General features: G+C 71.1%; 97 protein-coding genes, 1 tRNA gene and 1 pseudogene (2 of these 99 cut by a window edge). 34 read left to right on the top strand and 65 right to left on the bottom strand.

Features of this window, described 5'->3' with window-relative positions:
• The 3 genes from ACLJOK_RS31440 to xylA form a co-directional block, all read right to left on the bottom strand.
• On the bottom strand, positions 1-230 hold the beginning of the coding sequence (locus ACLJOK_RS31440) for an MFS transporter (protein ID WP_410822106.1). Its footprint begins 1,204 nt before the window's first position; 230 of the gene's 1,434 nt are visible here — the first part of the coding sequence; its start codon is at positions 228-230; its stop codon lies beyond the left edge, outside the window.
• Positions 231-323: 93 nt separating this feature from the next.
• Positions 324-1,751, bottom strand: a complete 1,428-nt coding sequence (gene xylB, locus ACLJOK_RS31435; RefSeq protein WP_410822105.1) for a xylulokinase — start codon at positions 1,749-1,751, stop codon at positions 324-326.
• 9 nt (positions 1,752-1,760) lie between these two features.
• On the bottom strand, positions 1,761-2,948 hold the full coding sequence (gene xylA, locus ACLJOK_RS31430) for a xylose isomerase (protein ID WP_410822104.1): 1,188 nt from the start codon (positions 2,946-2,948) through the stop codon (positions 1,761-1,763).
• 78 nt (positions 2,949-3,026) lie between these two features.
• Here xylA and ACLJOK_RS31425 point away from each other — a divergent pair, with 78 nt between their 5' ends.
• Positions 3,027-4,265 (top strand): ROK family protein, encoded by a 1,239-nt coding sequence (locus tag ACLJOK_RS31425; protein ID WP_410822103.1) that lies wholly within the window; start codon positions 3,027-3,029, stop codon positions 4,263-4,265.
• A gap of 128 nt (positions 4,266-4,393) precedes the next feature.
• Positions 4,394-6,004, top strand: coding sequence for a SpoIIE family protein phosphatase (locus tag ACLJOK_RS31420; RefSeq protein ID WP_410822102.1), 1,611 nt, complete (start codon positions 4,394-4,396; stop codon positions 6,002-6,004).
• Between the two features lie 27 nt (positions 6,005-6,031).
• On the opposite strand, the gene ACLJOK_RS31415 is transcribed toward ACLJOK_RS31420, so the two are convergent.
• Positions 6,032-6,658 carry a MarR family winged helix-turn-helix transcriptional regulator gene (locus ACLJOK_RS31415; RefSeq protein WP_410822101.1) on the bottom strand — a complete coding sequence of 209 codons (627 nt, stop codon included), beginning with the start codon at positions 6,656-6,658 and terminating at the stop codon, positions 6,032-6,034.
• A 97-nt stretch (positions 6,659-6,755) separates the two neighbouring features.
• Here ACLJOK_RS31415 and ACLJOK_RS31410 point away from each other — a divergent pair, with 97 nt between their 5' ends.
• On the top strand, positions 6,756-7,886 hold the full coding sequence (locus ACLJOK_RS31410; RefSeq protein WP_410822100.1) for a PP2C family protein-serine/threonine phosphatase: 1,131 nt from the start codon (positions 6,756-6,758) through the stop codon (positions 7,884-7,886).
• A gap of 7 nt (positions 7,887-7,893) precedes the next feature.
• Here ACLJOK_RS31410 and ACLJOK_RS31405 read toward each other — a convergent pair whose 3' ends face one another.
• From ACLJOK_RS31405 to ACLJOK_RS31375, 7 genes are all read right to left on the bottom strand, one after another.
• The gene (locus ACLJOK_RS31405) at positions 7,894-9,375 is read right to left on the bottom strand and encodes a sugar transferase (protein ID WP_410822099.1); all 1,482 of its coding nucleotides are present in this window, start codon (positions 9,373-9,375) and stop codon (positions 7,894-7,896) included.
• Between the two features lie 217 nt (positions 9,376-9,592).
• Positions 9,593-11,350 carry a substrate-binding domain-containing protein gene (locus ACLJOK_RS31400; RefSeq protein ID WP_410822098.1) on the bottom strand — a complete coding sequence of 586 codons (1,758 nt, stop codon included), beginning with the start codon at positions 11,348-11,350 and terminating at the stop codon, positions 9,593-9,595.
• A 158-nt stretch (positions 11,351-11,508) separates the two neighbouring features.
• Positions 11,509-12,546, bottom strand: a complete 1,038-nt coding sequence (locus ACLJOK_RS31395; protein WP_410822097.1) for a lactonase family protein — start codon at positions 12,544-12,546, stop codon at positions 11,509-11,511.
• Positions 12,547-12,633: 87 nt separating this feature from the next.
• Positions 12,634-13,236 carry a GTP-binding protein gene (locus tag ACLJOK_RS31390; protein ID WP_238678193.1) on the bottom strand — a complete coding sequence of 201 codons (603 nt, stop codon included), beginning with the start codon at positions 13,234-13,236 and terminating at the stop codon, positions 12,634-12,636.
• Complete coding sequence (locus ACLJOK_RS31385) at positions 13,217-13,606, bottom strand: DUF742 domain-containing protein (RefSeq protein WP_410822096.1); 390 nt, start codon at positions 13,604-13,606, stop codon at positions 13,217-13,219. Before ACLJOK_RS31385 ends, ACLJOK_RS31390 begins: the two co-directional genes overlap by 20 nt.
• Positions 13,596-14,018: a roadblock/LC7 domain-containing protein gene (locus ACLJOK_RS31380; protein WP_410822095.1), complete on the bottom strand. Its 423-nt coding sequence runs from the start codon at positions 14,016-14,018 to the stop codon at positions 13,596-13,598. Before ACLJOK_RS31380 ends, ACLJOK_RS31385 begins: the two co-directional genes overlap by 11 nt.
• The gene (locus ACLJOK_RS31375) at positions 14,018-16,375 is read right to left on the bottom strand and encodes a nitrate- and nitrite sensing domain-containing protein (protein ID WP_410822094.1); all 2,358 of its coding nucleotides are present in this window, start codon (positions 16,373-16,375) and stop codon (positions 14,018-14,020) included. The genes ACLJOK_RS31380 and ACLJOK_RS31375 overlap by 1 nt, the downstream gene beginning before the upstream one ends.
• A gap of 288 nt (positions 16,376-16,663) precedes the next feature.
• On the opposite strand from ACLJOK_RS31375, the gene ACLJOK_RS31370 reads away from it, so the two are divergent.
• From ACLJOK_RS31370 to ACLJOK_RS31350, 5 genes are all read left to right on the top strand, one after another.
• On the top strand, positions 16,664-17,257 hold the full coding sequence (locus tag ACLJOK_RS31370) for a hypothetical protein (protein WP_410822230.1): 594 nt from the start codon (positions 16,664-16,666) through the stop codon (positions 17,255-17,257).
• A gap of 11 nt (positions 17,258-17,268) precedes the next feature.
• Positions 17,269-18,303 carry a hypothetical protein gene (locus tag ACLJOK_RS31365; protein WP_410822093.1) on the top strand — a complete coding sequence of 345 codons (1,035 nt, stop codon included), beginning with the start codon at positions 17,269-17,271 and terminating at the stop codon, positions 18,301-18,303.
• 198 nt (positions 18,304-18,501) lie between these two features.
• A complete protein-coding gene (locus ACLJOK_RS31360; protein ID WP_410822092.1) occupies positions 18,502-20,160 on the top strand; it encodes a sodium:solute symporter family protein in 1,659 nt (552 codons plus the stop codon).
• Positions 20,161-20,176: 16 nt separating this feature from the next.
• A complete protein-coding gene (locus ACLJOK_RS31355; RefSeq protein WP_410822091.1) occupies positions 20,177-20,485 on the top strand; it encodes a hypothetical protein in 309 nt (102 codons plus the stop codon).
• 121 nt (positions 20,486-20,606) lie between these two features.
• Entirely contained in the window at positions 20,607-20,993 is a 387-nt protein-coding gene (locus ACLJOK_RS31350) for a hypothetical protein (RefSeq protein ID WP_410822090.1), read from the top strand.
• A 126-nt stretch (positions 20,994-21,119) separates the two neighbouring features.
• On the opposite strand, the gene ACLJOK_RS31345 is transcribed toward ACLJOK_RS31350, so the two are convergent.
• Positions 21,120-22,892: a glycoside hydrolase family 6 protein gene (locus tag ACLJOK_RS31345; RefSeq protein WP_410822089.1), complete on the bottom strand. Its 1,773-nt coding sequence runs from the start codon at positions 22,890-22,892 to the stop codon at positions 21,120-21,122.
• Between the two features lie 603 nt (positions 22,893-23,495).
• Between ACLJOK_RS31345 and ACLJOK_RS31340 the strand changes: the two genes are divergently transcribed.
• Entirely contained in the window at positions 23,496-24,701 is a 1,206-nt protein-coding gene (locus tag ACLJOK_RS31340) for a hypothetical protein (protein WP_410822088.1), read from the top strand.
• A 1-nt stretch (position 24,702) separates the two neighbouring features.
• A complete protein-coding gene (locus tag ACLJOK_RS31335; RefSeq protein WP_410822087.1) occupies positions 24,703-25,401 on the top strand; it encodes a class F sortase in 699 nt (232 codons plus the stop codon).
• A 74-nt stretch (positions 25,402-25,475) separates the two neighbouring features.
• On the opposite strand, the gene ACLJOK_RS31330 is transcribed toward ACLJOK_RS31335, so the two are convergent.
• Positions 25,476-30,557, bottom strand: a complete 5,082-nt coding sequence (locus ACLJOK_RS31330) for an NAD-glutamate dehydrogenase (protein ID WP_410822086.1) — start codon at positions 30,555-30,557, stop codon at positions 25,476-25,478.
• A gap of 289 nt (positions 30,558-30,846) precedes the next feature.
• On the opposite strand from ACLJOK_RS31330, the gene ACLJOK_RS31325 reads away from it, so the two are divergent.
• Positions 30,847-32,811, top strand: a complete 1,965-nt coding sequence (locus ACLJOK_RS31325) for a penicillin-binding transpeptidase domain-containing protein (protein WP_410822085.1) — start codon at positions 30,847-30,849, stop codon at positions 32,809-32,811.
• A gap of 585 nt (positions 32,812-33,396) precedes the next feature.
• Here ACLJOK_RS31325 and ACLJOK_RS31320 read toward each other — a convergent pair.
• The 6 genes and pseudogenes from ACLJOK_RS31320 to ACLJOK_RS31295 form a co-directional block, all read right to left on the bottom strand.
• Positions 33,397-34,392 (bottom strand): annotated as a pseudogene (locus ACLJOK_RS31320) (arginase family protein); the annotation flags it as partial.
• Between the two features lie 69 nt (positions 34,393-34,461).
• Positions 34,462-35,385 (bottom strand): tetratricopeptide repeat protein, encoded by a 924-nt coding sequence (locus tag ACLJOK_RS31315; RefSeq protein WP_410822084.1) that lies wholly within the window; start codon positions 35,383-35,385, stop codon positions 34,462-34,464.
• Positions 35,386-35,562: 177 nt separating this feature from the next.
• On the bottom strand, positions 35,563-37,251 hold the full coding sequence (locus ACLJOK_RS31310; protein WP_410822083.1) for a methylmalonyl-CoA mutase: 1,689 nt from the start codon (positions 37,249-37,251) through the stop codon (positions 35,563-35,565).
• A gap of 114 nt (positions 37,252-37,365) precedes the next feature.
• The gene (locus ACLJOK_RS31305) at positions 37,366-37,782 is read right to left on the bottom strand and encodes an Asp23/Gls24 family envelope stress response protein (RefSeq protein ID WP_410822082.1); all 417 of its coding nucleotides are present in this window, start codon (positions 37,780-37,782) and stop codon (positions 37,366-37,368) included.
• A gap of 228 nt (positions 37,783-38,010) precedes the next feature.
• Entirely contained in the window at positions 38,011-39,012 is a 1,002-nt protein-coding gene (meaB, locus tag ACLJOK_RS31300; protein ID WP_410822081.1) for a methylmalonyl Co-A mutase-associated GTPase MeaB, read from the bottom strand.
• Positions 39,009-40,208 (bottom strand): acetyl-CoA C-acetyltransferase, encoded by a 1,200-nt coding sequence (locus ACLJOK_RS31295; RefSeq protein WP_238677290.1) that lies wholly within the window; start codon positions 40,206-40,208, stop codon positions 39,009-39,011. Before ACLJOK_RS31295 ends, meaB begins: the two co-directional genes overlap by 4 nt.
• Before the next feature lie 61 nt (positions 40,209-40,269).
• Between ACLJOK_RS31295 and mce the strand changes: the two genes are divergently transcribed.
• The 4 genes from mce (at position 40,270) to ACLJOK_RS31275 (ending at position 46,268) form a co-directional block, all read left to right on the top strand.
• On the top strand, positions 40,270-40,746 hold the full coding sequence (mce, locus tag ACLJOK_RS31290; RefSeq protein WP_410822080.1) for a methylmalonyl-CoA epimerase: 477 nt from the start codon (positions 40,270-40,272) through the stop codon (positions 40,744-40,746).
• A 347-nt stretch (positions 40,747-41,093) separates the two neighbouring features.
• Positions 41,094-42,449: a crotonyl-CoA carboxylase/reductase gene (gene ccrA / locus ACLJOK_RS31285; protein WP_410822229.1), complete on the top strand. Its 1,356-nt coding sequence runs from the start codon at positions 41,094-41,096 to the stop codon at positions 42,447-42,449.
• A 300-nt stretch (positions 42,450-42,749) separates the two neighbouring features.
• Positions 42,750-44,012: a DivIVA domain-containing protein gene (locus ACLJOK_RS31280; protein WP_410822079.1), complete on the top strand. Its 1,263-nt coding sequence runs from the start codon at positions 42,750-42,752 to the stop codon at positions 44,010-44,012.
• A gap of 177 nt (positions 44,013-44,189) precedes the next feature.
• Positions 44,190-46,268, top strand: a complete 2,079-nt coding sequence (locus tag ACLJOK_RS31275) for a hypothetical protein (RefSeq protein ID WP_410822078.1) — start codon at positions 44,190-44,192, stop codon at positions 46,266-46,268.
• A 71-nt stretch (positions 46,269-46,339) separates the two neighbouring features.
• On the opposite strand, the gene ACLJOK_RS31270 is transcribed toward ACLJOK_RS31275, so the two are convergent.
• Complete coding sequence (locus ACLJOK_RS31270; protein ID WP_410822077.1) at positions 46,340-47,185, bottom strand: hypothetical protein; 846 nt, start codon at positions 47,183-47,185, stop codon at positions 46,340-46,342.
• Positions 47,186-47,281: 96 nt separating this feature from the next.
• Positions 47,282-47,581 (bottom strand): hypothetical protein, encoded by a 300-nt coding sequence (locus ACLJOK_RS31265; RefSeq protein ID WP_410822076.1) that lies wholly within the window; start codon positions 47,579-47,581, stop codon positions 47,282-47,284.
• 421 nt (positions 47,582-48,002) lie between these two features.
• Between ACLJOK_RS31265 and ACLJOK_RS31260 the strand changes: the two genes are divergently transcribed.
• From ACLJOK_RS31260 to ACLJOK_RS31250, 3 genes are read left to right on the top strand one after another with little or no spacing between them, the layout of a single operon-like run.
• A complete protein-coding gene (locus ACLJOK_RS31260) occupies positions 48,003-48,782 on the top strand; it encodes a helix-turn-helix domain-containing protein (protein WP_410822228.1) in 780 nt (259 codons plus the stop codon).
• Positions 48,773-48,961 carry a DUF397 domain-containing protein gene (locus ACLJOK_RS31255; protein ID WP_238677294.1) on the top strand — a complete coding sequence of 63 codons (189 nt, stop codon included), beginning with the start codon at positions 48,773-48,775 and terminating at the stop codon, positions 48,959-48,961. Before ACLJOK_RS31260 ends, ACLJOK_RS31255 begins: the two co-directional genes overlap by 10 nt.
• Before the next feature lie 15 nt (positions 48,962-48,976).
• Positions 48,977-50,188 carry an AI-2E family transporter gene (locus tag ACLJOK_RS31250; protein WP_410822075.1) on the top strand — a complete coding sequence of 404 codons (1,212 nt, stop codon included), beginning with the start codon at positions 48,977-48,979 and terminating at the stop codon, positions 50,186-50,188.
• Positions 50,189-50,221: 33 nt separating this feature from the next.
• Here the strand turns inward: ACLJOK_RS31250 and ACLJOK_RS31245 are convergent, their stop codons facing one another.
• The 7 genes from ACLJOK_RS31245 to ACLJOK_RS31215 form a co-directional block, all read right to left on the bottom strand.
• Positions 50,222-51,031 (bottom strand): alpha/beta hydrolase, encoded by an 810-nt coding sequence (locus tag ACLJOK_RS31245; protein WP_238677295.1) that lies wholly within the window; start codon positions 51,029-51,031, stop codon positions 50,222-50,224.
• A 101-nt stretch (positions 51,032-51,132) separates the two neighbouring features.
• Complete coding sequence (locus tag ACLJOK_RS31240) at positions 51,133-51,456, bottom strand: hypothetical protein (protein WP_355501185.1); 324 nt, start codon at positions 51,454-51,456, stop codon at positions 51,133-51,135.
• Between the two features lie 43 nt (positions 51,457-51,499).
• Complete coding sequence (locus ACLJOK_RS31235) at positions 51,500-52,564, bottom strand: hypothetical protein (protein WP_410822074.1); 1,065 nt, start codon at positions 52,562-52,564, stop codon at positions 51,500-51,502.
• A complete protein-coding gene (locus ACLJOK_RS31230) occupies positions 52,561-53,055 on the bottom strand; it encodes a SigE family RNA polymerase sigma factor (RefSeq protein ID WP_410822073.1) in 495 nt (164 codons plus the stop codon). Before ACLJOK_RS31230 ends, ACLJOK_RS31235 begins: the two co-directional genes overlap by 4 nt.
• A gap of 39 nt (positions 53,056-53,094) precedes the next feature.
• Positions 53,095-54,885 carry a 3-hydroxyacyl-CoA dehydrogenase family protein gene (locus ACLJOK_RS31225; protein ID WP_410822072.1) on the bottom strand — a complete coding sequence of 597 codons (1,791 nt, stop codon included), beginning with the start codon at positions 54,883-54,885 and terminating at the stop codon, positions 53,095-53,097.
• Between the two features lie 126 nt (positions 54,886-55,011).
• Entirely contained in the window at positions 55,012-56,082 is a 1,071-nt protein-coding gene (locus ACLJOK_RS31220) for an alpha/beta fold hydrolase (RefSeq protein ID WP_410822071.1), read from the bottom strand.
• A gap of 80 nt (positions 56,083-56,162) precedes the next feature.
• Positions 56,163-56,528 (bottom strand): FHA domain-containing protein, encoded by a 366-nt coding sequence (locus tag ACLJOK_RS31215; RefSeq protein ID WP_410822070.1) that lies wholly within the window; start codon positions 56,526-56,528, stop codon positions 56,163-56,165.
• A gap of 308 nt (positions 56,529-56,836) precedes the next feature.
• Here ACLJOK_RS31215 and ACLJOK_RS31210 point away from each other — a divergent pair, with 308 nt between their 5' ends.
• Both ACLJOK_RS31210 and ACLJOK_RS31205 read left to right on the top strand, forming a co-directional pair.
• The gene (locus ACLJOK_RS31210; protein WP_410822069.1) at positions 56,837-58,333 is read left to right on the top strand and encodes an aldehyde dehydrogenase family protein; all 1,497 of its coding nucleotides are present in this window, start codon (positions 56,837-56,839) and stop codon (positions 58,331-58,333) included.
• 80 nt (positions 58,334-58,413) lie between these two features.
• Entirely contained in the window at positions 58,414-59,070 is a 657-nt protein-coding gene (locus ACLJOK_RS31205) for a methyltransferase domain-containing protein (RefSeq protein WP_410822068.1), read from the top strand.
• 8 nt (positions 59,071-59,078) lie between these two features.
• On the opposite strand, the gene nucS is transcribed toward ACLJOK_RS31205, so the two are convergent.
• Entirely contained in the window at positions 59,079-59,738 is a 660-nt protein-coding gene (gene nucS / locus ACLJOK_RS31200; protein WP_112584054.1) for an endonuclease NucS, read from the bottom strand.
• Between the two features lie 71 nt (positions 59,739-59,809).
• Between nucS and ACLJOK_RS31195 the strand changes: the two genes are divergently transcribed.
• Positions 59,810-60,427 (top strand): DUF4126 domain-containing protein, encoded by a 618-nt coding sequence (locus ACLJOK_RS31195; protein ID WP_410822067.1) that lies wholly within the window; start codon positions 59,810-59,812, stop codon positions 60,425-60,427.
• Between the two features lie 82 nt (positions 60,428-60,509).
• Complete coding sequence (locus tag ACLJOK_RS31190; RefSeq protein WP_410822066.1) at positions 60,510-60,806, top strand: DUF1540 domain-containing protein; 297 nt, start codon at positions 60,510-60,512, stop codon at positions 60,804-60,806.
• Between the two features lie 36 nt (positions 60,807-60,842).
• On the opposite strand, the gene ACLJOK_RS31185 is transcribed toward ACLJOK_RS31190, so the two are convergent.
• Complete coding sequence (locus tag ACLJOK_RS31185) at positions 60,843-62,849, bottom strand: protein meaA (RefSeq protein WP_410822065.1); 2,007 nt, start codon at positions 62,847-62,849, stop codon at positions 60,843-60,845.
• Positions 62,850-63,000: 151 nt separating this feature from the next.
• Here ACLJOK_RS31185 and ACLJOK_RS31180 point away from each other — a divergent pair, with 151 nt between their 5' ends.
• The 3 genes from ACLJOK_RS31180 to ACLJOK_RS31170 are packed head-to-tail and all read left to right on the top strand — an operon-like array spanning position 63,001 to position 65,556.
• Positions 63,001-63,852 (top strand): ABC transporter ATP-binding protein, encoded by an 852-nt coding sequence (locus tag ACLJOK_RS31180; RefSeq protein ID WP_410822064.1) that lies wholly within the window; start codon positions 63,001-63,003, stop codon positions 63,850-63,852.
• Complete coding sequence (locus tag ACLJOK_RS31175; RefSeq protein WP_410822063.1) at positions 63,849-64,694, top strand: ABC transporter permease; 846 nt, start codon at positions 63,849-63,851, stop codon at positions 64,692-64,694. Before ACLJOK_RS31180 ends, ACLJOK_RS31175 begins: the two co-directional genes overlap by 4 nt.
• Positions 64,695-64,743: 49 nt before the next feature.
• The gene (locus ACLJOK_RS31170) at positions 64,744-65,556 is read left to right on the top strand and encodes an alpha/beta hydrolase (RefSeq protein ID WP_410822062.1); all 813 of its coding nucleotides are present in this window, start codon (positions 64,744-64,746) and stop codon (positions 65,554-65,556) included.
• Between the two features lie 43 nt (positions 65,557-65,599).
• Here the strand turns inward: ACLJOK_RS31170 and ACLJOK_RS31165 are convergent, their stop codons facing one another.
• Both ACLJOK_RS31165 and murA read right to left on the bottom strand, forming a co-directional pair.
• Positions 65,600-66,448, bottom strand: coding sequence for a 3-hydroxyacyl-CoA dehydrogenase family protein (locus ACLJOK_RS31165; RefSeq protein WP_410822061.1), 849 nt, complete (start codon positions 66,446-66,448; stop codon positions 65,600-65,602).
• Positions 66,449-66,544: 96 nt separating this feature from the next.
• Complete coding sequence (gene murA, locus ACLJOK_RS31160; RefSeq protein WP_410822060.1) at positions 66,545-67,987, bottom strand: UDP-N-acetylglucosamine 1-carboxyvinyltransferase; 1,443 nt, start codon at positions 67,985-67,987, stop codon at positions 66,545-66,547.
• On the opposite strand from murA, the gene ACLJOK_RS31155 reads away from it, so the two are divergent.
• Entirely contained in the window at positions 67,986-68,558 is a 573-nt protein-coding gene (locus tag ACLJOK_RS31155) for a cob(I)yrinic acid a,c-diamide adenosyltransferase (RefSeq protein ID WP_091405871.1), read from the top strand. The genes murA and ACLJOK_RS31155 overlap by 2 nt on opposite strands.
• A gap of 296 nt (positions 68,559-68,854) precedes the next feature.
• Here ACLJOK_RS31155 and ACLJOK_RS31150 read toward each other — a convergent pair whose 3' ends face one another.
• The 13 genes from ACLJOK_RS31150 to glyA all read right to left on the bottom strand — a co-directional run bounded on the left by ACLJOK_RS31150 (position 68,855) and on the right by glyA (position 79,854).
• Entirely contained in the window at positions 68,855-69,310 is a 456-nt protein-coding gene (locus tag ACLJOK_RS31150; protein ID WP_124857610.1) for a DUF2550 domain-containing protein, read from the bottom strand.
• Positions 69,311-69,322: 12 nt separating this feature from the next.
• Entirely contained in the window at positions 69,323-69,604 is a 282-nt protein-coding gene (locus ACLJOK_RS31145) for a F0F1 ATP synthase subunit epsilon (RefSeq protein ID WP_030333186.1), read from the bottom strand.
• Positions 69,605-69,692: 88 nt separating this feature from the next.
• A complete protein-coding gene (locus ACLJOK_RS31140) occupies positions 69,693-70,835 on the bottom strand; it encodes an LCP family protein (RefSeq protein WP_410822059.1) in 1,143 nt (380 codons plus the stop codon).
• 224 nt (positions 70,836-71,059) lie between these two features.
• Positions 71,060-72,496: a F0F1 ATP synthase subunit beta gene (gene atpD, locus ACLJOK_RS31135; RefSeq protein WP_410822058.1), complete on the bottom strand. Its 1,437-nt coding sequence runs from the start codon at positions 72,494-72,496 to the stop codon at positions 71,060-71,062.
• Complete coding sequence (locus ACLJOK_RS31130) at positions 72,496-73,425, bottom strand: F0F1 ATP synthase subunit gamma (protein ID WP_410822057.1); 930 nt, start codon at positions 73,423-73,425, stop codon at positions 72,496-72,498. The genes atpD and ACLJOK_RS31130 overlap by 1 nt, the downstream gene beginning before the upstream one ends.
• Before the next feature lie 4 nt (positions 73,426-73,429).
• Positions 73,430-75,082, bottom strand: coding sequence for a F0F1 ATP synthase subunit alpha (gene atpA / locus ACLJOK_RS31125; protein ID WP_410822056.1), 1,653 nt, complete (start codon positions 75,080-75,082; stop codon positions 73,430-73,432).
• 144 nt (positions 75,083-75,226) lie between these two features.
• Positions 75,227-76,048 carry a F0F1 ATP synthase subunit delta gene (locus tag ACLJOK_RS31120; RefSeq protein WP_410822055.1) on the bottom strand — a complete coding sequence of 274 codons (822 nt, stop codon included), beginning with the start codon at positions 76,046-76,048 and terminating at the stop codon, positions 75,227-75,229.
• A complete protein-coding gene (locus ACLJOK_RS31115; RefSeq protein ID WP_410822227.1) occupies positions 76,048-76,587 on the bottom strand; it encodes a F0F1 ATP synthase subunit B in 540 nt (179 codons plus the stop codon). The genes ACLJOK_RS31120 and ACLJOK_RS31115 overlap by 1 nt, the downstream gene beginning before the upstream one ends.
• A 33-nt stretch (positions 76,588-76,620) precedes the next feature.
• Positions 76,621-76,854 carry an ATP synthase F0 subunit C gene (locus ACLJOK_RS31110; protein WP_238677315.1) on the bottom strand — a complete coding sequence of 78 codons (234 nt, stop codon included), beginning with the start codon at positions 76,852-76,854 and terminating at the stop codon, positions 76,621-76,623.
• A 65-nt stretch (positions 76,855-76,919) separates the two neighbouring features.
• Positions 76,920-77,717: a F0F1 ATP synthase subunit A gene (gene atpB, locus ACLJOK_RS31105; protein ID WP_124821195.1), complete on the bottom strand. Its 798-nt coding sequence runs from the start codon at positions 77,715-77,717 to the stop codon at positions 76,920-76,922.
• Positions 77,718-77,728: 11 nt separating this feature from the next.
• Positions 77,729-77,965 carry a hypothetical protein gene (locus ACLJOK_RS31100; RefSeq protein WP_410822054.1) on the bottom strand — a complete coding sequence of 79 codons (237 nt, stop codon included), beginning with the start codon at positions 77,963-77,965 and terminating at the stop codon, positions 77,729-77,731.
• 181 nt (positions 77,966-78,146) lie between these two features.
• Complete coding sequence (locus ACLJOK_RS31095) at positions 78,147-78,572, bottom strand: hypothetical protein (RefSeq protein ID WP_410822053.1); 426 nt, start codon at positions 78,570-78,572, stop codon at positions 78,147-78,149.
• A complete protein-coding gene (glyA, locus tag ACLJOK_RS31090) occupies positions 78,565-79,854 on the bottom strand; it encodes a serine hydroxymethyltransferase (RefSeq protein WP_410822052.1) in 1,290 nt (429 codons plus the stop codon). The genes ACLJOK_RS31095 and glyA overlap by 8 nt, the downstream gene beginning before the upstream one ends.
• A 35-nt stretch (positions 79,855-79,889) precedes the next feature.
• Between glyA and ACLJOK_RS31085 the strand changes: the two genes are divergently transcribed.
• Positions 79,890-81,350 carry an SDR family oxidoreductase gene (locus ACLJOK_RS31085; protein ID WP_410822051.1) on the top strand — a complete coding sequence of 487 codons (1,461 nt, stop codon included), beginning with the start codon at positions 79,890-79,892 and terminating at the stop codon, positions 81,348-81,350.
• A gap of 167 nt (positions 81,351-81,517) precedes the next feature.
• Here ACLJOK_RS31085 and ACLJOK_RS31080 read toward each other — a convergent pair whose 3' ends face one another.
• The 4 genes from ACLJOK_RS31080 to prmC form a co-directional block, all read right to left on the bottom strand.
• Positions 81,518-83,629, bottom strand: a complete 2,112-nt coding sequence (locus ACLJOK_RS31080; RefSeq protein ID WP_410822050.1) for a transglycosylase domain-containing protein — start codon at positions 83,627-83,629, stop codon at positions 81,518-81,520.
• Positions 83,630-83,735: 106 nt separating this feature from the next.
• Positions 83,736-84,347: a phosphotyrosine protein phosphatase gene (locus ACLJOK_RS31075; protein ID WP_410822049.1), complete on the bottom strand. Its 612-nt coding sequence runs from the start codon at positions 84,345-84,347 to the stop codon at positions 83,736-83,738.
• Positions 84,348-84,995, bottom strand: coding sequence for an L-threonylcarbamoyladenylate synthase (locus tag ACLJOK_RS31070; protein ID WP_091406475.1), 648 nt, complete (start codon positions 84,993-84,995; stop codon positions 84,348-84,350).
• Entirely contained in the window at positions 84,995-85,942 is a 948-nt protein-coding gene (prmC, locus tag ACLJOK_RS31065) for a peptide chain release factor N(5)-glutamine methyltransferase (protein ID WP_410822048.1), read from the bottom strand. Before prmC ends, ACLJOK_RS31070 begins: the two co-directional genes overlap by 1 nt.
• A 73-nt stretch (positions 85,943-86,015) precedes the next feature.
• On the opposite strand from prmC, the gene ACLJOK_RS31060 reads away from it, so the two are divergent.
• A complete protein-coding gene (locus tag ACLJOK_RS31060) occupies positions 86,016-87,560 on the top strand; it encodes a diguanylate cyclase domain-containing protein (protein ID WP_410822047.1) in 1,545 nt (514 codons plus the stop codon).
• A 115-nt stretch (positions 87,561-87,675) separates the two neighbouring features.
• On the opposite strand, the gene prfA is transcribed toward ACLJOK_RS31060, so the two are convergent.
• Positions 87,676-88,764 carry a peptide chain release factor 1 gene (gene prfA, locus ACLJOK_RS31055; RefSeq protein ID WP_410822046.1) on the bottom strand — a complete coding sequence of 363 codons (1,089 nt, stop codon included), beginning with the start codon at positions 88,762-88,764 and terminating at the stop codon, positions 87,676-87,678.
• Between the two features lie 133 nt (positions 88,765-88,897).
• Positions 88,898-89,122 (bottom strand): 50S ribosomal protein L31, encoded by a 225-nt coding sequence (rpmE, locus tag ACLJOK_RS31050; RefSeq protein ID WP_030333150.1) that lies wholly within the window; start codon positions 89,120-89,122, stop codon positions 88,898-88,900.
• Between the two features lie 273 nt (positions 89,123-89,395).
• Between rpmE and ACLJOK_RS31045 the strand changes: the two genes are divergently transcribed.
• Positions 89,396-90,292 carry an AAA family ATPase gene (locus ACLJOK_RS31045; protein ID WP_410822045.1) on the top strand — a complete coding sequence of 299 codons (897 nt, stop codon included), beginning with the start codon at positions 89,396-89,398 and terminating at the stop codon, positions 90,290-90,292.
• A 43-nt stretch (positions 90,293-90,335) separates the two neighbouring features.
• Here the strand turns inward: ACLJOK_RS31045 and ACLJOK_RS31040 are convergent, their stop codons facing one another.
• The 10 genes from ACLJOK_RS31040 to argS form a co-directional block, all read right to left on the bottom strand.
• Positions 90,336-93,830: a phosphodiester glycosidase family protein gene (locus ACLJOK_RS31040; protein WP_410822044.1), complete on the bottom strand. Its 3,495-nt coding sequence runs from the start codon at positions 93,828-93,830 to the stop codon at positions 90,336-90,338.
• Positions 93,831-93,988: 158 nt separating this feature from the next.
• The gene (rho, locus tag ACLJOK_RS31035) at positions 93,989-96,172 is read right to left on the bottom strand and encodes a transcription termination factor Rho (protein ID WP_410822043.1); all 2,184 of its coding nucleotides are present in this window, start codon (positions 96,170-96,172) and stop codon (positions 93,989-93,991) included.
• 297 nt (positions 96,173-96,469) lie between these two features.
• Positions 96,470-97,414: a homoserine kinase gene (thrB, locus tag ACLJOK_RS31030; RefSeq protein ID WP_410822042.1), complete on the bottom strand. Its 945-nt coding sequence runs from the start codon at positions 97,412-97,414 to the stop codon at positions 96,470-96,472.
• Positions 97,415-97,478: 64 nt separating this feature from the next.
• Positions 97,479-98,723, bottom strand: a complete 1,245-nt coding sequence (locus ACLJOK_RS31025; protein WP_410822041.1) for an MFS transporter — start codon at positions 98,721-98,723, stop codon at positions 97,479-97,481.
• A gap of 11 nt (positions 98,724-98,734) precedes the next feature.
• Positions 98,735-99,583 carry a polysaccharide deacetylase family protein gene (locus ACLJOK_RS31020; protein ID WP_410822040.1) on the bottom strand — a complete coding sequence of 283 codons (849 nt, stop codon included), beginning with the start codon at positions 99,581-99,583 and terminating at the stop codon, positions 98,735-98,737.
• A 129-nt stretch (positions 99,584-99,712) separates the two neighbouring features.
• Positions 99,713-102,991 (bottom strand): efflux RND transporter permease subunit, encoded by a 3,279-nt coding sequence (locus ACLJOK_RS31015; protein WP_410822039.1) that lies wholly within the window; start codon positions 102,989-102,991, stop codon positions 99,713-99,715.
• A gap of 141 nt (positions 102,992-103,132) precedes the next feature.
• Positions 103,133-104,182 (bottom strand): threonine synthase, encoded by a 1,050-nt coding sequence (gene thrC, locus ACLJOK_RS31010; protein WP_410822038.1) that lies wholly within the window; start codon positions 104,180-104,182, stop codon positions 103,133-103,135.
• Between the two features lie 139 nt (positions 104,183-104,321).
• On the bottom strand, positions 104,322-105,632 hold the full coding sequence (locus tag ACLJOK_RS31005; protein WP_410822226.1) for a homoserine dehydrogenase: 1,311 nt from the start codon (positions 105,630-105,632) through the stop codon (positions 104,322-104,324).
• An 8-nt stretch (positions 105,633-105,640) separates the two neighbouring features.
• Positions 105,641-107,026, bottom strand: coding sequence for a diaminopimelate decarboxylase (gene lysA, locus ACLJOK_RS31000; RefSeq protein WP_410822037.1), 1,386 nt, complete (start codon positions 107,024-107,026; stop codon positions 105,641-105,643).
• A gap of 1 nt (position 107,027) precedes the next feature.
• Positions 107,028-108,692 (bottom strand): arginine--tRNA ligase, encoded by a 1,665-nt coding sequence (gene argS / locus ACLJOK_RS30995; protein ID WP_410822036.1) that lies wholly within the window; start codon positions 108,690-108,692, stop codon positions 107,028-107,030.
• A 97-nt stretch (positions 108,693-108,789) separates the two neighbouring features.
• On the opposite strand from argS, the gene ACLJOK_RS30990 reads away from it, so the two are divergent.
• The 5 genes from ACLJOK_RS30990 to ACLJOK_RS30970 all read left to right on the top strand — a co-directional run bounded on the left by ACLJOK_RS30990 (position 108,790) and on the right by ACLJOK_RS30970 (position 111,964).
• Positions 108,790-109,593: a DUF3105 domain-containing protein gene (locus tag ACLJOK_RS30990; protein WP_410822035.1), complete on the top strand. Its 804-nt coding sequence runs from the start codon at positions 108,790-108,792 to the stop codon at positions 109,591-109,593.
• 8 nt (positions 109,594-109,601) lie between these two features.
• On the top strand, positions 109,602-110,270 hold the full coding sequence (locus tag ACLJOK_RS30985) for a DUF305 domain-containing protein (RefSeq protein WP_410822034.1): 669 nt from the start codon (positions 109,602-109,604) through the stop codon (positions 110,268-110,270).
• A 291-nt stretch (positions 110,271-110,561) separates the two neighbouring features.
• Positions 110,562-111,254 (top strand): winged helix-turn-helix domain-containing protein, encoded by a 693-nt coding sequence (locus ACLJOK_RS30980; protein ID WP_410822033.1) that lies wholly within the window; start codon positions 110,562-110,564, stop codon positions 111,252-111,254.
• Positions 111,255-111,344: 90 nt separating this feature from the next.
• Positions 111,345-111,419: transfer RNA gene (locus tag ACLJOK_RS30975), tRNA-Arg, on the top strand.
• 86 nt (positions 111,420-111,505) lie between these two features.
• Positions 111,506-111,964, top strand: coding sequence for a hypothetical protein (locus ACLJOK_RS30970; protein WP_410822032.1), 459 nt, complete (start codon positions 111,506-111,508; stop codon positions 111,962-111,964).
• A 23-nt stretch (positions 111,965-111,987) separates the two neighbouring features.
• Here ACLJOK_RS30970 and ACLJOK_RS30965 read toward each other — a convergent pair whose 3' ends face one another.
• From ACLJOK_RS30965 to ACLJOK_RS30950, 4 genes are all read right to left on the bottom strand, one after another.
• Positions 111,988-114,369, bottom strand: a complete 2,382-nt coding sequence (locus tag ACLJOK_RS30965) for an ATP-binding cassette domain-containing protein (RefSeq protein WP_410822031.1) — start codon at positions 114,367-114,369, stop codon at positions 111,988-111,990.
• Between the two features lie 29 nt (positions 114,370-114,398).
• Positions 114,399-114,809, bottom strand: coding sequence for a VOC family protein (locus tag ACLJOK_RS30960; RefSeq protein ID WP_410822030.1), 411 nt, complete (start codon positions 114,807-114,809; stop codon positions 114,399-114,401).
• A 5-nt stretch (positions 114,810-114,814) separates the two neighbouring features.
• Positions 114,815-115,264, bottom strand: a complete 450-nt coding sequence (locus ACLJOK_RS30955) for a helix-turn-helix transcriptional regulator (protein WP_410822029.1) — start codon at positions 115,262-115,264, stop codon at positions 114,815-114,817.
• A gap of 72 nt (positions 115,265-115,336) precedes the next feature.
• A protein-coding gene (locus ACLJOK_RS30950) for a DNA polymerase domain-containing protein (RefSeq protein ID WP_410822028.1) crosses the window boundary here: on the bottom strand, positions 115,337-115,343 show its final stretch. The gene runs 953 nt beyond the window's last position; 7 of the gene's 960 nt are visible here — the last part of the coding sequence; its start codon lies beyond the right edge, outside the window; the stop codon is at positions 115,337-115,339.

The raw sequence follows: 115,343 nt of genomic DNA, 5'->3' as shown, positions 1-115,343 counted from the left end.
ACCGCCGCGACCGCGCTGACCAGGAAGCTGACCGCGGTGACCACGCCGAGCATCCGCCCGGACACGTCGAACGCGTCGGAGATCGGGCCGTACAGCGGGGGGACCAGCCCGATCGCCACGTTGTCCAGGGAGGCGAGCAGCACGAACACCACGACGCTGTACAACCGGTGCGCCGGCCCACCGCCCCGACCGTGCGGGCGTAGGCCGGGCCCGCCACTGGTCACCGTCATGACCGGCAGCCAACCAGACTGCGTGGAGGCGGTCGTCACGCGGGTGGGTGCCGGTCACCGTCGACCGGCACCCACCCGCGTCGATCCCGACGCTCAGCGCCGGTCGAGCACCAACCCGCGAGCCGCGGCGTACTGGTCGCGGACGGCGGGGACGGCCGCCGCCGCGTACTCCTCGGTGCCCTCGACAGTCCAGACCGGCGGCGCGGCCCCACCCAGGGCGACCCAGGCGGCCTGCCGGGCGGCGCCGTCGGCGACGTACTCCCCGGCCGGCGGGACGACGACCGGGCAGCCGAAGACCTGCGGGGCGATCTGACGCACCGCGGCCGACCGGGCCCCGCCGCCGACCAGGATGACCCGGCGGGCGGTGGCGCCCTGCGCGGTCAACGCGTCCAGCCCGTCGGCGAGCGCGCAGAGCATGCCCTCCACGGCGGCCCGCGCCAGGTGCGCGGGGGTCGACGTGCGCAGGGTCAGGCCGTGCACAGCGCCGGTGGCGAGCGGCCGGTTCGGCGTCCGCTCACCCTCCAGGTAGGGCACCATGACCAGCCCGTCCGCCCCGGCTGGCGCGGAGAGCGCCAGCTCGGCCAGCTCGTCCAGGTTGACACCGAGCATCGCGGCGGCGGCGTCCAGCACCCGGGCCGCGTTGAGCGTGCAGACCAGGGGCAGGAAACGGCCGGACGCGTCGGCGAAGCCCGCGACGGCGCCGCTCTCGTCGGCGGCCGGCACGTCGGCGACGCTGAACACGGTGCCGGAGGTGCCGATCGAGACGACCACGTCACCCGGACCGGCACCGACACCCAGCGCGGCGGCGGCGTTGTCCCCGGTGCCCGCGCCGAGCAGCGCACCGCCCGGCCCGCCCAGCTCGTCGGCGAGCTTCCCCGCCGACTCGGCCGGGCCGAGCACCTCGGGCACCACCAACCGCCGACCGAAGCCCCGCTCCAGCAGGTCCAGTCGGTAGTCACCGGTCGCCGGCGACCAGTAGCCGGTGCCGCTGGCGTCACCCCGGTCGGTGCGCAGCGCGCCCAACCCCGGTGCGCCGGCCAACCGCCAGGTCAGCCAGTCGTGGGGCAGGCAGACGGCGGCCACCCGGGCCGCCAGCTCCGGTTCGTGCCTGGCCAGCCACCGCAGCTTGGTGATGGTGAAGCTGGCCACCGGGACGCTGCCGGTGGCCTCGGCCCAGAACCGGCTCCCGGCCGAGCCGCCGCCGGCCTCCTCGATGAGGTCGGCGGCGGCGTCGGCGGATCGGGTGTCGTTCCACAGCAGCGCCGGGCGGACCACCCGGCCGTCCTCGTCGAGACACACCATGCCGTGCTGCTGGCCGGCGACGGAGATCGCCGCCACGTCGGCCAACCCGCCGGCCTGGTCGGCTGCGCTACGTAGCGCCTGCCACCAGGCTTCCGGGTCGACCTCCGTGCCGTCCGGGTGCGGTGCCCGGCCCTGCCGGAGCAGGGCGCCGGTCTCCGCGTCCCGGATCACCACCTTGCAGGACTGGGTGGACGAGTCAACGCCTGCGACCAACGGCATGGCGGGGCCTCAGCGGGCGCCGAGCAGGTGCTCGACGGCGAGCTGGTTGAGCCGGACGAAGGCGAAGCCCCGGGCGGCCACCGCGTCGACGTCGACCTCCTCGAACGCGGACCGGTCAGCCAGGAACTCCTCGTAGCCCTCGCCGTCGTTGAGCGTCGGCGTGCTCAGCTCGCCGACCTTGCTGGCGGCGAGCGCCTCGATCACCTCGGGGTCGGCGCGGAACGCCGCAGCGCGCTCCTTGAGCAGCAGGTAGGTGGTCATGTTGGCCGCCGCGGAGGCCCACACGCCGTCCATGTCCTCGGTGCGGGAGGGCTTGTAGTCGAAGTGCCGCGGCCCGTCGTAGGCGGGCCCGCCGTTGGGGCCGCCGTTCTCCAGGAGGTCCACCAGGGCGAACGCGTTCATCAGGTCACCGTGACCGAAGACCAGGTCCTGGTCGTACTTGATGCCGCGCTGGCCGTTGAGGTCCAGGTGGAACAGCTTGCCCTGCCAGAGCGCCTGGGCGATGCCGTGGGCGTAGTTGAGCCCGGCCATCTGCTCGTGGCCGACCTCCGGGTTGAGGCCGACCAGCTCCGGGTGGGCCAGCTGGGAAATGAAGCCGAGCGCGTGCCCGATGGTGGGCAGCAGGATGTCGCCACGCGGCTCGTTGGGCTTGGGCTCCAGGGCGAACCGCAGGTTGTAGCCCTTGTCGATGGAGTACTGGGTGAGCAGGTCCACCGCCTCGCGGTAGCGGTCCAGGGCGGCGCGGACGTCCTTGGCGAGGTCGTACTCGGAGCCCTCGCGGCCACCCCACATGACGAAGGTGCTGGCGCCCAACTCGGCGGCAAGGTCGACCTGGCGCAGCACCTTGCGCAGCGCGTAGCGACGGACCTCGCGGTCGTTGCTGGTGAAGCCGCCGTCCTTGAAGATCGGGTGGGTGAAGAGGTTGGTGGTCACCATGGGCACCACCAGGCCGGTCTCGTCGAGGGCCTTGCGGAACCGGGCGATGTGCTGGTCACGGGTGGCCGCGTCGACGCCGAACGGGATCAGGTCGTCGTCGTGGAAGGTGATGCCGTACGCGCCCAGCTCGGCGAGCCGGTGCACCGCCTCGACAGCGTCGAGCTCGGGACGGGTGGCGTCACCGAACGGGTCGCGGGCCTGCCAGCCCACGGTCCAGAGCCCGAAGGAGAACTTGTCGGCGGGGGTGGGACGGGGTGCCATGAGCAACCTCCGGGGTGGTGTTGTCCGCTATTTGTTCAGCGATTGAATTATTTGCCCACCCTATGGCACTGTCAAGGGGTGAGCCTCACCCACGCCCCGGCCGGCGCAGTCCGTCAGGGCAGCCTGCGCGAGCTCAACCTCGCCCTGGTCCTCGGCCGGATCGCCACGGCCGACCGACCTCCCTCGCGGGCCGACCTGGCGACCGCTACCGGCCTGACCAGAGCCACAGTGTCAGCGGTGGTCGAGGACCTGCTCGCCGGCCGGCTGGTCAGTGAGTCCGACCCCGCGCCCCGCTCGGGCGCCGGCCGCCCGGCACGCGGACTGGTCCTGGCCAATCAGGGGCCGGCCGGGCTCGGCCTGGAGGTCAACGTCGACTACCTGGCGGTCTGCGTGGTGGACCTCGCCGGCCAGGTCCGGCACCGCACTGTGCACCGGGCCGACCTGCGCCCGGTGGCCCCCGCCGACGCCCTGGCCCTCCTGGTCGAGATGGCCGGGGCAGCCCGCGAGGACGCTGCCCGGCACGGCCTCACCCTGGTCGGGGCCGCGCTCGCGGTGCCCGGCCTGGTGGACGACGCCGGGCTGGTCCGGCTCGCGCCGAACCTCGGCTGGCGGGACGTGCCGGTGCCCGCGCTGCTCGCCGAGCACCCTCCGCTGATCGAGCAGGTGCCCGGCGTCCCCGCACTGGTGGTGGACAACGAGGCCAACCTCGCCGCGCTCGGCGAGCTGCACTCTCAGCCACCCGGCCCGTCCAGCTTCCTGCACATCTCCGGCGAGGTGGGCATCGGCGCCGGCATCGTGCTGGACGGCGCGCTGTTTCGCGGCGTACGCGGTTGGAGCGGCGAGATCGGGCACCTTCCGGTGCATCCCGAGGGCCGTCCGTGCCGCTGCGGCGGCCAGGGTTGCCTGGAGCAGTACGCCGGCCAGGAGGCGATCGTGGCCGCCGCCGGGCTGGCCCGGGCGGAGCTTCCCGCGGACACCGCGACGGCCCGGTTGGCCGAGCTGGCCGAGGCCGGCGACGCCGACGCGCTGCGGGCGCTGCACGACGCCGGAACGGCGCTCGGTGTCGCGGTGGCCAGCGTCGTCAACCTGCTCGACCTGGACACCGTGGTGCTCGGTGGCGGTTACGCGGCGCTCGCACCCTGGCTGTGCCCCCCGGTCCTCGCCGAGATCGGCGCCCGGGTGCTCACCGCTGCCTGGTCGCCGGTCACGGTCCGGCCGTCGACGCTCGGCGCGGAGGCCGCCGCGGTAGGCGCTGCCGGCTCGGTGGCCCGTCGGATCGTCGCTCAGCCCGCCGGTTGGCTGGCCCGCTCCGGCTGATCGCCACCCCGCACCGTGCGCCGCTGTCGGGGGGGGAATCGGTACCCTTGCCCCCAGGCAACGATCCCCGGTGAGGAGTCGAGAAGCAGCATGCGCACACGTCGTCAGACGCGCGCCGGCGTCCGGCGGTGACCACGACGCAGCAACCCGGCGGCACCCCGTTGCCGGCCGACGAACGGTTGGCCCGCGAGCTGCTCGACGGGCTCGCCGAGGCCGTGCTGACAACGGACGGGACCGGTCGGGTCACCCTGGTCAACGCCATGGCGGCCGAGCTGATCCCGGAGATCGACGCCGGCACCGACCTGGCCGGTTGCTCGGTGGCAGCCCTGGCCCGGGCGGTCGCCGGCGGCGCTGACCAGTTCGACGCCGACCACCACGGCCGGCGACTGCGCGGCGTCCGGCGGCAACTCGCCGGCTCCCGGTGGGCGTGGTATGTCCGCGACATGACCGAGGAGCACGCTCGCGCCGACGCCCTGCTCGCCGAACGCTCCCGCACCGCGTTCCTCGCCCAGGCCGGCAGTCGGCTGGCGCTGGCCCTGCACCGCGACCAGGTCCTCCTGGCCACCACCACGCTCGCCGTTCCCTACCTGGCCGACGTCGCCGTGGCACTGCCCCGACCGACCGCGCCGGCCGAGCCGCAACCCCGCTGGATCCGGTACGCCGACGGCGAGCCCGCCCCGGTCGCCGGGCTGGCCAGTCCCACGCTGACCAACTCCGTGCCCGGGCTGGCCGAAGCACTGGCCGGCGACCGGGCCGAGCCGGGCCCCTGGCCGGACGCCCCGCTCACCGACCTGGCCGACCTGCTGCCGTCCGAGTTCGGCCCTCCGGGCATGGTGCTGGTCAGCCCACTGCTCAGCGCCAGCGGGTCAGCCGGTGCGCTGCTGCTCATCCGTCGGCCCGGGCGGGCCGGCTTCGACCCGCGCGACGTGGAGCTGGCCCGGGAGTTCGCCGCCCGCGCGGGTGCCGCACTGGCCACCGCCGACCTGCACGGTGAGCAGGCGCACCTGGCCCGGGTGCTGCAAACCAGCCTGCTCCCGCCCGAGCTGCCCGTCGTGCCCGGCGTGACCATGGCGGGCGGCTATCGGGCAGCCGGTGACACCCTGCGCATCGGCGGCGACTTCTACGAGGTGTTCCCGCACCCGCGCGGCGCCCTGTTCGCGCTCGGCGACGTGTGCGGCAAGGGCGTGGGCGCGGCGGTGCTGACCGGCCGGGTCCGCCAGTCGTTGCAGACCCTGCGGCTCGTCGAGCAACGCCCGCTGGAGCTGATCCACCTGCTCAACCAGGCACTGTTCGACGCGCCGGACGCGGCACGGCGCAACCAGTTCACCACTCTGCTGCTCGGTTCCCTGGATCGGGGGCCAGCCGGGCTGGACGTCCGGATCGCCGGCGGGGGGCACCCGGCGCCACTGCTGGTCACCGCCGACGGCACTGTCACCCCGGTCCCGGTCGGTGGCATGCCGGTGGGGGCGCTGACGGCCGCACGGTTCGCCGAGACCCGGGTCCACATCGATCCGGGCGATCTGCTGCTCGCGTACACCGATGGGGTGACCGAGGCGCGCGGTCCGCGCGACGCGGCCATGTTCGGCGAGGTCCGGCTGCGGGCCGCGCTCGCGTCGGCGGCCGGGCAACCGCCGGCGGTGTTGATCGACCGGGTGCTTCGCGCGGTCGACGACTGGCTGGGCGGGCAGTCCCACGACGACATCGCGATGCTGGCCGTGAGCGCCTCGGCGTCGGCATGACGACGGGTGCCGGCCCGACCGGCTTGATCAGGCGGTACGCGCGACCGGCGGGTCGCCGGCCGGCCGCTCCCGGGTGGTGCCGACCGATCGTTCCGGGCCGCCCGACGAACCCGCCCACCCCGCTCGGGTCTGCCGACCCGAATCGACCGACCAGTCCCCCGACCGACCACCGGGCCCGTCCGGGTCGTCCGGCCAGTTCTCCTGGCCCGTCGACTCACCCGACGTCGGCGCGTTCTGCGCCTGCTGGCGGCGGGCGGTCTCGTCGAACTCCCGCATCCCGCGCAGCAACGCGTCGCGGCCCTCCCGGCTCATCCCGGCCAACACGGCGGCGAGTTGGGCCCGGCGATCGGCCCGCAGCTCGGCGACGAGCCGACGGGCCTCCGGGGTGAGGTGGAGCGAGATCTCCCGCCGGTCGAAGCGGCCGGGCTCGCGCTCCAACATGCCGGCGGCGACAAGCCGGTCGCACAGGCGGCTGGCGGAGCTGAGCAGCATGTCGAGTCGGGTGGCGAGCCGACGCAGGTTGATGCCGTCGAACTGCTCCACCACCATCACCGCCCGTAACTGGGCACCAGACAGACGGCTCGCGGTCCCCTCCCGGGCGGACTCCCAGATGCCCAACAGGGCAGCGGCCGCCGCGTCCAGTGCGGCGGCCATACTCGTCTCAGGGTCCGTCGGACGGTTCAGTTCGGCCATGGTGGCCCGAGAATACTCCGAACCCACTGGTAGTCGAGCTTTCAGCGAGGGAGTGACGATGAGCGAACCGGTCAATCAGGCACGACGTGCCCTGAACGAGACACCAGCTGACCGGCTCGTCGGTGGTATCGAAGACGTACTCGCCCAGTCGTACGGGATCACCGACGTCGAGCTCTACCAGGTCGACTACCGACTCGCGGAGCTACTGCCACTCACCGACAGTGACTCGATCACGAGCCCCGGGCACCCGGCCTGGCGCGCCTTCGACCACCAGTCGCCGATACTGACCGACGGCACCGCCTGGTTCCCGGTCACCATGCGTGGCGAGCGTCGAGGGGTGCTGCACCTGTCACCCGTTCCGGACGACCAGGACGTCGTCGCCGCGCTGGCCGAGATCGCCACCGCGCTCGCCCACGAGGTGGCGGCGGTCTCCGCCGGCACCGACGTCTATCTGGCGGCCCGGCGCACCCAACGCCTCACCCTGGCCGCCGAGATGCAGTGGGACCTGCTCCCCGGCCGCAGCCGGATCCGTCCCTCGTTCAGCCTGGCCGGGCAGTTGGAGCCGGCGTACGCGGTGCGCGGCGACAGCTTCGACTGGTCCGACGACGGGGAACGGGTCTGGTTGTCCACGATCAACGGCACCGGTGAGGGGGTAGCCGCCTCCCTGCTCACCTCCCTGGCCACCCACGCGCTGCGCAACGCGCGTCGGGCCGGGCTGGGCCTGGCCGACCAGGCCGCCCTCGCCGATCAGGCCATCTACGACCTGTACCGGGGCGAGCAGCACCTCTCCGCGTTGCTGATGGAGTTGGATCTGCGCTCCGGGATGATGACAGTGGTGGACGCCGGGTCGCCCCGACTGGTCCTGCTCCGCGACGGGGACGTCGCCGAGCAGCCGCTGGAGGCGCAGTTCCCGCTGGGCATGTTCGAGGCGACCGACTACCACGAGCAGAAGTTCCCGCTGCAACGCGGCGACCGGGTCTTCGTGGTCAGCGACGGGGTGGTGGAGGCCACCGGTCAACACGTGCGCTACGGCGAGACGGCACTGGACCGGTTCCTGCGGCGGACCGGGCCGATGGCACCCCTGGACGCCGTCCGGTCGCTGATCGGTGACCTGCGCGCGTTCGTGGCCGGTGACCTGGTCGACGACGCGGTGGTCGTCTGCCTGGACTGGACCGGCCCGCAGGCGTGAGCGGTGGTCAGTAAGCGCCGCGGCCGTTGAGCACCGCGCCGAAGGTCTTCCAGAGAATGGTGAGGTCGGCGGCCAGGGACCAGTTCTCCACGTAGTAGAGGTCGAGCCGGATGCCGTCCTCCCAGCTCAGGTCGGAGCGGCCACTGACCTGCCACAGGCCGGTCATGCCGGGCTTGACGAGCAGCCGTCGGGCCACGTCGCCGTCGTAGCGGGCCACCTCCGAGGGCAGCGGCGGGCGGGGCCCGACCAGGCTCATCTGGCCCAGCAGCACGTTGACCAGCTGCGGCAGCTCGTCCAGTGACCATTTGCGCAGCAGCCGGCCGACGCGGGTCACCCGGGGGTCGTGGCGCATCTTGAACATGAGGCCGTCGGTCTCGTTGCGGGCGGTCAGCTCGGCGAGGAGCGCGTCAGCGTTCACCACCATGGTGCGGAACTTGAACACCCCGAACTCCTGCCCACCCCGCCCGACCCGGACCTGTCGGAACAGCACCGGGCCCCGGCTGTCCAGTTTGATGGCCAGCGCGATGAACGCGATCAGCGGCAGCAGCACCGCCAGCGCCAGCGACGAGGCGGACCTGTCGACGAGACCCTTCACCAGCTTGCGGACCCCGCGGAACTCGGGCGCCTCGACGTGGATCAGCGGCAGGCCGGCGACCGGGCGGGTGTGGATGCGCGGGCCGGCGACGTCGGTCAGCGCGGGCGCCACGACCAGGTCGATGCCGGTCCCCTCCAGCTGCCAGCCGAGGCGGCGCAGCCGGGTCGCGGTCAGCTCACCGGAGGCGGTCACCGCGACGGTGTCCGCGCCGATCGCGGTGGCGGCCTCCGGGATGCCCCGGAACGACCCCACCACCGGCACGTCACCCAGCCGCTGCGCCACCGGCGCGAGCAGCGCGTCCGGGATGCAGGCGCCCACCACCTGGTAGCCGGCGTACGGCTCGCGGCGCAGCGTGTGGACCAACTCCAACACGTGGGCGGTGTCACCGACCACCAGCACCTTGCGGGACCAGCCGGCGCCCAACGAGCGGGCCCGGTGCAGCCGCTTGCGGGCGGCGAACCGCGCCACCTCCAGCCCGACGGTGCCCACCGCGAAGGAGATTCCCAGGAAGCCCCGGGAGACGCCGACGTCGGCGATGTATCCGATGATCGCGATCGCCCCGGCCAGGCGCAGGCTGGCGGAACTGACCCGCCGGTACTCGTCCGCCCCGTAGCCGATCACCCGGTCGTCGTAGCAGCCGAGCGCCTTGAGCGAGATCAGCCAGGCCAGCACCAACCCGGGGGCGACCAGCACGTACGGGATCTCCGAGCCGGTCGGCTCGTCGTCACCGAAACGGGCGACGTACCCGATCAACAGCGCGATGATGAGGATGGTGGTGTCCAGCACCACCAGAACCCGGACGTAGGACCGTTCGTCGGCGCGCGCCACCAACCCGGCGCGTCGACCGCCCGGCTCCGCCGACGTGGCGGGGGTCAACAGTGTCGCCACGCTCACCGGCCCTCCCACTCTGTACAGGATGGCCCCGGCCGACGGGTCGGACCGGAGGCGGACCGACTATGCCGGAACAGTCGACATCCTGCCTTGACAACTATGACTGCCGATTGCTTCCGACGTATTGCCGTCACTTTTCTTCAACAACCTGGTGGCCGAAAAGGGGCCTGCCACACCGAATCGAACGGTACGGCAGGCCCCTGGACGTCTGAGCGTCGGATCAGCGTGGTGCTGGCGGACGCCGCGCGATGGCGCTGAGGAAGATGCTGCCGATCTCGCTCGGGTCCTTGGTGACGAAGACGTCGCCACCGGTCACCTTGGTGATCGATTCCAGCTCTGCCTTGCTGACGCCCTCGCCGATACCGATCATGATGACCTGGACCGGCCGCTCCGGGTCGGCGATCTGCTTGAGCTTGGCGAGCAACTGCTGCTGGTTGAGACCGTTGTCGTCCTCGTTCTTGCCGTCGGTGAACAGCACGATCGAGTTGACCCGGCCGGGCTGCCAGTTCTCCTGCACGGCCTGGTACGCGGCCAGCATGGTGTCGTAGAGGCCGGTGTCCCCGCTGGAAGGCTTGACGGTGGCGAGCGCGCCCTCCAACTGGGCCCGCTGGCCGGAGAGCGGCCCGATGGGGACCAGCTCCCGGTAGTCCCGGTTGCCGACGAGCCTGGTGGAGAAGGTCCACAGACCGATCGACCAGGAATCGTCGAAGAGGCCGAGGCCGCGACGGGCCGCGTCCACTGTGACCTCTTCTCGGCTGCGGTTGTTGGCGCTGGGCACCGGGTCCTTCATCGAGCCGGAGACGTCGATGACGGCCAGCATCCGACCGGACTGGGTGGCGATCGACCAGCTGGAGACGACCCGCTGGATGGCGGCCGGGTCGAGACCGCCCGCCGCGGTGCCGCCGTTAGCGGGTGCGGTGGGCGCGCCGCCGGACGGACTCGGAGCACCCTGCGGCGCCTTGAAGCCCTCGCCCCAGTTGCCGTCCGGGGCGCGCAGCGACTGCGCGGCGAGCCGGTTACGGAAGGTCGGGCTGGTGAGCAGCTCGAACAGCACCTTGGCGGCCGACGCCTTGCTCGGCTCGATGCCGGGCAGCACCGCGTACGGGTAGTCCAGCGGCATCGGCGCCGGCTCCATGTAGAGCGCGGCCAGCGGCACCGGCGGCTTCTTGCTGTTGTACGCGATCACGTCCTCTTCGGACAGGGCCGCCGCGCCGAGACCACTGGCGATGGACGTCGAGTCGTTGGCCGTGGGGAAACGGGCCAGCAGGTCGTTGCGGAGCGAGGAGCGCCCGGTGGCCAGTGCGCGGAGCGCGCCGACGGTGTTGCGCTGGGCGTCACCGCCGGCGCCGTTGGCGGCCGCGGTCAGCGAGAGCAGACCGGACAGGCCCGCCGCGTCGCGGGTCGGCTCGACGATCCCGGTCCGCAGCGGCGCGCTGGTGTTGTTGACCTGCTTGAGCAGGTCGGTCCAGTTGAACTTCTTGTCCGGCCAGCCCAGCCGCGTGGCGATCGGCTCGGGCATCGCGACGACGATCGGGCTGCGCGCGATGGACTGGCCGTTGGTCGGCGCGAACGCTGTCGCGTCCTTCTTCAACCGCAGCAGCCAGGTCGAGGAGTCGGGCACCCAGACGTCGGGGCTGACGGCGGTGCCACTGGCCTGCCCCACGCCGGCCAGCACAGCGCCATGCTTGGCCGCCACCACGGCCGCCACGTCGACCGGGTCGGACGCGGACACGTCGACGCGGATGCAGGTCGGGCCTACCGCGGCGCCATCCTTGACCCACTGGGACGCGGCGGCGTCCACCGCCGGCGCGAGTTCGGAAGCGACCGCCACGGCGAGTCGGATCTCCCCCGAGCAGCTGGGCTGGACCAACTCCTGGTAGCCGAACCACGCGCCCGTCGTCACGACGAGCACCCCCGCCGTTGCGGCGGCGGCGGCTAGGTGGAGTTTCGAACGCATGCGATGGCGGCCTGCTGACACGGTGACCATCTTGCGTACTAGGTGCCGTCTCTGCCACATCCGTTCGGACTAAAGTTACGGAGGAGAAACAGTTGACCACCATTTCGCAACACAGAGTGACGCAGCAGCCCCGTGGCGTTGCCGAATCAGTGCAGCACTCACGTCTCTTAAATCATCGTTCAGGCCAGCACGCACGTCGGGCTCGGCACCGGCACCGGCTCGCCGACCGCCTCCGGGACACCGGTGTCGGCGTCGCGCCGGAACACCCGCACCATGTCCGCCCGCTCGTCGGCGACATAGAGGTGCTCACCGATGAGGGCGAAGTGGCGAGGCCACCCGCCGCCGGTGTCCACTTCGGCCACCAGCTCGGGCAACTCCCCGGCCAGTGTGAAGACCGCCACGGTCCCCACCCCACGGTTGGCGACGTAGAGGAACCGGCCGTCCGGGGTGACAGTGACCTCCGACGGCTGAACGTGACCGGCCCGCCCGCTGGCCTCGACCCGCCCGCGCTGGTGCAACGCGCCGTCGTCGGTCAGCTCGTAGGCGGTGACCGAGGCGTCCAGCTCACCGACGAGGTAGCAGCGCCGTCCGTCCGGGTGCCGGGCGAGATGCCGGGGTCCGGTGCCGGGCTTGGTACGCATCCGGGGCGCACGCGGCACCAGTCGTCCGGTCGCCTCGTCCAGGTCGTACCGGTAGACCGAGTCGGTGCCGAGATCCACGCCGAAGATCGGCCCCCGGCCCGCCCCCGGCGAGACCATGTGGGCGTGGGCGTGGTCCTGGCGCTCCGGGTCGGGGCCGTGCCCCTCGTGCACCACCAGGTCGGTGCGCTCGCCGGGCACGCCCTGCGGGTCGAGCGGAAAGACCGCGATGCTGCCACTGCCGTAGTTGGCCGCCAGCAGGTGCCCGCCGCCGGGCAGCACCGCCAGGTGGCAGGGCTCGGCGCCGCCGGTCGACCGACTGCCGAGCGGGTCCAGCGCGCCGTCCGCCCCGACCTGCCAGGCGCTGATTTCGCCGTCGGTCAGCTCGTTGACCGCGTAGAGCACCGGCTGGGTGGGGTGCCGCGCCAGGAACGAGGGGGACGGGGTGACCGCCACAGTGCCGAGCGGGGTCAGCGCCCCGGTCGTCGGGTCGCGACGCGCGGCGACGATGCCGCTGCCCCGCCCGCCACTCTGCGCGGTGTAACCCCCGATGTGGACGACCTCACCCTGACCGCTCACGCCCAACTCCTCCGCCGGCATCCTTCGTTGATCCAACCAGAGGCTGCCCGCGTTGCCCGCCCGTTAACCGGCTTTCCGGCCGGGTTCTCAGGCCGCCGGCACCGGCTCGCCGCGCTGTCGGGCGACGTGCTCCACCAGAGAGATCAACACCATCTTCCCGGACTGCCGGTCCCGGGCGTCGCAGAGCACCATCGGCACGTCCGGGTCCAGGTCGAGGGCTCGGCGTACGGTCTCCAGGTTGAACCGGCGGGAGTCGTCGAAACAGTTCACGCCCACCACGAACGGGATGCCACGCTGCTCGAAGTAGTCGATGGAGGGGAAGCAGTCGGCCAACCGCCGGGTGTCGGCGAGCACCACGGCGCCGAGCGCGCCGAAGGCCAGCTCGTCCCAGAGGAACCAGAACCGGTCCTGGCCCGGCGTGCCGAACAGGTAGACCTGAAGGTCGTCGTTGATGGTGATCCGGCCGAAGTCCATCGCCACAGTGGTGGTGGACTTGCCCTCCACGCCGGAGAGGTCGTCGGTGCCGATCCCGGCGCCGGTGAGCACCTCCTCGGTCTGCAACGGACGGACCTCGCTCAGGGCGCTCACCAAGGTCGTCTTGCCAGCCCCGAAGCCTCCCGCGATGAGGATCTTCAGTGCCAGCGGGATGGTGGTGCTGGTGCCCACCTGGTCATAGCGCACGGAGTCCACTGACCACCGCCTTGAGGATGTCGTCGTCGGGAAGGATGCCGGCGGCCGGCGGCTCGTGCACCGCTACCAGGCCCTCGGCGAGGAGATCACCGAGCAGTACCCGGACCACGCCGACCGCGAGGTCCAGCTCGGCTGCCAGTTCGGCCACCGACACCGGCCGGTGGGCAAACGCGACCAGCCGTCGATGCTCCGGCAGCAGATGCGAGTGGCTTGTCGCATCGACATCCGAACCGGCCAACACGAACGCGACCAGGTTGAAATTGTCGACGGCGGAGCGTACCCGGCCTCCGGTGAGCGTGTACGGGCGCATCACCGGGCCGGCTTCACCATCCAGCCACTCGTGCTGCGGCCCGGGCGGCTCAGTCCGCATCTCCGGCACCCGCTGCCGATCGGGCCGGCGCGGCCAGGCTCTCCCCCACCCGGATCACCAGCATCGCCATCTCGTACGCGACCAGCCCGATGTCCGCGTCGGCGTCGCTCACCACGGCCAGGCAGGCGCCCTGCCCGGCGGTGGTGACGAAGAGGTACGCCGCCTCCATCTCCACAACTGTCTGTCGGACCGGGCCGCCGTCCACGTGTCGGCTGGTGCCTCGGGCCAGGCTGGAGAAGCCGGCGGCGAGAGCACAGAGGTGCTCGGCGTCGGAGCGCTCCAGTTCGGCCGAACAGCCGAGCAGCAGGCCGTCGGCGGAGAGCACCACAGCCTCGCGGGCGGCTGGTACCCGTTGCACCAGCTCGTCGAGCAACCAGTCGAGGCCGGCGCTCTGCTTCGTCGAATGCCGCACTAGGCGTCCCTCTCAGTCGCGGTCGGGGGTTCGGGGGTCGTCGGCGGGTCGGTGGGGGCCGTCGGGCCGGTTGGCGCCGTCGGGGTGATGGCTGTGGCGCGTCCGCGCGCCGTGCCGGCCTGGAGCGCCGCCATCACCTGGCGGACCTCCTCCGGCGAGCGGGGCGACGGCGTGTCGGTGACTGTCGACCGGGGCTGGGCGGCGGGGGTACGACGACGCACCCGGCGGGGCAGGCCATCCAGCTCGTCGTCCGGCTCGTCGGGGGTTGCCGCCCCCTCGTCGCGCCCGTTGTCGGACGGGATGGCCGAGTTCGGCGCTCCGGTGGGTGGGGCGGGTGGGGCTGTGCTGGCGGACGGCGCCGTCGGCGGGCGGGTACGAGGGCGGGTCACCGTGCCCCGGCGCGCCGTCCGAGCCGGCCGACGGCTCGGGTCGGCCGACGCGGTACCGATCGTGGCGGGGTCGGGGCCGGCCGGCGGCTCGGTGGTGACCAGGTCGCCGGGGACCAGCACCACGGCGGTCACGCCACCCTCCCCGGAGGGGCGCAACCGCACCCGTACGCCGTGCCGGGCCGCCAGCCGGGCCACCACGAACAGGCCGAGTCGGGCACTCTGCGCCGGGTCGAACTCGGGCGAGCTGGCCAGCCGGGTGTTGGCGGTCTCCAGCGCCGCGTCGGACATGCCCAGCCCCTGATCGGTGATCTCCAGGGCGTACCCGTTGGCCACCTGCGTCCCGGTGACGGTGACCCGGGTGTCCGGCGGGGAGAAGGCTGTGGCGTTCTCGACCAGCTCGGCGAGCAGGTGGATGACGTCGCCGACCGCCCGCCCCAGCACGCCGGCCGGCTGCATGGCCTTGACGTCCACCCGTTCGTACGCCTCGACCTCGGAGATCGCGCCGCGGATGAGGTCGACCATCGCGACCGGGTTCCGCCAACCCCGGCCGGGCGCGGAGCCGGCGAGGATGACCAGATCCTCGGCGTGCCGACGCAGCCGGGTGGCCAGGTGGTCGACCTGGAACAGTTCGGCCAGCTCGTCCGGGTCCTCGCTACGCCGCTCCATCCGATCCAGCAGGTGCAGCTGACGGTGCACCAGGCTCTGGCTCCGCCGAGCGATGTTGAGGAAGACCTCGTTGAGCCCGCGACGCAGGGTGACCTCGTCCACAGCGGCTTGGACGGCGGTGCGCTGCACCTCGGTGAAGGCGCGCCCGACCTCGCCGATCTCGTCGTGGCCGTACTCCAGCGGCGGTGCCTCCCGGGCGACGTCGACCTGCTCGCCACGGCGCAGCCGGGCGACCACGTCGGGCAGCCGGTGCTCGGCCAGCTCCAGCGCGGCGGTGCGGACGCCGCTGAGCCGCCGGACCAGGGTGCGGCCGACCCGCAGCGCCACCAGCACCGAGACCACCACTGCGACGAGCCCGAGCACGCCGGCGGCCGCCAGCCGCACCAGGATGCGGACCGCCATCGGCACCGAACGGTCGGTGAGCGCGTCGGCCTCGGACAGTTCGAAGTCCCGCAACTGCTGCTGCACCGCGTCCTGGCTGGCCTGCCAGGACGCCGCGTCGACAGTCGGCCGGCCGGACCGGTTGGGTACGACCAGCGCGTCCTGCATGCTGCGCAGCCGGGTGAACGCCTCGCCCTCGGTCAACCGTTGGTACGCGACCCTGCTGCTCTCGGGCAGGTCGGCCACGGCGCTCTCGGTGAGCCACCGTTGGTTGCCGATGGCCTGTACGAGCTGGGTGTGCTCCCCCTCGGCGAACCGTCCGGCGGTCAGCGCGCCGGCCAGCAGCGCGTCGCTCTGGCCGAGCAGTTCCCGGGAGCGACCCAGCGCGGTGAGCGCCAGTGCCTGCCGGTTGATGTCCGGGTCGGTCAGGGTCGCCATGCCGGCGAACGCCTGAAAGGCCGCGGCGACCATTCCGCTGTACAGGCCGATCGCGCCGGCCCGGTCCACCTTGCGGTCGTCGATGAACTTCCGCCCGCTGGGTAGCGCCGCCAGGGCGTTGACCAGCTGGTCGACCCGGGTTTCCAGCAGGTCGTCAGCGGCGTCGCGCAGCGGCTCCCCGTCCACCCGGCGGCGCAGCTCGGCGACCGCCCGGTCGGTGCGCCCGCGCTGCTCGGCGAGGGCGGGCAGCTCGGTGTTGCCGGCGAGCTGCACCACCGAGAGTCGGCGTTCCCGTTGCAGCTCGGTGACCACTGTCTCGCCGGGGCGACCCAGGTCGTACAACAGGGTGCGGGCGGAGAGCAGGTTCAGGGCGGGACCGAAGGTCAGCGTGGTCGCGAAGATCCACAGCGCCAGCAGCGCGGTCACCGGCGCCACGACCAACGCGGTCAGCTTCGAGCGGATCGGCCAGTCGCGGGTTTTCATCAGACCTCGCCCGTGCAGGGTGGCAGGAGTGGTGCCGGCACCGCCGGGCACCGCGCCTGCCGGCTGCGCGCCCGGCCGCGTCGCCAGGCACCGGCGCGGGCGCCTTGGGCAGGATACGTAATCGGAGGCTGTTTCACTACCGCCCGTGTCGCCACCCACCCAAGCGGCTCTTCTGGGATGAATCAGGTCTTGGCCGGTGAGTAGTTGCGGCCCTCGTCAGGAAAGTGTCTCGGATCGGGATTGGCGATCACTGCGCGGAGGGAATAGCAGATGACGAAGGAGGAGCCCATGTCGCCCACGCAGATAGTCGTCATCGTGCTCGTCGTGCTGGTGATCGTCGCGGTGCTGGCCGTGGCCGCCCGCTCGCTCAACAACCGCCGGGCCCTGCGCAACCGGTTCGGGCCGGAGTACGACCGGGTGGTGGCGGAACAGGACAGCCGGTCCGCCGCCGAGCGCGAACTGCGCGACCGGGAACGCCGGCATGCCGAGCTCACGCTCACCCCACTCAGCCCGGAGTCCCGGGCCCGGTACGCCGCCGCCTGGGAGGAACTCCAGGTCCGATTCATCGACTCCCCCGGCGAGACCGTGGGCGACGCGGACGAACTGGTCACCCGGCTCATCGAGGAGCAGGGCTACCCGACCGGTGACTTCTCCGACCAGATCGCCCAGCTCTCCGTCGAGCACGCCCGCACGCTGACCAACTACCGGGACGCGCACGAGATCCACCTGCGCAACTCCCGGGGCGAGGCCAACACCGAGGAGCTGCGCCAGGCGGTCGTGCACTACCGCGCACTCTTCGCCGACCTACTGGGCGAGGAGCCGGTCGGCCACCACACGCCCGAACAGCGCCACCACCCGGACCACGACGCCACGAGCCGCTGAGGAGGCCACCGATGCGCCAGGAAGAGCAGCAGGTGAGCAACGACCACCCCGAGGCCGTCCGGTCCGCGCCAGTGCCGGTACCCCCGGCCGGCGACCGGGCCGGCCGTTCCGACGTCCCGGAGGACGCCCTCGACGACCGGGGCACCTTCGACGACCAGACCGCCGCCCACGAGCGGGCCGACGACACCGACCGGGACGCCGCGTACGACCCGGCCGACGACGACCTGACCGACGACTCCGACCCGCGCCACCGACGCGACGACCGGTCCACCGACGAGGGCGGTTTCCACGAGCCGGGGCCGCTGCCGACGACGTTCGGCGCCACCACTGTGGCCGACGCGGTGGCCGCCTCCGCGCTGGCCAGCCCGCACCCGCAGGATCAGCCGGACCCCCGGGCCGAGCGGACCGCCCAGCCGGGCGACGGCGCCGAGGACGGCGAGCGGGAAGGTCTGCGCGCCGACCCCACCGCCGAGCTGCACCGCCGTGACACGGACGTCGACGACAGCGCCGACCTCGACGACAGCGCCGACCGGGACGACGCGGACACGTCCGCGCGCACCGTCGTCCCGCCAGGGAGTACGGACGGCGACCCCGAGCGGCGCGGCGATTTGACCGGCGACCGGGATGCCGCCGCGGCGGGCGCGGCCGGCTACGGCAGCGCGACACCGGAGATGGTCGACCCCGACGCGGACGGCGAACCGGTCCCCGACGACGACACCAGCGCCACGCTGGAGTCCGCCGGAACGTCCCGATCCGCCGGGTCGACAGTCGCGGCCGAGCCGGCCACGCTCCTCGACACTGACACCGCTCAGGGCTTCCGGGACCGCTGGCGGGACGTGCAGCTGCGTTTCGTCGACGACCCGCAGGCGGCTGCCGGCGAGGCGCAGTCACTGGTGGAGGAGGCCATCCAGGCACTCTCCTCGGCGCTGGCCGCCCAGAAGAGCACGCTGGGCGGGTGGCAGGACGCCGGCTCGGCCGACACGGAGCAACTGCGGATGGCGGTCCGCAACTACCGGGACTTCCTGGACCGCGTACTCGGTCGCTGAGTCACCCGAAAACCAACTGGCGCCCCGGCCGCGACGGCCGGGGCGCCCTCTTGCGTGCCGTCAGTCGCCAAGCCGGCCAGACCGCCCAACGGGATCCGAACACAGCGGTCTCGACCTCCGGGAGTGAAACCGCGCGGACGGGGTAATAGGGCGCGCGCGCACCAACCCGCGCGGGACGTCGGGACGAGGGGTGACGGGATGGACGGCGACGGTCTCCGGCTCAACATGAACGGCCTGGACTACCTGATCCTGGCGCTGTACTTCGTCACCGTCCTCGGGGTCGGCTTCGCCGCGCGCCGGGCCATCCGGACCAGCGTCGACTTCTTCCTCTCCGGCCGCTCCCTGCCGGCCTGGGTGACCGGTCTCGCCTTCGTCTCGGCGAACCTGGGCGCGCTGGAGATCATCGGAATGGCCGCCAACGGGGCCCAGTACGGCGTGATGACGGTCCACTACTACTGGATCGGCGCGGTCCCGGCGATGGTCTTCCTGGGCATCGTGATGATGCCCTTCTACTACGGCTCCAAGGTCCGCAGCGTGCCGGAGTACCTGCGGCTGCGGTTCAACCGCCCCACCCACCTGCTCAACGCGATCAGTTTCGCCGTCGCCCAGGTGCTGATCGCCGGCGTGAACCTGTACGCGCTGGCCCTCGTCATGCAGGCGCTGCTCGGCTGGCCGCTCTGGACGGCGATCGTGGTCGGCGCGGCGATCGTGCTGGCATACATCACCATCGGTGGATTGTCCGGGGCGATCTACAACGAGGTGCTCCAGTTCTTCGTCATCCTGGCCGGCCTCATCCCGGTCACCGTGATCGGCCTGGTCAAGGTCGGTGGGTGGAACGGCCTGATGGACGCGGTCGGCGACACCAAACTCGGCGAGGCCGGCCTGCACGCCTGGCAGGACACCGGCAGCACTGCCAACCCGCTGGGCGCGCAGTGGCTCGGCATCGTCTTCGGCCTCGGTTTCGTGTTGTCGTTCGGCTACTGGACGACGAACTTCGCCGAGGTGCAGCGGGCCCTCTCTGCGAAGAACATGAGCGCCGCCCGGCGTACGCCGATCATCGCCGCGTACCCGAAGCTGTTCATCCCCCTGGTCACTGTGATCCCCGGCCTGGTCGCCCTGGTCACCGTGAAGGGCCTGGGCGCGGAGAGCGGCGACCTCCAGTACAACAACGCCATCCCGCTGCTGATGCGCGACCTGCTCCCCAACGGCGTGCTGGGGGTGGCGGTCACCGGCCTGCTGGCCTCGTTCATGGCCGGCATGGCGGCCAACGTGAGCGGCTTCAACACAGTCTTCACCTACGACATCTGGCAGGCGTACATCCGCCGTGACCGGTCGGACGAGCACTACCTGCGGGTCGGCCGGTGGGCGACGGTCGCCGCCGTGGTGATCGGGATCGGCACCGCGTTCATCGCGGCCGGGTTCAGCAACATCATGAACTACATCCAGGCGCTCTTCTCCGTCTTCAACGCGCCGCTGTTCGCCACCTTCATCATCGGCATGTTCTGGAAGCGGATGAGCGCTCTGGCAGGCTTCTGGTCGCTGCTGCTGGGCACCCTGGTGTCGCTGAGCCTCTACCTGCTCTACAAGGGCGGTGTGGTCGATTTCAACTCCGACCTGGAGGAGAGCTTCTGGGGCGCCGGTCTGGCGTTCGTCACGGCGGTGGTGGTCGCCGCGATCGTCACCCCGCTCACCGCACCCAAGCGGGACGAGGAGCTGCGCGGGTTGGTGTACGGCATGGGCGGCGTCGACCTGAAGGGCGACGTGCTCGCCGGGGACGCCGTTTGGTACCGCTCCCCGGTGCTGCTCGGTCTGATCGCGGTCGCGCTGGCCGCCCTCTTCTACATCCCGGTCTTCTAAGGAAAGGGGTCGGCAGATGAGCAACGATGGCCAGCCGGCACAGGACCCGCTGATCGACGAGGCGCAGGCGGAGCAGCGGCGCTCCGCCGCGGCCAGACTGTTCGACATCCGCCGGGTGATCGGTGGCCTCTTCGTCGCGTACGGGGTCATCGTGACGCTGATCGGCATCTTCGACAGCCGGGCCGAGATCGACAAGGCCGAGGGCGTACGGATCAACCTGTGGGCCGGGCTGGCGATGCTCGTGTTCGGTCTGCTCATGCTGCTCTGGCAGTGGCTGCGTCCAGCGGAAGCGCCGGCCCCGAACGAGCATCAGCCCGACGCCTGACCCGCCTGACCGCACGGCATGAGCACGGCCCGGCCCGACCGCCGGGCCGTGCGGCATGAGCGCGGCACGAAGGGGTACGCGGGGGAAATCAGGCACCGTGTCGGACACAGGAGGCAGCACCATGACCGATCGCGATCGCCAACCGCCGCTGGAGGACAGCCCCGAGGTCGCCTCGGCGGTGGACGATGACGCCACCGTGCCGCAGTTGCGGAAAGGAGGTGGCCCGGACCGGGACACGCCGGGCTTCGCCGAGCCCCGCAGCCGACCGGACGACCTGGCGCCGGACACCGACGAGCTGATCGGCGACCCGTACGCTGCCGGCACCGGTGCGACCGGGACGGGCACCGGCGCTGGCGGGGACAACATCCGCACCGGGGGCGAGCAGCCCTGGGAGCCGGAGGACCTGGTGATGGCCCGCGGGCAGGACCTGACCCCGGAGAACCTGGAGAAGGCCCGCCGGGACCTGGCCGAGCAGGGCCGGGCGGCGATCGAACGCACAGTGCCCTGATCGACTCACGCCCAAGGGGGGGTCCCCGGCCCGACCTGTGACGGTCGAGCCGGGGACCCGGGGGGAACCTGCTGCCAACAGTGCCTCACCAACCACTGGCAGCGGGTTGGTGCGTGAGCTACCCGATCAGAGCGCCGGGTAGGCGTTGCGCATGAGCTCCTGGAACTGGGCGGAGAACCAGGCACCGGAGATCGGTGCGTTGGCAAGCGCCCCGGACGGGTTGTTGCCGTTGCGGGCGTTGCCGCCGTACGTCGGGTCGCACATCCGGTCGAAGCCCTTGCCCTCGTTGTTCGGGATCTCCTTGCTGGAGCCGTCCGACTCACCCGGCGGCTTCACCCAGACGTAGGCGTCGATGCCCGTCGCCGGGGTGGCCCGGGGCCGTTCACCGAGACCGGCACCAGACTGGTTGCACCAGTTGCCGAGGTGGGCCCGACGGTCGATGCGACCCCCGTTGACGTACGTGTCGACGCTCGTCGTCGCGCCCGGACCGGTGGGCCGGGCGGAGCCGCCCCAGCCGTTACGGGAGGTGTCGATAAGCATGCCGATGTTGGAGTTGAAGCCGACCGAGACCAGCTGGTTGCGGAACGCCTGGGCGAACGACAGCTCGTCGACGTAGAAGTTCCAGTCGACCCACTTGGACTGCCGCACCGACGTGCCGTTCACGTTGTCGGTGACCTTGAAGTACGGCTCAGTCAGCGCCGAGTAGTTCGCGGTGTTGGTGATGAACCCGTGCACGTTGTTGACAGTGCTGCCGGAGGCGACAGCGGCGGTCTTCAGGATGTTGGCGGTCGGGACGAAGTTGGAGTCCCAGCCGAGCCAGCCGTGGTGGCCGGCGTCGATGTAGTTGTACACGTTGCCGAGCGAGCCCAGCTTGGCGAGGGCGTAGCCGACACCGTTGACGTACGCGCCGTTGGCCTTGACCGTGTCGCACATGGCCGTGCCGCCGGGCTGACCGGACGTGTTGGTGACGAGGTTCGGCAGCGAGTCGATCTCGATGATGTTGATGATCCGCAGGCTGCTGTACTTCGACTGACCCTGGATGGCGGCGATCGGGTCGATGTACTGGGCCTTGTACTTCGGCAGCTCGTCCGGGCCCAGCTCACCGTTGGAGGCGAGCGCCGAGCAGTCCCGGCCGGGCAGGTTGTAGATCACGAACTGGATGTAGCCGGCACCTTGGCGCAGCGCCTCGTCCAGGTGCTCCTTCACGCCGAAGGCGCCGTTGGAGCTGCTGTCCGGCGTGCCGTTGATCGCGGCGATCCGGTCCAGCCAGACGGCGGTGGGGTTGTTGGAGACGCGGCTTCCGCCGGTCTCGGCGTCCGCCTTGGCCTTCCACTCCGGGTTCACGTAGCCGCGCACCCCGACGTACGGGTTGTCGACCTTGGTGCCCGGCGGGTTGGTCGGCGGATCCGTCGGCGGGTCGGTCGGCGGGTCGGTCGGCGGGTCAGTGGGCGGGTCGGTCGGCGGCGTGGTGCCACCGTTGCAGACCACGCCGTTCAGCGTGAACGAGGTCGGCTTCGGGTTGCTGCCGCTCCACGCGCCGTTGAAGCCGATGCTCGTCGACGCGCCGGTGGCCAGGGTGCCGTTGTAGGACAGGCTCCGGGCGGTGACCTGGCTGCCGGACTGGGTGAACGTGGCCGACCAGCCCTGCTGCACCCGCTGGCTGGAGTTGGCGAAGGTCCAGCCCAACGTCCAGCCGTTCAGCGGGTCGCCGACGTTCTTGATGGTGACGCTCGCGGTGAAACCGCCGGGCCAGTCGTTGCTCGTGTACGCGATGTCGCACTGCGTCGCGGCCTGCGCCGCGGTAACCGGAATCGTTACGAGCCCACCGGCGACCAGGGCACCCGCGCCGGCGAGCGCGAGGGCCCGGCGTGGGCCGGTTAGCCTTCTCCACACATTCATGCCACTGATCTCCTTGGGCGAGACCGGGCCCACGTACGGCCCGGCGGGACGGCCCGATGGGCGTCCTGCTCGGACGGCCGTCGGCGCCACGGGATTCTTTGGGGGGCGCCCGACCCGGACGGGCGATGGTGGTGGTGGTGGTGCCCGGCCGACGCGTCGGCCGGTCGATCGGCGGCGGGTGCGTCGCCCGATGAAATCGGGTGCCCTCGACTCCCCTGCCTGCACGGTGTGGCTCTCTGAACCGCGTTCGCCGATTCTTGCATGGGAGCGCTTCCATGGCAATGGCTCGATGCGTTGCCCGAGCCGTTTCGGACGATACCTCCGAGTGCGCCCGACCGGCACGCGTCGCTCGGACCCGCCGCTAGGGGATGACCGGGGCAGGTCGGGCACGGCGAGCGCGGAACACCGTGGCGCACCCACAAGGTCCCGCGACACCTGACACGACGCTCAGCGCGGCGAAAGCCACGTACCACTCCTTCATCTCTTACTTGGATCAAAGGTAAAACGCGAATCTTTCACTTCATAAGTCATGAAACGGTCTAACGTCGGTCTTAGCTCGGTTGTCGCCGAGCTCAGGACAACAGGGATGGAGTGACGCAGGTCATGGCTAAGAAGATGCTCGGGAAGGTCGTTGCGGGCGCCGCGCTCGGCGGCGCGTCGCTCCTGGTGTTCGCACCGGGGATCGCGTTCGCCGACGGCCACGACGACGGCAAGGTCTACGCCAAGCCGCACGTCGTCAAGGCTGGCGACGAGGTCAAGCTCCTCGAGATCTGCCCGGATCGGCAGGAGCACGCGTACGTGTGGTCCAAGGTCACCGGCAAGGTCAAGCTCAAGCCGGCGCACGAAGACCGGGGTGAGGACCGCGAGTGGAGCAAGGAGGAGAACTCCTCCGACCACGACAACGGCAAGGACGAGAACGGCAAGGACCACGAGGGCAAGGACGACAAGGGCAAGGACGAGCACGGCAAGGACGACAAGGGCAAGGACCACGAAGGCAAGGACGAGAACGGCAAGGACGAGAACGGCAAGGACGACAAGGGCAAGGACGACAAGGGCAAGGACGAGCACAAGGACGAGAACGGCAAGGGCGGCCAGGGTGGCGGCGCTGCCGCCGACGCCTACGGCGACGAGGGCAGCAAGGACTGGAAGGGCGAGGAGCACGGCCAGGACGCCGAAGAAGGCCGTGACAAGAAGGACTGGGACTCCAAGGACGAAGACAAGAAGGACTGGGAGTCCAAGGACGAGCACGGCTCGGACTACGGCTCGGACAACGGCTCGGACAAGGGCTGGGAGAACAAGGACGAGCACGGCTCCGAGTACGGCTCGGACAACGGCTCGGACAAGGGCTGGGAGAACAAGGACGAGCACGGCTCCGAGTACGGCTCCGACAACGGCTCGGACAAGGGCTGGGAGAACAAGGACGAGCACGGCTCCGAGTACGGCTCCGACAACGGCTCGGACAAGGGCTGGGAGAACAAGGACGAGCACGGCTCCGACGAGCGTGGCGGTTACGGCAAGGACGAGCGCGGCTCGGACGAGCGTGACTGGGACGAGGAGCGCGAGTTCGTCTACTACGGCGAGGCCAAGGTCGACAAGGACGCCAAGCCGGGTCGCTACGAGCTCAAGGGCTCCTGCGGCGAGGGCGAGCTCGTCGTGCTGCCGCACGGCGGTGTCGACGGTGGTGACGGTGGCGTCAGCACCGGTACCGACCGGGGTCTGGCCACCGGCGGGGCGGGCCTGCTCGGCGCTGCCGCGCTGGGCGGGATCGTGCTGATGCGTCGTCGGCGGACCGATGGTTCGCTCGTCTGACGTGACGGCGACACCGGCCGGCGGCCGCCACGGGAGACCGTGGCGTGCCGCCGGCACGGCCGTCGTCGTCACCATGGCCATGATCGGCGCCGGCATGATCGGCGCCTCCCTGAAGACCACGCCCACTCCCCGACCGCCGCAGCCGCTGGCCCAGGCGGGCCCCGAGGCCACCGCGCCGGCGAGCACCGCCGACGATGCCCCGCCGGTCGACGGGCAGCCGGTCGGTCAGGCCGCGGCCGGGTTGGCCCGTTCGGCACCGACCAGCATCGAGATCCCCCGGATCGGTGTCGACGCGACGATCATGTCGTTGGGCACCAACCCGGACGGCACCGTCCAGGTCCCTCCGCTGGACAAGGCCGACCAGGCCGGGTGGTACGAGCCCGGAGCGAGCCCCGGCGAGACGGGCAACGCGGTCATCGTCGGGCACGTGGACTCGGCGGTGCTCGGCCCGGCCGTCTTCTTCGACCTCGGCGCTCTCACCCCCGGCGACACCGTCACCGTGCGCCGCGCCGACGGAGTGCCGGCCACGTTCACTGTCGACTCGGTGAAGTCGTACCCGAAGACGGCCTTCCCCACCGAGTTGGTGTACGGACCGGCCGACCGGCCCAGCCTGCGGGTGGTCACCTGCGGCGGTCAGTTCGACCAGGCCGCGAAGAGTTACCCGGACAACATCGTCGTCTTCGCCACACTGGCGGCCTGACCGGCGGCTAAACGAAACGCGGTCCGGCCGGTCGGGTCACCCCGACCGGCCGGACCGCGTCCGGCGTACCTGACTCAGGCGGCCGCGGAGGTCCGCACCAGGGTGCGGATCTGACGCAGCAGCACCGACAGGGCGGCGAGATCCGCCCTCGACTCGTCGAACTCACCCATCGCCCGCCGGGCCCGGTGGATCGAGGTGGCGTTCGACTGCTCCCACTGCTGTACCCGCTCGTGCGGCGGCAGGTCGCCCGGGGTGGAGTCGAGTACCTCCGCGGTGAGCGCAGCCAGCGCGGCGTACAGGTCGTACCGCAGCGCCATCCGGGCCAGCGTCTGCCAGCGGTCCTCCCGCGGCAGCAGGGAGATCTTCGACAGCAGCGAGTCCACCCGGAACAGGTCGGACAGCACGAAGTAGACCGAGGCGACCTCGCTGACGTCCCGCCCGCTGGCGTTCGCGGTCTCCACCACGTCCATCAGGCCGAAGCTGTACATCAGCCGGGTCGCCCGCTCCGCCAGCTCGCGGGGCAGCCCACGTTCGGTCATCGAGTCCATGTGCGCGGCGATGCCCTGGCGCTCGTTGCCGTAGAACAGCTCTTCCAGCCCCGGCAGCAGCCGGGTGACCCCGTCGCGCAGCCGGGCGATCTCGGCCGGAACGTCGATCGGCGAACGCCGGTTGGAGACCAGCCACCGCACGGCCCGGTCGAGCAGCCGACGGGTGTCCAGGTAGACGCTTGTCTGGAGCTCCGGCGCCACCTTGTTGTCCAGCGCCTCGACCGCGTCCCACAGGTCGCGCAGGCCGAACACCTCGCTGATCACCACGTACGCCCGGATCACGTCGGCCGCGCTGGCCGCCGTCTCCTCGACCACCCGGAAGATGAACGAGATGCCACCCCGGTTGATCGCCTCGTTGACCAGCACTGTGGTGACGATGTCCCGGCGCAGCCGGTGCCGGCCCATCCGGTCGGCGAACCGCTCGCGCATCGGCGTCGGGAAGTAGTTGACCAGGACGTCGGTCGTCCACTCCTCGTCGGCCAGCCCCTCGGTGAGGATCTCCCGCTCCAGGACGATCTTCACGTACGCGAGCAGCACCGCGAACTCCGGCGCGGTCAGGCCGGATTCGCTGCGGACCGCCAGCTCCTCGTCCGGCGGCAGCGCCTCCAACGCGCGGTCCAACCCGCCCGAACGCTCCAGCTCGTTGATCATCCGGCGGTGGACCGGGAGCAGCGAGGCGGCCTGGGCCTGGGCGTTGTTGATCGCCCGAGCCTGGTCGTAGTTGTCCCGCAGCACCAGCTCCGCGACCTCGTCGGTCATCCCGGCCAGCAGCTCGTCCCGGTCGGCCATGGTCAGCTCACCATCGGCCACCGCCGTGTTGAGCAGGATCTTGATGTTCACCTCGTGGTCGGAGGTGTCCACCCCGGCCGCGTTGTCGATGAAGTCCGTGTAGATCCGGCCGCCGGTCAACGCGTACTCGATCCGGCCGAGCTGGGTCCAGCCCAGGTTGCCGCCCTCGCCCGCCACCCGGCAGCGCAGGCTGCGCCCGTCCACCCGGATCGCGTCGTTGGACTTGTCGCCCACCTCCGCGTTGGTCTGGGTGGAGGCCTTGACGTAGGTGCCGATGCCGCCGTTCCAGAACAGGTCAACCGGGGCGGTCACGATCGCCTTCATCAGATCCTGCGGCGACAACTGCGTGACATCGTCGTCCAGGCCGATCGCCGCCCGGACCTGCGGCGTGATCGGAATGGACTTCGCGGTACGCGGGAAGATGCCGCCACCTGCCGAGATCAGCTCCGGGTTGTAGTCCTCCCAGGAGGAACGGGGCAGGTCGAACAGCCGTCGACGCTCCGCGTACGAGGTGGCGGCGTCCGGCTCCGGGTCGAGGAAGATGTGCCGGTGGTCGAAGGCGGCCACCAGCCGGATGTGCTCGGAGAGCAGCATCCCGTTGCCGAAGACGTCGCCGGACATGTCGCCGACACCGACCACAGTGAAGTCCTGGGTCTGGGTGTCCAGGCCCAGCTCCCGGAAGTGCCGCTTGACCGACTCCCAGGCGCCCCGGGCGGTGATGCCCATCTTCTTGTGGTCGTAGCCGGCGGATCCGCCGGACGCGAACGCGTCGCCCATCCAGAAGTTGTGGGTCTTGGAGATCTCGTTGGCGATGTCGGAGAACGTCGCGGTGCCCTTGTCGGCCGCCACGACCAGGTACGGGTCGTCGCCGTCGTGCCGGACCACGTCCTCGGGCGGCACGATCTGCCCGCTGACGATGTTGTCGGTGACGTCCAGCATCGCGCCGACGAACTCCTGGTAGCAGGCGACGGCCTCGTCCCGGTCACCCGGCTTCTGCTTCAACACGAAGCCGCCCTTGGCGCCGACCGGCACGATCACTGTGTTCTTCACCATCTGCGCCTTGACCAGGCCCAGCACCTCGGTACGGAAGTCCTCCCGACGGTCGGACCAGCGCAACCCGCCCCGGGCCACCGGCCCGAACCGCAGGTGCACACCCTCGAAGCGAGGCGAGTAGACGAAGATCTCGAACTTCGGTCGCGGCGCGGGCAGGTCCGGAATGGCCTGCGGGTCGAGCTTGAACGCCACGTACGCCTTCGGCCGCCCGTCGGCGCGCTTCTGGTAGAAGCTGGTCCGCAGGGTCGCCTCAATCAGCGTCAGGTACGAGCGCAGGATCCGATCCTGGTCGAGGCTCGCCACGTCGTCCAGCGCGCCCCGGATCGTCTCCACCAGCTCGCCGCTGCGCTGCTGCCGCTGCTCGGTGCTCAACTCGCCCGGCGCGAACCGGGTCTCGAAGAGCTCCACCAGCAACGCGGCGAGCTTCGGGTACGCGATGAAGGTCTGCTCCATGTAGTCCTGCGAGAAGACCGTGCCGGCCTGCCGCAGGTACTTCGCGTACGCCCGCAGCACCACCACCTGCCGCCAGGTCAGCCCGCCGCGCAGCACCAGCTCGTTGAACCGGTCGACCTCGGCCTCGCCGCGCCAGGCGGCCGCGAAGGCGTTCTCCACGTGCGGGCGCACCTCGGCCAGCTCGTGATGCCCTTCGGGCAGCATGAGGCCGAAGTCGTACAGGTAGACCCGACCGTCGATCCGGTCCACCTCGTACGGGTGCTCGTCGACAACCCGTACGCCGAGCGAGTGCAGCACCGGCAGCACGGCGGAGAGCATCATCGGCTCGCCGTACCGGTAGACCTTGAACCGCACGTCCATGGCCTCGGCCAGGTCGGCGCCCGGCACCCGGGTGCCCGGCCGGGGCGCCAACTGCTTGCGGAACAGGTGCATCTCGAGCTGGCCGGGCTCCTCGAGCAGCTCCAGCTTCGCCAGGTCCTTCATCGCCTCGTACGGCGTGTGCCCGTCCTTGTAGCCCTCCGGGAACGCGTCGGCGTACCGGGTGAACAGGTGCTTGGCCTGCTCGTCGCCGAGCTTGCGCTCCAGCACCAACCGGTAGTCGTCGTCCCAGAGCCGGGTGGCGTCGGCCAACTCCTCGGCCAGCAGGTCGGCGTCGATGTCGCCGGGCGGCCGCGTCGGGTCGGTACGGACGATGAAGTGCACCCGAGCCAGCATCGACTCGGTGACCCGGGTGGTGTAGTCCACCCCGACGCCATTCAGCTCACGCAGCAGGATGTCCTGCATGCGCAGCCGGTTCTGGGTGGTGAACCGGTCCCGGGGCAGATAGATCAGGCAGGAGATGAACCTCCCGTACGCGTCCCGACGCAGGAAGACGCGCAGCTGCCGGCGGCCGGCCATCCGCAGCACGCCGACCACCGCGTGGTAGAGGTCGTCGGTCTTGATCTGGAACAGCTCGTCGCGTGGGTAGGTCTCCAGGATCTGGATCAGATCCTTGCCCGAGTGGCTGCGCTGGCTCAGGCCGGAGCGGTCCAGCACCTCGGCCACCTTGCGGCGTACCACCGGCAGCTCGCGGACGCTGGTCCGGTAGGCAGCCGTCGAGAACAGGCCCAGGAAGCGCCGCTCACCGATCACGTCACCGGCGGAGTTGAAGATCTTGAAGCCGATGTAGTCCAGGTACGCCGAGCGGTGCACTGTGGCACGGGAGTTGGCCTTGGTGATGATGAGCAGGCGCTTCTCCAGCACCTTCTCGTGCGCCTCGGGCGTCATCGACGACAGCGACCGCGCGTCCGGCGAATCGGAGCGCAGGATGCCCAGACCGGTGCCGAGCACCGCCTCCAACGCCTTGCCGTCGACCGGGTCCGCGGCGTCGCCGCCGTCGGCGTCCACAAGTCGGTACTCGCGGTAACCGAGGAAGGTGAAGTGGTCCTGGGCGAGCCAGCGCAGCAGCTCCACCGAGTCGGTGATGTCCTTCTCCGGCACCGGAGGGCGGCTGTCGGAGGTCCGGGCCGAGGCCAGCTCGTCGGCGAGTGCAAGGGCACGCTGACGCATCTTCGGCCAGTCTTCCACCGCCTCCCGCACGTCGGTGAGCACCCGCTGCAACTCGCGGCGCAACCGGTCCCGTTCGGCAGCGTCCCGGACCGGGTCGATCTCGATCCGCATCCAGCTCTCGATGATGTCGCCGGAGATCGCGTCGTCCGGCTCCACATCCGCGGAGACCTCGGTGAGCCGGCCCAGCGGCTCCCGCCGCACCACCACCAGCGGGTGCACCAGCAGGTGCACGTCGAGGTGGTACGAGTTGAGCAGCGCCGTCACCGAGTCGACCAGGAACGGCATGTCGTCCGTGACGATCTCGACGACAGTGTGGTGCTGGTCCGCGTGCGGTTCGTGGATCCGCAGCTTCAACTCGCCCGGCACCCGCTGCTGAGCGAGATCCCGGTGTGCCCGGGCCGCGTCGAGCATCTCTTCCGCCGTGAAGCCGACCAGCTCCTCGTCCGGGGCGAACCGCCAGAAACGGCCGACAAGTGTCGCCGCGTCGTGGTCGTCCCCCGCGAGCGCGACGGCCTGGGCCACCAGGCGCTCCGCGTTGGGGACGGGTTCGTCGAGCTCGGCGTCCTCCACGTCGTCGGCCAGCGCCTCGGCTGGCAGACCCAGATCGTAGATGGTGTCGATGCTCGACCCGGTCAGCCCGGTGACTCCCGTGTCGAGTCGGCCGTAGCCGTCCCCGTCGGTCGCCGAATCGAAGCTGTCATCGTCCCGGCCGGAGTCATCCTGCCGGAGGTCGGGTTCCGGTTTGATCGCCGGACGCCGGTCCATCGGTGCCACTCCCCTCGACCCACCGCGTTGTGGGTCACTCTGCCGCCCAGCCTAGGCCCTGCCGTTGTGCGCCTTCGTCGGCGGACCACTGACCAGACGTCCGGATCGGGACTTTGTCCTTTCACCCGTTGCGGGTCCGAGGTTGGCTGGCTGCGGGATACCCCGCCACGCGATGTTCATCACACGGGCGGGGCCCGTCTTTGAGCGCGGCCGAGCACCTGGGGGACGTTGGGGACGGCGTTCGCGTACTACCGTGCGAGGGCAGTCCGAGATCGGAAGGACCAGCTTCATGCCTTTGTCGTACCCCCGGCCCCACCGGCCGAACCCCGCCCGCCGGCTGGCCGCCGCCGTCACCACGGCCCTGCTCGCGGCGGGTGTCCTGGTCGGTTGTTCGGGTGACGACGGGCCGCAGCGCACCGTCGACGCCTTCCTCGCGGGCTGGCGCAGCGGTGACCTCCAGGCGGTCGGTCTGATCGACCCGCTCGGCTCGAAACTGCCGTCGGCCGACGTGGCGCGCGAGATCAAGGACCTCTCCGGTGAGCTGGCGGCGACTCCGCCCACGCTGACGCGTCGCGGCGAGCCGAAGATCACGAAGGACATCGCGACCACGACCGTCCAGGTGGAGTGGGCCCTGCCCGGTCAGACCCGCTGGGCGTACGACCGGGAGGTGCGGCTCGCCCAGGGCGACGACGACCAGTGGCAGGTGATCTGGGAGCCGAAGGTGCTGCACGAACAGATCACCAAGGGCGACCGGTTGGCGCTGCGTCGCGACGCCAGTGCCCGCGCCGCGCTGCTGGACAACGCCGGGAAGCCGCTGGTGACCCCGCGCCCGGTGGTCCGGGTGGGTGTGCAGCCCAACGGGGTCACCGACCTCAAGAAGCTCGTCAAGGACCTCGACGCGGCGTTCAAGGCGATCCGCCCGGCGCTGGTCCCCGGCGTCGACCTGGCCGACCTGCCCGACCGGGTGGCCAAGGCCGAGCCGGGTGCCTTCGTCGAGGTGGTGTCGCTCCGCGAGGAGGCGTACCGGCAGATCAAGCCCCGGATCTACGACCTGCCCGGCACCAAGTTCGTCTCCGACAAGATCGACCTGGCGCCCACCCGCGAGTTCGCCCGTGCGTTGCTCGGCTCGGTCGACCCGGCGCAGGCCGACGACCTCGCCGCACACCCCGACCGGTACGTCGTCGGCGATCTGGTCGGGCACGGCGGGCTTCAGGGCCGCTACGACGAACGACTGCGCGGCGGCCCCGGGCTGACCGTGGTGGTCGAACGTCCGACCGAGGGCGGCAAACTCGAACCCACCGGCGCCGAGCTGTTCCGTCGGGAGCCGCAGCCCGGGCAGGCGCTGAAGACCACGCTGGACGTCGCCGTCCAGAACGCGGCCGACGGGGCGCTGCGCGCCGAGTCGCGCCGGTCCGCCCTGGTTGCGATCCGGATCAGCGACGGCGCCGTGCTCGCCGCCGCGAACGGCCCCGGCCCGGCCGGGGAGAATCTGGCCTTCGACGCCCAGGTGCCTCCGGGCTCCACGTTCAAGATGGTCAGCACGCTGGGCCTGCTGGACCGGGGCGCGGTCACGCTGGACGGCCCGGTGGACTGCAAGAAGACCTTCACCGTGGACGGCCGTTCCTTCAAGAACTCGGACAACTTCGAGCTCGGTTCGGTGCCGTTCCGCACCGACTTCGCCAAGTCCTGCAACACGGCGTTCGCCGCGCTGGCCCCGAAGCTCGGCGGCGACGGGCTGGCCGCCGCCGGCCGCTCGCTGGGCCTGGAGGGTCAGTGGGACCTCGGCACTGACGCCTTCACCGGCAAGGTCTCCACGGGCGGCAGCCTGGCCGAGCAGGCCGCCGCGTCGTTCGGGCAGGGCACCACGCTGGTCAGCCCGCTCGCCATGGCCGGCGCCACCGCCGCCGTCGCCCGCGGCCGCTTCGAGCAGCCGAAGCTGCTGATCGATCCGGCGCCGGCCAAGCCGGCCCCGGCAGGCGAGCAGCTCAAGCCGGAATCCGTCGCGGCGCTGCGCACGATGATGCGCGAGGTGGTCACCGCCGGCACCGGCAGCGCGCTCAAGGACGTGCCGGGAGAGGTGTACGGCAAGACCGGCACCGCCGAGTACGACGACAACCCGGCGCACACCCACGCCTGGTTCGTCGGTTGGCGGGGCGACGTGGCGTTCGCCGTCTTCGTGGAGAAGGGCGGGGCCAGCACCGCCTCGGCCGTCCCGATGGCCGAGCGCTTCCTCCGCGCCCTCCCAACCCCCTGACCCCACGCCCTCCCGGCGCCCAGTCTTGATCGACTCGGTTTCGCTGAAACCGCGGTGTCCGAGCCACTCGGACACCCCGGATTCACTGAAACCGAGTCGATCAAGGCAAGGGGGCCGAGGGCCGGGGGGCCGAGAGCCGAGTCAGGCGGTGTCGGCTTCGTGCCTTTCGGGCGGGTTCTGGGTCGACGGGGCGGTGCGTCGGAGGAGACCTGGGCCGGCCGATGCCGGCGGGCCGACCGGTTCGCGCTCGACCAGGGACGCGATGCTGGCCGCGACGCCCGATGGCTCGGAGTGGGCCCGTCCGCCAGTGCCGGCTGACTCCGCCTCGGCCGGTACGTCGTGCGGCACCTCGCTCACCGACGAACCGCCGCCGGGGACACCGCCGCCGGCAGACCCGACATCGGCAGACCCGAGCCCAGCAGGCCCGACATCGGCGGGGTCGGTGTCAGCGGGATCGGTGCCAGCGGGACCGGTGCCAGCGGGGAATTCAAGCCGCGCAACCCGCTCAGCACGGTCGAGCCCGTCAAGCTCACCCAGCCCGTCGAGCCGCTCTGCACGGGCGGGGCGCTCGGCACGGTCGAGCCGCTCGGTGGCGGTCGCGGCCCGGCCGTTGCCGCGCCGCGGGGAGGGCGTCGGCCGGGCCGACAGCAGTCGGGGCGGCACGGCTTCCGGGGCGGTCACCGGTGCCAGACCGGCGACCACTGTGTTGACGATCTCGGCCGCGTACGAGCCGTCCGGGTCGTAGTCGGGGTCGAAGACGGTCAGCTCCACACCGAGGCAGTGCGGGGTGTCGACCAGACCGGCGAGCAGGATCTCCAGCTCGGCGAAGGCGATTCCGCCCGGGTCGGGGGCGTCCACGGCGGGCATCACCGCCGGGTCGAGCACGTCCACGTCGATGTGCACCCAGTAGCCCGCGCAGTCGGCGAGTTGCTCGTGCGCCCACTGGGCCGTCCGGGCGGCACCTTCGGCACGCAGCGCCGGCACCGGTCGGGTGGTGATCCCCGCGGCCTGGAGGTCGAGCCGGTATTCGTCCTGAGCGCGGATGCCGAGCACCACCACGTCGATGTCGCGGAAGTAGGGCCGGCGGCCCTCCAGCGCGGCCAGGTCGGCCTGCCCTCGCCCGGTGACCAGGGCCAGGTCCTCACCGGCGGCCGCGCCGACGTAGGAGGCGTTGCCGGGGTGCCGGAAGTCGGAGTGCCCGTCGACGAAGACCAGCCCGATCCGCCCGCCGACGGCCTCGCCGAGGCGGTGCATGGCCAGGGCCGAGCCGAGGAGCACTGAGCAGTCGCCGCCCAGCACTACCGGGAACTCGCCCCGGTCGATGATCGAGCCGATGCGTTCGGCGAGGGCCAACGAGTAGTCGGCGATCTCCCGGGCGTGGCACACCCCGTCCCCGGGCCGCCAGTCCCCCGGGTCGTACCGGGCGGGGGTGACGCAACCGGCGTCGCGGGCGCGGAGCCGGGCCAGCAGGTCGTGGTCGCGCAGCGCCCCGGGCGCCTTGGCGCAACCCGGGACCGACGTTGGCGTCGGCGGCCGTAGACCGAGATTTGTCGGCGCGTCGAGGACGGCGATCCGGCGCATCGTGAGCTCCCGTCCTCGGTGGTCGGGCGGGCCGGCCGGAACGCCGGCCCGCGCTGGCGTGCTACGAACTCAGAACAGGGCGCTGGCCAGAGCCCGACGCGCCGAGGCGACCGCCGGATCGTCCGGGCCGGCAATGGAGAAGAGCGAGACCAGGTGCTGGCGAACCGTCTCACGGTCCTCACCGGCGGTGCGACGGACCAGACCGACGAGCCGCGCGTACGCCTGCTCGGCCAGGCCGCTGAGCACCTCGATGTCGGCGGCCAGCAGCTGGGCGGCGACATCGTCGGGGGCGCTCTCGGCGGCGGCCAGCGCGGTGGACGGGTCGGCGCCGGCCACCCGGCGGGCCACCCCGACCTGGGCCAGCCCCGCCGTGGCCGCGGCGTCCGCCGGGGCGTCGGCGAGGATTTTCCGGTACGCCTGCTCGGCGGCGTCCAGATCGCCGCTCATCAGCGCGTCGTCCGCCTCGTCGAGGCGGGGGTCCTCCGGCTCGGCGACAGACACGCCGCCGGCCTTGAGCACGGCCTGGATCCACTGCCGCAGCTGCGCCTCGGGCACCACTCCGGAGAAGGCGTCGACCGGCTGGCCGCCGACGACCGCGTAGACCATGGGGATGCCCTGCACCCGGAACATCTGGGCGATTCGGGGATTTTCCTGCACGTCGACCCGGGCCAGCACCCAGGTGCCGCCGCCCTCGGCGTTCAGCCGCTCCAGGACCGGGGCGAACTCGTCGCTCTCCGGGAAGCCGGCCGCGCCGAAGAACACGACGACGGGCGTGACCATCGAGCGTTCGAGCACGTCGGACTGGATGGTCGCCTCGGTGACATCCACGATGGCGGTGTCACCGTCGGCGGTGGGCGCGCCGGGTGCGCCGTTGGACGGGCCGCCCTGCGGGGGCGTGCCGGGGCGGGTACTTGCTGGTGCGGGGCCACGCAGCGTGCTGAGGTCGACCGCGCCGCGGGTGAAGATCGACGAGGTGATCCGTGGGTCGCTCATGGTTACCTAGTCTCGCACGTGAGCCCCCGATCTCAGCTCACCCGCAACCCCGACGTTGCAACTCTCACGCCCCGCCCACACCCCCCCCGCGATCTTGCACATCCTGTCGCCGGTACGCCGCATTCATGCCTTATGTCGGCGCAGAGACCGCAAGATCGACGGGGGTGGGGGTGGCGGTTAGAAGCGGGCTGGCTCCCGGTAGGTGCCCCACTCGGCGCGCAGGGCGTCGCAGATCTCGCCCAGGGTCGCTTCGGCGCGGACCGCGTCGAGCATGGCGGGGATCATGTTCTCGTCGGTGTGGCTCGCCTCGATCATCCGGGTCACCGCCGCGCGGACCGCCGACTCGTCCCGCGCGCCCTTGCGCTCGGCGAGCACCCGGCGCTGCTCCAGCTCCACCTCGTGCGAGATGCGCAGGATCTCCAGCTCCTTGGCGACCGTGCCGGTGTGGCAGTTGACCCCGACGATCTTCTTGTCGCCCTTCTCGAGGGCCTGCTGGTAGACGAAGGCCGACTCGGCGATGTGCCCGGTGAACCAGCCGTCCTCGATACCGCGCAGGATGCCCGAGGTCATCGGGCCGATCTGGTGTGGCCCGTCCCCACCGAGCTGCCGGATCCGGGTGAAGATCTCCTCCGCCTCGGCCTCGATCTTGTCGGTCAGCGCCTCGACGTACCAGGAGCCGCCGAGCGGGTCGGCCACGTTGACCACACCGGTCTCCTCCATCAACACCTGCTGGGTACGCAGGGCGATCTCGGCAGACTCGTCGGTGGGCAGCGCCAGGGTCTCGTCCAGCGCGTTGGTGTGCAGCGAGTTGGTGCCGCCGAGCACCGCCGCGAGAGCCTCGACGGCGGTCCGTACGACGTTGTTGACCGGCTGCTGCGCGGTCAGCGACACCCCGGCGGTCTGCGTGTGGAACCGCAGCCACAGGGCCTTCTCGCTGGTGGCGCCGTAGACGTCGCGCAGCCAGCGGGCCCAGATCCGGCGGGCGGCACGGAACTTGGCGATCTCCTCGAAGAAGTCGAGGTGCGAGTCGAAGAAGAAGCTCAAGCCCGGCGCGAAGACGTTCACGTCCAGCCCACGCGAGAGACCCAGCTCGACGTAGCCGAAGCCGTCCGCCAGGGTGTACGCCAGCTCCTGCGCAGCGGTCGAGCCGGCCTCACGGATGTGGTAGCCGGAGACCGACAGCGGCTTGTAGCGCGGGATCTCCCGGGCGCAGTACTCCATCAGGTCGCCGATCAGGCGCAGGTGCGGCTCCGGGTCGAAGAGCCACTCCTTCTGCGCGATGTACTCCTTGAAGATGTCCGTCTGCAGGGTGCCGTCCAGCTTGGACAGGTCGGCGCCCTGCCGCTCGGCGGCGACCAGGTACATGCAGAACACGGGCACGGCCGGGCCGGAGATGGTCATCGAGGTGGTGACGCCGGCCAGGTCGATGCCGTCGAAGAGCGCCTGCATGTCGGTGGCGGTGTCGATGGCCACGCCGCAGTGGCCGACCTCGCCGAGCGCCTGCGGGTCGTCCGAGTCGCGACCCATCAGTGTCGGCATGTCGAACGCCACCGAGAGCCCGCCGCCGCCGGCGCCGAGGATCATCTTGTAACGCTCGTTGGTCTGCTGGGCGTTGCCGAAGCCGGCGAACTGCCGGATCGTCCAGGTCCGCCCGCGGTAGCCGGTCGGATACAAACCGCGGGTGTACGGATACTCGCCCGGCCAACCAATCCGTTCGAAGCCCGGATAGGTGGCGCCTTCCGGCGGCCCGTACACCGGCTCCACCGTCATACCGGAGAGTGTGGTGAAGTCCGCGTCCCGCTTGCGCGCGGCGTCGTACCGGGCCTGCCAGCGCGCCCGTCCGGCGTCGATCTCGTCGGCGTCCATGAGCAGGGCTCCTCCTCGGGTCCTCGACTGCACGTCGAGTGTAAGGCCCCTACCTGAACGATCGCTAAGTCAGCCCGTACCCACGGGTAACGTGAGCTGACCGGCGTCGACCCCTCAGACCGCTGCCGCGCCCGGCTGGTTCAGCTCGATGTCGTCCACCGTGACGTTGACCTGGGTGACCGTCAGGCCGTAATTTTCCACCGCCTCGATCACCCCGGCCCGCACCGCCTCGGTCACGTCGGCCACCACGTGCCCGGCGTCGATCACCAGGACCACGTTGATGACGGCCGCGCTGCCCTTCACGTCGGCCGAGACGCCCCGGCGAGCATCGCCAACAGTGTCCAGGCCGACCTTGTCCAGCACGCTGTTGAAGAACCGGGCCACGTCACCGCCGAGATCGGCGACACCGGGCACCGCGCGAGCGGCCGCACCGGCGATCTTCTCCACGACCTCGTCGGAAACCGACGTGACACCCCGGGCCGCGCCCGTGGCGGGCTGCACTGCGCCGGCGTTCTCCACCGCGTCCGTCATGATCACATCTCCCCTGGTCCCGGTGCACTGTGGACCGACCGGCTCGTCAGCCCGCTTCGCGGAAGCCTCACGTGCGGCCACGCGCGGCGAGCCTACTAAAACCAGAGCGACCTTCGCTTGCGGGCGTAAGGCGCGCTGCGCCGGCCGCACCAGCGACGACGTCCGTCCGTACCGGACAGTCCCGGCCCGGCTCGTCCAGGTCGATGCGCCGGTCGGCGGAACGCCGGGTCAGCGCGCGAGCTGGGCGAGCAACTCGTCAGCCGCCGTGTACGGGTCGGTGGCGCCCTCGGCAACCGTGGTGGCGAGCGTGGCCAACTCCGTACCGTCGCGCAGTGAGCCGATCCGGGCACGGAGGATGCCGAGCGCGATCGCCTCGATCTCGGCGGCGGCCCGCGCCTCCTGGCGGCGGCGCAGCTCGCCGTGCTCGACCAGCCAGCCCCGGTGCTTGTCGATGGCGGCGGCGATGTCGTCGATGCCCTCGCCGCGCGCGGCGACCGACCGGACCACCTGGGGCCGCCACTGCCCCGGCCCGCGCTCACCGAGCGCGATCATGCCCTGGATGTCACGGACTGTGGCGTCGACGCCGTCGCGGTCCGCCTTGTTGACCACGAACACGTCGGCGATCTCCAGGATGCCGGCCTTGACCGCCTGGATCGCGTCGCCCATCCCGGGCGCGAGCAGCACCAGCGTCGTGTCGGCGAGCGAGGCGACCTCCACCTCGGCCTGCCCGACGCCGACCGTCTCCACCAGCACCACGTCGCAGCCGGCGCCCTCCAGCACCCGGACCGCCTGCGGCGTCGCCGCGGCCAGCCCGCCGAGGTGCCCCCGGCTGGACATCGACCGGATGTAGACGCCCGGATCGGTGGCGTGGTCCTGCATCCGCACCCGGTCACCGAGGATCGCTCCGCCGGTGAACGGGCTGGACGGGTCGACCGCCAACACGCCCACCCGGTGCCCGCGCGCCCGCAGCGCGCGGACGAGCTCGTTCGTGGTGGTCGACTTGCCCACCCCGGGTGAACCGGTCAGCCCGACCACCTGGGCCTGCCCCGCGTACGGCGCCAGCGCCGCGGCGATCGCCGGCAACAGCGCGTCACCGTTCTCCACCAACGTGATCAGCCGGGCCACCGCGCGGGGGTCGCCCGTGCGGGCCCGCTCGACCAGCAGCGGTACGTCCCGGCTGCGGCGCACCGACGTGGTGCCCGCTGCCGGGACGTGCTCAGCCTCGCTCACTGGCTGGCCGCGGCCTTGCCCGGCACGTGGATGATCAGCGCGTCGCCCTGGCCACCGCCGCCACAGAGCGCGGCCGCGCCGGTGCCACCGCCGCGCCGCTTCAGCTCCAGGGCGAGGGTGAGTACGAGGCGCGCGCCGGACATGCCGATCGGGTGACCCAGCGCGATCGCGCCGCCGTTGACGTTGACCTTGTCCGGGCTGATCCCGAGGTCCCGGGTGGACTGGACACCGACCTGCGCGAACGCCTCGTTGATCTCGATGAGGTCCAGGTCCGCGACGCTCAGGCCGCCCTTCTTCAGGGCGTGGTTGATCGCGTTGGACGGCTGCGAGTGCAGGGAGTTGTCCGGGCCGGCCACGTTGCCGTGCGCACCGATCTCGGCCAGCCAGGTCAGGCCCAGCTCCTTCGCCTTGGCCTTGCTCATCACGAGCACCGCGGCGGCGCCGTCGGAGATCGGCGACGAGCTGCCGGCGGTGATGGTGCCGTCCTTGGCGAAGGCGGGGCGCAGCTTGGCCAGCGACTCGACAGTGGTGTCCGGGCGGATGCCCTCGTCCTCGGTGATCACCAGCGGGTCACCCTTGCGCTGCGGGATGACCACCGGGGCGATCTCGTCGGCGAAGTGGCCGTTCTTCTGCGCGGCGGCGGCCCGCTGGTGGCTGGCGGCGGCGAAGGCGTCCTGCTCCGTGCGGGAGATGCCGTGCTTGGCACCGAGCCGCTCGGTCGACTCACCCATCGAGCAGCAGTCCCAGGCGTCACTGAGCCCGTCGTGCGCCATGTGGTCCTTGACCACCACGTCGCCGTACTTGTAGCCGGTGCGCTGACCCATCAGCAGGTGCGGGGCGTTGGTCATCGACTCCATGCCGCCGGCCACCACGATGTCGAACTCGCCGGCGCGGATCAGCTGGTCGGCCAGGGCGATCGCGTCCAGGCCGGAGAGGCAGACCTTGTTGATGGTCAGCGCCGGCACTGACATCGGCACGCCGGCCTCGACCGCCGCCTGCCGAGCCGGGATCTGACCGGTGCCGGCCTGCAACACCTGCCCCATGATCACGTACTGGACCTGGTCCGGGCTGACGCCGGCACGCTCCAGCGCCGCCTTGATGGCGATCCCGCCGAGCTTCGTGGCCGGGAGGTCCTTGAGGTTGCCCAGCAGCCGGCCCATCGGGGTCCGCGCGCCGCTGACGATCACCGAAGCCATGCCTGCCTCCGAGGGGGTGCCGAGCTGTACGCCTTAACGATTGTTCGGTCAGACTAGCGCCATGGCAGAGAACTCCCCCGTCGAGCCCGGTGCGGACTACGTCACAGACATCGGACTTCGCAAGATTGACCACGTCGGGATCGCCGTGGCCGACCTGGACGCCGCTATCGACTTTTACCAGCGGACGTTCGGGATGCGCTGCGTACACGTGGAGACCAACACCGAGCAGGGCGTTCGAGAAGCGATGCTGGCCGTCGGGCCGACCACCGAGGGTGGCTGCCTGCAGCTGCTCGCCCCACTCACCCCGGAGTCGACGATCGCGAAGTTCCTGGACCGCAACGGGCCGGGCGTGCAGCAGGTCGCGTACACCGTGGTGGACATCGACGCGGCCTGCGCGGCGCTGCGCGAGCGCGGCATGCGCCTCCTCTACGACGCTCCGAGGCGTGGCACCGCGGACAGCCGGATCAACTTCGTCCACCCCAAGGACGCCGGCGGCGTCCTCGTCGAACTGGTCCAACCCGCCCCCACCCCCCACTAACCCCCCGCCCGCCCCCTGCCCCCACCTCCCGGGTTGATCAAGAGGTTTGCGTCAGCCTGCGCCTCGCGGGTGACCGAAAGCTCTTGATCAACAGGGGTGGCGGCCGTCAGGGTCGGGGTGCGCGCACGTCAGTGCGCGGTTGGCGGGGTGGTTGGACACCTTCACGCATCGGCGGATGCAGTTTTTCACAGAGGACTTCCCGGCCTAGCTACCGTTCAGTAACGTCCGGCCCCACAGGAGCGCGACCGGTGCCGGATGTGTCGAATGCCGACATGGCGGTCGTGCCCACCGGCGCCGACGATGGCAGCACCCGGGCCCGTGCGGGTGCGGATGAACCGGAGGTCACCGTGCAGGACATCCTCGAAGCGATCATGGCGGCGGAGGAATCGAACGATCCGGACCGCGAACTCGCCGGCCTCGCCGGGCTGCCCGTACCAAAGAGCTACCGGGGCGTGGTGGTCCGCGCCGAGGAAGCCCGGATGTTCGACGGCATGGCCACCCGGGACAAGGACCCGCGCAAGGCGCTGCACGTGCAGGAGGTGCCGACGCCGGAGCTGGCGCCGGGCGAGGCTCTGATCGCGGTGATGGCCAGCGCGATCAACTACAACACCGTGTGGACCAGCATCTTCGAGCCGGTGTCCACCTTCAAGTTCCTCCAGCGCTACGGCCGGGTCTCCGAGCTGACCCGCCGGCACGACCTGCCCTACCACGTGGTCGGCTCGGACGCGGCGGGCGTGGTGCTGCGCACCGGCCCGGGGGTGACCCGCTGGGCCCCCGGCGACGAGGTGGTCGCGCACTGCCTCTCCGTCGAGTTGGAGGACGCGGCCGGGCACGACGACACCATGCTCGACCCGCAGCAGCGGATCTGGGGCTTCGAGACCAACTTCGGCGGGCTGGCCGAGCTGGCGGTGGTCAAGGCCAACCAGCTGATGCCCAAGCCGCGGCACCTGAGCTGGGAGGAGGCGGCCAGCCCCGGGCTGGTCAACTCCACCGCGTACCGACAGCTCGTCTCCCACCACGGCGCCAACATGAAGCAGGGCGACGTGGTGCTGATCTGGGGCGCGTCCGGCGGCCTCGGCGGATACGCCACCCAGATGGCACTCAACGGCGGCGCGATCCCGGTCTGCGTGGTGTCCTCACCGGAGAAGGCCGAGCTGTGCCGCCGGATGGGCGCGGATCTGGTCATCGACCGGGCCGCTGAGGGCTTCCGCTTCTGGAAGGACGAGGAGACCCAGGACCCGGACGAGTGGCGGCGCTTCGGCGAACGGATCCGCGAGCTGACCAGTGGCGAGGACCCGGACATCGTGTTCGAGCACCCGGGTCGGGAGACGTTCGGCGCCAGCGTCTACGTGGCCCGGCGCGGTGGGACCATCGTCACCTGCGCCTCCACGAGCGGCTTCCTGCACCAGTACGACAACCGCTACCTGTGGATGCACCTCAAGCGGATCGTCGGCAGCCACTTCGCCAACTACCACGAGGCGTGGCAGGCCAACCGCCTCGTCGCGCTCGGCAAGGTGCACCCGACGGTGTCCCGCACCTACCCGCTGGAGCAGACCGGCCAGGCCGCGTACGAGGTGCACCGCAACGCCCACCAGGGCAAGGTCGGCGTGCGCTGCCTCGCACCCACCGACGGGCTGGGCGTACGCGACGGAGAGTTGCGGGCCCGGCACGAGGACGCGATCAACCGGTTCCGGGGTCACTGACCGGCACCGCCGGTTGCCGGGTCCCGACCGGACGGTGGAACGCCGGTTGACCATTGCGCTGATCGCTCATTGTTCTTCCGCCCCCATTAGCGGATAAGCCACCCGGATCGAACAAAGGGCCTCGGGGTAACCCCGGGGCCCTTTTCCGCGTCACGCTGCGTGGCGTCCGACCCGCCGGGACCTGCCAAGATCGCCGATTGGTCCGACCTCGCCGATCGTGGGAGTTGACCATGTAATGAGGGCACGAAAGCTTCGCACCGCTCTTGCGAAGCACCCTGGGGCGTCTGCCAGTATGTCCCAATGCCCCAGCAGCAGTCCTCCCCTCTCGCGTTCTTCGATAACGCGAACTCGCAGCCAGATTTCACCGTTGGCCTGCGCGGCTACAACACCCATCAGGTCGACGACTTCCTCGGCCGGATGACCGCCGCGCTGACCCAGTCCGAGCAGGCCCGTGCCGAGGCCGAGCAGCGGATGAACGACGCCCAGCGTCGGCTCCGCCAGGCCGAGCAGCGCATGAGTGCGCTGGAGCAGAAGCTCACCGACACGAACAAGCAGCTCGAAGAGAACAGCCGGCCCACCCTCTCCGGGCTCGGCACGCGCGTCGAGCAGATCCTCCGGCTCGCCGAGGAGCAGGCCAACGACCACCGCAACGAGGCCAAGCGCGAGTCGGAGGGCATCCTCTCCGCCGCCCGCCTCGAGGCCCGCGAGATCACCGACAAGGCCCGTGCCGAGGCCGCCGCCATGAAGGCGAGCGCCGAGCGCGACGCGGGCAACCTGCGCACGGTCGCCGAGCGCGAGGCCGCCGAGGCCCGGGTGCAGGCCCGCCGCGAGGCCGACACGCTGCGCGCCGACGCCGACCGGGAGACCAAGCAGCTGCGTACGGTCACCGCGCACGAGGTGGCCGAGCTGAAGTCGACAGTCGAGCGGGAGGTCGCCACCCTGCGGGCCACCGCCGAGCGCGAGATCACCCAGCAACGGGCGAAGGCCGCCCGCGAGGCTGAGGAGAAGCGCGCCGAGGCGACCAAGCTGCTCACCGACGCGCGGGACAAGCGCGACAAGGACCTGCAGGCCCTGGAGCTCCAGCTGGCCGAGCGTCGAGAGAAGGCCGAGCGCGAGGAGTCCGAGCGGCACTCCGCCCAGGTCGCGCAGACCCAGAAGATGGTCAGCGAGGCCGAGCAGCGTGCCCGGGCCGCGCAGGAGCGGGCCAAGGAGATTGAGCAGCGCGCCGAGGCGCGGCGGGTCGAGTCGGAGCGCAACGCCGCCGAGACGGTCGACAAGGCCAAGGCGCATTCGGAGAAGACCCTCAACGAGGCGAAGGCCGAGTCGCAGCGTCTGCTCACCGAGGCTCGCACCGAGGCGGAGCTGACCACGCAGGCCGCCCGCCGCGAGGTCGAGGACCTCACCCGGCAGAAGGACGCTGTCACCTCGCAGCTGGGTCAGATGCTCTCCGGGCTCGCCGGCATCGTTCCGGGAATGCCGGCGCAGGCCGCTCCGGCTGCCAAGCCGGAAGCCAAGAAGAACGAGGGCGGTCAGGAGCGGGTGCCCGCGGAGACCGCCGGCTGACGCGAGGCGTCAGGTCGGGGCATCGACGGCGCGAGGTGACACCGGGTAACCGGTGCCACCTCGCGCCGTATGCGTTTCCTAACCCCTGGTATTCGCTGACCGCAACGGAGTGAAGTAGCTCCCACAAGGGCCGTCCGTATCGCCCCAGCAGGGCCCGATGCGTGTGAGGATGGGGGCATGTCGCACGGCGAGGAACTGTTCGCGCTCGGCGGGGACGTGACGACGGAGCCCAGCTTCGAGTCCGCTCTGCGGGGGTACGAGAAGAAGCAGGTCGACCGTTATGTCGCACGTGCTGAGCACGAGATCGCGACCCTCGCTTCCGAACGGGAACAGGCGTACACACAGATCCACAAGCTCGCCGGCCAGGTCGAGGTTCTCCAGCGCGACCTGACCCAGGTGCGCAAGCAGATGAACGTGGTCGACCGGGCGTCGTTCCGGCACCTCGGCCCGCGGGTCGAGTCGATCCTCACGCTCGCCGAGGAGCAGGCCGAGCAGATTCTCACCGATGCGAACGGGGAGATCGAGGCCCGTCGTGCTGCGGCCGAGCACATCATCGAGGAGGCCCGCGAGCAGGCCGCGCGGGCTCTGAAGGACTTCGAGATCGCCCTCGCCGCCCGACGTGCGGAGGAGGAGCGGCACAGCGCCGCCCAGCGTGCCGAGGCGGACGCGACCCTGCGGTCGGCCAAGGACGAGTCGGCGCAGTTGCGCAAGGCCGCGCAGGACGCGCTGGCGAAGGCCCAGCAGGAGGCCACCCAGCTGCGGGATTCCGCCAAGGAGATCCACACCCGGGCCCAGCAGGAGGCCACCAAGCTGCGCGAGACGGCCCGCGAGACGCTGGTTAACGCCCGGCAGGAGGCCAGTGATCTGCGCGACGCCGCCAAGGAGGTGCACGCCAAGGCGCTCCAGGAGGCCAAGCGGCTCACCGACACGGCGACCGAGGCCGGTCGGGCCACCCACGCCAAGGTGCAGCAGGAGGCCAAGCAGATCATCGACGATGCGTCGATGGCCGGTCGGGCCACCCGTGCCAAGGCGCAGCAGGAGGCCGAGCGGCTGACGACGCAGGCCACCGAGTCGGCGAAGCGCAGCCGGGCCGAGACCGAGGCGTACGTGCAGCGGATGCGCACCGAGACCGAGGCGTACGTGCAGCACACTCGGGCGCAGACCCAGCAGGAGCTGGGCGCGTGGCGGGCCGGGGTGGAGCAGGAGGTCAACTCCCGTCGGGAGGCGGCCGACCGGGAGTTGGCGCAGCGACGGTCCGCGGCCGAGCAGGAGTTCGCCAAGCGCCGCGACGAGCTGGACAAGCAGCACGCGGCACGCCAGCAGGAGCTGGAGGCCGGGTTCGCCAGCCGTCAGCAGGAGCTGGACAGCGGGTTCACCACTCGCCGGGACGAGCTGGAGACCGAATACACGACGCGCAAGGACGAGCTGGAGACCACGTACACCGCTCGTAAGAACGAGATCGAGCAGGGCGCGGCCGGCGTGCTCCAGGCGGCCGAGCAGGACGCGGCGGCGCTACGTCAGCGGTCCGAGGCGGAGGCCGCCGAGCTGTTGAGCCGGGCCGAGACCGAGGCCGGCGACAAGCGCCGCAAGGCCGACGAGCACGTCGCGGCGTCCCGACGGCAGTTCGAGGAGTACGCGGCCACCACGCAGCAGCACCTGGCCACCACCCAGCAGCACCTGGCGGCGACCCAGCAGGAGTCGGCGGCGGGCCGGCAGCAGTTGGCCCAGGTGATGTTGGAGATCGCCCAGGCCCAGCAGCAGCTAGCGGATCTGCGGCAGGAGACCTGGAAGGCCCGGCAGGAGTCCGACGAGCTTCAGCGTCAGATGTCCGAGCTGCGGTTGCAGAGTGTCGCGGGCCCGATCGACGGCCCGACCGCGCCGGCCGGCGAGGACGGGGCGAGCGGAGGCGTGCCCACAGGTGGGGACGACGGGGTGAGCGTTGCCGCCGGGTCGGGTGCGGGCACCGGGCTGAAGACCGAGCCCACCGACACCAGGCAGCCGGTGAACGCGGGCGCGGAGGAGTCCGGGCAGTCCACGACGCGGCCGGTGGCCGAGCCGGTGACCACTGTGGACGGTGGCACGGCGAGCGCCGGCGTGGACGGGGAGCCGACAGTGGCCGCCGTTCCGGGCGAGGGTGGCCGGGGCGCCAAGCCCACCAAGATCACTAGCACCGGTGAGAACGGCAAGCGACCCACCAAGCCGACCACCGACGAGCGCAGCGCCAAGCCCAGCAAGGTCACCATCGAGAAGGAGTGACGGGCACCCGCCCGTCGTAGCTTCGAAATCTTGGACACTTTCCGTCAGCGGCTGACGGAAAGTGTCCAAGATTAATTTTTTTGCCGGACGGCGCAGAGGCGGGGTGGGGGTCCAGCCGGCTGCGATGAGGGCACGGCGGACGGTCTCGGCGACCTCGACCTGCACCCGCCACTCCCGCCAGTACGCGTCCAGCCACCGGTTTCTGCCGGCCGCGTCGACCCGGTGTTCCTGAAGGTCGGGGGCGGCAGCCGGTGTCGGCGGCACAGCCGCAGGAAGTCGATCTCGGAGAGCGCCTGCGCACCCCCAGCGATGTCGCTGATGGTCTGCCCGATCAGCCGCCGACGGGGAGCCCGAGGGAGAACGTCGAGCACCGCCTGCAACTCCTCGGGCAGCACCCGGCGTTGCTGGCAACCGGCGGCCAGCACCGACTGCGCCTCGTCCACGCCGGCCGCCCAGCCCGCCGCGTCCACCAGGGCACGCGCCGTCGTGGTACGCGGTGGGCGGGCACGTTGAAGATGGGCCTCTGGGAGGGCCGTCGCGCGGTGGACCAGGACGGCGGGCATGTCGATCGGAAGTCGACGCAGGGTGGTCCGCGCGGCACGGCGGGCTGCCGGCACCAGCACGTGCAGCGGCTCGCGTCGCAGTCCCCGTACCCCGGCTTCGGCGGCGGCGGACACCCCGGCCAGCACCGCCCCCGGCCCGGCCGCCAGCACCGCCGCCCAGAACTGTTGATCGCGGGTGAGTCGACCGTTGCCGGCCAGCAGGATCCCGCGGCAGATCGACCGCCACCGACCGGAGCGAATCCGGCCCCGCACCACCCCCTCGCTGAGCAACCCGGCGACCTGCGCGGTCGTCAGCACGCCCGCCTGCTCGAAGGCGAGCCAGTCGAGTGCGTCGGCGTCATCGGCGGGCAGCATCCGAACAGCTTTCGCCGTTGCGCGCCGCCTCGCCACCAGATCTTGGACAGTTTCCGTTACGGCCTAACGGAATCTGTCCAAGATCTGCGGGCAGGTCTAGGCGACGTCCGGGGGTGGATCGATCATCGGGCGACGGAACGGGCCCCACGCCACGAAGCGTTCGAACAACTCCCTGGGCGCCGGGCCGTCGTAGGGATTGAGCTGGTACAGGTCGTGCGCCGCCTCGTGGTAGAGCCCGGCGAGGTAGATCGTCAGCGCGGCCGGGTCCTCGTCGAACTCCGCCTTGAGCAGCAGCCGGGCGTCCGCGCAGGGCCACGGCTGGCCGTCGGCCCGGCAGCACCACATGGGCCGCAGCGGTGTGTGCGGCGTCCGCGCGCCGCAAGGTCGGGGAAACACTGGGTACGGCCCGAGCCGTGGCTGCGGCAGCCCCGACGTCGGGGTACCTGCCCTCCCGCCTGAGCCGGAGCCCGGCGGGGTGCAGCCGGCCGACGACCGCGACGCCAAGGTGACGGTGGCGGACAGCGATCGGCCGACGGGGCGAGACGTGGGCATGGGGTCATCTCCTCGACTGTGGCGCGGACGCGCCGCCGTCCAACGACGGCCCGCGCGATGGGCCGGAAGCGGGCTGGCCACAGGTGACGCGCAGCCGTACCCATCCGGTACGTGACAGTCTGCTGAGAACACCGTTACGGTCGGAAGGCGTCACGGTGCCTGGCGGCGGGACTGCGTCGACGGCGCGATCCGCCGGGGCCTCTGGTGGAGACGACCCCCGACCTGCGGAGGCACTGTGGAAGGCGACGCCGCGCCGACGGCCGACATGATCCGCGCGCAACTGCGCCGGCTAAGGATCGCCGCCGGGATGAGCCAGGAGGACTTCGGCCGGCTGGTGCACTACTCCGGCTCGATGGTCTCCGCGCTGGAGCTGGGCCAACGCCCACTGGACCGGCTCTTCCTGGCCCGCGCCGACGAGGTGCTGACCACCGGCGGTCTGCTCGTCTACCTGCTGAAGCTCGCCGAGCGGGACGGCCAGCCGAGCTGGTTCCGGCCCTGGCTGGACGCCGAGCGCACCGCCCGCCAACTGCGCTGCTTTCAGCCTTCGCTGATCCCCGGGCTGCTCCAGACCGAAAACTACGCCCGCGCGGTGATCCGCTGCGACGACCTGCTCAGCGACGACGAGGTGGAACGCCGAGTCCACGCCCGCCTGGACCGTCAGTCGCTGCTGGTGCAGCCGGAGCCGCCGCAGTTCGTCGCGGTCGTCGACGAGTTGGTGCTGCGGCGTGCCGGCGAGGAGGTCCGCGGGTTGATGGTCGAGCAGATCACCCACCTCGTCGCCAGCCTGGAGCGACCGCACGTCAGCCTGCATGTCGTTCCGGCCGAGGCCGGGCTGCACGTCGGCCTCTCCGGACCGTTCAATCTGGCTCGCGGTGCCGACGGTGGTTGGGTGGGGCACATGGAGCATCAGATTGACGGTCTCGTGGTCGATGGCGACCATGAGGTGGCTACGCTGCTGGCGCGCTGGGAGATGATCAGAAACAGAGCGTTGCCCCGCCGCCAGTCGATCGAGCTGATGAAGGAAGTTGTGACCTCATGGACCTGACCGGGGCGCTCTGGCGCACGTCCAGCCGTAGCGGCAACGGAGAGTGCGTCGAGGTGGCGGACAATCTGCCTGGGGCCGTGGGGGTGCGGGACAGCAAGGACCCGACCGGTCCGGTGCTGGTGTTCGCGCCTGCCGCATGGCGGGCGTTCGTGGCCGTCGCCCGTCAGCCGACGGCCTGAGCCGGGAGGTCCCTGGTGCCACAGCACGACCCGTCCGGCGACGAGCCGAACGTGACCCCCGGTCCCCCGCCAGCCGAGAACCCGCAGCCGGCGGAGACGTCACAGCCGGCAGAGACCCCACCGCCGGTACCGGTCCCCGCCCCGGGGATCGACCCGGACGAGCCTCCGGCGGTCCCGTCCGGAAAGTTCGGCACACCGGGGCGGCCACTGCGCCGCAGCAGCTTCCTGATCGGCTTCACCGGTGCGCTGGGCGTGCTGCTGGCGTACACCCTCTATCTGGGGATTCGCAATGCCGGCGGCATCCTCGTGCTGGTGGTGATCGCGCTCTTCCTCGCTGTCGGCCTCAACCCGGCGGTGGTCCGACTGGGCCGCTGGGGTGTGCCGCACGGCCTTGCGGTGACGGCGGTCGCCCTCACTGTGGTGCTGCTGCTCTGCGGCGGCATCGTGGCGCTGGTCCCACCGATCGTCACCCAGTCGGGGCAGTTCCTCGACCAGATCCCGAGCCTGCTCGACGAGTTGCGCCGCAACCCGACGGTCAATGACCTGGTGGAGCGGTACGACGTGGTGGAGCGGGTGCAGGGCGCGGCCAACGCGGAGACTGTCGGACGGGCGCTCGGCGGGGTGCTGGGCGGCGCACAACTGATCTTCGGCACGGTGTTTCGGACGCTGACCGTGCTGGTGCTGACCATCTACTTCCTGGCCTACTTCGACAAGCTGCGCTCGTTGGGCTACTCGTTGGTGCCCCGGTCGCGCCGGCAGCGGGTGCAGTTGATCGGTGACGAAATATTGGCAAAGGTTGGCGCCTACATGGTCGGCGCGCTGAGCATCGCGGTGCTGGCCGGCGCGACCACCTTTGTCTTCGCGCTGATCGTCGACCTGCCGTACCCGTTCGCGCTGGCAGTGGTGGTCGCGGTGACCGACCTGATCCCGCAGATCGGCGCCACCCTGGGCGCGGTGATCGTGAGCCTGGTCGGCTTCGCCGCCGACCTGCCCACCGGCATCGCCTGCGCGGTCTTCTTCCTGATCTACCAGCAGGTGGAGAACTACCTCATCTACCCGAAGGTGATGCGGCGTTCGGTGGAGGTCAACGAGGTGGCCGCCCTGCTGGCCGCGCTGCTCGGGGTGGCTCTGCTGGGCGTGGTGGGCGCGCTGATCGCCATCCCCACGGTGGCCGCGCTGCAACTGATCCTGCGCGAGGTGGTGCTGCCCCGCCAGGAACGCCGCTGAGCGTCAGCCGGCCGGACCGGCGGTCAGGCCGGGTCAGTCCGCCTTGGTGGCGGCCGGGCCGGGGACGGGGGTGTCGGCGAAGGCGGCCACCGTCCGGTCGGCGTACGCGCTGACGTCGCCGGCCTCCATCGGGCCGTCCCAGGTCGTCGGCAGCGGCACCTCGACGGCCGGGTTGACGCGCCGGACGATCTCGTCGAGCACCGTCTCCGCGTCGCCCACCCAGAGGTGCTTGGCGCCCGGCACCCCGACCACCTCGGCCTGCGGCACGGCGGCGAACCGCTCCCGCGCCTCGGTGGGGCGCAGGTAGTCGTCGAACTCGGGCACCAGCGCCACCAGCGGGCGACCCGAGTTGGCCCAGGTGGCCAGGTCCTCGGGGGCGGAGTAGCGCAGCGGCGGGGAGAGCAGGATCGCCCCGGCGATCGTCGGGTCGCAGCCGTACTTCAGTGCCAGGTCGGTGCCGAACGACCAGCCGACGAGCCAGATGTTGGGCAGCTCGGCGAACTCCGCGTACTCGATGGCGGCTGCCACGTCGTACCGCTCGCCCACAGCGCCGTCGAAGGCCCCCTCGCTGGTGCCGCGCACGCTGCTGGTGCCCCGGGTGTTGAACCGCAGCACGGCCAGGTCGGCCAGCGCGGGCAGCCGCCAGGCCGCCTTGCGGAACACGTGGCTGTCCATCATTCCGCCGTGGGTGGGCAGCGGGTGCAGGCAGACCAGGGTGGCCACCGGCGGCCGGTCGGCCGGCAGGGCCAGCTCACCGACCAGCCGCAGACCGTCGGCGGTGTGCAGCTCGATGTCCTCCCGGCGGCCGGGCAGGATCGACGACGCGCGGATCGCTGTGCTCACCGCCCAAGTCTGTCGCGAAGTCGCCGCCGCCGCCCGCCCAGGCACGAACAGGGTGACCCAGGTCGCTCAGGCCGGGAGCGCGGGGCGTCACGTGGGGTCGCTCAGTAGCGCGGGGCGCCCCGGCCGCGCTGCACCGCCGGGCCGCGCCGGTCCCGGGCCCGCCAGCAGCCGCTGTGCCAGTGCCGCCGGTCGGTCAGGTCACCCAGGCCGTCCGCCGGCCAGGCCACCAGGTGCGCCACCCCGGGCCGGATCTCCTGGTTACAGCCGGGGCAGCGGTACGTCTTGACCGACGCCCCCGCGCCGATGCCCCGTACCTGCCAGGCACCGTCGGTCCACTGCTGCACCGAGGCGACGCCCTGCCGGACCCGATCGGCGTCCAGGTTGGCGTTCTCGTCCCGGCGAGGGCGATTGCGACGGGGGCTCACAGTCACCAAGCGTACGTCCGGCGGGTGCGGCCGCCCGGGGCGGTCACCAGGTCGCGGGCCGGTCCAGGTGCTCGGCGACCCGCGCACCGAGCAGCACGGTCGCCGCCTCCGCCTCGTTGAAGGACTGCTCATGGTTGAAGCCGGCGAACAGTTGGGCCCGAGGGATGTCCAGGAGCTCCAGCCGTGCACCGCTGGGGTCGAGGTGTGCGGGCCTGCCGCCGATCGTCCGGTTCGCCGCCGCCTTGTCCATCACGGTGGTCCCCGCATACTGCAACTCGACGGTTACTCCCGCGCCGCGCTCGTCGTCCGTAACCTGCAGCATCACCGCGTACGCCGCCGGGAAGGTGCCGACGACCATCCAACAGCTTCGGAGCTGCGCACCGGCCGGCAGGTCGGTGAGCCGCAGCGGACCGGTGCAGGCGTGCGCCTGGTCGAGCCGCAGCGCCGCGGCCACATCGAACAGGTCCCGCTCGTCGTCGGCGACGACGCTGGCCCGGGCGTACACCCCGGGGGCGGGTTGCCAGTGCCGCAGCCAGACCGTGACGCCGTAGGGACCTTTGGCGTGGGTTACCGACCCGTCGAAGACGCCGTTGGTGACCAGGTCCGGCACCAGCTCCGCTGGCAGGCCCTGCGCGCGCCGGGGCAGTACCTCGGTGGATGCGGACAGCTCCAGGGTGACCGTGTGGCCGTCCACGTCGAGCTGTGCCATCTCCACGCCGCCCTGCGCCGACCAGGAGAGGTACCGAAGCCGGTCCGGGGCGAACCCGAAGTGCAGCACCCGCGGATCAGCGCCGATCAGGTCCGGGCGGGCGGCAGCACCCGGCACGCCGTCGGCCCGGGGCGGCACCACGGCCACCGGGGCATTTGCCGGCAGACCCGGCCCCGGCATCACGACGTCCGGGCCGGAGCCGGGCAGCTGCACCGGACCGATGGCCACGCCCAGGCCGAGTACGGCCACCGCACCGAGCGCGGTGCCGGCGGCGGTGCGCCGACGGCGTACCCGGGCACGGCCTCGGGTCACCGCAGCGGCCAGCAGCCGGTCGGTGTCGACGCCGCCCTCGGCGCGTTCGCGCAGCGTCTGATCGATCCGTTGGTCGAGGTCAGTCACTGTCGGCTCCCGTTGGTGGCCGGGGCACCGCAGCGCTCCCGGAGGTTGGCGAGCGCCCGCATCGCGTGGGTGCGGACGGTGACCGGCGAGCAGTCCAGGATCTGCGCGATTGTCGCGTCGTCCAGGTCTTCGTAGTAGCGCAGCACCAGGACCGCCCGCTGGCGGTCGGGCAGGCCGAGGATCAGCCGCCACATCTCGTCCCGGTCGGCCGCCTCGCCGCCGAGGTCGCCTCGGTGCGCCCGCTCGGCGAAGGTGTCGACCGCCAGCTCGCGGTTGGACCGACGACGCCACCAGGAGATGTTGGCGTTGACAAGCATCCGGCGCACGTACACGTCGGGCCGGTCCGCGCGGGCGATCCTGCGCCACTGGACGTACGCCTGCGACAGCACGTCCTGAGTGAGGTCCTCGGCCCGGTGCTCGTCACCGGTCAGCAGCCGGGCGAGCCGGACCAGCGCCGGACCCCGGCTGCTGACGTACTCCTCGAAGGTCACACTCTGCAGACGCGTTCAACACCCGCAGGCGTTGACCCGTCAGCGGTGCGAGTGGTCGCGGAAGCCGCGGCGGGTCTTGCGGCCCAGGTAGCCGGCGGTGACCAGGTGCTCCAGCAGCGGCGCGGGCGCGAAGCCCGGCTCGCGCAGTTCCAGGTACAGCTCGCGCTGGATGGCCAGGGAGACGTCCAGCCCGACCACGTCGAGCAGCTCGAACGGGCCCATCGGGTAGCCGCAGCCCAACTTCATGGCGTGGTCGATGTCGTCGGCCGTCGAGTAGCTGGCCTCCAGCATCTTCACCGCGTCGTTCAGGTACGGGAAGAGCAGAGCGTTGACGATGAAGCCGGACCGGTCGCCGCACACCACACCGGTCTTGCCGAGCGCGGCGCAGACGGCGCGGGCGGTGGCGGTGGCCTCCGGGGAGGTGCGGATGGTGCGGACGACCTCGACCAGCGGCATGACCGGCGCCGGGTTGAAGAAGTGCAGCCCCACCACGTCGGCCGGGCGCTGGGTGGCCATCGCCACGTCGATCACCGGCAGGGACGAGGTGGTGGTGGCCAGCACCACGCCCGGCTTGCAGATCTCGTCGAGGCTGGCGAAGAGGGCCTTCTTGACGCTCAGCTCCTCGACGACCGCCTCGACCACCAGGTCGACGTCGGCGAGATGGTCGAGCGTGGCGGACCAGCTGATCCGGCCCAGGGCGGCGTCCCGGTCGGCCTCGGCGAGCTTGCCGCGCACCACGCCCTTGTTCAGCGAGGTCTTCACCGCCTCGCAGACCTTCGCGGACTTCTCCATGCCACGGGTCACCGAGACGACCTCGTAGCCGGCCTTCGCGAAGACCTCGATGATCCCGGTGGCCATCGTTCCGGAGCCGACCACGCCGACCTTCGCGATGGCGCGCGCGCCGTCGGCGAGCGCGCCGTCCGTGGCCAGCGGCGTCGCCTCGTCCGGTACGACCACCGGGGAGCCGGGCCGCTCGTAGGTGTAGAAGCCCCGGCCCGACTTCCGGCCGAGCAGCCCCGCCGTCACCATCTGCTTGAGCAGCGGCACCGGGGCGTGCCGGCGGTCCCGCCCGCCGCGCCGGTACATGGTGTCCAGGATCTCGTACGCGGTGTCCAGGCCGATCAGGTCCATCAACGCCAGCGGGCCCATCGGCAGGCCGCAGCCGAGCTTCATGGCGGCGTCGATGTCCTCCCGGGTCGCGTAGTGCGCCTCGAACATGCCGACCGCGTGGTTGAGGTAGCCGAAGAGCAGCGCGTTGGCGATGAAGCCGGCCCGGTCGTTGATGGTGACGTCGACCTTGCCGAGCCGGGCGCAGAGCGCCTCCACGTCGGCGACCACCTCGGGCGCGGTGACGACGGTGCGGACCACCTCGACCAGCTTCATCACCGGGGCCGGGTTGAAGAAGTGGATGCCGATCACCTGGTTGGGTCGGCTGGTGGCGACCGAGATCTCGGTGACGCTCAACGACGAGGTGTTGGTAGCGAGGATCGTCTCCGGTCCGCAGACCCGGTCCAGCTCCGCGAAGATCCGCTGCTTGAGGTCCAGGTGCTCGGGCACCGCCTCGATGACCAGGTCGACGGAGTGCAGCGCGTCCAGCCCGACCGCGAAGTGCACCCGCTCGTGCAGGGCGTCGCGGTCCGCCTCGGCGAGCTTGCCCTTGGCGACCGCCCGGTCGGTGGAGCCTTTCAGGGTGGCCCGGCCGCGCTCCAGCGCCGGCGCGGAGATCTCCACGGCCACCACGTCGATGCCGTTGCGGGCGAAGACCTCGACGATGCCGGCACCCATGGTGCCCAGCCCCACCACACCAACGGTGCTGAACTCGCGCGCCACGACCGGCCTCCCCAGAGACTCCGCACGGCCACTGAACGGCCGCTAAGGTTATGCGCGCGAGTCTGCCACGTGACGGTGAGTTGTCGAGACGCCGTGGCATATTTCACCCACGGCGCAGCAGCGCCGCTACGCGGCCGACAGGCTGGTCAGGGCCAGCAACTCCGCGACGAACTCCGCCGGGCGCTCCAGGTGCGGGCTGTGCCCGCAGCCGGGCAGCACCACCTCGTGGTACGCGCCGCCGGCCGCCGCGTACCGGTCGAGCACCGCCCGAGTCTGGCCGACCATCGGCTGCGGTGGGCAGGCGTCCGCGCCGGGCCAGCCGGGCACGAGATCCAGCGAGCCCAGGTACGCCAGGTCGAAGAGCGAGGTGTCCGAGACGATGACGTCGACGTCTCCGCGTACCCAGGTGACCGGCGGTTTCTCGGCGACGGCCACCAGCTCGTCGGCGAGCCGGAACCAGGTCGGCGCGAGCGCGTTGAGCACCCCGCGCTCCCCCGGCGCGGTACCCGGCCAGTTCTCCGACGGCACCGCCGTGCCCGGGTAGTTGTCGTCCCCGGTCGCGGTGGAGAGCACGGTGTCCAGCAGCAGTTCCTCGTCGGTGCCCAGCGAGGCGGGATCGGCCACATAGGTGGCTCGCAGCACGGCGCGCGGGCTGGCCGGCGCGTCCGGGCTCCGGTCGCCGGCTGCGAGGCGGGCGACGAAGTCCGGGTTCGCCGTGCCGGCGCCGGTGCCGGCGAAGTCGGGGGTGGTCGGCGTGCCGGTCAGGTCGCGGGTGCCGCCGAAGCCGTACGGGGAGACCGGCGCGGCGAGCAGCAACGCCCCCACCCGGTGCGGATGGTCGACCAGCAGGCGCATCGCCACCCCGCCGCCGAGGGAGTGCCCGACCACCACCGGGCGCGCGTCGGCGCCGAAGAGCGTCGGGTCGTCCAGCAGGGCGGCCACGTCGTCGGCGAAGTCCCGCAGCCCTCGGGTGGCGTCCACCGGGGCGGTAGCGGTGTCGCCGTACCCCCGCAGGTCGGGGGCGACCACCCGCAGAGTCGGCGGCAGACGGCGGACCAGCGGCTCCCAGAACAGCGCGGACGAGCAGTTGCCGTGGATCAGCAGCACCGGAGTGCCGTCCGGCGGGCCGGCCACCCGTACCGCCTGGGTGATGCCGTTCGCCGTCACGGTCCGCTGCTCGGTCTCCATCCGCGGCATGCTGCCACGGGTGTCCCCGCCGGTCCAGGTGTCGGACCGCCACCCAACGGAGCTGGCCGGTGTGGCCGGCCGCCAGGAAATCAGCGACGCGACCGCGGTGGCGCGGCCAGCGGCAGCGGCAACGTCGGTCGGACGTCGCGCCGGGACGGGCCGAAGCTCAGCCCCACCGGGTCGGTGAGCGCCACCCCGGGGTCGAACAGGCGCAGTTCGGTACGGCCCAGCCGGATCACGTCGCCGTCGGAGAGTCGTTCCACCTCGGTGATCCGCCGGTCGTTGAGCCAGGTGCCGTTGGTCGAGCCCAGGTCCCGCAGGGACGGGCCCTCCGGCGCCAGCCACACCTCGGCGTGGCGACGGCTCAGGTGTGGGTCGTTGATGACCACCTGACCGGTCGGCGCACGGCCGATCACCTGTATCTCGGCTCGCATGCGAAAGCTCGCTCCGCGCATCGGTCCACCCGCGACCGTCAACAGCGGCATCAGTTCCGGATGTTCCTCCATGGACAGTCAGCCCTCCACCCCACACCGTCACTCCGCGCGTCAGCTTGCCATCAGACGGTAGTCGTCAATACCGACCGGCCGGTCAGCCTCTCGTCACCTCCCGGCCATCTGCCGTTCGACGATTCGGGCGGGCCGCATCCGTCACCAACGCCCTGACCTGCACTGATCAACGATCGGCCGGGTTGGTGCGACGCCGGTCCCCCGGCCCGGAATCGGGGACCCTACCGGTGAGTAATCCTCGGGTCTAGACTTCCGCCATGACGGCAGTGCATATCCCGGGCGTTCCGGTCATCGACGCGGGCCAGTTGGTCTCCACCAGCCCGGCGACCGGCGCTGAGGCCGGTCGCCTCCCGGTCGCCACCGACGCCGACGTGCGGCAGGCCGTCGACAGCGCCCGCGCCGCCGGCGAGTGGTGGGCCGGTCTCGGCTTCACCGGCCGCCGCCAGCGGATGCTGCGCTGGCGTGCCCTGCTCGCCAAGCGCATCGAGCAGTTGGCCGAGTTGGTGCACGTCGAGGGCGGCAAGCCGATCGCGGACGCCATCGTCGAGATCGTCACCGCGATCGAGCACATCGACTGGGCCGCCCGCAACGCCGGCCGCGTGCTCGGTCCACGCCGGGTGCGGTCCCGGCTCATCCTCGCCGAGTTCTCCGGGCACCTCGAATACCAGCCGTACGGGGTGGTCGGCGTGATCGGGCCGTGGAACTATCCGGTCTTCACGCCGATCGGCTCCGCCGCGTACGCCCTCGCGGCCGGAAACGCCGTGGTGCTCAAGCCGAGCGAGTACACGCCCGCCGTCGGCCAGTGGCTGGTGGACAGCTTCGCCGAGGTGGTGCCCGAGCAGCCGGTGTTCACCGCCGTGCACGGGCTGGGCGACGTGGGCGCGGCGCTGTGCCGCTCCGGCGTCAACAAGCTGGCCTTCACCGGCTCCACCGCCACCGCCCGCAAGGTGATGACCGCCTGCGCCGAGACGCTGACCCCGGTGCTCATCGAGGGCGGCGGCAAGGACGCCATGATCGTGGACAGCGACGCCAACCTGGACGCGGCCGCCGAGGCGTGCGTCTGGGGCGGCATGACAAACGCCGGTCAGACCTGCATCGGCATCGAGCGGGTGTACGCGGTCGACGCCGTCTTCGACGCCTTCGTCGACAAGGTGGTGACCCGCGCCGGTCGGCTGACGGTCGGGCCGGAGGGCACCGACATCGGCCCGATCACCATGCCCAAGCAGATCGACGTGATCCGCCGGCACATCGACGCCGCGATCACGTCCGGCGGGCGTGCCGTGCTCGGCGGCCCGAGCGCCGTGCAACCGCCGTACGTCCACCCCACAGTGCTGGTGGACGTCCCGGAGGACTCGGCCGCCGTCCGCGAGGAGACCTTCGGCCCCACGCTGACCATCAGCCGGGTCCGCGACGCCGACGAGGCCGTCGCCCGGGCCAACGCCCTGTCGTACGGCCTCGGGGGTTCGGTCTTCGGCAGGCGGCGCGCGGTGGCCATCGCCCGGCGGCTGCGCTCCGGGATGGCCTCGATCAACTCCACGCTGACCTTCGCCGGCATGTCCACCCTGCCGTTCGGCGGTGTCGGCGACTCCGGCTTCGGGCGGATCCACGGGGAGGACGGCCTGCGTGAGTTCGGTCGGTCCAAGGCGATCACCCGACGTCGTGCCAGGTCACTGCTGCCGTCGATGACCTTCGAACGCACCCCCGCCGACGTGGCACGACTCGTCAAAGCCATCAAGGTCATGTACGGGAGGTAAGTGTCGGATAACCGATCATCAACAAGGATCGTTGTATCCACATGTTTATACGCCGTGGTCACGGCGGTACATTGCGTTAAATGGGCCCCAATCGATTGCGTTACCGCCTTGTCGACAGTGACCAGTCGTGGAGCGCCCGACGGCGTCGGCACCGCTCGGACTGGCTGGCGCGCACCTTCCCCGACATCGGCGACATGCACGTGGTCGACCTCGGCGGTCGGCTCGGCACCTGGCACCGCTCCACCGTGCGACCTGCCCGGGTGACGGTCGTCAACCTGGAGCAGCCGCCCGCCATCGTTCCGGAATGGGCCCACGTCGAGCAGGCCGACGCCTGCGACCTGCCCGCGCATCTCACCAAGGGCAGCTACGACCTGGTCTTCTCGAACTCGGTGCTGGAGCATGTGGGCGGGCACGAACGCCGGATTCGCTTCGCCGCCGCCACCCGCTCACTGGCCGACCGGCACTGGGTGCAGACGCCCTACCGCTACTTCCCCATCGAGCCACACTGGATCGCGCCGGGCATGCAGTTCCTGCCGGTACGACTGCGCACCGCGTTCGCCCGGCGGTGGCCGTTGGGGCACAAGCCGACCCGCAGCCACGACGCCGCGATCCACCAGGTGCTCTGGACCGAGTTGTTGGACCGCTCGCAGATGCGTCACTACTTCCCCGACTCGACAATGCTGGTGGAGCGGGTGTTCGGCCTGCCGAAGTCACTGATCGCGGTGCGCACCGGGTAGGGCGCCGGTCAGAAGAGGGTCAGCTCGTCCTTCACGATGCCGCGCAGCTTGTCGTAGTCAACTACCACACACCGGATGCCCCGGTCGGTGGCGAGGACCCGGGCCTGCGGCTTGATCTCCTGGGCGGCGAAGACTCCGACGACCGGGCTGAGCAGGGGGTCACGGTTCATCAGCTCGAGATAGCGGGTCAACTGCTCCACGCCGTCGATGTCGCCACGCCGCTTGACCTCGACGGCGACCGAGCCCGAGTTGGCATCCCGGCACAGCAGGTCGACCGGGCCGATCGCCGTCATGTACTCGCGGCGGACCAGCGTGAACCCCTCGCCCAGGGCACCGGGGTTGGCGGCCAGCAACTCCTGAAGGTGCGCCTCCACCCCGTCCTTGCGCAGGCCCGGATCCACACCCAACTCGTACGAGGTGTCCTGGAAGATCTCCTCCAGGGTGATCCGCAGCTCCTCGCCAGCCTTGTTGACGACCCGCCACACACCGGGGGCCTCCTCCAGCCGACACGGCGGGCTCATCCAGTTCAACGGCTTGTACGCCCGGTCGTCGGCGTGAATAGACACCGACCCGTCCGCCTTCACCATCAGCAACCGGGTGGCCAGCGGCAGATGAGCCGAGAGCCGTCCGACATAGTCCACCGAGCACTTCGCAATGACCAACCGCACCCGACGAGGGTAGCCGAGCACCCACCGGTCGCCAGCGAGCGGCACTGGCGCGTCGATGCGATGCTGAGACCGTGTTCGAAGTCCTCACCGGCACCGGTCTCGCCGCCTCGGCGGGCCTGAACGCCTACATACCCCTGCTCATCCTCGGCCTGCTCGGCCGTTACACCGACCTGATCGACCTGCCCAGCGGCTGGGCCTGGCTCGGCAACGGCTGGGTCATCGCCATCATGGCCGTGCTGCTCGCCGTGGAGATGGTGGCGGACAAGGTGCCAGTGGTCGACCACATCAACGACGTGGTGCAGACAGTGGTCCGACCCACCGCCGGTGGCCTGGCCTTCGGCGCCGGCTCCTCGTCGGAGACGGTGACTGTCAGCGACCCGGGGAGCTTCTTCTCGTCCCACCAGTGGGTGCCGGTCGTCACCGGCGTACTGCTGGCGCTGGGCGTGCACCTGCTCAAGTCCGCGGCCCGCCCGGTGATCAACGCGACGACCGCCGGGATCGGCGCCCCGGTCGCCAGCACCGCCGAGGACGCCACCAGCGTGGTGGTCTCCCTGGTGGCGATCATCCTGCCGGTGCTGGTGCTCGTCTTCCTGGTCGGCCTGGCGTTCTTCACCTTCTGGTTCGTGCGCCGTCGAACCGATCGACGCCGCGAACGAGAGGCCGCCCGCGCCGCCGGCTTCCGCGTCTGAGGGGCGGGCGGGGCTCGCCATACCGGGGTTTCGGGGGTCGACAAAAGCCTAGGATCGGGGCAAGAGCCTAGAGGAGGTCGGCATGACCGCAGCGTTGGAGATGCCCCGAGTCCAGGAATGTGTGGTCGCCGCGTGCGCGTACAACCAGTCGGGTGACTGCCACGCCTTCGCGATCACCATCGGCAGCGTGGATCACGCCCACTGCCACACCTTCGTCGAGTCGCCAGTCCGGGGCGGCGTGGAGAGCCTGATCGCGCAGGTGGGCGCCTGCCAGCGCGCCGACTGCCGGCACAACGAGCAGCTGGAGTGCCACGCGGCGTCGATCAGGGTCGGCCCGGACAACGACATGGCCGACTGCATGACCTACGCCGGCCGCTGACCACGTCGGCCGACGACCTGCCGGGACAGCGTTCGATCAGGGCAGGTCGTTGGCGCGACGGATGACAGTGACTAGGTCGTCGATGATGCCGGTGAGGGCGAAGTCCTTCGGCGTGAAGACCCGGGCGACCCCGGCCGCCCGCAGGGTGTCCGCGTCACTGGCCGGGATGATGCCGCCCACCACCACCGGCAGGTCCGCCCGGCCGGCGGCGCGCAGCCCGTCGAGCACCGCGGGTACGGCGGCCAGGTGCGATCCGGAGAGCACGGAGAGCCCGACCAGGTCGACGTCCTCCTCCACGGCGGCCGCGACGATCTGCCCCGCGGTCAGCCGGATGCCCTGGTAGACGACCTCGAAGCCGGCGTCGCGGGCGCGTACCGCGATCTGCTCCGCGCCGTTGGAGTGCCCGTCCAGGCCGGGTTTGCCGACCAGCAGCCGCAGCCGACCGCTGCCCAACTCCCGGGCGGTGGCGGCGACCCTTTCGCGGACCGCCACGAGGCCCGGCTCACCGCCGCCGCCGGTGGCGCCGGCCAGGCCGGTCGGCGCCCGGTACTCGCCGAAGACCTGGCGCAGCGCGCCGGCCCACTCGCCGGTGGTCACCCCGGCCCGCACGCACTCCAGGGTGGCCGGCATCAGGTTGGTGGTGGTCGCGGCGTCCGCGCGGAGTCGGGCCAGCGCCGCGTCGACGACGCTCGCGTCCCGGTCGGCCCGCCACCGGCGTACGCCGTCCACGGCGGCCGCCTCGACCGCGGGATCGACCTGTTCGACGGCGCCAGCGCCGGCGGCGGTCAGCGGGGAGGATTCGGTCTCGGTGTACCGGTTGACCCCGACCACCACGTCGGCACCGGACTCCATCCGCCGACGGCGCTCGGCCAGCGACGCGACCAGCGCGCTCTTGAGGTAGCCGGTCTCCACGGCGGCGACGACGCCGCCCAGCTCCAGCACCTTGTCCAGCTCGACCCGCGCCCCGGTGACGACCTCGTCGACCAGCGCGGTCATCACGTGCGAGCCGGCGAAGAGGTCGGGATATTCGAGCAGATCCGACTCGTACGCCAGGACCTGCTGCATCCGCAGCGACCACTGCTGGTCCCACGGGCGGGGCAGGCCGAGCGCCTCGTTCCAGGCGGGCAGTTGGACCGCGCGGGCCCGGGCGTCGCGGGACATCGTCACGCCGAGCATCTCCAGCACGATGCGCTGGATGTTGTTCTCCGGCTGCGCCTCGGTGAGGCCGAGCGAGTTGACCTGCACGCCGTAGCGGAACCGCCGTTGTCTGGCGTCGGTGACCCCGTACCGGTCCCGGGTGATCTCGTCCCAGAGCACGCCGAACGCGCGCATCTTGGCGATCTCCTCGACGAAGCGCACGCCGGCGTTGACGAAGAACGAGATCCGCTGGACCACGTCGCCCATCCGCTCGGCCGGCACCTGGCCGGAGTCACGGACCGCGTCGAGCACGGCGACCGCGGTGGCCAACGCGAAGCCGACCTCCTGCACGGGCGTGGCGCCGGCCTCCTGGAGGTGGTACGAGCAGATGTTGACCGGGTTCCACCGGGGCATCTCGCGCAGCGTGTACGCCACCACGTCGGCGGTGAGCCGCAGTGAAGCCGCCGGCGGAAAGATGTAGGTGCCCCGGGACAGGTACTCCTTGATGATGTCGTTCTGGGTGGTGCCGGCGCAGCGGGCCAGGTCGGCGCCCTGCTCCAGCCCGACGGTGCCGTACAGGGCGAGCAGCCACATCGCCGGGGCGTTGATGGTCATCGAGGTGTTCGTGTCGGCGAGCGGGAGATCGTCGAAGAGCGCCCGCATGTCGCCGAGGTGGGCCACCGGCACGCCGACCCGTCCGACCTCGCCGGCGGCGAGTTCGTGGTCCGGGTCGTACCCGGTCTGGGTGGGCAGGTCGAAGGCGACCGACAGGCCGGTCTGCCCCTTCGCCAGGTTGCGGCGGAAGAGGGCGTTGGTCGCCGCGGCCGACGAGTGGCCGGCGTAGGTACGCATCACCCACGGGCGGTCCCGCTCGGGCAGTCGCCCCGGGAATGCCGTCTCATCCATGGCCGGAGTCTAAGTTACCGTTCAGTAAAAGGAGCTGTGGAAAACCACACAGGTCCATGTCGGGGACGTCCCGGTGACAAGCGCCCGCAGTGGCGCGGACCGCCACACCCCGGGCACCACCCGGCCCAGGCCAGGACGCACACTGGACGGCATGGATGACGAGCTGGCCATCTCCGTCCGAGGGCTGCGCAAGGCGTACGGCGACAACGTGGCGGTGGCGGGCGTGGATCTGGACGTCCACCGCGGCGAGGTGTTCGCGTTGCTCGGCCCGAACGGCGCCGGCAAGACCACCACCGTGGAGATCCTGGAGGGCTACCGCCGCCGGGACGCCGGCGAGGTCACCGTCCTCGGCGTCGACCCGGCCCAACCGGATGCCGACTGGCGTACCCGGGTCGGCATCGTGCTCCAGGGCACCGGCGAGTTCGACGAGCTGACCGTCGGCGAGGTGATCCGGCACTTCTCCGGCTTCTACCCCGACGCGGACGACCCGGACAAGGTGATCGACCGGGTCGGGCTGGCCGACAAGACAAAGGCCCGGACGCACACCCTCTCCGGTGGGCAGAAGCGCCGCCTGGACGTGGCCCTGGGCATCATCGGCCGCCCCGAGCTGCTCTTCCTCGACGAGCCGACCACCGGTTTCGACCCGGAGGCCCGCCGCGAGTTCTGGGAGCTGATCCGCGACCTTGCCGCGGCCGGCACCACAATCGTGCTGACAACCCACTACCTGGACGAGGCCGAGGCCCTCGCCGACCGGGTCGGCGTGATCGCCGGCGGCCGGCTGGTCGAGGTCGCCGCTCCCAACCGGCTGGGCAATCGGCAGGAGGCCCTCGCGACGGTCTCCTGGCGTACCCCGGAAGGGACGCTGGAGCTTGCGCAAACCGCGACGCCGACAGCCTTCGTGGCCGACCTCGCCGCGCGCTACGGCGGCGAGGTCCCCGGGCTCACGGTAACCCGGCCGACCCTGGAGGACGTCTACCTCACCATGATCGGACACGCGCGATGACGACCACGACGAAGCCGGCGACGCCGGTCACCGCTACCCGCGGCCGACGGCCGGGTGCCGGCGCGCTCGCCCTGCGCCAGGGCCGACTGGAGATCACCCAGTTCCTGCGCAGCCGGGAGTCGGTGGTCTTCACGATGGGCTTCCCCATCATCATGATCCTGATCTTCGCGTCGATCTTCGACGGCACGATCGGCGGCGGGGTCAAGTTCACCCAGTACTTCATCACCGGCATGATCGCGACCGGCCTGATGACTGTGAGCTTCCAGAACCTCGGCATCTGGATCCCGATCGAACGGGACCGGGGCGTGCTCAAGCGCTACCGGGGCACGCCGATGCCGAAGTGGGTCTGGTTCGCCGGCAAAGTGATCATGGTCGTGGCGATCGGCATCGCCGAGACGGTCCTGCTGCTGGCCGTCGCGGTGGCGCTGTTCGACCTCGACCTGCCGGGCACCGCCGCGAAGTGGTTCACCTTCGGCTGGGTCGCCGTGCTCGGGGTGACAGCGTGCACCCTGTGCGGCATCGCGATCTCGTCGCTGGCCCGCACCGCCCGCAGCGGCTCGGCGGTGGTCACCCCGGTGGCCCTGGTGCTCCAGTTCATCTCCGGGGTGTTCTTCGTCTTCACCGACCTGCCCACCTGGATGCAGCAGGTGGCCGCGCTGTTCCCGCTCAAGTGGATGTGCCAGGGGCTGCGGTCGGTGTTCCTGCCGGAGAGCTTCGGCGCCCAGGAGCCGGGCGGCTCGTTCGAGCTGGGCCGGGTGGCGGTGGTGCTGGTCCTGTGGTGCGTGATCGGTGTGGTGCTCTGCCTGACCACCTTCCGCTGGACCACCAAGCGCGACGGCTGACCCCTTTTCCGGGGCCCCCGATCCGCCCCGGGGCTGCCAGACTCTGACCATGGCCGCTCGACCGACCCGGCGCGGGCTCCTGCTCGCGGGGGCAGGGGCAACGGCGCTGGCGGTCGGGGTTGGCTGGACGGCCCGCGACCTGATCCGGCCGTCACCGACACGACCTGTCCCCCCGGATGCGCCGGCCGGCGACGAACGACTGGTCAGCCACCCGTCCGCCGCACGTGGCCGCTCGGTCGACTTCTACACGGCCGTCCCGGACGGGCACGGCGACGGTCAGGGTTTGCCGGTCTGCCTGGTGCTGCACGGTGCGTCCACCACCGCACGGGACTTTCCCGGGCTCGGCCTGGGGCGCTTCCTGACCGACGCGGTACGTCGGGGCGCGCCGCCGTTCGTGCTCGCCGGAGCGACCGGCGACCGCCTCTCCTGGCGCCCCGCCGGCCGGGACGATCCGCAGCGGATGGTCCGTGAGGAGTTGCCGGCCTGGTGCGCCGAGCGGGGCTTCGACGCCAACCGGCTGGCGGCCTGGGGCTGGTCCATGGGGGGCTTCGGCTCGCTGTTGCTCGCCGCCACCTGGCCGGGGCTGCTGCGGGCGGTGGCGGCCTTCTCCCCCGCCGTGGCGCCCGGTGATGCCGTCTTCGCCGGTGTCGACCGGCTGCACGGCACTCCGCTGGGCCTCTGGTGCGGTCGCCAGGACGACCTCCTCGCCGACGTGCAGGCGCTGGAGCGGGCCCTTCCCGAGCCCGCCGCCCGAGCCGAGTACGCCGACGGCCGGCACGACTTCCGATACTGGGGCTCGGTCATACCCGGCGCTCTCGACTTCGTCGCGGCGGCGCTGGCCGCGCCGCCCGGCCCGACCTGAGCTGACCGCGGGGGCCGCGAACGGACCCCCGCGGCTGCCGGTCTCAGTAGGTGTAAAAGCCCTTGCCGGTCTTGCGGCCCAGATCGCCGGCGGTGACCATCCGCTGGAGCAGCTCCGGCGGGAAGAACTTCTCGTCGGCGGTGTCGGTGTAGATGTTCTTCGAGGCGTGCAGCAGCACGTCCACGCCGGTCAGGTCGGTGGTGGCGAGCGGGCCCATCGCGTGCCCGAAGCCCAGCCGGCAGGCGGTATCCAGGTCCTCCGCGGACACCACCCCGGACTCGACCAGCTTGACCGCCTCCATCACCAGGGCGGAGATCAGTCGCGTGGTGACGAAGCCGGCGATGTCCCGGTTGACAACGACGACCGTCTTGCCGATCTCCTCGGCGAAGGCCCGCGCGATGTCCAGCGTGGCGTCGCTGGTCTTGTAACCGCGCACCAGCTCGCAGAGCTGCATCATCGGCACGGGGGAGAAGAAGTGGGTGCCGACGACCGCCTCGGGCCGCTCGGTCACCGCGGCGATCTGGGTGACCGGGATGGCCGAGGTGTTGGTGGCGAGCACCGCGTCGGCCTTGCAGATCTTGTCCAGGGCGCGGAACACCTCGTGCTTGATCTCCAGCCGCTCGAAGACCGCCTCGACCACGATGTCCGCGTCCGCCGCCGCCTCCAGGTCGGTGGTCGGGGTGATCCGAGCCAGCGTCGCCTCGACCTCGGACGCCTCGATCTTGCCCTTCTCGGCGAACTTCTCCAGTGACTTCCGAATACCGCCGAGACCCCGGGTGGTGGCCGCGTCGTCCAGGTCGCGCAGCGTCACCTGCCAGCCCGCCTGCGCCGCCACCTGGGCGATGCCGGAGCCCATCAGCCCGGCCCCGACGACCGCGAGTCGACCCGCCATCTGCTTCTCCCTCGCTGCGATTGAGTGCCTGCCTGCACCCTAGTCGGCGAGCCTGAACGATGGCTAAGTGGCGGTCGGGGCCCGGGTCGTGGGGCCTCAGATCTCCAGTGCCGGCTCCTCCGGGGTGGTGCCCCGCTCGACCGCCACCCCGAGCGCACGCAGGTCCGCCACGAAGTCCGGGTAGCCCCGGTCGACGTGGTGCACGTGGGAGACCTCGGTGACCCCCTCCGCGCAGAGCCCGGCGATGATCAACCCTGCTCCGGCCCGGATGTCGGTCGCCCGCACCGGGGCACCGGAGAGCCGACCCCGGCCCCGGACCACAGCGTGATGCCCGTCGGTCTTGATGTCCGCGCCGAGCCGCATCATCTCGTTGGCGAACATGAACCGGCCGTCGAAGATGTTCTCGGTGATCAGGGAGGCGCCGTCGCTGACGGCCGCCAGCCCGATCGCCATCGGCAGCAGGTCGGTGGCGAAGCCGGGGTACGGCAGCGTCACCACGTCCACCGCCCGGGGCCGCTCGTCCATCCGTACGCGGAAGCCGTCCCCCCGGGTCTCCACCAGCCCCCCGGCGGCCACCACCTTGTCCAGGGCGATCTCCAGGAAGGCCGGGTCCAGCCCGGTCACCGTCACGTCGCCCCGGGTCATCGCCGCGCCGAACGCCCAGGTGCCGGCGACGATCCGGTCCCCCACCGTGGCGTGGCGCACCGGCCGAAGACCGGGCACACCGGTGATCCGCAACGTCGACGTGCCAGCGCCGACGATGCGCGCGCCCATCTGGTTGAGCATCGTGCAGATGTCGACGATCTCCGGCTCCCGGGCCGCGTTGTCGATCATCGTGGTGCCCTGGGCCAGCACCGCCGCCATCACCAGGTTCTCGGTCGCGCCGACGCTGGGGAAATCCAGCACGATGTCCGCGCCACGCAGCCCGTGCGGGGCGGACGCGATGACGAACCCGTGCTCACCGGAGATCTCCGCGCCCATCCGGGTCAGCCCGGAGATGTGCATGTCCAACCCTCGCGACCCGATCGCGTCGCCGCCGGGATGGGCCACCCGCACGTACCCCCGACGGGCCAGCAACGGACCGAGCACGCAGATCGACGCGCGCAACCGTCGAACCAGGTCGTAGTCGGCCTCCGCGCCCGGCTGCTCGGGTACGTCGATCGTCACGGACCGGGACCGCGCCACGCCGCCACGGACGACCATCGGGTCGACCGGATCGTCCGCCTCGAACTGGACGTCGCAGCCCAGCCGGCGCAGCACCTCCCCCATGATCGCGATGTCGGTGATCCGGGGGACGTTGGTGATCACACTGCGGCCCGGCGCGAGCAGCGCGGCGGCCATCAGCTTCAACGCCGAGTTCTTGGCACCGACCACGTGCACGGTGCCGGCCAGCCGGGCGTCACCGCGTACCCGGATGACGTCGACATCGTTGACCGCCGGATCGCCGGCGTCGCCGGGGCCCACCACCACCGGCCAGCCGGCGGTACTGTCCGGCCGGGCCGGGATCGTCAGGTCGGGAATCCGTAGGCTGTGCGTCATGGCCGTCCACCTCACGCGCATCTACACCAAGGCCGGCGACGCCGGCATGACCAGGCTGAGCAACAACGAGCAGGTGCCGAAGACCGATCCACGGATCGCCGCGTACGCGGATGTCGACGAGTGCAACGCGGCGATCGGCGTCGCACTCGCGCTGGGAAACCTCGACGAGGAGCTTCGCGGCGTGCTGGGCTCAGTGCAGAACGACCTGTTCGACGTCGGCGCCGACCTGTCCACCCCGGTCGAGCCGGAGCCGAAGTACCCGCCGCTGCGCGTGACCGAGGAGTACGTCGAGCGCCTGGAGGGCTGGTGCGACGAGTACAACGCACGCCTGAGCAAGCTCGACTCCTTCATCCTCCCCGGCGGCACCGCAGGTGCGGCGCTGCTGCACGTGGCACGGACCGTCGCCCGGCGTGCCGAACGGGCAGCGTGGGCGCTGGTCAGCCACGATCCGGAACGAACCAGCACGCTCCCGGCAAAGTATCTCAACCGGCTCTCCGATCTGCTCTTTATCCTGTCAAGAACGGCAAATCCGGCAGGAGACGTGCTATGGGTGCCGGGCGGCAAGCGCTGAACGTCGGCGCTCCGCACCACGTCGAGGTGTGGGTTCCCACAATGCCCGCCACCACGCGTAGCCAAGGCTGACTCCTCGCCAAGCCATGCCGACCAGCCCCTGACCCGCCCGGCTCGCTGAGGAGGCGGGACTCAGCCGCATCGGTAACGGCAGGTGATGGGAACCGCGCCGGACCGACGCGCAGTGGCAACGACGGGTTTCCGGGGGAGCCCGCCCGGCGCAGGAATCAAGCCCTGACCGCCCGGAGCCGGGCGGGCTCCCCCAGAAACCCAGAAGAGCAAACAAAGGCGAGCAGATCAGGCAGCCGGCCAGTCCTGGGAGGCCATACGCGGCGAGACCGCCCCCGGAGGGGCGGCCTCGAGCCAGGAGAGAAAACCGGTGACTGTCGATCGCGCCATGGCGATCTCCACCGGTGCGTGGTGACTGGTACAGCGGAGGATCACCCAGTCGGCCGGCATGGAGAACCGTTCCTGACCTTCGGGCAACCGGCGGCGCTCCACGGCCAGCCCCTTGCGGGAGAGCACCCGCTTGGGCCGGATCGCGAAGCTGAACATCCGGTACCACCGCAGCTCGTCACCGGCGAACCGGCCGAAGCCGGGTGACCAGCCGCGGCCGTCGAGCATGGTGGAGACCCGGACGCTGAGCCGGATGATGCCACCGCTGCGGGTGACGAGAGCTCGCCGGACGAAGAGGATCAGAAGCGCGCCGAGGATGACGACAACGCCGATTCCGAATCCTTCGACGATCTCCATCCCCGGTGTGGCTCAGCGGCTCTGCGCGGAGACCGGGGTTGCGCTCTCGGCCAGCACGGTGACACCGTCGGCGCTCACCGAGAGGAAGCCGCCGGCCACCTCGTAGGCGACCTGCTCGCCGCCGGCGAGCTTGATGCGTACCTGGCCGGGCTCGGCGAGCTGGCCGAGCAGCGGCGCGTGCCCCGGCAGGACACCGAGCTCGCCTTCGGTCGTCCGGGCGACGACCATCTCGGCGTCACCGGACCAGACCTTCTCCTCGACGGCGACGAGCTCGACGTGAAGCTGCTGTGCCACGCTGTCTCCTTGCTGCGGCTACGGATTGCCGAAAGTCTAGCCTGACGACGCGGCGCGCCCAACGCGGGTGGGGACAACGCCGACCTGACTACTTGGCCTTGTTGACGAATTCCGGGTGCTCCAGCAGGAACGGGTCGAGTTGCTCGTTGTGCAGAGCGGTGAAGAAGTCCGGAACCCCGCCCTGGAACTGCTCGCCCAGGTACTTCTTACCGTCGAAGACGCCACCACCGGGCAGCTTGATCATCTCGATGGTGTTCGGGCGGATGTCCTTCAGGGCGAGCCCGAAGTCGACCACGCTGTTGCCTCGACCGTTGAAGATCAACGACTGGCCGGCGGCACGGAGCACCTTGTCCAGCTTGATCGGGTTGGACACCACGTCTGCGCTGAACGCCTGGCCGACCATGGCCTTGACGAACTGCTGCTGGTGGCGCTGCCGGCCGTAGTCGGAATCCGGAACGCCGTTCTTTGGGTAGCGCTGCCGGACGTAGTCCAGCGCCTGCCACCCACTCAGGTGCCGGTTGCCCTTCTTGTAGAGCGCCTGCGGGCCGACGTAGCCCTCACCACGGGTGTTGCCCGGCCGCGGCTTGCCGTCCGGCTGCTTGTGCTCGGACTTCACATCGCGCTCGATGTACATGTCGACACCGCCCATGGCGTCGACGATCTTCTGAAAGCCGGTGAAGTTGATGATCGCGCCAGCGTCGAAGCGCTTGATGCCGGTCACGTTCTGCACTGTGGTGGCCAGCAGTTCGAAGCCCCGGGCCGCGTCGGGGTTGCCCCCCGGCACCTTGCTGCCGTACGACATCGCGGCGTTGATCTTCGTGGTCTCGCCCGGGAACTCGGCCTTCTTGAACGACGGGATGTGCACGTAGAGGTCACGTGGCAGCGAGAACAGGTAGGCCCGGTCCATCGAGGCCGGCACGTGCAGCACCATGATCGAGTCGGCCAGTGGCGCGGCCGTCGGTGTACGCGGGTCGATGCCGACGAGAAGGATGTTGAGCGGACCCTTGATCTCGCTCTTCTTCGCCTGGGCGCCCGCCGCCTGGTCGCCGAAGAGGTCGGCCTTGCCGACAGCGCCCTCGTAGCGGGCCATGAGGACCTCGGTGCCGACCAGCACGGCGCCGCTGAGCACGGTCAGCACGGTGCCGAACACCGTGCAGATCCTGGCCCACCGCGGCACACCTCGCCAGATGGACGACTTGCGGCCACTCTTGCCGGCCTTACCCACGAGCATCTCCGTTCGTTACGCCCACGACGAGGAAGACGGGCGCACGTCGTCGAAAGGTTCCAAAGATCAACGCTCGTTCGGGTGAGCGCGCGGATCGAACCGTAGCTCGGGAGCCTCCGGAGTGACGACCACGAGTAACGGACCGCGACGATGGTAGGACGCGAAGATGAACAAAAGACTGCCCCGGCATTGCCGGGGCAGTCTTTTGCTACGGATCGGATGGGGGCTGGTCAGCCCTTCATCAGCTCCTCAGCCTTGGCTTCGAGGTCCTCGAGACCGCCGCACATGAAGAACGCCTGCTCGGGGAAGTGGTCGTACTCACCCTCGCTGATCTTCCGGAACGCCTCGATGGTCTCCTTGATCGGGACCGTCGAGCCCGGCACGCCGGTGAACTGCTCCGCCGCATAGGTGTTCTGCGAGAGGAAGCGCTCGATCCGCCGGGCCCGAGCAACGGTGATCTTGTCTTCCTCGGAGAGCTCCTCGATGCCGAGGATGGCGATGATGTCCTGCAGGTCCTTGTAGCGCTGCAGGATCCGCTTGACCTCGGTGGCGACCTGGAAGTGCTCCGGGCCGACGAACTCCGGGGCGAGGATCCGGGACGAGGACGCCAGCGGGTCCACGGCCGGGTAGATGCCCTTGTCGGAGATCGACCGCTCCAGGTTGGTGGTCGCGTCCAGGTGGGCGAACGTGGTGGCCGGAGCGGGGTCGGTGTAGTCGTCCGCCGGCACGTAGATCGCCTGCATCGACGTGATGGCCTGGCCCCGGACGGAGGTGATCCGCTCCTGGAGCTCGCCCATCTCGTCGGCCAGGGTCGGCTGGTAACCCACGGCGCTCGGCATACGGCCGAGCAGGGTGGACACCTCCGATCCGGCCTGGGTGAAGCGGAAGATGTTGTCGATGAAGAGCAGCACCTCCTGCTTCTTCACGTCCCGGAAGTACTCCGCCATGGTCAGCGCGGAGAGGGCCACCCGCAGCCGGGTGCCCGGCGGCTCGTCCATCTGGCCGTAGACCAGCGCGGTCTTGTCGATAACGCCGGACTCGGTCATCTCGGCGATGAGGTCGTTGCCCTCACGGGTGCGCTCACCCACGCCGGCGAAGACCGAGGTACCACCGAAGTTGCGGGCAACCCGGGTGATCATCTCCTGGATGAGCACCGTCTTGCCCACACCCGCGCCGCCGAACAGGCCGATCTTGCCGCCCTTGACGTACGGGGCGAGCAGGTCGATGACCTTGATGCCGGTCTCCAGCATCTCCGTCTTCGGCTCCAGGTCGGCGAACGCCGGGGCCTTGCGGTGGATACCCCACCGGTCGTCGGCCTCGAAGGTCTCGCCCTCCTTGAGGTTGAGCACCTCGCCGATCGCGTTGAACACGTGACCCTTGACCGCGTCGCCCACCGGCACCGTGATCGGCTCGCCGAGGTCACGCACCTCCGCGCCGCGGACCAGGCCGTCGGTCGGCTGCATCGAGATGGCGCGGACCAGGTTGTCACCCAGGTGCTGGGCAACCTCCAGGGTCAGCGTCTTCTCACCGCCGGACAGGATCACGGTGACGTGCAGGGCGTTGAACAGGGCCGGCATGGCGTCGCGCGGGAACTCGGCGTCGACGACCGGGCCGATGACCCGGACCACGCGACCGGTGGTCTTCTTGGTCTCTACTGGTGCAGTCATCACACTTCACTTCCCGACGCGGCCAGCGCGTTGGCGCCGCCGACGATCTCGCTGATCTCCTGGGTGATACCGGCCTGCCGGGCCGAGTTCATTTCTCGCGTGTACTTCTCGATCATGTCTTCGGCGTTGTCGGTGGCGGACTTCATGGCCCGTCGCCGTGCCGCCGACTCGCTCGCCGCCGACTCGATCAACGCCGCGTAGATCCGCGTGTTGATGTAGCGCGGCAGGAGCGCGTCGAGCAGCGCCTCCGCCTCCGGCTCGAACTCGTACGCCGGCAGCAGCCCCTCGGAGCGCGGCCGGTCCTCCACCTGCATCGGACCGATGACCTTGGTGACCGGGCTCTGCGTCATCAGCGAGTGGAACTCGGTGTAGACGATGTGCAACTCGTCGACGCCGAGCACCCCGTCCGCCCCGGCGCTGCCGTCGGCATCGTCCGCACCGGCCGTGAACGCCTTGATCAGCGTCTCACCGACGGCGCGGGCGTCCTCGAACGACGGCTGCTCGCTGAACCCGGTCCAGTTCGCCTCGATCGGCCGGCCGCGGAACCGGTAGAAACCGACGCCCTTACGTCCGATGACGTAGAGCACCGGCTCCTTGCCGTCCGCCTTGAGTCGCGCGATCAGCGACTCGGCCATCCTGATCGCGTTGGAGCTGTAACCGCCGGCCAGGCCACGGTCGCTGGTGACCAACAGGACGCCAGCCCGCCGCACCCGCTCGCGCGGGGTGAGCAGCGGGTGGTCGATCCGTGCGTTGGACGCCAGCGCCGTGAGCACACCGGTGATGGCCTGGGCGTACGGCAGGGACGCCTGCACCCGGGCCTGGGCCTTGGCGATCCGGCTCGTCGCCACGAGCTCCATCGCCTTGGTGATCTTCTTCATCGACTTCGCCGAGCGGATCCGTTGACGAAGAACGCGTACCTGGGCCGCCACGGGATCAGCTCTCGGCCGGGCGGTCGGTCGCGCCGTCGCGGAAGCGGGTCACCGTCTCGCGGTTCTCGTCGCCCTCAAGCGGTGCGGCCGGAGCGTCGTTGACCCGACGCTCGTCCTCCTTGTTGAGGAAGACCTGCTTGAACTCGGCGATCGCGCTGTCCAGGGAGCCGATGATGTCATCGTTCCACTGGTTGTCGGCGATGCCGGCCAGCACACCCTCGTGCTTGTGCCGCAGGTACTGGAGGAACTCCGACTCGAAGCGCCGCACCTCGCCGACCGGGATGTCGTCCAGCTTGCCCTCGACGCCGGACCAGACCGAGACGACCTGCTCCTGCACCGGGTACGGCGAGTAGTTGGGCTGCTTGAGCAGCTCGACGAGGCGGGACCCACGGTTCAGCTGGTTCTGGGAGGCTCGGTCCAGGTCGGAGGCGAAGGCGGCGAACGCCTCCAGCTCGCGGTACTGGGCCAGGTTCAGCCGCAGCGAACCGGAGACCTTCTTCATCGGCTTGACCTGTGCGGCGCCACCGACCCGGGAGACCGAGGTGCCGACGTTGATCGCCGGCCGGACGCCCTGGTTGAACAGGTCCGTCTCCAGGAAGATCTGCCCGTCGGTGATCGAGATGACGTTGGTCGGGATGAAGGCCGAGATGTCGTTGGCCTTCGTCTCGATGATCGGCAGACCGGTCATCGAGCCGCCGCCCAGCTCGTCGGAGAGCTTCGCGCAGCGCTCCAGCAGGCGGGAGTGCAGGTAGAAGACGTCACCCGGGTACGCCTCACGGCCCGGCGGACGACGCAGCAGCAGCGACACGGCCCGATACGCCTCGGCCTGCTTGCTCAGGTCGTCGAAGACGATCAGGACGTGCTTGCCGCCGTACATCCAGTGCTGCCCGATGGACGAGCCGGTGTACGGGGCGATGTACTTGAAGCCGGCCGGGTCCGACGCCGGGGAGGCGACGATGGTGGTGTATTCCATCGCGCCCGCCTCTTCCAGCTGGCCCTTGATCGAGGCGATCGTGGAGCCCTTCTGGCCGATGGCGACGTAGATGCAGCGGACCTGCTTCTTCGGGTCGCCGGAGCGCCAGTTGTCCCGCTGGTTGAGGATGGCGTCCAGGGCGACAGTGGTCTTGCCGGTCTTCCGGTCGCCGATGATCAGCTGCCGCTGACCCCGACCGATCGGGGTCATCGCGTCGATGGCCTTGATACCGGTCTGCAGCGGCTCGAACACCGACTGCCGGGCCATCACGTTCGGAGCCTGCAGCTCCAACTCGCGGAAGCCCTCGTTGGCGATGTCACCGAGCCCGTCGATCGGCTGGCCGAGCGCGTCGACCACGCGGCCGAGGAAGGCGTCGCCGACCGGTACGGAGAGCACCCGGTCGGTGCGCTTGACGCGCTGTCCCTCCGCCAGCTTGGCGGAGTCACCGAGAACGACGACGCCGATCTCCCGGACGTCGAGGTTCAGCGCCACGCCCAGCGTGCCGTCCTCGAACTCCAGGAGCTCGTTGGTCTTGGTCGAGGGCAGGCCCTCGACGTGGGCGATGCCGTCGCCGGTGTCGGCGACGGTGCCGACCTCCTCGCGGGAGACGTCGGACGAGTAGGAGGAGACGTAGCGCTCCAGGGCGCCGCGGATCTCCTCCGTCGAGATGGTCAGCTCGGCCATCCTCTGCTTCCTTAAAATTCAGGGGCCCGGGATACCTAGTACCAACCGGTCCGAATGGCGTCTGTCAATCCGGGCGCTGAGCGGCGGAGCCGCCGCCCCGATGCTGGGCGGCGAGGCCGCTCAGCCGCTGGAGCGGCGAGCCGTTCAGCGCTTCGCGAGCGTGTTGCGGGTCTCGTTGAGGCGGCGCAGGATGGTGCCGTCGTACAGGTCGGAGCCGACCCGGACGCTCACGCCACCCAGGACGGCGGGGTCGACCGTCTGCTTGATGGAGACCTCTCGACCGTATATCGCGGTCAGGCTCGCACCCAGCCGACGCTCGTCCTCGTCACTCAACGGGGCCGCGACGGTCACGTACGCCACCTGCCGGTCACGTCGCTCGGCGGCGAGTTCCACCAGCCGGGTGAGCGAACCGGTGAAGGAGCGTCCACCGAACCCGCCCAGCGCCGCCTCGACGAGCCGGACGGTGATCGGGTGGGCCTTGTCGGCGAGCAGTTCGCGAACCAGGGCGGCCCGCCGCTCAATCGGAGCCGCCGGATCGCCCAGTGTGTTGCCCAGCGCCGACTGACCGGCGACCACCTGACCGAAGCGGAACAACTCGTCCTCGACCTCCCCGAGGCCGCCGGCGGAGTCGGCGCTGGCGAGCAGCGCCTCCACGCCGAGCCGCTCGGCGCCGTCGAGCAGCTCCGACGGTGCCGACCACCGGCCGGCGACCAGCGTCGAGAGCAGGTCCAGCGCCCCCGCGTCGATCTTGCCGCGCAGCATCTCGCCGAGCAGGCCGGCACGATCCTCGCCGGACCGGGCCGGCTCGGACAGCGCCCGCCGCAGCCGCGGCTCGCGCCGCAGCAGGGTGGCGACGGAGAGGATGCCGGCGGCGGCGTTGGCCACCGCCAACGGCTCCGCTCCGCGGACGTACGTCTCCAGGTGCTCCGCCGCAGCCTTGTACGACTCCCGGCTGGCGGCCTGCATCAGCGGGCCCCCGTGCTCTCGAGACCGCTCAGGAACCGGTCGACGGTGCCCTTCCGCCGTGCCTCGTCGGTCAGCGACTCACCAACGATCTTGCTGGCCAGGTCCACCGCGATCGTGCCGACCTCCGCGCGCAGCTCGCGCACGATGGTGGCCCGCTCGGCGGCGAGCGCGTCCTTGCCCGCCTGGATGACCCGGTCGGACTCTTCCCGCGCCTTGACGAGGATGTCCTGGCGGATGCCCTCGGCGTCGGCCCGCGCGTCGTCACGGATCTTGGCGGCGTCGGTCCGGGCCTCAGCGAGCTGGGCACGGTACTGCTCGAGCAGCTGGTTCGCCTCGGCCTGGGCGGCCTCGGCGCGCTTGATGCCGCCCTCGATGGCGTCGACCCGAGCCTGGAACGTCTGCTCCATGCGTGGGAAGACGAACTTCATCAGGACGAAGCAGAGCACGGCGAAGGCGACCGTGCCGACCACGATCTCCTGCCAGATCGGAATGATCGGGTTGTGGTCTGACTCACCACCCTCGGCGGCGAGGAGGAACAACATGGGTGACCTCCCGGTCGGAAGGGGCGGGTACTACTTGGCCCAGATGAAGCCGAAGGCGATGCCGAACAGCGCGAGCGCCTCGATGACGGCGAAGCCGATCCAGACGTACGGCAGGGTCATGCGCGACGACTCGGGCTGCCGGGCGGTCGACTGGATGTAGGCGGCGAAGACCAGGCCGACGCCGATGCCCGGGCCGATGGCCGCGAGACCGTAGCCGATGGCGGCGGTGCTGCCGTTGACCTCGGCGAGAACGCTAACGTCCATTGGTGTGGTTCCTCCTGGTTATCACGCGTGACTCTCACGCGGGACGACAACGGTTGGTGCGTGGATCAGTGCTCTTCGGCGAGCGCGCCCTGGATGTAGCTGGCGCTCAGCACGGTGAAGACGTAGGCCTGCAGAACGATCACCAGCGCCTCGAGGAGGGTCAGCGCCACGGTCATCACCCAGGAGACCACCGAGATCGGCGCCAGCCAGGCGTTGGCGTTGAGCATCGCGAAGCCGCCGAGCGTGAAGACCAGCAGGAGCATGTGGCCGGCGAACATGTTCGCGAAGAGACGGACGGCCAGCGAGAACGGCCGGATGATGAAGGTCGAGAACGCCTCGATCGGGATCAGCAGCGGCAGGATGTACCACGGTGCCGGGGGGATCAGGGCGTGCTTGAAGTATTTGCCGAAGCCGTGGTGCCGGATGCCGATGTAGTTGAACAGCACGTAGCTGATCACCGCGAGGATCGCCGGGAAGGCGATGTGCGAGTTCGGCGAGATCTGGAAGAGCGGAATGATCGCGAACGCGTTCGTCACCAACACGAAGCAGAACAGCGTCGTGAAGTAGGGAGCGAACCGCACGCCCTGGTGACCGATCATGTCGACCGAGATGTTGTTCCGGACGAAGCCGTAGATCGACTCGGCGAACCACTGCTTCTTGGTCGGCACCAACTTCGGGTTCCGATAGGTCGCCAGGAAGAAGATGATCAGAACGCCGACCGCGACCCAGATCATCAGCGTGAACTTGGTGAACCACGGGGCGTTCTCCACACCCCAGGGCGCGATCGCGGGCAGGTAGAAGTCGTCCACACTGGGTGGGAATGCCGCCTGGCCCGCTGCCAGAACGTTCGCCTGTCCGAACACCGTGTCCCTTCCTAAGTAGGCGTGCCGAGCCGGCGGACGACGAGGATGATCCCCCCGGTCACGCCGAGCACGACGCCGATGCCGGTGGCGACGCCACCGGTATCGAGCCACTGGTCGACCAGCCAGCCGATGAAACCCCACACGAGCATTCCTCCGATGAGGTAGCTGAGCGCGGTCCAACCCTGACCGGCGCCGGACGGATAATCGTCCGGATCACCGGCGGGACGGGGGGTTTGGTCACCAGCCATGACGGGGCGAACGATATCAGCCGGGGAGACGAGGCTGTGCCTCACCCCCCGCACAACCGTCGTTGTGTGGGCTTCTCGTGGGCGCCGTCGTCTGTGGGCACGCTACTCCCCTTCCGCCCGTCGGAAAATGACCGGAGGCCGACACATTGCGGCGCGTCCGCTGGTTGGGACGACCGCCAGGTCAGCCGCGCGGTCGGCGAGCGTGCACCGTGGTCAGCCACCAGAGGTGCACCGCTGTCCACACTGCCACCCCGGCGACGATGCCAAGGCAAAGAGGGATCAAACCGGGCCAACCGGTCGACGCCACCGCCACCAGCACCGCACCCAGCAGGCTGATCTTCAGTACGTACAGCCCCACCCCGAGCGGCAGCAGCAACTGCGGGTTGACCTGGTCGGCCCGCGCCAGCACCACAGTGGTGAGGGTGTAGCTGAGCACCGTGACGCCCACACCGGCCGCCGCGCCGAGCGCGGCCGTCACGCCGCCGGTCACCCCGCCCACCACCGCGGCGACCGCGGCGAGCGCCGCCGACGCGCCCAACAGCACCGGCAGGTGCCGCAGCCGCCACCGCCGGTCGGTGTCCGGCTCGACCACCCCGGGCTCAGCCACGGGGGTACGCCGGGAACGCCGCGACCAGCTCGGACACCTCGGCACCGAGCCGGATCAGCTCGTCGGCACCACCCGGAGCCCCGGGATCGGTGCGCACCGCACGGGCGATCAAGGTCGCCACCTGGCGCAGCTCCCCCTCGCGCATCCCCTGCGTGGTGACGCTCGGCGTGCCCACCCGGATGCCGGAGGCCACCATCGGCGGCTGCGGGTCGTACGGGATGGCGTTCTTGTTCAGGGTGATCGACGCGGCGTCGCAGCGTCGCTCGGCCTCGGTGCCGGTCACCCCCAGCTCCCGCAGGTCGATCAGGGCGAGGTGGGTGTCGGTGCCACCGGACACCGGGCGCATCCCCTCGTCGGCCAGCCCGGCGGCGAGCGCCTGCGCGTTGCTGACCACCTGCCGGGCGTACGTCTGGAAATCCGGCTGGGCGGCCTCGCGCAGCGCGACAGCCTTCGCCGCGACCGCGTGCATCAGCGGGCCGCCCTGGGTGAACGGGAAGACCGCCTTGTCGATCCGCTGGGCCAGCGACTCGCGGCACAGGATCATGCCGCCGCGCGGCCCGCGCAGCACCTTGTGCGTGGTGGCGCAGACGACGTCGGCGTACGGCACCGGGGACGGGATCGCCCGACCGGCCACCAGGCCGATGAAGTGCGCCGCGTCCACCATCAGGTACGCCCCGACCTCGTCGGCGATCTCCCGGAACCGCGCGAAGTCGATCAGGCGCGGGTACGCGGTGGCCCCACAGATGATCAGCTTGGGTCGGTGCGCCCGCGCCAGGTCCCGTACCTCGTCGTAGTCGATCTGCTCGGTGTCCGGCCGGACCGGGTAGCCGACCGGGTGGAACCACTTGCCGGAGAAGTTCACCCGGCTGCCGTGGGTGAGGTGCCCGCCGTGCGGCAGGTCCATCGCCAGCACAGTGTCCCCCGGCTGCACCAGCGCGGCGTACGCGGCCAGGTTGGCGCTCGCCCCGGAGTGCGGCTGGAGGTTGGCGTGCTCGGCCCCGAAGAGCTCCTTGGCCCGGGCGATGCCGATCTCCTCGGCCCGGTCCACCTCGGCGCAGCCGCCGTAGTAGCGCCGGCCCGGGTAACCCTCGGCGTACTTGTTGGTCAGCGTCGAACCGAGCGCGGCCAGCACCGCCGGCGAGGTCAGATTTTCGCTGGCGATGAGCTGAAGGCCGCCCCGCAACCGGTCCAACTCGCCGAGGACCACCCCGGCGATCTCCGGGTCGGTGGCCCTGAGCTGCGCGAAATCCGGCCCCCAGAAGGTGCTCGTCTCGGTCTCCACAGCGAACGAGTCTAGGGGGCCGCAGACTGGGACCTGTGAGATGCCTCGTCACCGGAGCGACCGGCTACATCGGCGGGCGGCTGACGCCGCTGCTGCTCGCCGACGGACACACAGTGCGCTGCCTCGCCCGCAAGGCGGTGCGGCTGCGCGACGTGCCCTGGGCCTCGGCGGCCGACATCGTCGAAGGAGACCTGAGTCGACCGGAGACGCTGGCCGCCGCGTTCGCCGACGTGGACGTCGCGTACTTCCTGGTGCACTCGCTGGGCCGGTCCGACTTCGAGGCGGCCGACCGGGCGGCGGCGACCAACTTCGCGGCGGCGGCGCGCGCGGCCGGCGTACGGCGGATCGTCTACCTGGGCGGCCCACTGCCAGCGACCGACGCGGTCCCCTCGCCACACCTGCGCTCCCGGGCCGAGGTGGGCCGGATCCTGCTGGAAAGCGGGGTGCCCACAGCTGTGCTCCGGGCCGCGGTGATCATCGGCTCCGGTTCGGCGTCGTTCGAGATGCTGCGGTACCTGACCGAGCGACTGCCCGCCATGATCACGCCGCGTTGGGTGCGCAACCGGATCCAGCCGATCGCCGTCCGCGACGTGCTGAGCTACCTGGTCGGCTGCACCGCCCTGCCGGAGGAGGTCAACCGGGGCTTCGACATCGGCGGGCCGGACGTGCTCACCTTCCGCGAGATGATGCAGCGCTACGCCCGGGTGGCCGGGCTGCGCCCGCGGATCATCGTGCCGGTCCGGGCGCTCACCCCGTCGCTCTCCTCGCACTGGGTCGGCCTCATCACCCCGGTGCCGAACGCGATCGCCCGCCCGCTGGTGGAGAGCCTGATCCAGGAGGCGGTCGCGGACGAACACGACATCGCCCGCTACGTACCCGACCCGCCGGGCGGGCTGACCGGCTTCGACGACGCGGTGGCGCTGGCGCTGGCCAAGGTCCGCGACGCTGAGGTGGAGACCCGCTGGTCGAACGCGAGTGGCCCGGACGCGCCCGCCGAGCCACTGCCCACCGACCCGGTGTGGTCCGGTGGCACCGCCTACACCGACGTCCGGGAGCGGACTGTGGACGCACCACCAGCGGCGCTCTGGCGGGTCGTCGAGGGCGTCGGTGGCGAACACGGCTGGTACTCGTTCCCCCTCGCCTGGTCGATCCGGGGCTGGATGGACCGGCTGGTCGGCGGGGTCGGGCTGCGCCGGGGTCGACGCGACCCGCACCGCCTCCAGGTCGGCGAGGCGCTGGACTTCTGGCGGGTCGAGGAGATCGTCCCGGGCGAACTGCTGCGACTGCGCGCCGAGATGCGGCTGCCCGGCCGGGCCTGGCTGGAGATGCGGGTGATACCTGCCGACGACGGCCGCAGCCGCTACCAGCAACGCGCCGTCTTCCTGCCGCGCGGCCTGCCGGGGCACGCCTACTGGAAGTCGGTGGCGCCGTTCCACGCTGTGGTCTTCGGCGGAATGGCCCGCAACATAGCCCGCAACGCCGAACAGACCCCCTAACCGCCCCGCCCCGCCCCGCCCCGCCCCGCCCCGCCCCGCGTCGATCATGGAGTTGTGGTGTGCCCCGCAAAAGGGGTGTTCATGGATTCAACGCCCACCACAAGTCCATGATCGACGCAGGGCGGGGCCGGGGCGGGAGGCGGACGGGACGCGGCGGAGGGCGGGGGTTAGTTGCCGGCTTGGGGTTGAGCTTGGAGGGCGGTTCGTTCGCTCGGCGGGACGAAGTCGCGGACCGGTTGGTCACGCAGGGCGAAAGCGAGCACCTCGCCGACCGCGTTCACCATCTGGGCCTGCACCGCCTGACCGACCGCGTCCCTGGGATCGTCCGGGTTCGCGGCCATCGAGGCGACGGCGAGCTGCGGCGTGAACGCCACCACCGTCTCCGTCTCGTACCGTTCCGAACTGCCGGTCTTGCCAGCCACCGGACGGCCGAGCTTCGCCCGCAGCCCGGGTGCGGTGGCGCCGTCGCAGCGCCCGTACATCGACTGGTCGCCGACCGGGCAGCGGGCCGCGTCGGTGGCCGCCCGCGCCACGTCGGCGTCGAGCACCTGTCGGCAGTCCGGCTTGGCCGCGTCGACAGGTCGGCCGCCCGAGTCGGTGATCGAGACCACCGGCAGCGGCGCGCACCAGGTCCCCTCGGCCGCCACAGTGGCGTACGCGCTGGCCAGGTCCAACGGGGTCGTCGCGGCCACGCCCAGGGTGAACGGACCCCAGTCCTTCGCGCCGTAGCGGGCCAGCTTGGCGTCGGACTCGGCCCGCAGCACGATGCCCAGCCGCTCGGCCATCTCCACCACCCGGTCGGCGCCGACCTTCTCGGTTAGCCAGGCGAAGTACGTGTTCACCGAGCGGCCGAACGCGCTCCACATGGTGCGGGGGCCGTCCATCGACGACGGGCTGGCGTTCGCCGGGCACCACCGTCCGTCGCAGCTCGCCTCACCGGTCACCGGGAAGCGGGTGAGCAACTGGGTCGGCGCCACGAAGTCGGTCGACAGCGGCAGGCCGGACTCCAGCGCGGCCAGCAGGGTGAAGAGCTTGAACGTGGAGCCGCCCTGGTACCCCTCGATCGCGCCGCCGCCGGCGATCAACTGGTTGACGGTGTTCGGGCGGTTCTTCTGCCCGACCGGGTTGTCCGCGACGCTGTAGGCGCGGTTGACCGACATCGCCAGCACCCGCCCGGTGCCCGGTTGCACCACGGCGGTGGGCACCGCCTCGGCCCTGGTCGTCGGATAGATCTTCAGCACCTGCTCGGTGGTGGCCCGCTGCACCCCCGGGTCCAGCGACGACACGATGGAGAAGCCGCCCCGGCGCAGCGCGCGCTGCCGCTCGTCGGCGGTCGCCCCGAACGCGGACTGGCTGCTCCACCAGCGGGTGAACCAGTCGCAGAAGAAGCCCCAGTCGTTGTGCGCGTCGGGCACACCCGTGCAGTCGTTCGGGGTCTCGCTGGGCCGCAGTTGCAGCGGTTCCGCGCGTGCCGCCGCCGCCGCGTCCGCCGGCACCTGCCCCGACTCCATTAGCCGCTCCAACACGTACGACCGCCGGGCCACCGCGCTGTCGGCATCGCCGTTGATCGGATCGTCGCTGTCCGGCGAACGCACCAGACCGGCGAGCAGGGCCGCCTGGGCCAGGGTCAACTCGGCCGGGGAACGGGAGAAGTACCGCTTGCTGGCCGCCGCGATGCCGTACGCCCCGGCGCCGAAGTAGGCGATGTTGAGGTAGCGGGTCAGGATCTCGTCCTTGTCGAGTTCCCGCTCCAACGCGAGCGCGTACCGCATCTCCTGGAGCTTGCGGACGGTGGTGAGCTCGGTGGCGGCGTCGCGCTGCGCCTCGGTCAGTCGGGGATCGTTGCTGAGCACGTTGCGGACGTACTGCATTGTCAGCGTGGAGGCGCCCTGCCGGGTCCGGCCGTCGCGCTTGTTGACTGTGAACGCCCGCACCACGCCCCGCAGGTCGACCCCGCTGTGCTGGTAGAACCGGACGTCCTCGGCGGCCACGATCGCCCGGCGCATCACCGGAGCCACCTCGTGCAGCGGCACGTCCACCCGGTCCTCCTGGTAGAAGGAGGTGATCAGGGTGGTGCCGTCGTTGGCGTAGAGGTTGGAGCGTTGCGCGGTGGGCGGCGTGCGGAGTGTGTTCGGCAGCTCCGAGTACGGCGTCGACAGGGCGCTGAAGCCGATCCCGAAGACCAGGGCCGCTGGCAGTGCGGCGGCGGCCAGCACCAACCCGGCCAGCACTCCGGCGATCACCACGGTCAGCAGTTTGTTGAGTTGGGCCCGGATCATCAGCTCTCCCCGCAGGAGCCGGTCACGCTAGGACCCGTTCAGAATGACCCGGAACGCCCCTTTAGCCCTGGGTTTTCCCCAAACCCGGAGGAAACTCGCACCACGCTCAGGGGAGCAGCGCGCCGGCCAGCGGGTGGACCGTCTCCTCGATCTCGTCGGCGACCCGGCTGAAGCATTGGTCTCCACGACCCCACGGGTCGTCCAGATCATCGGTGGTCAGCGCCGCGGCGCCCAGCCGCGCGTCGTGAGCCGCCGCCACCAGGGCGACCCCACGGGCGTACACAGCCTCCGGGGTGGCGTCACCCGGCGGCAGCGCGGCGGCGTCCACCGCGGCCAGCAGCCGGCCGAACTCCCCCAGCACGAACGTGCGGGCCGCCGCGTCCGGACGAAGCGCCACCACGTACTCAAACTGGTCGGCGGTGGCGGTCAGGACCAGGTCGGCGGCGTCGATGTGGTCCGAGCGCAGCTTGCGCGCGGCGAACCCCGCCACGTCCCCACCACGGCCGGTGACCTGCCGTGCCGCCGGCGGGTTCATCTCCTCGCCCGCGTGCCAGCCACCAGTGCCGGCGCTGTGGCTGTGCACCAGCTCCTCGGCCTGGGCCGGGTCCTGCGAACGCCGGGCAAGCCGCTCCCGCACCGCCAGGGCCAGCAGCCGCTCCGCCATCGGCGAGCGGCAGATGTTGCCCATGCAGACGTGCAGAACCGTGAACGGGGGCACTCAGACCGCCCGACCGTCGACGAGATCCGGAACCACGTCGCGCAGCTTCTCCAGCGGGATCGCCCCGGCCCGCAACAACTGCGGCACCTCACCGGTCAGATCCACGATCGTGCTGGGCACCGGGTCCGGGCAGGGGCCGGCCTCCAGATAGGCCCGCACCGAGTAGCTGAGCTGGTCACGCGCCTCGTCGGCGGTGACCGCTGCCGGCTGCCCGGTCTTGTTGGCCGACGAGACAGCCATCGGGCCGGTCTCCCGCAGCACCTCCAACGCCACCGGGTGCAGCGGCATCCGCACCGCCACAGTGCCGGTCTTGTCGCCCAGGTCCCATTGCAGGCTCGGCGAGTGCTCGACCACGATCGTCAGCGCACCCGGCCAGAACGCCTCCACGAGGTCCCGTGCGGCGGTGGGCAGGGAGAAGACCAACCCGTCGAGGGTGTGCCGCGAGCCGATCAGCACCGGCGGCGGCATCTGCCGACCCCGGCCCTTGGCGTCGAGCAGCGCCTTGACCGCGTACGGGGTGAACGCGTCCGCGCCGATCCCATACACGGTGTCCGTCGGGAGAACGACCAGCTCGCCGTTCTTGACCGCCTCGATCGCCGCAGCGATGCCGCGGTCCCGATCGGCGGGCGACCGGCAGTCGTAGAGCATCACGAGGAGTCAGTCTGCCACGCCGCCCCGATCGGGGCGTGCTGGCCGTCCGCCCGTCGGGACGCTGTGGCGTAGCGGGGACGCCCGGTGAGGTCCAGATGCTCGACGACAGCGGTGAAACCGCCGTCCTCGGCGAGCAGCTCGGGCACCGCCGCGCCGTGGGTGTCGTCGTGCTCGACGCCGAGCACGCCCCCCGGGCGCAACAGCACCGCCGCCCGGGCGACGACCGGCCGGATCACCACCAGACCGTCCGCGCCGCCGAAGACCGCCTCCGCCGGATCGTGCCCGGCCACCTCCGGCGGGACCACCACGTCGTCCGGCACGTACGGCGGGTTGCACAGCAGCACGTCCACCCGGCCCACCAGCTCGGCCAGCAGGTCCGGCGCTGTCACATCGGCCTCGACCACCTCGATCGGGCGGTCCCCCGCCGCGGCGCGCTCCGCCGCGTTGCGCCGCAGCCAGGCCAGCGCCGCCGGGGACCGCTCCACAGCGATCACCCGCGCTCCCGGCAGCTCCTGGGCCACCGCCAGGGCGATCGCGCCGGAGCCGCTGCACAGGTCCACCACCACCGGGTCGGGTCGGCCCTGGGCCTGCTCGACACCCCAGCCGGCCAACAGCTCGGTCTCCGGCCGGGGCACGAAGACACCCGGGCCGACCGACAGCTCCAGGTGCCGGAACCCGGCCCGACCGGTCAGGTGCTGCAACGGCTCACGCGCGGCACGACGGCGCGTCAACTCGTCGAGCCGCACCAGTTGGTCGTCGCTCAGGTCGTCGGCGAGAGCCAGCCGACCCCGGGGAACCCCCAGCACGTACGCCGCCAGCAACTCGGCCTCCACCCGGGCCGAGCCGACCCCTGCGGCGGCGAGCGCGCGGGCCGCTCGGGCCACCGCGGCGGACGGCCGGATGGGGCCTGTCCCTTCGGGGGGGTGTTGCGGCAAAGTACTCACGACATAATCATGAAGCGTCGCGGGCGACGTGACGAACAGGTGCGCGCAGGCGCGCACGACAGGAGGTTGGCGGGTGGGCTGGCTCGACCGGGTCGATGACCAGGTTGATGCCCTCACGCACGCCCGGGCGTTGCAGGAGGCCAGCCGCTCCGCGGAGGCGTACGTCCTGCTGGAGCGTGTGATCCGCACCACCAATGACCCGGCGGCGCGAGCGGACGCCATGGTGCAGCGCCTCTCCGCGCTGATCAATCTCGGTCGGACCGCGGAGTTCACCCGGGCCATCGAAGAGGCGTCGGCGGCGGTCCGTGACCTCGCCGAGCCCTATCTGCACGGTCACCTCAACGCCCTCGCTGCGCTCGCCGCGCACCACCAGGGCGCACTGGACCGCTGCGTCATGCACCTCGTCCGGGCGGCCCGGGCCCTGGGTGCCGTCGCCGACCCGGACCGGGACACCGCCTGGGGCTGGCACGACCTGGCCATGGCCTACAGCTACCTCAGCTTCCACGGGTACGCCCTGGGCGCCATCGAGCGGGCCCGGCAGCTCGGGCTGACCGCAGGGATCCCGGAGGAGACGTTCGCCGCGCCGGGCATCCGGCTGCGCAACGCCGTGGCCCTGGACCACAACGGCGACAGCGACGGTTGTCTGCGGGTGCTCCGGGACGTGGCCGCCGACCTGACCCGCTTCGTCCGCGCCGGGCGGGCCGGCCAACTACGCCCGAGCAGCCTCGCCGCGTACGGCTACGCGGCGGCCCGACAGGCCGCGCTCGGCGACCAGGTGGCCACCGAGGGGCCCGAGCCGGCGCGGTTGATCACCCATGGCGGCGACAGCGCCCGCGCCCGCGATCTGCGTCAGCTCGGGCAGGTGTGCCTCGCCGTCGCCGACGGTCGGCCGATCGAGGCGGTCGCCCGACTGGACACCGTCCAGGTCTCCAACGAGACGCTCGGGGCGGCCGAGCCGGCCCGGCTGCGCAGCATCGCGCTGACCCGCGCCGGGGACCACCTGGCGGCGCACCGGGCCGACCGGCTGGCGTTCCGGCTCGCCGCGCAGCGCAACGACCGGCTGCGCGACGTCTACATCGACGGCATCGCCGCCCGCATCGACCACGAGGAGATGCGCCGCGAGGCGGCGCGCTTCGAGGGTGAGGCGTTGACCGACCCGCTCACCGGGCTGCCCAACCGCCGCCGACTGGAGCGCTACATCACCGCCGTTGTCACCCGTGGCGAACGGGTAGTGATCGGCGTCTGCGACCTGGACGGCTTCAAGGCGGTGAACACCCGGCACGGGCACCACTCCGGCGACCTGGTGCTGCAGCGCATCGCCGGCGTGATCAACCGGGTGATGCGCCGGGGCGACTTCGTGGCCCGCTACGGCGGTGACGAATTCGTGGTGGTGCTGCCGGACACCGGCATGACCGAGGCAGCCGAGGTGGCCCGCCGGATCGAGGCCGCGGTCCGCCTGGAGGACTGGGAATCGTTGGTGCCCGGCACCCCGGTCGGGGTGAGCATCGGCTTCGCCGAGGTCTCCGGTGGCAGCGGGCTGCGTGACGCGCTCAGCGTCGCGTTCGAGCAGGCCGACCGCGAGATGCTCCGCGCCAAGACCCGCCCCCGCGCAAGCTGACCGCCAGAGCTGGCGTCGATCAAGGAGTTGTGGTGCCTCACCAACGGCCCACGACGCGACAAACCGCCCACCACAACCCCATGATCGACGGGGTCGGACGCGCGCGGTGTCGCGGTCAGCGGCGGGTCAGCTCGGTGTCGCCGGCGAGCCGGGCGGCCCGGTCGGCCTCGGTGAGGGCGTCCAGCACCCCGTCCAGCTCGCCGCCGAGCGCCAGATCAAGGTTGTACGCGGTGTAGCCGATCCGGTGATCGGTGATCCGGTTCTGCGGGAAGTTGTAGGTGCGGATCCGCTCCGAGCGGTCCACTGTGCGCACCTGCGCCTTACGCGCGTCCGAGGCGGCGGCGTCGGCCTGCTCCTGGGCGGCGGCGAGCAGCCGGGCCCGCAGGATCCGCATCGCCTGCTCCCGGTTCTGCAACTGGGACTTCTCGTTCTGGCAGGAGACGACGATGCCGGTCGGCAGGTGGGTGATCCGCACCGCCGAGTCGGTGGTGTTCACCGACTGGCCACCCGGGCCGGACGAGCGGAACACGTCGATGCGCAGCTCGTTCTGATCGAGCGTGACGTCGACGTCCTCGGCCTCCGGAAGCACCAGCACCCCTGCGGCGCTGGTGTGGATCCGGCCCTGCGACTCGGTCACCGGGACACGCTGCACCCGGTGCACGCCGCCCTCCCACTTGAGCCGCGACCAGACGCCGTTGCCGCCGTCCGGCACACCCTTGGTCTTGATCGCCAGGGAGACGTCCTTGACCCCGCCGAGGTCGGAGTCCTGTGCGTCGATCACCTCGGTGACCCAGCCGTGCCGCTCGGCGTACCGGGTGTACATCCGCAGCAGGTCACCGGCGAACAGCGCCGACTCCTCGCCGCCCTCACCGGCCTTGATCTCGACGATCACGTCCTTGGCGTCGTGCGGGTCGCGCGGAATGAGCAGCTCGGCGAGCCGCTCCTCCAGCACCGGGAGGGACCCGGCGATGGCGTCCGCCTCAGCCGCGAAGGACGGGTCCTCGGCGGCCAACTCGCGAGCCGCGGCCAGATCGGCGCGGGCCTGCTCCAACTCGTCGGCGGCCTTGTGCAGCGGCACCAGCTCGGCGTACCGGCGGCCGACCCTGCGCGCGGTGGCCTGGTCGGCGTGGATGGCCGGATCGGCCAACCGCTTCTCCAGCTGCGCGTACTCGTCGAGAAGGCCGGCCAGACGCTCGCTGCTCATGCTGCGGATGCTCCTTCGACGGTGCGCGACGACCGGGCCGGGGCCGGGAGGCCAGCGGCCGGGCGGAAGTGGAGGAAAATGCGGACGGCGCCCGCGTCCGGTGAAAAACCGGACGCGGGCGCCGAACGAGGAGTTACTTGGCCTTCTTGGCCTGAACCTTGGCGTACTTCTGCTGGAACTTCGCGACCCGGCCGGCGGTGTCGAGAACGCGCTGCTTACCGGTGTAGAACGGGTGGCAGGCGCTGCAGGTCTCGGCGTGGATCGCCCCGCCCTTGGCGGTGCTGCGGGTCGTGAACGTGTTGCCACAGGAGCAGCTGACCTCGGTGGTCACGTACTCCGGGTGGATGTTTGCCTTCATCGCCTCGGTCCTCTCGTTGGTGGTCGCCGGGTCGCCGTCATCACTCGTCGCGCCGTACGCGACGGGCTCGGGCGTGAACCGGAACCGGTGGCCGATTGACCAGTGTGCCATGGGCCTGAGCCGACCCGGTAGTCGGGCCGCACACCTCGTCCGGCATCGTCAACACGTGCCTACCCGTCCGCATTCCCGCCGCCCGGCGTGGCATTCGCGCACCCGGCGGACCGCCGCCAGGTACCCCGGCCGGGGTACGCCCGTCGAGCCGGAGATGGGTCGATGACCCGCCTGATCGCCACCCGGGGACTGCCCGCCTCGGGCAAGACGACGTTCGCCCGCACGCTTCAGCCGTCCGTGTCGCGGGTCAACCGGGACGATCTGCGCCGGATGCTGCACGGCGAACGGTTGTTCACCCAGTGGGCCGAGGCGCAGGTGACCGCCGTACAGCAGGCTCAGGTCGAGGCGCTGCTGCGGGCCCGAGCGGACGTCTGCGTCGACGACACCAACCTGCGCGCGCGGACCCTGCGAGGCTGGGCCGAGCTGGCCGCCCGCCACGGCGCGGACTTCGAGGTGCACGACTTCACCGACGTGCCGCTGGACGAGTGCCTGCGCCGCGACGCCGCCCGGCCGGCCGCCGACCAGGTCGGCGCGGACGCGATCCGCCGGCTGCACGAGCGGTACCTTCGGGGTCGGGAACTGCCGCTGCCGGTGCCGCAGGCCCGCACCGGACGCCCCGCCGTGGTGCACGCGCCGTCGGCCGAGCCACCGGAGATCGTCCTGGTGGACATCGACGGGACCGTCGCGCTGGCCGTCTCCCGCAGCCCGTACGACATGACCCGGGTGGGCCAGGACCAGCCGAACACCGCGGTGATCGCGGCGGTCCGGGCGATGCACGCCGCCGGCTACGGGGTGGTCTTCTGCTCGGGGCGGGACGCCTCCGCCCGCGCGGCCACCGAGGCATGGCTGGCCCGGCACGTACGAGTGCCCTACCTGGGCCTGCACCTGCGCGCCGTCGGCGACTCCCGGAAGGACTCGATCGTCAAGCGGGAGATCTACGACCGGGAGATCCGGGACCGTTACCGGGTGGCCGGCGTATTCGACGACCGCGTCCAGGTGGTCCAGATGTGGCGATCCCTCGGCCTGACCGTCTTCCAGGTGGCCAACGGCGACTTCTGAGGTGTCCGGACGGGCCCCGCGTGTGGGGGCCCGTCCGGACAGTTCACCCGGTGACGCTGATGGTGGCCTCGGCACGGGCGCCGTTGACCTCGACCGTCAGGCGTATCGGCGCACCGGGCCGCAGTGCCGTCAGAGTGCCGGTGGCCGGGTCGAACCGGGCGGTGTGCCAGGGGCGCACCCCGGCTGCCGAGCCGACGTGCACTCCCGGCGAGGCCGACCAGTCGGCGCTGACCGGCGCGACCACCGGGACCGTACGCCCGCCGGGCTGGGTCAGCGTGGCGGTGACCGCCGCGGGGGTGCCGACCACGACGCTGGCCGGGGCGGCCACCGTGAGGCGGTCGGCGTGCGCGTGGAACTCCGCGTCCACCCAGCGCGGGCCCTCGGCGAGCGGGTCACGGCGGGCCCGGTCGGCCTCGCCCGGGGTCACCGGGTCCACGCCGAACTCCGTCCAGCCGGTGAAGCCGCCCTGGTCGGCAGGGGTGGACGGCGCCTTGCCCGCATTGCCGTTGATCACGTACGGCACCCCGTCCACCCGGTCGGCGTGGAAGGTGCCGACGTGCCCACCCACGAACAGCGCGCCCTTGCCGGTGTGGTGCTGGAAGTCGGCCAGCCACTGCTCCAGCAGCGCCGCCTCCTTGCGGTCGCCGAGCTGGCTGGCCTGCGCCGGGCTGGGGTCGCGCGGCGGGTGGTGGTGCAGGACGACCACCGAACCCACGCGCCGGTCGGTGGCGGCCGCGTCCAGCGTCTCGCGGAGCATCCGCACCTGGTCGAAGCCTCCGCCGCGCAGCGTGCCGGTGGACGAGTTGAGCGTGACGAACCGAGTGCCATTGTGGTCGAACACCCGGGAGGTGGCACCGAACGCGGCCGCGAAGTTGCTGATCGGGGCGCCCATGATCTCGTGGTTGCCGGGCACGTAGTACCAGGGCAGCACGTCGCCCAACTCCTCGTCGAGGATCCGCCGGGCCAGCGCGAAGTCGGCCGGGTAGGCGGTGTCCACGAAATCGCCGTTGATCAGGAGAAAGTCTGGCCGGGCCGCCCGCACCTCGCGCAGCGTCCGTCGGGCCTGGGCGACCAGGTCGCTGTCCGGGTCGGCGGCGACGAACTGGGCGTCGGAGAGCACCGCGAACCGCCACGGCGCGCCGTCCACATTGCCGTCGCGAATCACCACCCGATCGGTACGCGGTGCCACCTCCGGCACGTCGACCGTCGGGGGCACCTTCGCCACCAGGTCGTCGATGATCACCTCGCTGGTGTACTGCGCCGCGGCGTTCGTCTCGGCCACGTAGAAGCGGCGTACCCGCACCGGGTACTGCACCCCGGCCGGCACCGCGAACTCCACGTACCGCCAGCCGGTCCAGGTGATCAGTGGGCCACGCAGCACGTGCTGAGTGTCCTGGGCGTCGTGCAGGTGCAGGCTGGGCCACTCCCCGGTGCCGTTGCCGTGGATCCACATCCCGAAGGCCTGCGGCTGACCGGGGACCTCGATCCAGGCGGCCGGGTCGGCGTACGCGGCCCGCGTGCCGGTGGACTGGCTGAAGTCGTACGACATGCGCAGACCGGTGCCGGTGTGCCCTGGCGCCGGCGCGACCGATCCGCTGGCGCGGGCCTGGCTGAACCGCCAGGACGCGGCGTCGTCGAAACCGGCGACCGGCACGTCGGTCAGCCCGACGGTGACCGGCAGGACGGCGCTCGTGCGTCCCACGTGAACGGTCACCAGGCCCGAGCCGGTGTCCCGCAACGCGGCGACGGACAGGTTGCCGTCCCCGGTGGGAGTGATCCGCAGCAGATCCCGGTCGTAGTCGAGGGTGAGGTCGGCCGGCTCGATCGGCGCGGTGTTGCCTTCGGCGTCGTACCCGACCACTCCCACCAGGGCGTCACCGTCCCGGCCGGTCAGTCCGACCCGCGGCGCGGTGGTGCCGATCCGGGCCAGCGGGCCGAGCACTGTGAGGTTCAGCGAGCCGGTGACCCGTCCCCGTGCGGCGGTGACCGTGCCGGCCCCCGGCGCGCCGGCGTGGAACACGCCGTCACTGTCGACCCGGCCGCGTACCGCCGGGGTCGCCCGCCAGGTCGGGGCGCCGGCCGCCGGCCCGTACGTCTCGTCGTAGCCGGATGCGGTGAGGGTGCGGGTCAGCCCCGGGAAGACCCGGTCGGGCCGTCCACCTCGCACCGGTGAGACGCCCGGGGCGGCGGTGGGGTCGCTGGCCGTCTCAACCCAGTAGCCGGTGAGTCGCCCGCTGCCCTTCGGCGCATAGATGGCCAGGCCGTTGGGCACGGCCCGCTCGCTGCCGTCGGAGGGGCCGTTCTCCAGCTGCACGGCGGGCGCGCCCGGCTCCCGGGCCAGCAGCGTGGACGATCCGCCACCATCGAGGTTGAGCGCGTGGTGGGCGCCCAGCTCGGCCATCATCCGGCCCATCTCGGTCTGCGTCACGCCGCGGCTGTCGACCTGACGGCCGTCCACCGTCAGCATGATCATCTTTCGACCGTCGGCACTGAACCCGACGGCGGTGCGGGGGGCGAGGGTCGGGTCGGCGATGCTCTGCACGACGCCGTCACGGACCAGGACGTTGCCGCCCCCGACCGCCGCGTGGAGCGTGCTGTCGTCGGAGGGCTTCGGTCGCCAGGCCACCGTCACCGGGTCACCGGGGCGCAGGCCGGCCAGCGCGTCCGCACCGAGGTCACGGCCGAGCAGCACGGTGCTGCCCGCGACGATCGGGCCGCCACCTGCCACGCTCCCCACCGCTGCCACCCGACCGTTGGTCACTGTGACCTCGACCACCCGGGCCGCGCCCTCCACTGCACGCTGCCGGGTGTAGGTCCCCCACAGTTCGGTGAAGGCGCCGATGCCATCGGCCTGCACCATGTTGTTGAACTGGGTCAGCGGGACCGGCCCGGTGGGCAGGGCGGCGCTGCCGTCGAAGTTCACCTCGATCACCCGCCCGAGCCCGGTCGTGGTGACCGCCGCCGCGTTGCGGTGACCGCTGACCCCCGACTGGATCAGCTCGCCGTCACGGACGCCGACGCCCTGGGCGGCGCCGGAGTTGTTGATGTCGAAAAAGTCGCCGTTGACCGCTGCGACCGCGTGCGACTGGTCCACTGCCTTTCGCAGCGGCTCGGCCCGGCTGACCGCGCCGGAGTTGACGTAGTCGACGGTGGAGCCGCCGGCCAGGTCGGTGGTGAGGGCGTCGGCGCGCAGCCAGCCCTCGGCGTCGTACCGGTCGAAGGACGTCAACTGCACGCCGGGTGTGACCGGCCGGGTGGCCTTCGTGGTCTCCAGCCCACCGGCCGGCTCCAGACCACCAACTCCGGCGGTCGGGGCGGTCGCGACCGTCGGGGCGGCGGCCAGGCTGACCGAGCCGGCCCGGCGGGAGGACGCTGGCGGCGCGTCCTCCGCGATGGTGGGTGAGGCCACGGACGACGAGGCCACTGTGGGCGGGGCGACGGTGGGTGCGGCAGTGGCCGGCGGTGACAGGGCCAGGGCGAGCAGCGGCGTCAGCAGCAGGACGCCGGTGCGGCGGGCGGATCGTCTGCGGGTACGCATGGACGACAGTCAACCCGGCAATGAATAGAAGTTTCAATACCTGTCGACTGAACCGAAGGAAAATTCCATCAACTCACGGCACGGGTGTCGGGCCCGGGGACATGACGAAGGGGCACGGCCGCGATGGCCGTGCCCCTTCGCTCGTCACCCGGGAAGGGTTACTCCCCCGGCGTCGACTTCGCGATCTGCATCAGGAACTCGATGTTCGTGCGGGACTGCTTGAGGCGGTCCAGCAGGAGATCCATCGCGGCCTGCGAGTCGAGCGAGTGCAGCACCTTCCGGAGCTTGTGGATGATGGCCAGCTCCTCCGGTGCGAGCAGGACCTCTTCCTTACGCGTACCGGACGGGTTGATGTCGATGGCCGGGAAGGTCCGCTTGTCGGCGATCTTCCGGTCCAGCTTCAACTCCGCGTTGCCGGTGCCCTTGAACTCCTCGAAGATGACCGTGTCCGCCATGGACCCGGTCTCCACCAGCGCCGTGGCGATGATGGTCAGCGACCCGCCGTTCTCGATGTTGCGGGCCGCGCCGAGGAAGCGCTTCGGCGGGTAGAGCGCTGTGGAGTCGATACCACCCGACATGATCCGGCCGCTGGCCGGCGCCGCCAGGTTGTACGACCGACCGAGCCGGGTCACCGAGTCGAGCAGCACGACGACGTCGTGCCCAAGCTCGACGAGGCGCTTGGCCCGCTCGATGGCCAACTCCGCCACCGTGGTGTGGTCCTGCGGCGGACGGTCGAACGTGGCCGCGATGACCTCGCCCTTGATCGACCGCTGCATGTCGGTGACCTCTTCAGGCCGCTCGTCCACCAGCACCACCATCAGGTGGCACTCCGGGTTGTTGCGGGTGATCGCGTTCGCGATCGCCTGCAGCACCATCGTCTTACCCGCCTTGGGCGGAGACTGGATGAGTGCCCGCTGGCCCTTGCCGATCGGCATGACCAGGTCGATGACCCGGGTGGTCAGGATGTGCGGCTCGGTCTCCAGCCGCAGGCGCTCCTGCGGGTAGAGCGGAGTGAGCTTGTAGAACTCCGGACGACGCCGCGCCTCCTCCGGCTCCATCCCGTTGATCGTGTCCAGCCGCATCAGCGGGTTGTACTTGTCGCGCCGCTGGTCGCCGCTGTTGCCGCCCTCGCGGGCCGCCCGCACCGCACCGGTGATCGCGTCACCGCGGCGCAGGCCGTACTTCTTGATCTGGGACATCGAGACGTACACGTCGTTCGGGCCGGCCAGGTAACCGGTCGTCCGCACGAAGGCGTAGTTGTCGAGCACGTCGATGATGCCGGCCACCGGGACGAGCACGTCGTCCTCGTTGACCTGCGGCTCACGCCCGCCGGTGTCGGCGCCGGTCTCGGTGCGCTCGCCGCGCCCACGGCGACGGTCCCGGAAACGGCTGCGCCGGCCGCGCCGACCGCCGCCCTCGTCGTCGTCGTCGCTGTCCCGCTCGGCACGCTGACCACGGTCGTTGCGGTCGTTGCGGTCACCGCGGTCGGGTCGGTCGTTGCGCTCGGCACGCTCACCCCGGTCGGAACGCTCGCCCCGGTCGTTGCGCTCGCCACGCTCGGTCCGCTCGCCCCGGTCGTTGCGCTCGCCACGCTCGGTCCGCTCGCCCCTGTCGGCACGCTCGGTCCGCTCGCCACGATCGGCACGCTCGGTCCGCTCGCCACGATCGGCACGCTCGGTCCGCTCGGTCCGCTCGCCACGATCGGCACGCTCGCCCCTGTCGGCACGCTCGGTCCGCTCGGCGCGCTCCGGACGCTCGGTCCGCTCGCGGCGGTTCTCGCCACGGTCGGCCCGCTCGCCGGCTTCCGCCTCGTCGGTACGCGCCTCGGTCGCACGCGCCTCGGTCGCACGCGCCTCGGTCGCACGCCCCTCGGTCGCACGCCCCTCGGTCGCACGCGCCTCAGCGGGGCGGGCCTCGGCGGCACGGGCCTCCGCCGTTGCGGTCCGGCTCCGCCGGGTGCGGCTACGGCCCTCGGTCTCGGCGGCCGGCTCGGCCGGCGCCGGCTCGGCACCGCGTCCTTCGGCTGCCGGCCGGTCGGCGGTCTCCCGCACCTCGGCGCGCACTCCCTCACGGGTCGGGGCGGCCGCGGCCGCGACCTCGGCCCGTGGTCGAGGGGTCCCGGCGGCGTTGCCGCCCTGCCGCTCGGAAATCGCGGCGATCAGCTCGCCCTTGCGCATGCGAGCCGTGCCGGAGATGCCGAGCGACGCGGCCAGGCTTTGCAGCTCTGGCAGCAGCATCGCCGACAGACCGGTGCCGCTACGCCGACGACGGGCGGGAGCGGCGGCGGTGGCATCGCCAGCGACGTTGGAAACATCCGACGTCACGTCGGTGGTGTCGCTCAATGGATTCCTTCCCTCGATAAGGCCGGGACTGCCCGGAGTCGGAGCTCAGGTGGCCGGGCGGCCTCGGTGCACCCGCCTCGCAAGGACGCGTCGCGGGAGTCTGTGACACAGCAGCCGGTCGGTATCCCGACTCACCAACGTCGGTGAGCAGGTCTCGCCGTCTGCGGCGACCTGTGGAAACTGCGGTGCGGCGTGGGCCTTTGGCAGGGGTAGACGGGCTGACCGCCGAGAGCTTCGGGGGTGCGCCGCCCCGCAGGAGATCGCGTGCTTCGCGGCTGTGCTAGGTCTAGAGCGTAATCAACTCTTCCGACCTGCGGCAACAGGGTCCCGCTCGGCGTGTCCAAGTCTACCCCGCGCAACCCGCGCGCCGCTGACGTCTATCGGTAACTGCCAGATCTCCCAGTCTGTTCCCACCGGGAAGCCGGCTGGAGGCTCGCTGAGCGCGAGCACAGTCGGCCCTGCCCCACTGACCACAGCTGCCACATCGGCCGCTCGCAACGCGCTGACCAGGGCAGATGTGCCCTGCATCCCGGCTGCGCGGTAATCCTGGTGGAGCCGGTCGACGGTGGCCGGCAGCAGCAGGGTCGGGTCCGTGGTCAGCGCGTGCACCAGCAGCGCTGCCCGCCCGGCAGTCAACGCGGCGTCACCGTGCGGCACTGTTGCCGGCAGAGCCGCCCGCGCGGTCGCGGTCAAACCGCGTTCCGCCGGAACGAAAACGGTGGGCCGCACCGCGGCGGCGACCGGCAGGGAGACCGCCCGGGCGCCGCCCGGCTCGGACCAGGCCACCGTGAAACCGCCGAGCAGGCACGGCGCCACATTGTCGGGGTGACCCTCGATCTCGGCCGCCAGCCGCAGCGCCCCGGCGTCGTCGAGTCGGTGCTCCCCGTCGACGACCAGGGCACGGGCCAGCAGCACCCCGGCGACGATCGCGGCGGACGAGGAGCCCAGCCCACGTGCCTGGGGGATCCGGTTGACGCACTCCACGCTCAGCCCTGCGGGGTGGGCTCCGAGCACGTCGAACACGACACGCATGGCCCGCACCACCAGGTGCCGGTCGTCGTCGGGCAGCTCACCGGTGCCCTGCCCGGTCACTGCCACCCGGACACCACCCGAGGCGACCTCGGCGGCCACGTCGTCGTAGAGCCCGAGGGCGAGGCCCAGCGCGTCGAAGCCTGGGCCCAGGTTGGCGCTGGTCGCGGGGACCCGGACCCGGACCGGCTCGGGGGTGAAGTTCGTCGGCACGCGCTCATGCTAGGGCTCGGGACCGACGAACCGGCCCCGCGCCCGCTGCCTGGGACCGCCGAGTTCAGCCGGCGGGGTTCGGGACCGGCTCGGCGGCCGGATCGGTGAGCGACAGCCGGCGGGTGGCGATCCGCCAGCCGACCGCGTACACGAGGGTGATCAGACCGCAGCCGGCGAGCACCACCCGTTCGTCGACCGAGTCCACCACCAGGGCCACCGCCAGTTGGCTCACCGAGATCGCCAGCGTCGCCAGCATCATGTCGGTGGCGAAGACGCGGCCCCGCAACCGGTCCGGGACTTCACCCTGGAGGGCGAAGTTCGACATCACCCAGTTGCTGCCACCCGCGAAGTGCGCCACGAAGACCAGCAGCAGCACCAGAGGAAACCATCGCACCACCGAGGTGCCCAGGTAGGACAGGCCGTAGAGCGACATGGACAGCGCGAGCCCGGGCAGCAGCCAGGCCCGGTTGGTCAACACCCGGCGCATCAGGATCGGCCCGACCAACGCTCCCGCGCCACGAACCGCGAAGAGCAGGCCGGCGCCGAGCGGGCCGACACCGTACACGCCGGCCAGCAGCGGAAACACTGTCAGCACGCCGTTGCCCAGGCCTACCGCCGACTTGACAGTGACCAGCGCGAGCACCCGGGGGCGGTGACCGATGTAACCGAGCGCCTCGCGGACCGCCGACCAGGTCCGCTGGGGCGGTTGGTCGGCGTCCCGGGGTGCCTGCAACGGCCGGCGGATCCGGGCGGCGAGGCCCGCGGCCACCGCCAGGCCCGCCGCCGCCACCCAGAAGCAGACGTACGGACCGGCAGCGGTGCTCAGCACGCCGCCGAGCGAGGCGCCGACCACGGTCATGGTGCCCCAGGCCGAGCCGGCGACGGCGTTGCCCGCCGCGAGTTCGTGCGGCTCCAGCACGTTGGGCAGCGCGGCCTGGGCGGCCGGCGAGTAGAACGCCTTGGCGACCGCCACCATGCCGATCGCGACCAGCGCCAGCCACGCCGTTCCGGCGTCCCGCACGCCGAGCAGCAGCAGCACGCCCGCCAGCGCGGCCACGTTCGCGACGATCATGATCTTGCGGCGGTCGAAGCGGTCGGCGATCGTGCCGGTGTACGGCAGCAGCAACGCCACGATGCCGGTGTCCACCGCCAGCACCAGCGCGCCCCAGACGCCGCTGCCGGTCAGGTGCGGCAGCAGCACCAGCAGCGGCACCATGACGAACCAGTCGGCGCCGAAGACCACCAACTCGGCGAGGAACAGATTGCGGAAGCTCCGATTGCCGGTCAGAACCGAGAGGGTGGACGTCACGGAGCGCGACCCTACCTGGTCGTTGTCGGAGCCACACCTGCTCCCAGCAGCGCCGAAACCGTGACGAAGGTGTAACCGCGCGACCGGAGTCCGTCGATCATGTCGGTCAGACCCCGCAGTGCGACCAGCCGCCGGTGCGCCCCCACATCGTGGCCGAGCACTATCGCCCCCGGTCGGACCTCGGTGACGATGCGCTGGGCGTGACCCGCCGGGTCGTCGGGGAACTCGCGCTCCACCATCTGCAACGACCAGAGCACCAGCCGATAGTCCAGCCGGGCCGCCGCGTGCAGCACCGCCCCGCCCAGGTGGCCGTACGGCGGGCGGAGGAGCACCGGCGGCACCCCGGTCAGGTCGGCGATCGCGTCGTGGCTGCGGCGCAGGTCGTCGTACGCCTCGGCGGCGTCCAGTTCGGCCAGGTCCCGGTGCCCCCAGCTGTGGTTGCCCACCTCGTGCCCGGCGAGCCGGTCCCGGACGACGCCGGCGTGCCGGCGGACCTGCGCCCCGACCATGAAGAAGGTGGCCGGAACCCGGTGCTGGGCCAGAGTGTCGAGCACCATCGGAGTCCACTGTGGTGCGGGGCCGTCGTCGAAGGTGAGGGCCACCAGGCGCTGGCTGGTCCGCCCCGACCAGACGACCTCCAACGCGCCGGAGCCGATCTCCTGCTGGCCGTTACCGAGGGTGGCGCTGGCGGGGCCACCAGCTATCGGCATTCGACGGTGGGTGATCCACCACGCTTCGGACGTCCCGGCGCCGATGGCCACACCGCCCACCACCAGCAGGCCACGGCGCAGCAGGTCGCGTCGTCCCCACCCGCGCGCGCCCTCGGCCATCCGCCCGCCCCGCTCCACCCACACCCCCACCCGTCTACGAGGAGTATGCAAGAAGTCACACAAAGTGTGGGGCGGTCGGGTCGGAGTGTTTTCGGCCGAAATGAACCCGGAACGCCCCCGGCGAAAATCCGCCGGGGGCGTTCCGAACTGCGCCGCGACCTACTCGGTCGGCTCCGACGGAGGCAGCGGCGAGGTACGGCTACGCGGCAGCCGCAGCACCTCGAACTGGTCCGTACCCTCCACCAACGCGGCCGACGGCGCTGGTCGCCCGGTCGGCTGCGCACCCTCGGCCACAGCCGGGGCGGGCGCGCCGCTCGGCACCGCTACCTGGTTCGGGGCCGGCACCTCGTCGGTCTCCGTCGTGGTCACCGCCGACCCCCCGGAGCGCCGCCGGGCGCGCCGACCCCGCAGCGACTCCTTGGTGTGCTCCACCATCGTGTAGAGCGTCGGCACCAGGATCAGCGTGAGCAGCGTCGAGCTGAGCAGACCACCGATCACCACGACCGCCAGCGGCTGCGAGATGAAGCCGCCCTCACCGGTCAAGCCGAACGCCATCGGCAGCAGCGCGAAGATGGTCGCCACCGCCGTCATCAGGATCGGGCGCAGCCGGCGACGGCCACCTTCGACCACCGCCTCCCGGACCCCCATGCCCTGCGCCCGGTACTGGTTGATCAGGTCGAGCAACACGATCGCGTTGGTCACCACGATGCCGACCAGCATCAGCACACCGATCAGCGCCGGCACACCGAGCGGCGTCCCGGTGATCAACAGCAGACCGATCGCGCCGGTCGCCGCGAACGGGATGGAGATCAGCAGGATCAGCGCCTGGGTGAGGCTGCGGAACGTGGCCACCATGATCAGGAAGACGATGGCGATCGCGGCCAGCACCGCCAGGCCCAGGTCCGCGAAGGCATCAGCCTGATCCGCGCTGACGCCACCGATGGTGAAGCTCGCACCCGGCACGTTGATGCCGTCCAGCCGCTTCTGCAACTCCTGGCTGGTCGCGCCCAGGTTCGAGCCGGTCGCCGCGCCGGTTACCGACACGCTGCGCTCACCGTCGATCCGGGTGACCTGCTGCGGGCCCTCGCCCTGGGTGACCTGTGCGATGTCGCCCAGCTTGACCGGACCAACCGGCAGTGCCCGCAGCTCGTCGACTGTCATCGGCGGCTGCGTGCCCAACCGCAGCACCACGTTCTGCTGCTGGCCGTCGAGCGCTACCTGACCCAGCGGCGCTCCCCGGAACGCCTGCGACACGAGCTGCCCCACGGCGGCCTCGGTGAGCCCGACCCGACCGGCGGCGACCCGGTCGACCACCACGTCGACCCGCGGCACCCGCGCGGCCAGGCTGGTGGTGACGTCCTCGACGTCCGGGACGCCGTCCATCGCGGCCCGCGCCTCCTCGGCGGCCCGGGTCAGCGCCTCCGGGTCGCTGGCCTGGACGATCACCTCCAGCTGGCTGGTCGACGCCTCCTGCCCGCCGCCGAAGCTGATCTCACCCACACCGGCGCCGAGCTTGTCGAACTCCTTGCGAAGCACCTCACGCATCTGCTTCGCGTCGGTGTCACCGTCGAGCGCCAGCGACCAGCTGGCGACGTTGTTGCCGCCACCGCCCGCCCACGGGTTGTCCCCACCGCCCGCGGTCACCTGGTACGTCTCGACGCCGTCGGTGCGGGACAGCACCGACTCGACCTGCTTGGCCGCCGCGTCGGTGGCCGCCAGACCACTGCCGGCCGGCAGCTCCTGGCTCATGTTGAGGGTGTCCTGGCCGGAGTCGTCCAGGAAGTTGGTCTCCAACTTCTGCGCCAGACCGAAGGTGCCGAACAGCACCAGCAGGCCGAGCCCGACGGTGATCCAACGGGTCGACCGCTTGCGGGTGGCGAACCCGATCACCGGCAGGTACGCCCGCTGCAACGGGCTGCGCAGCTCCTTCTCCTCCGCGGCGTGCCGTACGGCCTCGTCGTCCGCTGTGCCGCCGCGCGGCTTGAGGAACCAGTACGCGAGGACCGGGATCACGGTCAGCGACACCAGCAGCGAGGCGAGCAGGGCCACCGTCACGGTGATCGCGAACGGCGCGAAGAGCTGGCCCACGAACCCGCCGACCAGCGCGATCGGCGCGAACACCGCCACCGTGGTGAGGGTGGACGCGGTCACCGCGCCGGCCACCTCCCGGACGCCGGTGATGATGGCGTGCCGCTTCTCCTCGCCGTACTCCAGATGTCGTTTGATGTTCTCCAACACCACGATCGAGTCGTCGACCACCCGACCGACCGCGATGGTCAATGCTCCGAGGGTGAGCAGGTTGAGCGAGTAGTCACCGATCCACAGGGCGATCAGCGCCACCAGCACGGACAGCGGGATGGAGACCGCGGTGACCACCGTCGAGCGCACCGACAGCAGGAAGACCAGGATGACGATGACCGCCATCACCAGGCCCAGCAGGCCCTCCGTGGTCAGCGACTCGATCGACTTCTCGACGAACGGCGCCTGGTCGAAGACCACTGTCAGCTCCGCGCCGGAGGCGTCCTTCAGGTCGTCGAGCCGGTCCCGGATCTCGTGCGAGATCTCCACCGCGTTGCCGTCCGGTGCCGCGGTGACAGCGATACCGAGGCTGTCCTTGCCGTTGGTCCGGGTGATCGCCGTGGCCGGGGCGAGCTGCTGCTCGACCGTCGCCACGTCACCGAGGCGAACGGGTGCCGCGGCCGGGACGACCACGATGCCGCGCAGCTCCTCCAGGGTGGAGATCGGCGTGCCGACCTGCACCGGGAGGGCCAACGCGCCGTCGGTCACCGCGCCGGCCGGAACCGCCACACCGTTGGTCTTCAGCGCCGCGCCGATCGCCGTCGGCTGGATCTTCGCGGCGGCCAACTTGGCCGGGTCCGGGGTGACCACCACGACGTCGTCGCGGGTGCCGGTCACCTCGACGGTGCGTACCCCCTCGATGCCCTCCAGCTCCGGCACCACTGTCGCGCGCAGCTTCTCGGCGAGCGCCCGCTCGTCCCCAGCGCCGGCCGCGGCCAGCACCACCGCCGGAAGGTCGTCGGTGCTACCCGCGATGACCTGCGGGTCGACGCTCTCCGGCAGCTGGGAGTCGATCCGGCTCAGCGCGGTCTGCATCTTGTTGACCACGTCGTCGAGGTCGGTGCCGAACTCGTACGTCACCTGGACGGTGGCCGCCCCCTCGCGGGAGGTGGAGGTGACCTGGTCCAGCCCCGGGATGCCCTGAAGGGCGTTCTCGATCGGCTCGGTCACCTGCGACTCGACGATCTCGGGGCCGGCGCCGGGGTAGGGGGCCACGATGAACGCGGCCGGGAACTCGAGCGACGGCAGCAGTTGCTGCTTCAGCGACGGCACGGCGAACACTCCGAACACCGTGGTCACCACCGCGATGAGGGCAATCAGCCCTCGGTTGGCGAGGCTGAATCTGGCGAGCAGCGACATCGGCCTGGCTCACTCCTGAACGAGAATGCGGGCGGGGATACCCGAAAGTGTGCCGGACTCGCATACCTCGACCCCCGCCGCCCCCGGACCGTCCCGCCGTCCGGCTACCCGCAGTCGATCACCACCCGGACGGTGGCCCGCTCAGGCCAGGTCGAGGGCGCGGGCCGCGGCCAGCGGGTCGTTCGCGATGGTCACCGGCGCCGGCGCTGTGGAGATCGCCCATTCCGGGTCCTTCAGCCCGTGGCCGGTCACCGTGCAGACCACAGTGGAACCGTGCGGCACCGCGCCCGCCGCGGCCTGCTGCAACAGGCCGGCCACGCTGGCCGCGCTGCCCAGCTCGACGAAGACCCCCACCTCACGGGCGAGCAGGCGGTACGCGGAGAGGATCTCCCGGTCGGTCACCGACGCGATCAGGCCACCGGAGGCGTCCCGGGCATCCAACGCCTTGGTCCAGCTCGCCGGGTTGCCGATCCGGATCGCGGTGGCGATGGTCGACGGCTCCGGCACCACCTGGCCGGTCACGATCGGGGCCGCCCCGGCGGCCTGGAAGCCGTACATCTTGGGCGTCCGGGTGGTGGCGCCGACGGCCGACTCCTCCTCGTATCCCATCCAGTAGGCGGAGATGTTGCCGGCGTTGCCGACCGGCAGGCAGTGGATGTCGGGCGCGTCACCGAGCGCCTCGACGATCTCGAAGGCGGCGGTCTTCTGGCCGTGCAGCCGGTCGATGTTGACCGAGTTGACCAATGCGACCGGGTAGTCCTGGGCGAGCTTGGCGGCCGTCGCGAGGCAGTCGTCGAAGTTGCCGTTCACCTGGAGCAGCTTCGCGCCGTGCACCAGCGCCTGGGCCAGCTTGCCCAACGCGATCTTGCCCTGCGGCACCAGCACAGCACAGGTCAACCCGGCCCGGGCCGCGTACGCCGCGGCGGAGGCACTGGTGTTGCCGGTGGAGGCGCAGATGATGGCCTTGTTGCCTGCCTCGACCGCCTTGGACACCGCGAGGGTCATCCCCCGGTCCTTGAAGGAGCCGGTCGGGTTGGCGCCCTCCACCTTGAGGTGCACGTCGCAACCGAGCCGGGCGGACAGCACCGGCGCCGGCAACAGCGGGGTGTTCCCCTCGTGCAGCGTGACGACCGGCGTGGCCGCGGTGACCGGCAGCCGATCCCGGTACGCCTCGATCAGACCCCGCCACATGTCGCTCTCCTCGCCTCTACCGACGCGCCCACCCGAATATCAGGGCCACCTTGGACCAGCCTGCTGGAGTGGTCGATGGCACACCCCGACTTACCCACCTGGCGGGACGCGCGAGCCGTCCCGTCGATGATGCAACGACTCAGGCGTCGCCCTCGACCCGCAGCACACTGGTCACCGACCGGACGATGTCCAGACCGCGCAGCTCGCCGACGGTCGCGGCGAGCGCGGCGTCCGGTGCCACGTGCGTGACGATGACCAGCTCGGCGTCGCCGTCGCGGCCCGCTGGCCCGCCCGCCGAGCCCTGCCGCACCGTCGCGATCGACACGTCGTGTCGGGCGAACACGCTCGCCACCGAGGCCAGCACACCCGGGCGGTCGGCCACGTCGAGGCTCACGTGGTAGCGGGTCAACGCCTCACCCATCGGCCGGACCGCGAGGTCCGCGTACGCGCTCTCGCTGGCCGCGCGCACCCCGGCGAGCCGGTTGCGGGACACCGCTACCACGTCACCGAGCACCGCGCTGGCGGTGGGCGCGCCACCGGCGCCCCGACCGTAGAACATCAGCTGCCCGGCCGCGTCCGCCTCCACGAAGACCGCGTTGAACGCGTCCCCGACGCTGGCCAGCGGGTGACTGCGCGGGATCATCGCGGGGTGCACCCGGACGCTGACGGTCTCCCGGCCGGTGGTGTCGACACCCCGGGCCGCGATGCAGAGCAGTTTGATCGTGCAGCCCATCGCCTGGGCGCTGGCCATGTCCGCGGCGGTCACCTCGGTGATGCCCTCGCGGTGCACGTCGGCGGCGCCGACCCGGGTGTGGAACGCCAGCGAGGCGAGGATCGCCGCCTTCGCCGCCGCGTCGAAGCCCTCCACGTCGGCGGTCGGGTCAGCCTCCGCGTACCCCAGGGCGGTGGCCTCTTCGAGGGCCTCGGCGAAGCCCGCGCCGGTCGCGTCCATCGCGGAGAGGATGAAGTTGGTGGTGCCGTTGACGATGCCGGTGACCCGGTTGATCCGGTCGCCGTGCAGCGACTCCCGTAGTGGGCGCAGCAGCGGGATGGCCCCGGCCACTGACGCCTCGAAGTAGAGGTCGCCGCCGCCCTCGGCCGCCGCCTCGTGCAGGGCAACGCCGTCCTCGGCGAGCAGCGCCTTGTTGGCGGTGACCACGCTCTTGCCGGCGCGCAGCGCCTCGACCAGCCAGCTCCGGGCCGGCTCGATGCCACCGACCACCTCGATCACCACGTCCACGTCGTCGCGCTTGATCAGGCCAAGCGCGTCGGTGGTGAACAGGTCCTCGTCGACCGGCAGGTCACCCCGGTCGCGGCCGAGCCGACGGACGGCGATGCCGGCGATCTCCAGCGGGGCGCCGATCCGCGCGGTCAGGTCGGCCGACTGCTCGTGCAGCAGCCGGACCACCTCCTGGCCGACAGTGCCACAGCCGAGCAGCGCCAAGCGCACAGGTGACGTCATCCAACATCCAATGCGAGCAGGTCCTCTTCGGTTTCCCGCCGGACGATCAGGCGCGCCTGGCCGTCGCGCACCGCGACCACCGGCGGCCGAGGCACATGGTTGTAGTTGCTGGCCATGCTTCGGCAGTACGCACCGGTGCCGGGCACTGCGACAAGATCTCCGGGCTGCACGTCGGCGGGCAGGAATTCATCCTTCACCACGATGTCCCCGGACTCACAGTGCTTTCCCACCACGCGGGCGAGCAACGGCTGCGCGCCGGAGGCCCGCGAGGCCAGCGTCGCCGAGTAGGACGCGTCGTACAGGGCGGTACGGATGTTGTCGCTCATCCCGCCGTCGACGCTGACGTACGTCCGGAGGCCGTCGAGGTCCTTGACTGTGCCGACCTCGTAGAGGGTGAACACGGCCGGCCCGACGATGGCCCGGCCCGGCTCGATCGACAGGTGCGGCACCGCCAGGTTCTCCGCCGCGCACTCCGAATCGACGATCTTGCGAAGCCGCTTGGCCAGGTCCTGCGGGGTCGCCGGGTCGTCCTGGGTGGTGTACGCGATGCCGAAGCCACCGCCCAGGTCCAGCTCGGGCAGTTCCACCCCGCGCGCGTCGCGGATCTGCGCCTGAAGGGCGAGCACCCGACGGGCCGAGACCTCGAAGCCGCTGGCGTCGAAGATCTGCGAGCCGATGTGCGAGTGCAGACCGCGCAGCTCCAGCACGCCCTCGTCGAGGATCTTGAACGCGGCGTTGGCGGCGGCACCGCCGGCCAGCGAGAAGCCGAACTTCTGGTCCTCGTGGGCGGTGGCGATGAACTCGTGGGTGTGCGCCTCGACGCCCACAGTGACCCGGACCAGGACCCGGGGCCGGACCCCGCGCTCGCGGGCCAGCGCGGTGAGCCGGTCGATCTCGGTGAACGAGTCGACGATGATCCGGCCTACCCCGGCGTCCAGCGCCCGGCCCAGCTCGGCGACCGACTTGTTGTTGCCGTGGAAGCCGATCCGCTCCGGCGGCATTCCGGCCGACAGCGCGGTGGCCAGCTCGCCACCGGTGCAGACGTCCAGGTGCAGCCCCTCCTCGGCGATCATCCGGACCACCGCGCGGCAGAGGAACGCCTTGCCCGCGTAGAAGACGTCCTCGGTCGGGAAGGCCGCCCGGAAGTCGCGGCAGCGCGAGCGCAGGTCGGCCTCGTCGAGGACGTACACCGGGGTGCCGAACTCGGCCGCGATGTCGCGGACGCTCAGGCCCGCGACGGCGACCGCGCCGTCGGCCCCCCGCGTCACGCTGCGCGGCCACAGCGCCGGCACGAGGGCGTTGACGTCGGCCGGGGTACGCAGCCAGGCCGGCCCCTGGTTGCTGATGTCCGCGTGCAGCGCACCAGCCTCATGAGCCCTCATGTCACATCCTCTCGGGTGCGGAGACGCCGAGCAGGTAGAGACCGTTGGCGATCACCGTGCGGGTGGCGTCGTTGAGCCAGAGCCGAGCGCGGTGCAGGTCGGTGACCTCCTCGTCGCCGCGCGGCAGGATCCGGCACTCGTCGTAGAAGCGGTGATAGGCCCCGGCCAGGTCCTCCAGGTAGCGGGCCACCCGGTGCGGGCCCCGCAGCTCGGCCGCCGTGGCGACAGTGGCGGGGAACCCGGCGAGCGCCTTGAGCAGCTCGTTTTCCTTTTCGTTGGCGAGCAGCTCGGGTCGGAACGCGTCCGCGTCGCCCCGAGTCAGCCCCGCGTCGGCGGCGTTGCGGCCCACGCTGGCGGTGCGGGCTGCGACGTACTGCACGTAGTAGACCGGGTTGTCGCGGGTCGCCCGGGTCCACAGCTCGATGTCGATGTCGATCGGGGAGTCGCTGGAGTAGCGGGCCAACGCGTACCGGGAGGCGTCCACGCCGATCGCGTCGACCAGGTCCTCCAGGGTGATCACGGTGCCGGCCCGCTTGCTCATCCGCATCGGCGCGCCGTCGCGCAGCAGGTTGACCAGCTGCCCGATGAGGATCTCCAGGTTGCGCTCCGGGTCGTCGCCGAAGCAGGCGGACATCGCCTTCATCCGGCCGATGTAGCCGTGGTGGTCGGCGCCCAGCATGATCACGACCCGCTCGAAGCCGCGCTCGCGCTTGTCCAGGTAGTAGGCGCAGTCCGCGGCGAAGTACGTCCACTCGCCGTTGGACTTGCGCAGCACCCGGTCCTTGTCGTCCCCGAAGTCGGTGGTGCGCAGCCAGGTGGCGCCCTCGGACTCGTAGAGGTGCCCCTGCTCGCGCAGCCGGTTCAACGCCAGGTCGAGCTCACCCCGGTCGTGCAGGTCCTTCTCGTTGAAGTAGGTGTCGAACTCCACCCCGAAGTCGCGCAGCGAGGTGCGGATCTCGTCGAACATCAGCGCGACGCCCTCGACCCGGAAGACCTCCTGGGCTGCGTCGTCGTCGAGCGAGCGCACCTCCGGCCGGCGGGTCTGCACCTCGGCGGCGATCTCGGCGATGTACGCCCCGCCGTAGCCGTCCTCCGGCGCGGGCTCACCCTTGGCGGCGGCGAGCAACGACCGGGCGAACCTGTCGATCTGCGAGCCGGCGTCGTTGAAGTAGTACTCAGTGCCGACGTCGGCGCCGGTGGCCCGCAGCAGCCGGCTCAGCGCGTCACCGACGGCCGCCCAGCGGACCCCGCCGATGTGCACCGGCCCGGTCGGGTTGGCCGAGACGAACTCAAGGTTGATCTTCTCGCCGGCGAGCCGGTCACTGCGGCCGTACTCCGCGCCGGTCTCCACGATCACCCGCGCGAGCTGACCGGCCGCGGCGGCGTCGAGCCGGATGTTCAGGAAGCCCGGCCCGGCGATTTCGACCGATTTGACCCCCGGCGCCCGGCCCAACTCGTCGGCCAGTGCCGTCGCCAGCTCCCGGGGCGGGACGCCCACCTTCTTGCTCAACTGCAGCGCGAGCGTCGAGGCGTAGTCGCCGTGCTCGGGGTTGCGCGGTCGCTCCACCACAGTGCTCGCCGGCAGCGCGGCGCGGTCGAGCCCACGCTGCGCGAAGACGGCGTGGGCGGCGGCAAGGACGACCGAGGCTAGTTCTGCAGGAGTCACCCAACCATGTTATCGGGGGTAGACTCGGGCACTCGGCGGCTCCCCTGCGCGTCATCCGGCCCGCCACTCCCCTGACCGACCGACTTGACGAGGCACGATGAGCATCAGCACCCCGGGTGGCCCTGAGCGCCGCCCGACCGTGGTCAGCACCGGCAAGAAGCCGGCCGCGGGCCGGCCGGCGTCCGGCGCCAAGGCCGGTTCCGGCAAGCCGACGGGCTCCCCCCGGGCCGGGGGCAAGGGCCCGCGCAAGCCGGTCACCCCGGTCAAGGTGAGCCAGGGCCGCGCGTGGGGGCCGATCGCGCTCTTCGTCGCGGTTGGCGTGCTCGCGGCCGGCATCATCGGCTACGGCGCCTGGGCGTCGTTCCAGGGCTCGAAGCCGTGGGACAAGCGGGCCAACGCCATCGACGGCATCTCCAACATCCGCAAGTCCGACCCGGACAGCCTGAAGTACGAGTCGCACAAGTCGGGCCCGCTGACCTGGAACTACTCGCCGCCGGTGGGTGGGGTGCACAACGCCGCCTGGCAGAACTGCATGGGCGACGTCTACGACGCCCCGATCGCCAACGAGCACGCGGTGCACAGCCTGGAGCACGGCGCGGTGTGGGTCACCTACCGCCCGGACCTGCCCAAGGACCAGGTCGACAAGCTCGCCAGCAAGGTGCGTGGTGTCGAGAAGACGCTGATGAGCCCGTACGAGGGCCTGGACAAGCCGATCTCGCTGCAGGCCTGGGGCTACCAGCTCAAGGTCGACAACGCCGACGACTCGCGGATCGACGAGTTCATCAAGGACCTGCGGGTGAACGCCTCCGTCGAGGGCCCGACGGCGCTCTGCAACACCGGCATCACCGCCACCGGCACCACGCCGCGTGAGCTCCAGCAACAGCAGCAGCCCACCCAGTAAGGACGGCAATGACCGCTCCGGCGACCACCGACAGCGAGTACGACGAGATCCCGGCCGCCCCGGACGAGGGCGGCCGGGCCCCGGCGTCGCGCTACGGCGTGCTGGCGCTCGCCATCATGCTGGTGGTGGGGCTCCTCCTCGGGTACGCCGGCGGTCTGCTCACCCCGCGGCTCACCCGACCCGGTGATGCCTCGGTCGAGGCGGGCTTCGCCCGGGACATGACGACCCACCACGCGCAGGCGGTGGAGATGAGCCTGATCGCGTACCGGTCGGCCACCCTCCCCGAGGTGCGGCAGATCGCCGTCGACATCGCCACCGGTCAGCAGGGCGAGATCGGCGCGATGCAGACCTGGCTGCGCGAGTGGGGCCTCAGCCCGACCGGGTCGAACCCGCCGATGTCGTGGATGTCCGACGGGGCCACCGTCAAGGACGGTCTGATGCCGGGCATGGCCACGCCGCAACAGATGACCTCCCTGCGCAACGCTCAGGGCGTCGAGGTCGACAGGCAGTTCCTGACCCTGATGTACGCCCACCACCTGGGCGGCATCCACATGATCGACGCGGCGCTCGGCGCGACCGACAACGCCGAGGTGCTGCGGGTGGCGAACACCATGAAGAACACCCAGCAGAACGAGCTGAACAACCTCCGGCAGCTCCAGGCGCAGGCCAAGGGCTGACCGACCGGACTGACGCACCCGGCCCGTGTCCCCGCCGATCCGCGGCGGTGACACGGGCCGCAGTCTTAGCCTTGATCGAATCGGTTTTCAGGAGACCGGGCTGTCCGCGCAATCGGGACGCCCCGACTTCCAGGAACCCGAGTCGATCAAGGCGGGCCGGACGCCCTATTGAGGCAATCACCCCCACTCGTCCCATATGGGCGTTTTGCGTGGCACAGGCGATTACGTTGCTTAGAGAGTTTTCTCCCCACATATCGTGACCAGTTGCGATTCGGGCTCGTTGCCCAAGACGTGGGGGTTGCACTCAGAGACGCACGGCGTTCGGTCACCAGTTGGTGCCGACGCCACACCATCGGTGGTGACGGGGCGGTGGCAGCCGTCCGTCGCGGACAGCGGCAGGGCGAGCCGGGAATGCTCAGCCGCGAACAGGAACTCGAGTTGATCGACATGCTGCGGGGCGTCCATCCCGACGAGTTCGGCCTGGACGAGGAGTTGTGGACACGGCAGAGCCTCACCACGCTCATCCAGCGGCGCTTCGAGCTGCCGCTGGACGCCGGCGCGGTCGGGGCGTACCTGCGGGCCTGGGGGTTGGGTCCGCGGGAGCCGCGCGAGCGGGCCTGCGGGCTCTGCGTCAGCGCAGTCGAGCGTTGGGTCCGCAGCGAGTACCCGGGGATCACCCGGGCCGCCCAGGAGCACCTCGCGGAGGTCTACTGGATCGGCCGGGTCCGGTTGCGCGGCACGATGCCGGCCGCCGACGTGATCTCCGCTGTCTCGTCTCGCGGTCGGGTGCGCTTCATGATCACCACGCCGACTGTGGACCCGCCGCTCCCCCGCGACTTCGTGCTGCGGCTCAGTGGCGAGGAGCAGCGCACCGTCCACCTGATCGTGGACGGCTCCTGGCCGCGCAACGAGTGGCCGCGCCGGCTCCCTCGGCGAATCGTCCTGCACCCGCTGCCCAGCTGCGGGCGGGTGGCAGCCGCTTGAGCACCGGGTGGGCCGGTCCGACACGATCGGCTCACCCGATACCGATTCGGCGTACGCAGGGGAGGTTTGCTAGTCTTCTCCAGTCGCTGAGCCCCCGTAGCTCAGGGGATAGAGCACCGCCCTCCGGAGGCGGGGGCGCAGGTTCGAATCCTGCCGGGGGCACCAAGATTGACCAGCACGAGAGGCTCCTGACCAGAAATTCGGTCAGGGGCCTTCATCGTGTTGGCGGAACACCCGCCAGAATGTCGATCATGCTATTTCTCGGGTTGCTCCTCGCCGCGCTGGGTGGGGCCGTCATCGCGACAGCCTTGGCCGTCCGCGGGTCCCGCGCGATCTTCGGGAACAGCGAACGGTCGGGTCGGCTGCGCACGGCAGCGCTGCTCGTCGGCGCGGGTGCCGTCGCCCTGTACGCCTGGGGTCTGCTGAACCTCGGCTACGCGGTGCTGCAGGCCGAGGACGGTGGTGCCGGATCCGCCCCCGTCGGACCCTGTCGCGAGGCCGGACCACAGGTGGCGAGCCTGGTCGTCGGGTACGACGTCAGCTTCCTACCGCTGCGCTTCGAGTGTCGCCTCAGCGGTGGCGGCGCCTACGTCACCTCGTCCGTGCCCGGGTACGTCAACCAGGGCACAGCCGGCCTCGGTCTGGTCGCCGCCACCTGCGGAGTCCTCGCCACCACGACGGCACGGCGCGTCCGACCGCCAGTGCTCTGACGTCCGGCCGACACAGCAACCGGTCAGGTGCCGACGTACGCCGCCAGGTGCTCGCCGGTGAGAGTGGAGCGGGCGGCGACGAGGTCCGTGGGTGTGCCCTCGAAGACGATCCGGCCACCGTCGTGGCCGGCGCCGGGGCCGATGTCGATGATCCAGTCGGCGTGCGCCATGACCGCCTGGTGGTGCTCGATGACGATCACCGACTTGCCGGCGTCGACCAGGCGGTCGAGCAGGCCGAGCAGTTGTTCGACGTCGGCAAGGTGCAGGCCGGTGGTCGGCTCGTCGAGGACGTAGACGCCGCCCTTCTCGGCCATGTGGGTGGCCAGCTTGAGCCGTTGCCGCTCTCCGCCGGAGAGGGTCGTGAGCGGCTGGCCCAGGCTCAGGTAGCCGAGCCCGACGTCGGCGAGCCGGTCGAGGATGGCGTGCGCTGCCGGCGTACGCGCCTCGCCGGCGCCGAAGAACTTCTCGGCCTCCGTCACCGACATGGCGAGCACCTCGCTGATGTCGCGGCCGCCGAAGCGGTATTCCAGCACCGACGCCTGGAACCGCTTGCCCTCGCAGTCCTCGCAGGGGGCGGCGACGCCCGCCATCATCCCCAGGTCGGTGTAGATGACGCCGGCACCGTTGCAGCTCGGGCAGGCACCCTCGGAGTTGGCGCTGAACAACGCCGGCTTCACCCCGTTGGCCTTCGCGAACGCCTTGCGGATCGGGTCGAGCAACCCGGTGTACGTGGCCGGGTTGCTGCGCCGTGAGCCGCGGATCGCGCCCTGGTCGATCGAGACCACTCCCGCGCCGGCCGGGATCGAGGAGTGCACGAGCGAACTCTTGCCGGAGCCGGCGACGCCGGTCACGACGACGAGCACCCCGAGGGGTACATCGACGTTCACATCCTGGAGGTTGTTGGCAGTGGCGCCCCGGATCTCCAGCTTGCCGGTGGGCGTCCGCACCGCCTCCTTGAGGGCCGCCCGGTCGTCGAGGTGGCGGCCGGTGATGGTGCCGCTGGCCCGCAGACCTTCCACGGTGCCCTCGTAACAGACCGTCCCGCCGTCAGTGCCGGCTCCGGGCCCGAGGTCGACGACGTGGTCGGCGATGGCGATGGCCTCCGGCTTGTGCTCCACGACCAGCACGGTGTTGCCCTTATCGCGCAGTTGGAGCAGCAGCTCGTTCATCCGTTGGATGTCGTGCGGGTGCAGCCCGATCGTCGGCTCGTCGAAGACGTAGGTGACGTCGGTGAGCGAGGAGCCGAGGTGGCGGATCATCTTGGTGCGCTGCGCCTCGCCTCCGGAGAGGGTGCCCGACGGCCGGTCGAGCGACAGGTAGCCCAGCCCGATCTCCTCGAACGAGTCGAGGAGGTGTTGCAGGCCGGCCAGCAACGGGGCCACCGACGGCTCCTTGATCCCGCGCACCCAGGCGGCCAGGTCGCTGATCTGCATCGCGCACGCGTCGGCGATGTTCCTGCCCTTGATCTTCGACGACCGGGCCTCCTTGCTGAGCCGGGTGCCGGCACACTCGGGGCAGGTCGTGAAGGTCACCGCGCGCTCCACGAAGGCGCGGATGTGCGGCTGCAACGCGTCGATGTCCTTGGCGAGGAAGGACTTCTGGATCGACGGGATCAGGCCCGCGTACGTCAGGTTGATCCCGTCAATTTTGATCTTGGTGGGCTCCCGGTGGAGCAGGTCGTGCAGCTCCCGCTTGGTGAACTTGGCGATCGGCTTGTCCGGGTCGAAGTAGCCGCAGCCCCGGAAGATTCGGCCGAACCAGCCCTCCATGCTGTAACCCGGGATGGTGATCGCGCCCTCGTTGAGCGAGAGGTTGTCGTCGTAGAGCGCCGACAGGTCAATGTCGGTCACCGCGCCCATGCCCTCGCAGCGCGGGCACATGCCGCCGAGACGGTTGAAGGTCGCCTTCTCGGTCTTCGTCTTGCCGGCGCCGCGATCGACGGTGATCGCCCCGGTCGCCTTCACCGAGGGAACATTGAAGGAGTACGCGTTGGGCGAGCCGATGTGCGGCTGCCCGAGCCGACTGAACAGGATGCGCAGCATCGCGTTGGCGTCGGTGGCGGTGCCGACGGTGGAGCGGGAGTTGGCGCCCATCCGCTCCTGGTCCACGATGATCGCCGTGGTCAGGCCATCCAGCAGGTCGACCTCGGGCCGCGCCAACGTCGGCATGAAGCCCTGCACGAAGGCGCTGTAGGTCTCGTTGATCATCCGCTGTGACTCGGCCGCGATGGTGCCGAACACCAGCGAGCTCTTGCCGGAGCCGGAGACACCTGTGAACACCGTCAGCCGCCGCTTCGGGATCTCGACGCTGACGTCCCTGAGGTTGTTCACCCGCGCGCCCTGCACCCGGATCAGGTCGTGGCTGTCGGCGACGTGTGGCGCGGACGGCTGGATGGCCGTGCTCATCGTGTCTCCATCTGTCGGGCGCGCAGGACTCAGCGCACTTCCTGGATGCGGACCATATTGCCCGCCGGGTCCCGGAAGGCACAGTCGCGCACGCCGTACGGCTGCTCGGTCGGCTCCTGGACGACCTCGGCGTCGCTGGCCTCCAGCTTGGCGAAGGTGGCGTCGAGGTCGGTGGTGGCGAGGTTGACGCCGAAGTAGCTGCCCTTGGCCATCAGCTCAAGAATCGTCTGCCGCTCGTCGTCGGTGATGCCGGGGTTGGCGACCGGCGGGTGCAGGACGATGGCGGTGCTGGGCTGGCCGACCGGCCCGACCGTGATCCACCGCATCCCCTCGTACCCGACGTCGAGGCGGACCTCGAAGCCGAGGATGTCGCGGTAAAAGACCAGCGAGGCCTCCGGATCGGTGTGCGGAAGGAAGCTCGAGTGAATGGTGATGTCCATGCTGGTCACGCTAGTTGCGCCTCGGTGACCCGCGCTTCTCGATTCCTGACCGGTCTGGTCACCTGTTTCGCCACACACGACGGCATTCCGGCCGTCGCCTGCGCCGCCTGCCGCCGGTAGACGCTGGGTGGCACGCCCACCAGTTCGGTGAAGCGGGTGCTGAAGGTGCCCAACGACGAACAACCGACGGCGAAACAGACGTCGGTGACGCTCAGGTCGCCACGGCGCAACAGGGCCATCGCCCGCTCGATCCGTCGGGTCATCAGGTAGCTGTACGGAGATTCGCCGTAGGCGAGCCGGAACTCGCGGCTGAGGTGCCCGGCGGACATGTGCGCGCCACGGGCGAGTGCCTCGACGTCCAACGGCTGCGCGTACTCCCTGTCGATCCGGTCGCGGACCCGGCGCAGCCGCGCCAGGTCGGCCAGTCGCTGGGTCGCGTCGGATTTGCTGCTCACCTGCGAAATCGTGCCACAACCCACCGACAACCGGCCGCTCGCCGGGCGCGCGTGCGGGGCCCGACTAGCCGGTCAGCCG

The sequence above is a fragment of the Micromonospora sp. 050-3 genome (assembly GCF_046549335.1).
In the GTDB taxonomy this organism is placed as follows: domain Bacteria; phylum Actinomycetota; class Actinomycetes; order Mycobacteriales; family Micromonosporaceae; genus Micromonospora; species Micromonospora trifolii.
This window is presented reverse-complemented; position numbering and strand designations above follow the sequence as displayed.

Bases quoted from the DNA above. Each gene is read 5' to 3' on its own strand.
- ACLJOK_RS31215 (WP_410822070.1), bottom strand. From the start codon at position 56,528: ATGCGCGGAGCGAGCTTTCGCATGCGAGCCGAGATACAGGTGATCGGC.
- lysA (WP_410822037.1), bottom strand. From the start codon at position 107,026: ATGAGGGCTCATGAGGCTGGTGCGCTGCACGCGGACATCAGCAACCAG.
- ACLJOK_RS31310 (WP_410822083.1), bottom strand. From the start codon at position 37,251: ATGGACGCCGACGAGATCGACGCCGGACGGGCGCGCTGGCAGGCCCGG.
- ACLJOK_RS31110 (WP_238677315.1), bottom strand. From the start codon at position 76,854: ATGGACGTTAGCGTTCTCGCCGAGGTCAACGGCAGCACCGCCGCCATC.
- ACLJOK_RS31150 (WP_124857610.1), bottom strand. From the start codon at position 69,310: ATGGAGATCGTCGAAGGATTCGGAATCGGCGTTGTCGTCATCCTCGGC.
- ACLJOK_RS30985 (WP_410822034.1), top strand. From the start codon at position 109,602: ATGACCGCTCCGGCGACCACCGACAGCGAGTACGACGAGATCCCGGCC.
- ACLJOK_RS31220 (WP_410822071.1), bottom strand. From the start codon at position 56,082: ATGCCGCGGATGGAGACCGAGCAGCGGACCGTGACGGCGAACGGCATC.
- ACLJOK_RS31190 (WP_410822066.1), top strand. From the start codon at position 60,510: ATGACCGCAGCGTTGGAGATGCCCCGAGTCCAGGAATGTGTGGTCGCC.
- ACLJOK_RS31295 (WP_238677290.1), bottom strand. From the start codon at position 40,208: ATGGCTTCGGTGATCGTCAGCGGCGCGCGGACCCCGATGGGCCGGCTG.
- ACLJOK_RS31275 (WP_410822078.1), top strand. From the start codon at position 44,190: ATGTCGCACGGCGAGGAACTGTTCGCGCTCGGCGGGGACGTGACGACG.
- ACLJOK_RS31100 (WP_410822054.1), bottom strand. From the start codon at position 77,965: ATGGCTGGTGACCAAACCCCCCGTCCCGCCGGTGATCCGGACGATTAT.
- ACLJOK_RS30970 (WP_410822032.1), top strand. From the start codon at position 111,506: ATGCTATTTCTCGGGTTGCTCCTCGCCGCGCTGGGTGGGGCCGTCATC.
- ACLJOK_RS31210 (WP_410822069.1), top strand. From the start codon at position 56,837: ATGACGGCAGTGCATATCCCGGGCGTTCCGGTCATCGACGCGGGCCAG.
- prfA (WP_410822046.1), bottom strand. From the start codon at position 88,764: ATGAGCAGCGAGCGTCTGGCCGGCCTTCTCGACGAGTACGCGCAGCTG.
- ACLJOK_RS31315 (WP_410822084.1), bottom strand. From the start codon at position 35,385: ATGAGCGACCCACGGATCACCTCGTCGATCTTCACCCGCGGCGCGGTC.
- ACLJOK_RS31175 (WP_410822063.1), top strand. From the start codon at position 63,849: ATGACGACCACGACGAAGCCGGCGACGCCGGTCACCGCTACCCGCGGC.
- ACLJOK_RS31185 (WP_410822065.1), bottom strand. From the start codon at position 62,849: ATGGATGAGACGGCATTCCCGGGGCGACTGCCCGAGCGGGACCGCCCG.
- xylA (WP_410822104.1), bottom strand. From the start codon at position 2,948: ATGGCACCCCGTCCCACCCCCGCCGACAAGTTCTCCTTCGGGCTCTGG.
- atpD (WP_410822058.1), bottom strand. From the start codon at position 72,496: ATGACTGCACCAGTAGAGACCAAGAAGACCACCGGTCGCGTGGTCCGG.
- ACLJOK_RS31370 (WP_410822230.1), top strand. From the start codon at position 16,664: ATGTCGCCCACGCAGATAGTCGTCATCGTGCTCGTCGTGCTGGTGATC.
- ACLJOK_RS31080 (WP_410822050.1), bottom strand. From the start codon at position 83,629: ATGATCCGGGCCCAACTCAACAAACTGCTGACCGTGGTGATCGCCGGA.
- ACLJOK_RS31255 (WP_238677294.1), top strand. From the start codon at position 48,773: ATGGACCTGACCGGGGCGCTCTGGCGCACGTCCAGCCGTAGCGGCAAC.
- ACLJOK_RS30990 (WP_410822035.1), top strand. From the start codon at position 108,790: ATGAGCATCAGCACCCCGGGTGGCCCTGAGCGCCGCCCGACCGTGGTC.
- ACLJOK_RS31120 (WP_410822055.1), bottom strand. From the start codon at position 76,048: ATGCAGGCCGCCAGCCGGGAGTCGTACAAGGCTGCGGCGGAGCACCTG.
- ACLJOK_RS31165 (WP_410822061.1), bottom strand. From the start codon at position 66,448: ATGGCGGGTCGACTCGCGGTCGTCGGGGCCGGGCTGATGGGCTCCGGC.
- ACLJOK_RS31375 (WP_410822094.1), bottom strand. From the start codon at position 16,375: ATGAAAACCCGCGACTGGCCGATCCGCTCGAAGCTGACCGCGTTGGTC.
- thrC (WP_410822038.1), bottom strand. From the start codon at position 104,182: ATGTGGCGGGGTCTGATCGAGGCGTACCGGGATCGGCTGCCGGTCACC.
- ACLJOK_RS31340 (WP_410822088.1), top strand. From the start codon at position 23,496: ATGGCTAAGAAGATGCTCGGGAAGGTCGTTGCGGGCGCCGCGCTCGGC.
- ACLJOK_RS31410 (WP_410822100.1), top strand. From the start codon at position 6,756: ATGAGCGAACCGGTCAATCAGGCACGACGTGCCCTGAACGAGACACCA.
- ACLJOK_RS31040 (WP_410822044.1), bottom strand. From the start codon at position 93,830: ATGCGTACCCGCAGACGATCCGCCCGCCGCACCGGCGTCCTGCTGCTG.
- ACLJOK_RS30965 (WP_410822031.1), bottom strand. From the start codon at position 114,369: ATGAGCACGGCCATCCAGCCGTCCGCGCCACACGTCGCCGACAGCCAC.
- ACLJOK_RS31170 (WP_410822062.1), top strand. From the start codon at position 64,744: ATGGCCGCTCGACCGACCCGGCGCGGGCTCCTGCTCGCGGGGGCAGGG.
- ACLJOK_RS31155 (WP_091405871.1), top strand. From the start codon at position 67,986: ATGGCCGTCCACCTCACGCGCATCTACACCAAGGCCGGCGACGCCGGC.
- ACLJOK_RS31345 (WP_410822089.1), bottom strand. From the start codon at position 22,892: ATGAATGTGTGGAGAAGGCTAACCGGCCCACGCCGGGCCCTCGCGCTC.
- ACLJOK_RS31365 (WP_410822093.1), top strand. From the start codon at position 17,269: ATGCGCCAGGAAGAGCAGCAGGTGAGCAACGACCACCCCGAGGCCGTC.
- ACLJOK_RS31415 (WP_410822101.1), bottom strand. From the start codon at position 6,658: ATGGCCGCCGCACTGGACGCGGCGGCCGCTGCCCTGTTGGGCATCTGG.
- atpA (WP_410822056.1), bottom strand. From the start codon at position 75,082: ATGGCCGAGCTGACCATCTCGACGGAGGAGATCCGCGGCGCCCTGGAG.
- ACLJOK_RS31280 (WP_410822079.1), top strand. From the start codon at position 42,750: ATGCCCCAGCAGCAGTCCTCCCCTCTCGCGTTCTTCGATAACGCGAAC.
- ACLJOK_RS31140 (WP_410822059.1), bottom strand. From the start codon at position 70,835: ATGCTCGTGGGTAAGGCCGGCAAGAGTGGCCGCAAGTCGTCCATCTGG.
- ACLJOK_RS30960 (WP_410822030.1), bottom strand. From the start codon at position 114,809: ATGGACATCACCATTCACTCGAGCTTCCTTCCGCACACCGATCCGGAG.
- ACLJOK_RS31330 (WP_410822086.1), bottom strand. From the start codon at position 30,557: ATGGACCGGCGTCCGGCGATCAAACCGGAACCCGACCTCCGGCAGGAT.
- ACLJOK_RS31385 (WP_410822096.1), bottom strand. From the start codon at position 13,606: ATGCGGACTGAGCCGCCCGGGCCGCAGCACGAGTGGCTGGATGGTGAA.
- ACLJOK_RS31180 (WP_410822064.1), top strand. From the start codon at position 63,001: ATGGATGACGAGCTGGCCATCTCCGTCCGAGGGCTGCGCAAGGCGTAC.
- ACLJOK_RS31070 (WP_091406475.1), bottom strand. From the start codon at position 84,995: ATGCTCTACGACTGCCGGTCGCCCGCCGATCGGGACCGCGGCATCGCT.
- ACLJOK_RS31205 (WP_410822068.1), top strand. From the start codon at position 58,414: ATGGGCCCCAATCGATTGCGTTACCGCCTTGTCGACAGTGACCAGTCG.
- ACLJOK_RS31355 (WP_410822091.1), top strand. From the start codon at position 20,177: ATGAGCAACGATGGCCAGCCGGCACAGGACCCGCTGATCGACGAGGCG.
- ACLJOK_RS31015 (WP_410822039.1), bottom strand. From the start codon at position 102,991: ATGTCGCTGCTCGCCAGATTCAGCCTCGCCAACCGAGGGCTGATTGCC.
- mce (WP_410822080.1), top strand. From the start codon at position 40,270: ATGGCAGAGAACTCCCCCGTCGAGCCCGGTGCGGACTACGTCACAGAC.
- murA (WP_410822060.1), bottom strand. From the start codon at position 67,987: ATGACGCACAGCCTACGGATTCCCGACCTGACGATCCCGGCCCGGCCG.
- ACLJOK_RS31325 (WP_410822085.1), top strand. From the start codon at position 30,847: ATGCCTTTGTCGTACCCCCGGCCCCACCGGCCGAACCCCGCCCGCCGG.
- ACLJOK_RS31305 (WP_410822082.1), bottom strand. From the start codon at position 37,782: ATGACGGACGCGGTGGAGAACGCCGGCGCAGTGCAGCCCGCCACGGGC.
- ACLJOK_RS31260 (WP_410822228.1), top strand. From the start codon at position 48,003: ATGATCCGCGCGCAACTGCGCCGGCTAAGGATCGCCGCCGGGATGAGC.
- ACLJOK_RS31360 (WP_410822092.1), top strand. From the start codon at position 18,502: ATGGACGGCGACGGTCTCCGGCTCAACATGAACGGCCTGGACTACCTG.
- ACLJOK_RS31270 (WP_410822077.1), bottom strand. From the start codon at position 47,185: ATGCTGCCCGCCGATGACGCCGACGCACTCGACTGGCTCGCCTTCGAG.
- ACLJOK_RS31350 (WP_410822090.1), top strand. From the start codon at position 20,607: ATGACCGATCGCGATCGCCAACCGCCGCTGGAGGACAGCCCCGAGGTC.
- xylB (WP_410822105.1), bottom strand. From the start codon at position 1,751: ATGCCGTTGGTCGCAGGCGTTGACTCGTCCACCCAGTCCTGCAAGGTG.
- ACLJOK_RS31045 (WP_410822045.1), top strand. From the start codon at position 89,396: ATGACCCGCCTGATCGCCACCCGGGGACTGCCCGCCTCGGGCAAGACG.
- rpmE (WP_030333150.1), bottom strand. From the start codon at position 89,122: ATGAAGGCAAACATCCACCCGGAGTACGTGACCACCGAGGTCAGCTGC.